The organism is Microbulbifer sp. YPW1, assembly GCF_013367775.1.
In the GTDB taxonomy this organism is placed as follows: Bacteria; Pseudomonadota; Gammaproteobacteria; order Pseudomonadales; family Cellvibrionaceae; genus Microbulbifer.
On record NZ_CP055157.1, the window covers coordinates 57,214 to 172,556 of the forward strand.

The following is a 115,343-nucleotide window of genomic DNA, read 5'->3' on the forward strand; positions in this document are numbered from 1 at the left end:
CCGCGGCCTCCCCAGCTTCGGATTTGTTTGTTGCAGGCAATGACAACGCCGTATCCACCGCCTCGCGAATCATACGGGTTCCCGCGAGCTTGCCGTCGTGGCTGTATCCGGCAATATGCGGACTGCCCAGATCGGTTTTCTCGAGCAGTTCCAGGTTGATGTCGGGCTCGTTTTCCCACACATCCAGCACGGTGGTAAACGGTTTCGGGTCATGGAGCAGTTCTGACAATGCGGCGTTATCGATCACCGCGCCGCGTCCGGCACTGATAAGTACAGCACCGGGCTTGATTGCCGCGAGCGTGTTTTTATCCAGCATATGCAGGCTCGGGTGCGGCCCACCCTTGACCAGCGGTGCGTGCAGGCAGATCACATCCTGCTGCAGGACACTGTGCAGTTCCGCCGCGTCCGGATTATCCGTCAGCCACGGGTCATAGATTTTGCAGGGAATGTCCAGGGCGCGCAGTTTCCGCTGAAGCGAGCCGCCCACGTTGCCACACCCCACGATACCGAAACTGCGATCCCGCCAGTCCACATTGAGCGCCGCCAGCGCACAGAACACGTACTCGACTACCGAATTCGCATTGCAGCCCGGCGCGGCGCTCCAGGAGATCCCCTGCTGCTCCAGCCAGTGGGTATCCAGGTGATCGGTACCGATGGTGCAGCTGCCCACAAAACGCACCGGTGTGTCTTCGAGCAGAGACCGGTTTACTTCGGTCACCGAGCGCACCAGCAAAATATCCGCCTGGGCCAGTTGTGCGCGATTCATGTTGCGACCGGGAACCCGGGTAATGGTACCCAGGTCAGCAAACCAGGTTTCGAGCCCGGGGATATTTTCGTCGGCAACGATATTCAAAGGGGGTGTTACACCGGAGTCGGTTGTCATGGGGTCGCGATACTCACTTCTGCGGAACTTTCCTGGGAATTTTTCTGGCCAATTCCCAGGGTGCGTCGAATTTTTCCGGCGAGTCCGCCGATACCGAATTCTTCCGCCAGGGCAATGGCCAGCTCGGGCTGTACCGGTTTGCGCACCAGCGCACTGGGAATGGCCGCGTCGCCGGTCTCAACTGCAAGCGGCACCGCATATTCAAGCTCAGCAAGACGGCGGGCCATGCGCATCTGTTCGGCATGGGTCGTAACCTTGGCAGCAATACCGGCGGCGCCACGGATTTTCAGGCCAGCTATCTCACCAGCTCCGGCAATCAGCGCTTCGATACTGTCAAATTCAGCCAGCAGACGCGCGGCCGTCTTGGCGCCGATTCCGGGGACGCCCGGTATATCGTCGATGGCATCCCCCACCAGCGCCAGATAGTCGGCAATCTGCGCAGGACGCACACCGAACTTGTGCTGTATTTCTGCGCGCCCGAGATACTGGTCCGCGGCAAAATCCCACAGTTTGGTAGCGCCGCGATCCAGCAACTGCCCCAGGTCTTTGTCGCGGGTGACGATCACCGGCGACAGACCACTGCGCACACAACGCGCGGTCAGTGTCGCAAGGATATCGTCGGCCTCGTAGCGATCACTGGCGTAACTCGCTATCCCCAGCGCCTCGGCCATCTCACGACAAGCAGCGAGCTGGTAGGCAAGGGCCTCATCGGGCAGTGCACGACTGCATTTGTAGTCCGGATAGATATCGTTGCGGAAACAGTTGCCGAGGGATTCGTCAAAAGCACAGGCAATATGCCCCGGCTGGCGGGCGAGCAGGTCCAGCAGGAAATTGCTAAAGCCGTACACCGCTTCGGTACTGTAGCCGGAGCGGCTCTCCCAGTTGGGAGGCAGGGCAAAGTAGTAGCGGAAAATATAGACAGAAGCATCGACCAGGTAGACATCGCTCATCCCAGGTCCTCCAGACGGTAGCGTTCCGCACGCAGCGGATCGGGGGAGCCGAAGGCGCGGGCCAGCGCGCGCGCAAAGGTAATAGCCCGGTCGTTGATCGCAGGTTTCCCCTCGCCCGGACACTTACAGTAACGCTGTACCTGCTGCCAGATATTGCGTTTGAAGGCGGGGCTGGGACCGAGACCGGCATCCAGGTTGTCCGCGCTCACCCGGAAACGCAGACCGCAGGCGACGGAGAAAATCCACTCCAGGGCCTGGGGCTTTACCTCTACCCGCTCAAACTCCGCCTGCTGGGCGGCGCTGCGACCATCGGGAGCGTACCAGTAGCCGTAATCCGGCTGACGGCGGCGCTCGGCTCCGGCCACACACCAGTGCGCGGCCTCGTGCAGGGCGCTGGCGGCATAGTCGCGGGTGAACTCTATCTGGTGGACGCTGCCCGGCGCACGGTCTGCCGGGCGGTAGTAAGGCTCTTCATACCCCCCAACGAGGCGCGTATTCAGTCCCTCGGCATCAGAAAAGCAGCGATCGAAGACCGTGACTATGCGTTCAGTCACCGAACTGCCTGAGTCGACGTGGACGCGAGCAAGATGGTACGGAACTTGCTCTTCTTGAACTGTGATCGGCGCTGTATCTGACACCACAGGCTCCTGCAACGGGGTTTGGCACTCGGAGGCGATACTTGCCACCAGTGCCCGGCTGGCGCGGACTATAACAGCGGGCGCGGGGGGATCAAGGCCAGCCCCGACGCCGGTTGCGACAGGCTGTGGCCACCGTTTGTGCCGATCTCACCCAACTCAACCAATAAGGAGGAACTTCCAGGTAAAGAACCCTATTCCGCTGGTTGTATTTCTGCGGATCAGAATATACCTTTGAACATAGGGATACCGGAAACCAGCTGCCGCTCAGCGCCATCGTCCCGAGAGCTGTGAGTGGTTGTTTTCGGTTGCGGTACCGGCTTCCCAGGGAGGCAAAAAGGCGCTCCCGGAGTCTGGATTCGGCGATTGGCCGCCCGGCCCTCGCTCGGCATCCCTACGCCGGTTGCACTTCATAAGTAGTACAAGACCTTCCCGCCCTACTACCGGCCCTGCAAGGAGGTGCTCCATGACCGACCACAGTACCAGCAACGTGGTTGACCTCTTCACCGGCAAGCCAATCGAAACTTCAGAGAATCTGCGGTTTATCCGTCTGTCTCCGGAGCTGGATGGCTTGGAAATGCTCTACTCCAACAATTCGAGTGGAACTGACCTCTACAGTCTGAAAATCCTATGCTGGGGCCTACGTGCCAACGGTGAGATTGTCGGACTGGTTCCCTGGTTGAACTCAATTGTGGCCTGCCCGGATATCCAGGATCCCCTGGATGGACGGTTCGAAGGCTACTACGACCCGGGTATCGAGGAAATTTTCCACGAGCCCCCCATCCATAAAATCGTCGAGCTGGAGACTGCGGCGGAATACTTCGAGTACGAAAGCAATCAGGCGGATGAGGTTGTCCAGGAGATCCCCGACACCATTGGTACCCACGCGGTATTTATGGATGCCGGCAAGGAGAACCTGACCCTTACCGAAGTGGTGAGCTGGCGCCTTTTTGCCAGCGGTGAGATCCACGGCATGCTGATTGATCACAATAGTGTCGAGACCACACCGGTTCTTCCCGGGGACGATTGCCTGTACCCGGCACAGGAGTCGGAATGTTTCCGTTACTTCTTCCAACACCACATCGCCAACAAGATCAAATCTGAGGACCCGGAGGCCCTCGCTGCGATCGCGGCGCTTGTCACTTCGCCCTGAATATTTCCTTCAATATCACACACAACAAGGGCGACCAGTGGTCGCCCTTGTTACATTCCAGCCCGTGAAAATCACACACTAATCAGGCATCCGCCTTGCGGATCCAGTACACAAACTCATCGTTCTCCTCCGCGTGCTTCACCAGTTCGTAACCGAGAAACTGACAGAATTTCGGTACATCCCGCTGGGTCGAGGGGTCTGTGGCAAACATCTGCAATACCTCTCCCGCAGCTACCTTTCGCACCGCAGCGTGGAGCATCATGACGGGTTCCGGGCACAGCAGGCCGCGGGCGTCGAGCGTGTGGTGTGACTTCATAGTACCTTTCATGAGATTCTTAGTGTCGACATTGTCGGAGATTTGTCACGATTCGTCATCTTTAAAGTGGACCATGCGGCCACCGCAATGGCACCGGTAAGCGCTCGGTCCACCGCAAACAACCACGGAAAGACTAAACTGCAGACACGGGTAGCACCCGCGATTGCGATCGAGTAGAAGCGAGAAAGCAGTAATGATTTACGTATTGATCGAAAGAGAAGTTGCTGAAGATCTGGAGACCACCTACGAGGAAGCCGCCCGCAGGCTCTTGACCAACGCCTACCAGACCACCGGATTTGTGGACGGCCACACCTATACCGAACTGGACAACCGTCGCCGCCGCTTCACCCTGTCCAAGTGGAAGTCCGTGCTGCACTGGCAGCAGTGGTACAACAGCGAAGAACGCCGCGATCAGATGGCGCAACTGGCCCCCATGCTCGCGCACGAAGAGCGCATCACGATTCTCGAGCGCGCATAAACGCCGCTATCTGGTCAGCGGCGGTGCGCCAGTGTTGCTGTTGGCTGTAGCCGCTGGCCTTGCGCGGCTTGAAGTCGTGGTCGCCATCCTCCAGCCAGTGAACCTGAATTGCCGACGACAACCCGTACCCCGCCACCTCATCTGCATCCCCCAGTTTATCGCGCGTGCCCTGCACAACGAGCGCGGGACAGGCGAGAGACAACAGATGCTCGGTTCGTAATTTCTCCGGCTTCCCCACTGGATGGAACGGGTACCCGAGACACACGACGCCGGCAACCTCTCCCTGCGCAAAGTTTTCCTCGGCGAGCATACTCGCCACTCGCCCGCCCATGGACTTGCCGCCGATAAACAGCGGGGCCTCGGGTAATTCCGCACGCACGCGGTCGATCTGTGCCTGAAACGACGCCAGCAATACGTCCATCTTGTTCGGCGGACGCCGCTTGCCGGACTCTCGCCGCTCCGCCATATACGGAAACTCGAAGCGCACCACACCTATGCCCTGCCCCGACAGCATAGTTGCCAGTGCCTGCATAAAGTCACTGTCCATCGGTGCACCGGCGCCGTGGGCGAACAGAAACCAGGCGACAGGCTTCTGCCCGGGGCTGTCAACAATCCAGTCCTGGCAGGCCTCCATCAGACGTCACCATCCGCGGGAATATCTTCCGCAAGAATCAGATTGACCGATTCCTCGCCGGGCTCAAACCAGATCACCACCGTCTTGTTTTCGAGCTGACGGCGCAGGCTCGCCACCTTGTCCTCCAGGCTTACCTCGCGTTCACCGTAATCAGTACCATCGCGGGTAGCGTATTCTTCCAGCAGGTTTTGCAGGGCTTCCGGATCTATTTGACGATGAGGGATGATCATGGGGACCTATAACAAGTAATTATCGGGTTAAGCGTTAGTATAAAGAGCACAAACTCTCGAATCGAAAGTCGAGCACTGGGCATAAATTTTCAACCCCCGAAAAAAAAATGCCCCGGGAATTCCGGGGCATTCTAACTTCGCTCGGGCGAAAATATCAGGACTTGGGTTTGCGGAACCGCAAGGTCATGCGGTCGCTTTCACCGATCGCCTTGTACTTTTCCCGATCTTCTTCACCGAGCGCCAGGGACGGCGGCAGGGTCCAGACACCCTTCGGGTGATCCGCAGTGTCTTTCGGGTTTGCGTTGATCTCACTGGCTTCCTCCAGCTCAAAGCCCGCATTCTTGGCGAGTTCAATGACGTAGGCCTGGGTCATGTAACCGCTCTTCATCATATCCTCGCGACTGGTTCCCGGCTTCGCCCGGTGCTCCACCACCCCCAGCACACCGCCCGGCTTCAATGCCTTGTAAAAAGTCTCGAACGCCGCCTGTTCTTTTTCACCGCGCATCCAGTTGTGCACATTGCGGAAAGTCAGTACCGCATCCGCAGAACCTTCCGGCGCAATCTCACTGTCACTGCCCGGTGCAAATTCGGTCAGCTTGATGCCGCCGTAGATATCCTTCTCTTCCTTCAGCCACTTTTCAAAGTTTTCCCGGGAGCGCTTGAAATAGCCCACCTCGGTCTCCTTGGGGAAATGCGCCGCATACAGGGTGCCCTCAGCCTTCAGCAGGGGAGAAAGGATTTCGGTATACCAGCCGCCACCCGGCCAGATTTCCACCACGGTCATGTCCGGCTGCACCTGGAAAAATGCCAGGGTTTCCGCAGGGTGGCGATACTGGTCACGCTCTGCGTAGGCTTCGGTGCGGTGCTCGTCCGCTACGGCATTTTTTAGAGGATCCGCCTGTACCGCGCCGGCAAAGGCCACAGTGCAGGCCATACCGGCCAGCCAATGGGTCAATTTCATGGGTTTCTCCTTATGAGAGACTGCTTAGAATTATGTTCTCCGACCATTGATTCAACACCGCGAGAATCGTCTTGTAAAGACAGCTCGACGGTATCTGGGTTCCACGTATCCCATAAACGAGAATTTTGCCCAGCGGGCACCACACTGGCTACAATTCAGCACACCCCGACCTATAACAGGTTCAGTAGCGTCAGTAAGGAAGCCCTCATGCAACAGCACCTCGTCATCTCCATTATCAGCGACGACAAGCCCGGTGTGGTGGAAATGCTCTCCGCCGCAGTAGCGGAAAATGGTGGCAACTGGGAAGACAGCCGCATGGCCCATTTTGCCGGCAAGTTCGCCGGTATCCTGCGTCTCAGCGTGGCGGCGGAAGACAGTGCTCGTCTCAAGGACGCCCTGCAAAGTCTTGCCGGTAGCGACTTCAAGCTTCAGGTCGAGGATGCCCTCGCGGTGGCCTCCGACGGCCGCCAGACCCTGCAACTCAAGCTGGTGGGCAACGACCGCCCTGGGATCGTCAAGGAAATCTCCCGCGCCCTGGCCGCCCGCCGGATCAACGTGGAAACCCTGGATACCCGCTACGGCAGCACTCCCTGGAGTGGGGAGCCCCTGTTTACTGCCGAGTGCACCATCAGTGTCTCCGAAGATGTCAGTATCGACGGCCTGCACGACGAGCTGGATGAGATCGCCGACGAACTGGGAGTCGAGATCGACTGCGAAGAAACCTCCTCCGCGCTATAATCCCCGCCAATTTGCCGAGCCGAGTGGTTGGGCGCGGATAGTTCAGAGGCGGTGCCGCTACCGGGTACTGCCTTGTGAGACACACCGTGCACCCATCCATGGGGGCTATTCTGCGAGGTCCCTCTCGCAGAAGGTCTCACAAGGCAGTACCCGGTATCGACACCTTCGCCCAAACATATGCAGGCAAACCAATGTGTTCGCCTTCTATGGCTCAGTCACCACAACTATGTTCAAAATCGTGCTCTACCAGCCGGAAATTGCCCCCAATACCGGCAATATCATCCGCCTATGTGCCAATACCGGTGCCGAATTGCATCTGATTGAGCCCCTCGGGTTCACCATGGATGACAAGCGCCTGCGCCGGGCGGGACTGGACTATGCGGAATACAGCCGCGTGGTGCGTCACCGCGACTGGGATGCATTTGTGGAAACGGAACAGCCCAGGCGGGTGCTGGCACTTTCCACCAAGGGCAGTCGCAGGCACTCGGAGATTGAATTCCGCGCCGACGACGCCATCGTCTTTGGCCCCGAGACCCGCGGGCTGCCCGCGGAATTTCTCGCCCGGACGGGCCAGGAACACACTTTGCGCATTCCCATGTGCGCCAATAGCCGCAGCATCAATCTTTCCAATGCCGCGGCCATCGTTATTTATGAGGCCTGGCGACAGCTTGGCTATGTCAACGCCCAAGGCTGAATCAACTCCCAATACGTTATGCGCGCACCTATCGGACTTTTCTACGGATCCAGCACCTGTTACACCGAAATGGCGGCGGAGAAAATCCGCGACCGCCTAGGGGAAGAATGGGTAGACCTGCACAATGTCGCCGACGACGATATCGCCCAGATGGAGGATTACGATTTTCTGATCCTCGGTATCCCCACCTGGGACTACGGCGAACTGCAGGAAGACTGGGAAAACTGCTGGGACCAGCTGGCGCAACTGAACCTGAGTGGAAAAACCGTCGCCCTGTATGGCCTGGGCGACCAGGAAGGTTATCCACAGTGGTATCAGGATGCCCTTGGCTACCTGCACGCACAGGTAGTCGCGGTTGGCGCCAAAGCGGTGGGCTACTGGCCCGCGGACGGCTACCAGTTCGAGGAATCCAAAGGCCTGACGCCAGATGGCAGCCAGTTTGTCGGCCTCGCCCTGGATGAAGAAAACGAATTTGACCGCAGTGACGAGCGCCTGGACCAATGGTGCGCACAGATCATGCGCGAGTTCGGGCTCCAGTGAGCCGCGCCCATGCCTGAACAGAACCGGTCATCGATTCATCACGCCGAGCTGGAGTGGCGCGAAAACGGCCAGCCAGTTTCCAGTGCGTTTGACGACATCTACTTTTCCACCGCCTCCGGCCTCGAGGAAACGCGCCACGTATTTCTCGGCGAAAACCGATTGCCAGAGCGCTGGGCCAGCCTGTCGCCCGGCGCCTGTTTTACCATCGGCGAAACCGGCTTTGGTACCGGGCTCAACTTTCTCGCGGCCTGGCAACTGTGGCGGCAGTGCGCCCCGGAAAACGCCCGCCTGCATTTCATCAGCGTAGAAAAATTCCCACTGCACCCTCGCGACCTGGCCCGCGCCCTGGCGATGTGGCCGGAACTGGCCGAGCTGAGCCGCGAGCTGATCGCTCAGTACCCTTCCTACCTGGCACCCGGGGTGCATCGGCTGCGTTTTCCCGCGGGCGTTTACCTGACACTGGTGATCGATGAAGCCAGCCGCGGCTTCGAACAGTTACAGCTCGACGATCCAGATCGGGACAGCCTGGTCGACGCGTGGTTTCTGGATGGATTCGCCCCGTCGAAAAATCCGGACATGTGGAGCGAAGACCTGTTTCAAGCGATGGCCAGGCTGAGCGCGGCAAATGCAACCTTTGCAACCTTTACCTGCGCGGGCATCGTCAAGCGCGGCCTGAAATCTGCGGGCTTTGCCCTGCAGAAAGTGCCCGGGTTTGGGCGCAAGCGGGAAATGCTGCGGGGCGAGTTCACCCCCTCGCCAGTAGCCGATCCACACATACACCTTGCCACGCCGTGGCACCTGCCTCCCATCAAGCAGAAAACACCAGACACCGTTGCGATTATCGGCGCGGGCATCGCCGGTGCCGCAGCCGCGCGTGCGCTGGCGGAGCGGAACATCCGCGTTACCGTATTTGAACAGGGGGAAGCCCCGGGCAGCGGCGCCTCCGGTAATGACCAGGGCATCCTCTATGCGAAGCTCTCCCCCAAGCCGGGGCCTAACGGAGACTTCAACCTGCTTGCGCTGCAGTTTGCCCAGCGTTTTTACCCGGCGGTATGTCCCGCGGCGGTACACTTTGACGGACTGCTGCAACTGGCACAGACGGAAAAAGAACAGCAGCTACAACAACAGATTGTCGAGCAACTCTCGCTGGATGGGGACACTGCACTTGCGCAACCGGTATCAGCCGCACAGGCCAGTGAACTGGCCGGCGTACCACTACAGACGCCCGGACTGTTTTTCCCCAATGCGGGCTGGCTGCAACCAAGGCAGGTGTGCTCTGCACTGCTACAACACCCGAATATTGAAACCCGCTTCAACACATCGGTACAAGACGCGCGCTATGTCGCCGATCAATGGCAACTGGCAGTCCCGGGAAGTAGTACAACGGTTTCATTTGATGCGCTGATCCTGTGCACTGCCAATTTCAATCGCCGTTTCCCGCAGACCGCGCCCCTGCCCCTCCAACCCATACGCGGCCAGGTGTCCTTTGCTCAAGCAACCGAGGAATCACGGAAGCTCAAACTGGCCCTGTGCGGCGAAGGCTATATCGCCCCCGCCGCGGCGCGCGATGGCAACCCGCGCCACAGCTTCGGGGCCACTTTCAAACTGAAGCAGACCGATACAGAGATTCGCGCAGAAGAACACCGGGAAAACCTGCACACGCTGGCCTCCCTGCTCCCGGAGATCGCGCAGTCGTTCGAAGATCAATCTCTCGAGGGGCGTGCCGCCTTGCGTGCGGCTACACCGGACTACCTGCCCATGGCCGGCCCGGTCGCGGATTGGGATCAGCTGGAAGGCACCTATCAGGCGCTGCGCAAGAATCGCAAGCAACGGATTGACCGGCGCACCCCCTATCAGCCACACCTGTACGTACTCGCAGGACTGGGCTCGCGGGGATTCACCTATGCGCCGCTGGCCGCGGAAGTACTTGCGGGATGGATTGCCGGAGAGGTGATGCCGGTTTCGGAAGAGTTGGTGAAGGCGCTGCACCCAATGCGCTTTGCGATCCGCGCACTGGGCAAGAACCGGGCCCTAACGGATTGACCCTGCCGAAGACCGGCTGAGGAACAATCCGGCCTTCAGCCTGGCCCGGCCAACAGCGGACCGCTGCCGGAACCACAGGCCACGATCGATTTCATCGCCGCTTCCACCGTCACATGGGGAAGGATCTCAACGCAATCCGGTGGCAGGTGGTAAACAAAGCCGGAGGTCGGTACCGGCGCGGTGGGTACATACACCGTGTAATCCCCGTTGGCATGCTGGGAGGTGACAATTGCGGTTACCGAGAGCGGGTTGTCCTTTCCATGGATGCGCGCACGGGCAACCGGTCCGGACAACACCCCCTCACTGCCAGCGCCGCCGATAAACTGCAGCACCAGATCCTTGATCGTGGTGTAGCCCGGCGCCAGCTTGCCCAGCCAGTAATCCAGATGCCGGTGCGCCCAGCGGCCAACACTGGTTTTCACCAGCAGACCGATCAGGAAACACAAGCCGAGGATCAGTGCTATCACCACAAGGCGCGCAAAGTTATCCTTGAATTGTGTATGTGCCTGCATCCACTGGGTCGCCGGCGCCACCATCTCGCTGATCTGGCCAAACAGCCACTGAAACAGCATGAAAAAAATGACGATGGGCAACACCACTGCCAGGCCACCGAGTAATGTCAGAGTGACAAAGGCTTTTATTCTGGTCATAAATTACTGCACTGATCTTATTCGCGTTGAACAGGGATACCGCTAACCCGCCATGAAAACTGCCATCACCACCTTCCTGTCCCTACTGCTGGCCTGCAGTGCTGCCTGTGCCACAGTCCCCGTGGAGTACGAACTGTTGGACAGCAAGGCCCGGCCCGCCGACCACTTTACCCAAGGGCTCTATTTTGACGGCGAACGCTGGCTGGAAAGCAGCGGACTCTACGGCCGCTCCTGGCTCGCGGAGTATACCGACCCCGGCGGCAATCCCGTAAGGCGCAAATGGCTGGCGGGCGACCGCTTTGCGGAAGGGCTCGCAGTTCTGGGGGACAAACTGTATCTGCTCACCTATCGCGCGGGCGAGGTCCAGATCTACCACCGCAAAGCTTTCTCCCTGGAAAAGGTGTTGAGCTACCGGGGAGAAGGCTGGGGACTCACCAGCGACGGGCAGCAGCTGATCATGAGCAATGGCAGCGACACGCTGACTTTTCGCGACCCGGACACCTTCGCCGTCACCCGACAGTTGACCGTCAAAGGTGGTGGCGAGCAGTGGTCACGCCTGAACGAACTGGAATATGTGCACGGACTCATCTGGGCCAATATCTGGCAGGATCCGAGGATCATCGCCATCGATCCGGAGAGTGGCACGGTGAAGGGGGTACTGGACCTGGAAAAGTTGCGCAGAGACAGCCTGCAGGGGCGCCGGCATGTGGATGCGGTGGCCAATGGCATCGCCTGGGATGAGGCGCGTAACGGACTCTGGGTTACCGGGAAATTCTGGCCGAAACTCTACCTGATCCGCCCCGAGGGGTTGGGGTTTTAGCGCCCCGCCCCACTGTGATTCACACTAGTTCCGATAGTAATCGATCACTGTTAGAAAACCGCCGCTGCGAATGGACTGCAGGGCGCGCCCACGAACCTGCAGCAGGTAGCCCCGGTGCTGGCGCTCGACCGTCACCCCGTCCATGCCCTCCACACCATCGAACAGCATCGCATTGTCACCGCCAGTACCACGCCACTGGATGCCCTCGATATTGCGCATACCCGGTAACTCGATGGTCACTGCCTGTAAATCGACGGGCAACTCCCGCATTTCCATACGCGCGATGCCGCTGGAAGTAGCGAGGGAATAATTGAGCTGGTTGGCAGGCGCCGGCTTCCACCCCAGGTGGGTGTCCGCTACGGCGGACTGGGCGAGGTTGCGGGGATTGATGGGTTCTGGCGCTTGGGAAGTGCAACCCGCAAGCAAGAGCAATACACCGGATAGCAGCGTATTGAAGATCAGCACAGACTTCATTGTCTTTACGCACATAGCTTTATCCCTGTCTATGTCTGCGGTGGTGGGATTATAGATCATCGTCACGACTTTATAAGGAATCATACGCCAAGAATTGGACAGCAGATTGCCCGTACCAGTTCGCCGCTGGCGAGCCACGGGGGGTATACTGCCGCCCATGACAGACACAACCGCATCCCCGGTCGCCAGTACCCCGAACGACCGCAGCCCCCACTACATTCTCGAACACACCTTCGGCTACACCGGATTTCGCGGTGACCAGCAGGCCATTATCGACACTCTGGTAAATGGCGGGGATGCGCTGGTTTTGATGCCCACCGGCGGCGGCAAATCCCTGTGTTACCAGATACCCGCCCTGGCGCGCCCGGGATGCGGTATCGTGATCTCCCCTCTCATTGCCCTGATGCAGGACCAGGTGGAAGCCCTGCGCGCCGCAGGGGTATCTGCGGCCTTCCTGAACTCATCACTGGACTTCCGGGAAGCCCAGGACATTGAAGACCAGCTGATGCGCGGCGATCTGGAGCTTCTTTACCTCGCCCCGGAACGGCTGCTGCAACCCCGCACACTGGATCTGCTGGAGCGCGCGTCGATCGCCCTGTTCGCCATCGACGAGGCCCACTGTGTCAGCCAGTGGGGGCACGACTTCCGCGCCGACTACCTGCAACTCTCCTGCCTGCACCAGCGCTTTCCGCAGGTGCCGCGAGTTGCCCTGACAGCGACCGCGGACCAGCGCACGCGCCGTGAAATCGCCCAGCGTCTGGACCTGGCCGAAGCCCGACACTTTGTAAGCAGCTTCGACCGCCCGAATATCCAGTACCGCATTGCCCCCAAGAACAACCCCAAGCGACAACTGCTGCAGTTCCTGACTTCGGAACAGCAGGGCAATGCCGGGGTGATTTACTGTCTTTCCCGCAACAAGGTGGAATCCACCGCGCAGTGGCTGCAACAGCAGGGTTTCAACGCCCTGCCCTATCACGCGGGGCTCTCCGCCAACATGCGCGCAGAGCACCAGCGCCGGTTCCTGCGTGAAGAGGGCGTCATTGTGGTTGCCACCATTGCCTTTGGCATGGGCATCGACAAGCCCGATGTACGCTTCGTGGCCCATCTGGACCTCCCGAAAAGTATCGAGGCCTATTACCAGGAGACCGGTCGCGCCGGGCGCGACGGAGAACCTGCAACCGCGCTATTGCTCTACGGCCTGGAAGATGTGGTCAAGCTCAGCCAGATGGCCGCCACCTCCGAGGGCAGCGAGGAGCACAAGCGCCAGGAGCGGCAGCGGCTGGATGCCATGCTCGGCCTGTGTGAGATCACCAGCTGTCGTCGCAAGGCACTGCTGCGCTACTTCAATGAAGAACTCTCCGCGGACTGTGGCAACTGCGATACCTGCCTCGAGCCTCCCGCCACCTGGGACGCCAGCGATGCCGCACGCAAACTGATGTCTTGCATCTACCGCACCGGCCAGCGCTTTGGCGCCGCCCATGTGATTGACGTGCTGCGCGGCGCAGACACGGAAAAGATTCGCCAGTTTCAACATTCTCAATTGTCGACCTACGGTATCGGCGCGGACCTCAGTGGCAATGAATGGCGCGCAGTCACCCGACAGCTGGTGGTACGCGGCTATCTACAGGTGAACCCCGAAGCCTTCAATGCGCTGCAGCTCACCGAACAGTGCCGGCCAGTACTGCGCGGCGAGGAAAACCTGCAACTGCGGACGCTGCCCAAGACGCCGGCAAAAACGGCCAAAGGCACGGGGGAGTCCCGTTCCCGCGCCCCGGTGGAAATCGCCGACGAGGATATCCCCCTGTGGGATGCGCTGCGCGCCCTGCGCAAATCCCTCGCCGAGGAGCGCGGTGTGCCGCCCTATGTCGTGTTCCACGATGCAACCCTGCGGGAAATGCTGTCCGCACGACCGCGCAATGAAGCCGAGATGCTGGCAATATCCGGCATTGGCGACAGCAAACTGGCGCGTTTTGGCGAGCCGTTTCTCGCGCTGCTGCAGGAATTCGAGGGTGATTCCGGCGCGCACACAAACGGTTAATATAATTAACAACAAGCCGAGCCCGACCCGAATACCCGGTCATATCGCACAAAATTCCGCCAATAAGACCAGTAAAACCCAAGTAACCGAAGCTTCACTCAACTATTGTAAAGTTTATTGATCACCCCTAAACTCACTTCATCTCATTTGATCCGCAACAACTAATCCACAATAAACACCGTTGAAGTCACGAGGTGAACCATGGCTGATCTAGACAGCCTCGCCGGCCTGAGCCCCGAAGAGCTCGAAGCCCACTGGATGCCATTTACCGGCAACCGCCATTTCAAATCCGACCCGCGCCTGTTTGTAGCCGCGGAGGGTATGCACTACACGACCGCCGACGGTCGTTCGGTGCTGGATGCCTTCTCCGGCCTCTGGTGTAGCAACCTGGGACACGGCCGCCGGGAAATTGCCGACGCCGTTGCCGGCCAGCTCACCAGCCTGGACTACTCCCCCGCGTTCCAGTTCGGCCACCCCACCGCCTTCAAACTGGCGAAGCGGCTGGCGGATATGGCCCCGGGTGACCTGAACCGGGTATTTTTCTGCAACTCCGGTTCTGAAGCTGCCGACACCGCGCTCAAGATCGCCCGCGCCTACTGGCGAGCCAAGGGGCGCCCGGAGAAAATCCGCCTGGTAGGCCGCGCGCAGGGGTACCACGGGGTCAACTTCGGCGGTATCTCCGTGGGCGGCATGGTCGGCAACCGCAAGACCTTTGGCCCGGCACTGGATGTAGACCACCTGCCGCATACCTTGCTGCCGGAAAACACCTTTTCCCGCGGCCTGCCGGAAAACGGTGGCGAGCTCATGGCCAATCGCCTGCTGGATATCATCAATCTGCAGGGAGCGGAAAATATTGCCGCGGTCATGGTGGAGCCTTTCGCCGGTTCCGCTGGTGTGATTCTCCCGCCCAAGGGCTATCTGAAAAAGCTGCGCGAACTCTGTTCCGCGCACGACATCCTGCTGATTTTTGACGAAGTCATTACCGGCTTCGGCCGCACCGGCTCCGCATTTGCCGCGCAGGAATTCGACGTACAGCCGGATATCATTACCACCGCGAAAGGCATCACCAACGGCGCCATTCCCATGGGCGCGGTATTCGCCAGCGACGCCATCTACGATACCTTTATGCAGGGCCCGGAACACATTCCGGAACTGGCACACGGCTATACCTATTCCGCACATCCGGTAGCCTGTGCCGCGGCCATGGCGACACTGGATATTTATGAAAGTGAAAAGCTGTTTGACCGCGTCAAAGAAATGGCACCCTACTTTGAAGAAGCGCTGCACAGCCTGAACAGCGCATCCCACGTTGTGGATATCCGCAACTACGGACTTGCCGGCGCTATTCAGTTGCAACCCCGCGAAGGTGAACCGGGCAAGCGCGCTATGGAAGTGGTTCTGGAAGCCTACCGCCGCGGTATCTTGCTGCGCTGGACCGGTGACACCATCGCCGTTGCACCGCCCTTTATTATCGAGCGCAATCAGATCACCGAGATCGCCGAGACCCTGCGGGATATTCTTCAGGAAATCCAGTAAGCGCAATAGCAGAGCAGCGGCAACGCCGCTGCCGAGAATTGAATTCGAATTGGGAGCAATCCCACGGGAGAGAAATCATGAATACCGTCGGCCATATGATCAACGGCGAAATGCACACCGGCGACGACCGCTACCAGGACATCGTTAATCCATCTACCAACGAAGTGGAAGGACGAGTTGCGCTGGCCAGCAAGGCCACCGTCGAAGAGGCGATCGCTGTCGCCCAGGCAGCGTACCCGGAGTGGCGCAACACGCCGCCGATCAAACGCGCGCGCATCATGTTCCGCTTCAAAGACCTGCTGGAGCAGAACGCGGACAAAATCTGCGAGCTGATTACCCGCGAACACGGCAAGGTACTGAATGATGCCCTGGGTGAACTCCAGCGCGGTATTGAGAACGTCGAGTACGCCTGCGGCGTACCGGAATTGCTGAAAGGTGAACACAGCAAGAACGTCGGCCCGGCCATCGATTCCTGGAGTGAGTTCCAGCCGCTGGGCGTCTGCGCCGGTATCACGCCGTTCAATTTCCCGGCGATGGTACCCCTGTGGATGTGGCCGATGGCGGTTGCCTGCGGCAACACCTTTATCCTCAAACCTTCCGAGCGCGACCCGAGCTCCGCCCTGCTGATTGCTCAGCTGGCACTGGAAGCGGGCCTGCCCGCTGGCGTTCTGAACGTGGTCAACGGCGATAAGGAAGCGGTCGACACCCTGTTGAGCGACAAGCGTGTGCACGCAGTCAGCTTTGTGGGCTCCACCCCCATCGCCAAATACGTTTACGAAACCGGCTGCAGCAACGGCAAGCGGGTACAGGCGTTTGGCGGTGCCAAGAACCACGCCATCGTGATGCCGGATGCAGATCTCGACAATGCCGTCAGCGCCCTGATGGGTGCAGCCTACGGCTCCTGCGGTGAGCGCTGCATGGCAATCTCCGTGGCGGTTGCAGTGGGCGATGCCACCGCCGACGCGCTGATCGAAAAGCTGAAGGCACAGATCGCGAACCTGAAGGTTGGCGACGGCATGGACAACAACAACGACATGGGTCCGGTAGTGACCCGTGTACAGCTGGAAAAGATCGAAGGCTATATCGCCAAGGGCGTCGAGGAAGGCGCGGAACTGGTGGTAGATGGCCGCGGCCTGAAAGTACCCGGCTTTGAAAACGGCAACTACCTGGGCGCCAGCCTGTTTGACCGGGTCAAGGAAGGCATGGTTATTCACCAGGACGAAATTTTCGGTCCGGTGCTGTGCGTCATGCGCGTAGATACCATGCAGGAAGCCATGGATATCATCAATGCCCACGAGTACGGCAACGGCACCTGCATTTTTACCCGCGACGGTGAAGCAGCACGCTACTTTGCCGACAATATTCTGGTGGGCATGGTAGGCGTCAACGTGCCGCTGCCGGTACCGGTGGCCTATCACAGCTTCGGCGGCTGGAAGCAGTCCCTGTTTGGCGACCTGCACGCATACGGCCCGGATGCGGTGCGTTTCTACAGCAAGCGCAAGACCATTACCCAGCGCTGGCCCGCCAGCGGTGTGCGCGAGGGTGCCCAGTTCACCTTCCCGAGCAACGGCTAAGCACGCCGATCTAGCCTGATCGAAAAGCCGGTGTCCGCGTTACCGCGGGCACCGGCTTTTTTATTGCCGGTCACCTTCCCGCTTTCGCTCGCTCCTCTCATCTCTCCTCCCATCTCTCCTCACCTTTGACCTCCGATAACCTGCCGGGAGTTCGGAACAGATTGTTAAAATCCGAGGCTACTGATCAATTGGGCCGCCAATTCATGAAAAAGACCATCCTGACCTTGCTTGCGGGCTTCGCCGGCCTGCTCCTTCTGCTGGCCCTGCTGGCACCGAGCCTGCTCGGTTTTTCCATCACCCAGCTGGGCAGCGCGGTCAGGGTGGCCACCGGTATGGGGGCAAAGCTCGCCTGCTCCGGGTACTTTGTTTCCGGCTTCAGCGAGGCGCGCAACCTCGATGATCTCGCCTCCTACTCCCCGGCAAATCAGTTGCTGGACCTGCACTATGACAACCAGGGCAAGCGCGTGACGGCCACACTGTTTGGACTGGGCGAGACTACCGCCACCTTCCGCCCCGGACTCGGCTGTACACTGGATGTCGGCGATACCCGCGCACTCGACCAGGTAGTAGCAGCGCCGCTTGCCAGCACAGCCGGGGACTGGCCGACCGGGGAAAACCCTGCCCATATCGACCCCGCACTACAGCGCACCCTCGACAGTATCCTCGCGGAAGACAATCGGGCAGGCCTCAACACCCGCGCACTGGTGGTTGTGCAAAACGGACAGCTGGTGGCCGAGTCCTACGGTGCGCAGGTAACCCCGCAAACGCCCCTGCTGGGCTGGTCCATGGGCAAGAGCCTTACGGCAATGATGCTGGGCCGACTACAGGCACTGCAGCCAGAACTGGAAATCACTACGCCGCTGTTTCCCCAGTGGCGCGACGAACGCCAGCAGGTGAGCCTGGAGAACCTGCTGCAGATGTCATCGGGGCTGGATTTTGACGAAACCTATGCACCGGGTAGCGACGCCACCCGTATGCTGTTCAATGCACACAGCGCCTCGGAAATTGCATTGCAGAGCCAGCTCGCGCATTCCCCCGGCACCCATTTTTCCTATTCCTCGGGCACCACCAACCTGCTGGCTCGCTGGATCTATGAACAGCTCGGAGGGAACCCGCAGTCCAATGTGGACTTTTTCCGCCAGCAAATCCTGGCCCCGCTGGGAATGCAACACACCACATTTGAGGTAGATGCCAGCGGTGTATTTGTGGGCAGCTCCTACATTTACGCCTCGGCGCGCGACTGGGCCCGGCTGGGTCTACTGATGCTGCAGGATGGAAAGTGGAACAGCGAGCAGCTGCTCCCGGAGGGATGGGTAACCGCTGCTAGCAGCCCTAACGGCAGCAGTAACGATTCTGGCTATGGCTACCAGTTCTGGCTGAATGATGCAGGGGAATCCCTGCGCTATCCCGAACTACCGCAAGACAGCTACTTTATGCTGGGCAACCGCAAGCAGGCGGTAATGATCTCGCCTTCGACCGATACGGTGATTGTCCGCCTTGGCTGGAGCTCGGGAGACTACCCCACCGGCAGAAATTTCGCACAGCTCCTGCCCTGAGAAACATTGGCATCTCTGTTACAGCTAGCAGGAAAGCAATTAGATGGTCTCGTGGCGGCGCCGCCACCGGACCATCTAGTCCTGCCCGCGCGATGCCAGAGTCATTCCCTCACGACTAACGCGGCAACTGCTGCTCTACGGCGTGCGCCGCCTGCTCGGAAATCCCCAGCTTTTCAGCCAGAGTTTCCAGATACTGTTTCTCCTGAGCATTGTCCGGGTTGATGGTCATCGCCGAGACCAGATAAAGGTTGAACGCCGTGGCCGGATCGTGCGCAGCAGATACCACATAATCCATACTCACCGGCTGGGTAAGAAACTGCCGAAAAGCGTCCAGGGCTGACGCCTCCAGCTGGCCATCCAGAGCCTGCAAGATATTGCGTTGCTCGGCCTCGTCGATCCGGCCATCCGCCTGGGCGGCAGCGATCATGGCCTTCAGCATGGCATCGGCCTGCGCTTCACCATCGCCTGCATCCGATCCGCCCTCGTCGGCGGTATTCACAAACCCGAACAGTCCACCCTTACCGCGGGGCGATGCACTCTGCCAGTTACCCGGCGCGCTCTGGGGGCCCTGAGGCCCCTGCTGGCCAAACTTGCCTCCGGCGCGACCAAAGATCTGCCCGAGTACGTCCCCGAGCCCACCGTCCATTCCAGCGCCAGAGCCACGCCCCATTCCACCACCAGGCGCTGCGCCACCAGACTGCTGCATTTGCGCGAAGATCCTGCGCGCGATCTCCATCAAAACCGCTGCGCCGCCGGCACCGGCGCCGGCGGGAACCGCGCCACCAAAGATATCCCCACCCGGCCCCTGCCCAGCTCCGGCGCCATTGCCGGGATTCCACCCGCCCGGCTGCCCGGCGCGAGCGAGAATATCGTCCAGGTTGGGGCCGCCAGCGCCGCCGGTCTGCTCTGGCGGCGGCACTTTGCTGAAATCAGGGCGATGGAAGTCCGGTGGCGGTGTGCCGGGCGCCGGGGCGGACTGCTGGCGAATCTTCTTGTTCAACATCGACATACCCGCGCCAATCAGCGCCCCCAGGAGCAGTTTCTTGTTCATAACGCCACGGCCTCTGCCAGTATCAAAATCAGCCCAAACTTTAGGGTCCGGTATCTGGCGCCACCAGCGCGCACAGTAAGAATCAAACCTGCAAGCCCGCGGTAATGTCGCTACAATCGGCCCCGATTCGCCCCGCCGGTGGCGAATTGAACATCTAGAAGACTGCTATCTGAGATTAAGGACCCCCATGATTCTTGCCCTGCTCGCAATACTTGCCGGATTTGTGCTGCTGATGTGGAGCGCTGACCGCTTCGTCGATGGCGCCGCCGCCACTGCCAAACATGCGGGGATGCCGTCTCTACTGATCGGTATCGTGATCGTGGGCTTTGGCACCTCGGCGCCGGAAATGGTGGTATCTGCCCTGGCGGCACTGGACGGCAGCCCCGGCCTGGCACTGGGTAATGCCTATGGTTCCAATATCGCCAACACCGGACTTATCCTCGGCGCGACCGCGCTGGTGATTCCGCTTACCGTCAACAGTAAGATCATCCGTAAAGAGCTGCCCCTGCTACTGGTAATCACCTGTATCACCGCAGCATTCTTCTGGAACGGAGGCCTCAGCCGCACCGAATCAGTGATCTTGCTGGCAGGCTTTTTCAGCCTGATCGGCTGGTCAGTCTTTTCTGCACTGAGAGGCAAAGGGGATGCCATCGAAGGCGAATATGACTCCGAACTGGCAGAGCACGATATGCCACTGGGCAAGGCGCTGTTCTGGGTCGTGGCGGGCCTGATACTGCTGATCGTGAGTTCGCGCATGCTGGTTTGGGGCGCAGTCACCATCGCCCAGCAGCTGGGTGTCAGTGACCTGATCATCGGCCTCACCATTGTCGCACTGGGTACTTCCCTGCCTGAACTTGCGGCCACCGTCGCCGCAGCGCGCAAGGGCGAGCACGATATCGCCATCGGCAACGTGGTTGGCTCCAACATGTTCAACCTGCTGGCAGTTGTAGGTATCGCGGGAGCCATCGCGCCCATGCCCATCGTGCCGCCTGAACTGATCACCCGCGATTGGCCGATGGTAATGGGCCTGACCATTGCGCTGTTTATTTTCGGCTACGGCTTCCGTGGCAGGCAGGGTCGGATCAATCGCTTTGAAGGGGCCGCGCTGCTGCTGGCTTACGTGGTTTACACCGGCTACCTGATTTATCAGATCACCAGCAAGGCGCTTTGATCGCGGGACCAGAATTAGCGTCGCTCCAAACGACGAATTCGCGCACGGAGCTGCTCGATCTCCTCAAGCAGCTCCAGTGCCAGCGCAGCACCGGCATGATTTACGCCGAGATCACGCTCCAGTCTGACCACCCGCCTCACCTTCCTGACGCAGACGCCACTGAACGTTAACGCACCCTCTATAGCCTGCGGCTCAATGACCCCCTCGTCCATTAGTGCCATCACCTGTTCTGCGGACAACGCACACGCGATACACAGTTCACGCAGCGTCAGTTGACTGCCCTCATCCAGGACTACCGCTACCGCCTCTGCCTGTTCATGCTCTGGTGTCATACCATCCCTCTCCTGAAACTTGTCCGGCACTTAAAACCGCTCACGCGCCCGCACGCGGATCAAACTTGAAAGCATCGCGAAATGCGCCATAGGCAGCTTTTTCTGACTCGGTATTTGCCGGCGGAGTGACCACATCCAGCACCACATACAGGTCACCGGGCTCTTTTGCCGGTAGCCCCCGCCCTTTCAAGCGCAACTTGCTACCGCTTTTGCTATTGGGCGGCAATGTGAGATTGACCGGGCCATCCGGGGTATCCACTTTCACCTTGCTACCCAAAGCGGCCTCCCACGGGGCCACCGGCAGCTCCAGATAGACCGTCTTGCCTTCGGCGCTGAATCGCGAATGCGGATTGAAGATAATTTCCAGATAGAGGTCGCCGGGTTTACCGCTGCCCATTCCCGGCTCCCCCTGTCCGGCCAGACGAATCTGCTGCCCTTCGGTCACGCCCTTGGGAATCGTGATATTGAGCTTGCGCTCTTTGATCACCGGACGCCCATCAGCGCCCAAGACCGAGTGCTTCAAAGTGATCTGGCGCTTGCTGCCCCGATAGCTGTCTTCTATATCGATCGCGATGCGCGCATAAGTATTCTCGCCCTGGGCGTGAAACTGCTGCCCTCCTCGACGAAATCCGCCGTGTGTGAAACCACCGCGGCCAAAAAGGCTCTCGAAGAAATCACTGAAGGCTTCCGGATCCGCCTCGGTATAGCCACCACCGTGAAACTCAAAGCCCTGGTCCCAATCAGGCGGCGGCCGGAAGTCCTGACCGCTGTCCCAGTTTTTCCCCAGCTGGTCGTAGGCGGCACGTTTTTCCGGGTCTTTCAGTACTTCGTAGGCTTCGCTGACTTCCTTGAAACGATCTTCCGCATCGCCTTCCTTGCTCACATCCGGATGGTATTTGCGCGCCAGTTTTCGATACGCCCTTTTGATCTCATCCTGTGCGGCCTCGCGCTCGACGCCGAGGATCTGGTAATAGTCACGATACTCCATACGCAACCCGCCCCGTCCTTTTCAGATTTTCCAAGTTATTAAGCTAGCCCAAAAAGTCAGCGCAATAAAAAAGGCACCCGAAGGTGCCTTTTTCCGTTCATCCCTGAACGTTACCCTTGCATCACCAGAAGGTGATCAGAAAGAGTAGCCCACACCCAGGTTGAATACCCATGGGCTGTAGTCAACTTTTTCTTTAATGGAACCTCTGGGGTTCCCTGGCAGGGCGGTATCGGTGAAGTAAATGGTCTGGTCGGTGTCCGCATCGATGTAAAGCACCGCTGCGTTGACCAGGAATGCACTTTCACGACCGAAGCGGAAATCCACACCCAACTGGCTGGTAAAGCCCCAGGAATGCCCCAGGCCCAGATCCACATCGCGGATATCCAACCCGAGAGCCGGGTCGTTAATCCGATCGCGGAGCTTGCGACTCAGGCCTTCATTGCTGAAATCGGTATAGTTCACACCGATACCAACATAGGGCTGTCCCAGGCAATCGCGGCTAAGCGGATACCAGTTCAGATAGGCATTGGAGTAAGCCGCGTCGAAGCGGCCCGCACGGTAGCGGTCAGTCGTGTAGGTAACGTTTCCGTCACGAATATCCTTGATGCCCAACTTGTGCTTGGTGCTGCCGATATGCATCAGCTCCATTCCCCAGTGCTCTACCGGCAACCAGGCGCCGGAGATATTCCAGGTAGTATCTGCATCAACATTAAAACCGGCACCGTAGTAATTATCGCTCAGGCGGAATTGACGCTTATCGTCATCTGGATCTATCCAGCTGGCACCGGCGCGAATAATAAAGTCACCATCACTCCACATATCAGCGGCAGCTTGTTGTGCACTAATCAGAGCGGCTACAGCGATTGCAAGCGGTGTCAGAACGCGTGTCTTTTTCATTGAGAACTCCATCGTATTCGGCAAATTAAACAGCAATCAACCCAATCACTTGTCAGTCTAGACACGCAAACAACGGCTTGTAGAAAAAACAACCAAAAAAAAACTTCAACTGTGGAACTTTTGCACAATCTTGTCGCCACACACTTCCGTTTGAAATACTCACGCGCCAGGCACGGAATCCCTCATCGAAAAAGACGATCCATTAAAAATGGATTTACGCGCCGATCTCGTGACTTTTACCGCCAAACATATCCACAGAAAATCATTTGGATGCCAGTCTTGTGGAAAACTCGGTATCACGGAAAACGGAATAGGAAAATTTCCGTCAACCTTTAAGGCGACATTCAGGTCAGAAAAAAAGCGGAACCGCAGAAAGCGTAAAGAAATGTTGAGATGGCGCTCTGGCGCACAGAGCAACCATCCCTGAGAAAAACTTACCAGTAAAGTGAAGACGGGAGACGTGGAGAAGACAGAAGTCTGGAGAACTTTTTCCAGCGATCATCACTCGTATCCGCGCCCTGCTCTACGTACTCCTGCACCAATGCCTTACCCCAGTTGTAATTGATGACATAGGCACCGTAGGTATCCACAAAGCTGACACGCTGTGCGGCTTTTTCCGGACTCATGGCAGTGTACTTCTGGAAGCGCTCAACCGCTTCATCGCGATCAATCTTGCCGTTGACATATTCCCGCGCGACGATGTTCTCTGCGAACTTAAGCTGGGCCTTCAATGCCAGGACACGGTGATACTTCTCCGCGGTTTCCGGGTTCAGGCCAGCAAGGGGATAAAGCGTTTCCTGTTCAAAGCGGGTTTTCTGTTCTCCCGGAAAGGCGAGCTCGATACCGTAATTCGCACTGCCTTCAGCAATCAGTGATTGCGGGCTGAAAAGCGGATAGACACTGTACTCCTGCCACCCCAGGTCCTTGACCAGTTTCTGCTCCAGCAGCGCATTGTAGGTGTGGTGCCCCGGATAACCCTCGTGGCAGCCAAGATCTACCGCGCGGTCGATATAGATCGGCAGCTCGCTATTGATCTGGATCAGACTGTGCGCGTTGCCCTGATACCAGTTGTAGCCACTCCAGGGCTTGCCCTGTACATACTCCAGTTTGAAACTTTCGTTATCGGGTAATTTGATATGCGCCGCGGTGCGCTTCTTGCACTCGGCAATGGCGGCCTCAAATACCACCTCCAGCTTGTCTTCCGGAATCTGATACTGCTGCTGAAACTGTTGTACGCGGATGTGCAGGGGGTCACTGCCCGGAAGCTCCTTTTCGAGCTGCGCCAGTACCGGCTCAAACTCGGCGTAGGTCTGTATCGGCGGTTCTGTATCGTAAAGCGCTCTGGCCTCTCGTTGGAAATCGCGAAAGCTGGCATCGGCAATATGGTGAGCGTGAGCGACAACCGCGGTGAGCTGGGTTTTCAGGTAGTGCTTGCGCAGGGTCTGCAGGTCATCGGCCGGCTTGATTTCCTGTGGCAGCCTGGCAAGCAGCATTTCCGCTCTGCTGGCGAGTTCCGCCGGGGAGGCCTGGTCGGCCTCGGCTTCTGCTTTGAGTGCCTCGGGGCCGTAGTAGGCATCCACGTAACTCTTGTCGTGATTGCCCAAGGTCAGCACCAGCCGCACATATTCTTCCGCCAACTGGTCCAGCTCCGGATCTTTGTCCAGGTGCTGGCCCTCGGCTTCATCCAGTGGAAGCGACTCCACAGCGGCTGAATCTTCTTCCGTCGCCGGTTTTGGCTTCTGTTCACATCCCCCGAGTGCAAATAGAAAAAGAGGAAGAACCACAATAGCGTTTATTTTTTTCACAACAGCCCCTTGGGTAACGTGGTTTGAATGTCGACTACAGAAGGTACACGCCTATTGACAGCGGGTACCAGCCAACGATATCGAATGACTACTATTTAATGTTTCAGGCTACCACACCGATATCCGGCGACAGCCTGGCAAGCGCTTCTTTTACCCACTGTAGAAATAAATGTACTTTGCGCGTGCGATGCATATCCCGGTGGGTTACCAGCCACAGCTTTGTCTGCCATTCCGGCGGCGGGTCAATTAACCGCTGAAGTCCCGGCCGCGCTTCAGCACACCAGCTTTGCAGAGCGGCAATTCCAACTCCACAACGAGCGGCGTCTTCGAAACCGGAAAATTCATTGCAACGGAATACGATCTGCTCTTCCGGCACATGGCGGGTAATCCAGTCCAGGCTGGGTATAAAGTCATAGGCCTCGATAGGTGCAATAAAACGGTGTCCGTCGAGTTGATCCAGCCCGGTAAACGGGCCGCATTCGTCCAGATAGGATTGGGATGCATAAAGCGTATTCTGCAGCGAGGCGCCGGGCTGCACGACATAATCAGGCTCCGTCGGTCTCGCCCCCGGGCGAATGCCGATGTGCGCCTCCCCATGCTCCAGACGCAGGTGCCTGCGATCTGCCACCAGCTGCAATCGAACCTGAGGATTCTGCGCCTGAAATCCCCGGATGATCGGCATCAGAAGCGGAATAAGGGTATTGACGGTAGTGATGACCAGAGTGCCGTGGAGTGCCTCGTCCACCCCCTGCATTTTTCCCACCATCAGATCCAGCTGATCCTGCATATTCTCCGCAGCATTCATCAGCATCTGCCCCGCTTCCGTTGGCACGTAACCGCGGGGATGGCGAATAAACAGGCGGGTATCAAGCGCTTTTTCAAGCGCGTCTATGCGTCGCAGTACCGTGGAATGTGACACATTCAGCTCCAGCGCGGCGCCGGACAGGGTCCCGGCCCGGGCTACCGCCAGTGCGTAGTGCAAGTTATTCCAATCCTTTACTGAATTCCGCGCCATTGCCCTCTTTCCTGTACCGGATCCCGACTCCCTGGGAGAAGCGACCGACTTCTGTGCATATATGCACAGAAGCATTGCAGAATCTCTATTTTTGTTCCAGCCACTATTCGACACAATGACTGCCAATCAGACCCTACCAATGCCCCGAATCAGGAGGCGGCGGTCCAAAACCCGAATCACCGATAGGATGTGTCCCATGAGCAACAACCAGAAACCACGCCTGCTGGCCCTCGCTGGCAGCCTGCGCCAGGATTCCTACAATCGGCAGCTCGCTGCAGCCGCGGCGCAGATGGCCCGTGAAGCCGGTGCGGAAGTGATCGAGGTAAACCTGCGCGACTATCCCCTGCCCCTGTTTGACGAGGATATCGAGACGGCAGGTGTACCCGAGCAAGCGAGTAAATTGAAGGACCTGTTCGCCAGTGCCGACGGCCTGCTGATCGCCAGCCCCGAGTACAACGGCTCGGTGACTGCCGCACTGAAAAACCTGATCGACTGGGTATCCCGCCCGGATGACCGCTACGGCCGCGCCGAGGTATTCCAGGGTCGCCGTGCGGCACTTTTCGCCACCTCACCCGGTGGGCTGGGTGGGATGCGTGGACTCAACCACCTGCGCGATATTCTGCAACCCCTCGGCACCTGGATTGCGCCGACCATGCTTGCGGTACCGGGCGCGATGAACCTGTTCAACGAGGACGGCAGGATGATCGATGAAGCGATGGCTGCACAGCTCGACGCCCTGGTAAAAGAGACCCTTGAGGCAATCGTCGTAACCGCGAGCACCGCTAATTCTGCCGCTTGATCGATGGGTAGCTGGATGCCCCGCTGCTTATTGGTCGGGGCCCCGCTTCCAGTGACGTTGCATTTTGAGAAACAGGAACGAAGCGGTCCAGGTAATCAACACCAGCCCGGTCAACGCCTCGAGCCCTGCAGTAAACCGCAGGGCTCCGTGAGGCTCTATATCGCCGACCCCGAGTGAGGTGTAGGTGGTAAACGAGAAATAGGCGCAATCCATCAGGGACCCGTTGAAGTTCCCCTCCAGAGTGCCAAAGAAAGGCGAGTGGTACATAAACAGGTAACCCACCGCAAACATCCAGATTTCAACCACATGGGCGACCAGCGCGCCGAAAACGCCGATCAATACGCCCACATTACGACGCACATTCACTTGCCGTCCCAGCCAGAACAGGAAGTTCAGCGCCTCGTGGTGAATGACCACGGCCACCGCCACCAGTAGTGAATTAATCAAGACAGCCAATAACATTGCTAGCGTCGCTTCTGAAAAAACTCCCGAACCAGGGCGCCGGCCTCCGCTGCCAATACGCCACCTTCTACTTCGATCTTGTGATTAAAAAATGTCTGCTCGGCCAACTGTAACTGACTGGCCACCACCCCGGCACGGGGCTCAGCTGCGCCGTAGACCAAGCGCGCAATTCTGGCGTGAATCAGGGTACCGAAGCACATGGTACAGGGCTCGATGGTGACGTACAGGGTGGCGCCGGGAAGGCGGTAGTTATTCCGCCGGGATGCAGCGTCCCGCAGCGCCTTTACCTCGGCATGCGCACTGGGATCAGACGTGGAAATAGGCTGATTGAATCCCTCACCGATGATCTCTCCATCGAGAACCACCAGCGCTCCCACAGGCACCTCCCCCAGTTCCGCACCCTTGGCAGCGAGCGCCAGCGCCTGCTGCATAAACATGTAATCCCGCGGCGTCGCCACTTTGTCGTCACCTTGTCCGTATCTGGTTCTGTTTGATTTTTCCTATTTGGAAAAACCCTCAATCGCTGCGGCTGAAACTGCGTAACAGAAAGTCCGCTTCCAGTTCTAGTGAATCCTGCTGCTCCAGTGCTTCGCGAGACTCCTTGCGCCCTTTCCAGGCAAATGGCGTCATGGAAAGGAAGTCCCTCAACTCGGCATTTTTCTCGATATTCAACGAAAATTCACAGCGTAATTCACTGAGCAGTGTGAGACCCGCCAGCGGCGCCGGTGCCTCGTGACGCTGCGGGTTTTCGTACAAGCGCTGCTTCAGGCTCCACAGGTGATCCGGACCAGGCGAGACATCCAAAAATACGCCACCCGGTTTCAAAACACGGAGCAGTTCTTCAGTCGGCCCGGGGGCAAACACACGTAAAATCGCATCTACGCTGTTATCCAATACCGGCAAGTGATAGCTGCTCGCCACCGCATGGTGGGCCTCGGGTAGCTTCTTTGCCGCGAGACGCACCCCGGGCTTGGCGATATCGATTCCGAAAATATTCGCGGCCCGCCAGCCGTTCCCCACCAACTGCCGTGTGTAATACCCTTCTCCGCAGCCGACATCCAGCAGCCGGCTACTCTCTCCGAGCGTGCGCGACAACTGCGCACAGATGGCCTCCACCAGCGGCATGTAATGGCCTGCTTCCAGAAAACGCCGCCGGGCATTGAGCATCTCCGCCGAATCACCCGGCTCTTTACTGCGTTTTTGCTGTACTGGCAACAGATTGACATACCCCTCCCTGGCGCGGTCAAAGCTGTGGCCACTGGCACAGCGCCAGCTCTGGTCCTGTAAATCGAGAGACTGTTTACAATGGGGGCACTGCCAGATCATGCGTTTTCGCTGAGTTCCTGCTGCTTGTGAAGTGCGGGCTTATCGAGAATTAATTCCGCGGCTTTTTCTGCAATAGCTATCACCGGGGCGTTGGTGTTACCGCTGATAAGGGTCGGCATTATGGAGGCATCCACTACCCGCAGTCCATCCACACCCCGCACCCGCAACTCACTGTCCACTACTGCCATTTCATCCTGCCCCATCTTGCAGGTGCCTACCGGGTGATAAATGCTTTCTGCATACTGGCGAATAAAATCGGCAATCGAATCCCGCTGTGAAAGCGCTTCACCCGGCAACCACCAGCGCTTGTGCAGTGTTTTCAACGAGGACTTGCCGATAATGTCCCGCGCCATTTCAAACCCCTCCAGCAATACCTGAAGATCTTCGGGATGCGACAGGTAATTGGGCTGAATCCGCGGGGAGGCTTTGGGATCGCGAGAGGCCAGGGAAATAGACCCGCGGCTTTTGGGACGCAGTGCGCAGGCATGCAGGGAATAGCCATCTCCCGGTCGCTTGATCAGTCCGTGATTAAATAGCGGAACCGCACTCAGGTGGAATTGAATATCCGGGTACTCTCCCGCCAGACTGGAACTGGCAAACCCTCCTGCCTCGGCGATATTGTTGGTGAGCATGCCGCGATTCAGTAACAGGTATTGCGGTAAGGTCAGCGCAGCCTTGAGCTTGGGCCATAGCGCATCGTTAAAGCCGACAGGTCGGTCGGTCTCCACCACCTGGGTAATATCCAGGTGATCCTGCAGGTTTTGCCCCACACCCGGCAGGTGACACTGGGGCACGATACCGAGTTTTTTCAGATCCCCCTCCGGGCCTATCCCCGAAAGCATCAGTAGCTGTGGTGACTGGATTGCCCCGGCGCAAAGAATCACTTCTTTGTTGGCCACTATTCGGGTGCCGTTTTGCAACCGCACCGCACTTACCCGATCTCCCTTGAACTCAAGCACCGCCGCCGGCGCGCTGGTGTAAATACTCAGATTGGGACGGTTTTTCACCGGATACAGATAAGCAGTGGCAGAAGAGCAGCGCCGGCCAAATTTCTGGGTCACCTGATAGAAACCCACGCCATTCTGGTGATGGCCGTTGAAATCGTGATTGAGGCGATGTCCCGCTTCGCGGGCAGCGCTTACAAATGCCTGCCCTGCGGCCGACTTCCATTTCAGGTCGGAAACAGCCAGCGGTCCATAACCACTGTGATAAGCATCGCTGCCACGCTGGTTGCCCTCCGACAGCAGAAAGTACGGCAACATACCCGACCACCCCCACCCGGGGTTACCGGCCTTTTCCCAGGCGTTGTAGTCTCCCGGATTGCCGCGTGCATAAATCATGGCATTGATCGCACTGCTGCCCCCCAGCACGCGCCCGCGCGGCCAGAACAGGCGACGATTGTCGAGATTGGTCTGCGGTTCAGTGTAGTGATGACGGTTAAAACGCTTCCCGGGTACCAGATAGCCGATACCCGCAGGCATCTGGATCATCAGGTTATGATCTGAGGGCCCCGCCTCCAGCAGACAAACCCGATTCTGCTCGTCTTGGCTGAGACGGTTGGCCAGCACACAGCCGGCGGACCCCGCCCCTACGATCACATAATCGTACACCTTGGATCTCGCCATAGTTCCCTCTATTCAACCTTATGCTTCTTATGATCTTTATCGCGGACGGGTAGCGACAGTAAACCGAGCAGCCCCCGACTTCAGTCATTACAGCATATTCGGGACTGGCTCCCGATTCCGATGGCAAAAACCACGTCACCGTTGACAGGAAAGGCCGGGCCAGAACCTGAGGCCGAGCCAGGGAGGATAACCGCGCCACCCACAACCGAAGACTCCGGCTGCTGACTCGGCAATTGTAGACCTGTCAGTTAATCAGAAGCGTGAGCAACCGCAGAGCACGGCTCGGAGATGAGTCGATGAGTGAGTCAGCAGGTGTTTGTGCGATGAACGCGGCATGCCGGGAGGAAGGCGGCGGTGGTCCCACATCTCTGTGGGACCACCGCTACAAGAAGGGAAAAATCAGCGAGCGGTCAACGTCTTGGCGCTTTCCAGCGAAACCGCACGACCGGCACGCTTGCCATCAGCACTGCGAGCGCGAACAGACTGCACCGACTGTGCCGCCACTTTGTCGCTCAGTGGTTGCCAGGTGTCACCGTCAAAATACTCCAGCGACAGCCCGGGATATGGCAGAGCAGTTTTTACGGTATCGCCATCAACCACCGCGCCGGGCACGGGTACTCGATAGCCAATTCCTGCACGGTCCAGCTTGCGCAACTCCTTGTTGCCCAGCGCAGCGGCAAAGTTATGCCAATCCCGAGCGAGTGCCTGCTTGTCCATAAACCTGGTCTCGGCAGAGAATACCTGCCCTTCCTGAATTGGCAGTTCCCAGGACGCCTGGTGCCAGGCGCGTTCCGCCAGCGCCAGCAGACGCGGGAACACCTGGTATTCCACCGCCTCATCGGTACGCACCACCTCACTCCACAGCTGCCCCTGCATACCGTTCACACTGTGTGCAAACTCTGCCGCAGGCGAAGTCGCGGTCCAGCCGTGTCCGTCACGATTGGGATAAAGCTCGGCCAATTGAGCGGTATTGAGCGGTGTATAGCTGAAGGTTTTACGGGCATCGGTGTAGCGAGACGCCCAGTAGTAACCGCGCTCCGCGGGATCCACTTCCTGAGGCATATCGAAGTAAAGGTAGTCCGAGTGGGACTGCACCAGGTCAAAACCAGTCTCGTAGAAGTGCACACTCTCGTCACCCCCACCCCAGAACAGGGGCGCCCACGAATTCACATAGCTGTGCTCGGTGGCGAGCTCGGCGTCAGCGTCGGTAATTTTCTTTACACCATCGTTCCAGGCCGCCATGGTGGGAATACCAGCGTCGGCCACCAGCTTGCTTACACGCTTGGCGTAGAGCTCACCCAGCTCGTCAATGGCCCTGACTTCACCACTGGCAATCAGCTTTTTGCACTGGGGCGAATTGGCCCAGGGTTTGTTGCGCTGTTCCGCAGTGACATCCCCCTTCGCAGGATCATTGCCCGGACCGACCTCGAACGACCCAGACGCGAGAATATTCACCGCCTCATCACCACCAAAGTGCCAGGTTTCGAGCGCTACCCCGGCGGTGTCATGCATGGCTTTCACTTCGCTGATCAGCTTACCCACAAACTGGTAAGTGGAATCCATACAGGGATTAATGTAGCTGTCATGGTAAAACTGGACCGATAGGTACTCGGTATCGTCCTGAGGATCGATCAGGCGATAGGCACTGGCAGCCGCCGGATCGGTGTCTTTCAGCTTGCGATAACGGGCCTCCATTGACACCACTGCAGCGCGCGCATGGGCGGGCATATCAAACTCCGGGACCACTTCGATCTGGCGATCCGCCGCGTAGCGCAGAATTTCTACATAGTCATCAACACTGTAAAAGCCGCTACCGAAGTTATCCGCATTGGGGCCGGACCCCAGCTGCGGCAGCAGGCAGTGATTTTCATCCAGGTCAAAACAGCGCTGGCTGCCCACCTCGGTCAGCTCCGGTAATCCAGGAACCTCCAGGCGCCAGCCTTCGTCATCGGACAGGTGGAAATGGAACCGGTTGAGCTTGTAGGCCGCCATCTGGTCCAGCAGTTTGAGCACTACTTCTTTACTGTGGAAATTGCGGCCCACGTCGAGAAACATGCCGCGGTGCGGAAAGCGCGGCGCATCCTCTACCTCCGCCAGCGGCATGGTTTTACTTTTCAGGTCCACCAGTGCCAGCAGCGACTGAACGCCGTAGAAAGCACCACTTTCGTCTGCGCCGGTCACGGTCGCACCGTCTTCACCTACGGTGAGGCGATATGCACCGGCCACTGCCCCATCGAAAGACGATGACGCGACGGCTACCTCGACCGGATAGGCGTCCTTACTGTCCGCAGCGAGGCCCAATTGTTTGATCCGTTGTGTCAGGGCCGCCACGCTGCCTTCAGCCAGTCCATTTGCCGTCAGAGTGAGCCCGTTATCCAGATTCACCGGCGCGCCGTCCGGCAACGTGGTAGTGACCGGTTGGGGAATAATCCGGCCGCGCCAGTTTTCCCCTGCATTGCCGATGATCTCGGCATCAGCAGTAAAGCGCTGGAAGCGACTGGCCGCCGTGGCCAGTGTGTTGGCATCGCTGGCGACCCGTTTCCAGTTGTCCGGGTCGTTTTTGGTGATGGGCAGGACGATGTCCTGCAGGTCGTCGGTATCCGTGGACTCGATCACCTGCGCTTGTCCGTCAGCGTCGACCACGAACAGGCGCGGCTGGAAGTCGGACTCGAACTGCATCCAGCTCTCGATCAGGAAGTCCAGTGCCAGGGGTTCACCGCTGGGAATACCATTAAATGCGTCTGTAGGCGTCAGTCGGTGCAGGTCGCCATTGACCCGCTCGAGGGTGAATTCGTCACTGTTCAGCAGCGCCAGAGCGCGGCGCACGCTGTGGAAGTAGAGTGTCCAATCCCGTTCTTCCGCGCCGATCGACGGTCCATTGTTGATCAGGCTGATGCGGTAGGTGGAACAGGTCGCCTCGCTACCACCGGCCTGCTTGCACTGCGCGCGCAAATCCGCGTCCACCCCCTGGAAATTGGTCAGGATCTCCTGGGTTACATCAAAGTTGGCGGCGATACGCGCGGTTGCGTCCTCCCTACTAACGGAATCCGAGTCGCTACAGGAGGCAATAAAGGCAGACAGCGCAAGGCTGGCAAAAAGGGGAAGTCGCTTCATCGATCTTCTCTTTATCGGTGGGTACATCCTGCTTGGATGCCCGGTTGGCTTCTTATGTAATCTGGCCGGTTTCCTATACCGGTCAACCGTCCACCTTAACGTAAAAGACAACGCTGTCAACCAGTTGTGCGCCCCTGCCATCGACAGTCCCGGCCGCCCCCTATGGCAGACGTCAGCTGGGCGATCCGGCGGACTCCGATCAATAGGAGAATGCAGACGCCAAACATAAAGTGACCAATGAACCACCCCTGCACCTAATGATCCAAGCTCCCAACCACTAGACAAAGTTTTTATAAACAAAATTTTGACCCAATGGTTTTGGTCTTAAAAAATACTGGCGGAAACCTCTGCACAGCCCGCACCAGCTGGGCAAAACTCTAGACATCCAGCAACCACGGGGCCCGGCATAAAATGACCAGGAACGCAGGAGTATTCACTGACGTCAGTGGAAAATTACGCGGATTTGTGAGATACAACGGTTTATTAAGGGTGAGCCATAATAAATTCAGTAGCTGTTCATCGGCGCTCTGAACCAAGTAAAACGCCCCGGGGTGGAAAAATGGAAACTCGCAGTAACAGGTTTCGTTCCAACAAGTGCCTTGCATCCTGCCGGTCGGCAGCGATCGCGCTCGTATTTATCCCCGCCTCCACCTCAGTACTCGCCGACAGCATTTTTATCCCGGACTCGAACACCGCGCTGAATCTCCAGGCAGACAACGCCTTTTTCATCGACAGTGCCTTCGGCATGGACAACCACGCCCTGTACGAGTCCGCGGAAAACCTGCGCAATAACTCCATGGGCATGGTACACCGCCGCCTGAACCACCAGTGGCTGGAGCTCTATACCCACCCAGATGAATCCAACAATGTGACCGGCGGCCGCGCCGTGAACGAGATTCTGAAAATGGGCTTCAAAACCTACATGGCACAGCACAAGCGCAACAGGCAACACCCGCTGCTGCGCTACACCCAGAGCAATGGCAGCCTGAACCAGAACCTGGATTACGATTTCCGGTTATCTGACGACAAGTTCCGCTTCTCTTTCGAATACCAGTTCTGAGCGGGGCCTTGTGCCCCCTCCGTTTCGTTTTCCCGCCGAGCAATCAGTTTTGCTAGAATCCCCGCCAGTTCTTACCGGCGGAGATTCCCGTGCCAGATCCAGTCAAAACGCCCACCCAGTTTAACCAGCTTCCCTACGCCGGCGTCCTGCCGCGACTCATGTCCCTACTCTACGATACCCTGATCGTGGCGGGCCTATGGATGGTGTACGGCTTCTTGGCAATGCTAGTGGTCTCTACATTCGGCGGCCTGCAGTGCCAACCGGAACATGTGGACTACACGCCCTGCGTGGGTGGACCGCTGTATCAGCTGGGCCTGGTACTGGTAACAGCGGGATACTTTTTCTGGTCCTGGCGTGTAGCCGGCCAGACCATCGGCATGCGCGCGTGGCGCTTGATGGTTGCCAATAACAACGGCGTGCAGCTGAGCTGGTACCAGTGTTTGATACGCGCCCTGGTGGGCCCCATCTCTTTGGGCTGCTTTGGGTTGGGCTTTCTGTGGGGATATTTCCGCAGCGATGGCGCCAGCTGGCACGACCTGGCATCGGATTCTGAGGTGAGGCGCCTGCCCAAAAAGAAGAAGGAAAAGAAGCTGAGCTGATCGCAGCCTAGTGAGCGGGGGACCGGTTCAGCCAAACCAGCCCCCGCTATCGACCAATCAAAAATCGCTAGCGAGCGCGCTTCAGCAGCAACCAGCCGAGCAGGAAGCTGGCAAGGATGGGCACAATCACCGCGATAAACGGCGAGAACCCGAATACCACCGACGAAGGACCGAGCATGTCCTGTACCGTCCGGAACACAATCCCCACGATCACCCCGGTAAATACCCGCAGCCCCGTGGTCACCTCCCGCAGGGGGCCGAAGATAAAAGAGATAGCCATCATGACCAGACCGGCGATGGTGAGCGGCTGCAACACTTTCTTCCAGAAGGCCAACCAGTAGCGGGCGGACTCTTCGCCTTTGCGATCGAGGAACTTGCCGTATGACCAGAGGTTGCGCGGCGACAGGTCCGATGGCATCGGTACGACCAACGAAAACAGATCCGGGGACATGTCCGAATCCCAGTAGGAGCGCTCTTCCTGACTGCTGCTCGCGCGTTCCGGTGTGAGACTGGTCTGACGGCTGTTCTGCAACTCCCAGCGGTCATTTTCATAGTGGCCGCGCTCGGAAAACACCACCTGCTGCAGCTGGCGATCCTCGTCGAAACGGTATCGGGTAATGCCAAACAGGGTTCCGCCAGGCAGTGCCGCATTGAAATGGACAAACTCGCCGCCGTCGTAAAGCCACAGTCCCTGCTCCAGACCGGAGTTCTCCAGCTCGCCCTGGGCAATGGCCTTGCGGCTCTCGGCGGCCTGGTTGGTCACCGGAATCACCAGCTCGGCGAGCATAAGTCCCAGCACGATAAGCACCAGAACCGGCTTCATCACCGCCCAGGCAATCCGCCCGATAGAAACCCCGGAAGCCCGCATCACCGTCAATTCACTGGTACTGGCGAGAGTACCCAGACCAACCATGCACCCCACAAGCGCGGAGAAGCCGAGCTGGCTGTAAATGCGCTCGGGCAATGTCCAGAGGACATATTCCAGAATATTGACAAACTGATAGTTATCGCCGAGATCCTCGAGTTCATCGACAATCGCGGAAATCAGGTCCAGCCCCAGGATCACCAGCAAAACGGCGAGAATGGCCATGGTCACGGTGCGGGCAATATAGCGATCAAGCCGGGACATCGGAACCTCCACTTGCACCGTGGACTCGGGCATCACCACCGGCATTCGGGCCACCACGGGGTTTGCGCGGCTTGCGATTGCGCCCGCCGAGCAGCAGCAATCCAAGAATCAGAAATGGCGGATGCACCAGCCATATAGCCCAGGCCTGTTCGATCTTGCCATCCTCGATGGCACCACGGACCCCCTGCAGGGCAACCAGGTAAACGATATACAGCAGCACTGCAGGAATCATCTTCGCGTAGCGTCCCTGGCGCGGGTTGGTACGGCTTAGTGGCACCGCGAGAATGGCCACTATCAATACCAGTACCGGCAAGCTGAAGCGCCAGTGCAGGTTGACCCGCTCACGCGGGTTATCACTCTTCCACAGCGCGGCGGTGGACATGGACTGCAGCTTCTCACTGGCCTTGCTGCGCAGGCGCGGAATATCCAGCAGCACCTCATAGCTGGAAAACGCCATCTGGCGGTAATCGCTCTGTCCGGGGATCCCCTCGTAGCGATAGCCGTCGCGCAGTACCAGGTACCGAAGCCCGGTTTCCGGGTCGATCAACTGCACCCCTTCCCGGGCCACGGTGACAATCTGGTGATCGGTTTCCATATTCCCGCGGGAATTCCCTAGCTCGGCCAGAAACACATCGTGCATGGTGGACTTGTCGTCACTGAGACCATCGGCGTAGTACACCGCCCGATCTCCGCCGGTGGCGACAAACTTCTTGGGCACCAGGTGATCGAATTCATTGCGGGTCTTGTCTGCAGTGAGCAGATGGGAGGTGCGTTCAATACCGGTCGGAGTCAGGTAGAGACTCATGGAAGCCACCAGCGCCGCGACCAGCAGCGCAGGCACCAGCGTATAGCGCAGTAACTGCCGCTCACTGAAACCACAGGCGTGCAGCACCGTCATCTCGCTTTCGATATACAGACGACCGTAAGCCAGCAGGATGCCCACAAAAAAGCCTAGCGGCACCACCAGCTCAAGGAAGCCAGGCAGGCGATATCCCATCAGAGAAAACAGGATGCCCGCGGACAGATCTCCCGCTGCCGCCTCGGCCAGATACTTCACAAAACGGCCACTCATAACCATCAGCAACAGCACGGCACTGACGGCAAGTGTCGCGCCGAGTAGTTCGCGACAGAGGTAGCGGAAAATAATCACTGAACGACCAGCTTCCCTGATTACAGTTCGAAGAAATGGCGAATGGAAGTCGAGATTCCGGTTTAGATACAAGCGGTGTCAGCATAGGACACCGGATCAAGCAATCCGATCCTTCTCGGGTTAAACTTGTGCGGCGCATTATCACTAAAAAGCCCGGCAATGTCTCGGTTCAGAACAACCAGACTGACAGATACCCTGCTCGTATCGATACGCACAAGCCGCGGACTTACCAGAACATCAAGGAACCAATTACATGCAGTGTAACGCCAAGGTCACCGACATCAGCAAACAGCGCAGCGCCTGCGCCATTATCGCCGTCGACAACAAGAACCGCTTCACCGATAGCGGTAGCGCCCTCGACAAGGCCAATGGCGGCAACCTGGCCAAACTGTTAAAGCGCGGCGATCTCGGCAGCGCCGCCGGCAGCACCCTTATGGTCCCCACCCTCGAAGGCGGCGCCGAGCGGGTCCTGCTGGTGCGCTCCGGTAAAACGCCCGTCTCCCAGGCAGAGTTCCGCAAGCTGGCAAGTGCCAGCGCCGCTGCAGTCAAATCCCTGAAGGATGCCACCAGCTACCTGGGCGAAGTCTCCGTTACTGATGCCGACGCTGGCTGGCAGGCGCAGCAGCTGGCGCTGGCCGCAGGTCTCGCTGGCTACAAATTCACCCGTTGTCACAGCGATGCCAAACCCTACCCGCTGGCCAAATTCACCGTTCACGCCGCGGACAAAAAACAGCTCAAGGCAGTACAACAGGGCGTCGATCTGGGCTGTGCCCAGGCATCGGGCAGCAACGTAGCACGCGAGCTGGGCAACCTGCCGGGCAATATTTGTACACCGAGCTATCTCGCCTCTGAAGCCAAAGCGCTGGCGAAGAAACACCCAAAACTGACCACCAGCGTGCTCGATAACAAGAAGATGGAAGCCCTGGGCATGGGCGCCTTCATGAGCGTCGCCAAGGGAAGTGACGAGCCCGCCGCGATGATCGCGATGAACTATAAAGGTGGCAAAACCGGACAGAAGCCGATTGTTCTGGTGGGTAAAGGTATCACCTTTGATACCGGTGGCATCAGTCTCAAGCCCGGCATGCAGATGGACGAAATGAAATTCGACATGTGCGGCGCCGCCAGTGTCTTCGGCGTGATGAATGCCCTGGTAGAAATGAATGCGCCGGTCAATGTGGTCGGTGTGGTTGCCGCCGCGGAAAACATGCCCAGTGGCCGCGCCAGCAAGCCAGGCGACATTGTTACTTCCATGAGCGGCAAAACCATCGAAATCCTCAACACCGATGCCGAAGGCCGTTTGGTTCTGTGCGATGCCCTCACCTGGGCGGGCAAATTCAAGCCCAGCGTAGTGATCGACGTGGCCACCCTGACCGGGGCCTGTGTCATCGCACTTGGCAACCACGCCACCGGCCTCTATGCCAACCAGGACAAGCTCGCCGAAGAGCTGCTTGCTGCCGGTGAAACGACCGGTGACCGCGCCTGGCGTATGCCCCTGTGGGACGAATACCAGCCGATGCTGAACTCCAATTTTGCCGACATGCAGAACATCGGTGGCCGTGAAGCCGGTTCCGTTACCGCCGCCTGCTTCCTGGCGCGCTTCGCTGAAGACTACAACTGGGCCCACCTGGATATCGCCGGCAGCGCCTGGAAGTCCGGCGCGGCCAAAGGCGCTACCGGACGCCCGGTACCGCTGCTGCTGCAATACATCCTGAACAAAAAGTAAACGACAGCAGCGTCAAATACGAAGCCAAATCTCCGAGGCGCAGGTCCCGCTGCCGGAAACGGTTCGCAGGACTGTCGAAAAGAGGGACCTTTTCGACAAGCCCCCATGGATGGGTTCACGGCGTGTCCTGCGAACCGTTTCCGGCAGCGGGACCGCCTCACAACCAGCTTCAGTGCTCTGAAATGATGAAGTGGCGGCACCGCTACCCGGTAAAGCCTTGCGAGACACGCCGTGAACCCATCCATGGGGGCTCTTCTGTGAGGTCCCTCTCGCAGAAGGTCTCACAAGGCTTTACCGGGTATCGGCACCTTCACATTAACCTCCCGCGCCCAACGGCCCGAATCGATGACTCGAATAGATTTCTACGTTTTACCCTCTGAAAATCAGGATGAGATCCCGATTTTCGCCTGTCGCCTCGCCGAAAAGGCCTTTCGCAATGGCCTGCACGTGCTGATTGCCGTCGATGGCGAGCAGCAGGCACAACAGCTGGACGAACTTCTGTGGACCTTCCGGGAAGACAGCTTCCTGCCCCATGCGCCCCAGAACCTGGACCAGCAGGCTGCAATCGAGATCAACAGCGGCGAAGACCCCGCCCAGCACCACGGCCTGCTCATCAACCTGCGCGGTGAAATCCCCACCTGGTTCAGCCAGTTCGATCGTCTCGCAGAAATCGTCTGCCAGCACCCGGACTCCCTCGCCCGCTCGAGAACGCGATACAGTCACTTCCGTGACAGGGGATATCCGTTACAATCACACAAGATACCCAACTGACCCCAGCGGAAACGAAAGCCAGCTCCATGTCCGGTCGCAAGAAAAACAGAAAGCATCGCCACGGCCAGCCCCCGAACGAGCTACTCAGTGAGCTCAACTCCCTGCGGGAGCTCCTCGGCAGCGATATGGAAGCGGATATCCCGCTGCTCGACCAGGTCGCCGGACCCAACCAATCTGAACAACCCCAAAGTGCCCCACCGGTCACAAAGCCACAACGTGCGCCACTAGCGGCCCAGCGCCCGCTGCAAGAGGCAGACCTGCCCATCCTGTTCAGCCCGGTGGATGAAGAGCCCGCGGAGGAATATGCCCCGCTGCTCAGCGATGCCGACCGGGAACTGTTGCGCCCACTGCAGAACCTGCCGCGCAGCACCAGCCCGCTGACCGAAAACAAACAGACGCCGGCAGAGAGCAACGCCACCCAGACCGAAAATACATCCGAAGAACAATCAGATATAAAGAAAACCAATGGCGCCTCTTCCCGTGAAGAATTCCAACCCGGCCTCTTCGATCCCCAGCAAAAGCCCGCCAAGCCACTGCCGGTGACGGATGAGAAGGCAGGAAATGCGGAGAAGATTGAGGTGGAGCCCGCCTCCGCGCCTGACACACCCGCCATTGAGCGAAAAGCCCAGAGCGAGCGGAAACCGCTGCCGGCGGCGATGTCAGAAAACCCCTTCCTGCCACCGCATATCCGCGCGCGCCTGACGGGGGGCAGAATTCCCCGCCCGGAACCCGATCAAGCATCAGAGGCAAAGCCCTCCATAGAGGAAGAGCCCGATACGCCATCGGAGCCGCAAAACGCGCAACCCGCGGATACAGGCAAAGAACAAGAAACCGGTCCCAGCGATCGCGAGCGCCTTATTGAGCAGTTGATGGCCGAACAGCTGCCCGAGCTGGAGCGCCAGCTGCGCGCGAATATCACCCGGATGGTGAATGAGATCTACCCGGAAGAACTCGAATCCGAATGACCCAGCCCGGCCGATCGAGCAACCTGTCGAATCGGTTCCAGGCGCCAATTCAGGAAATCCCCGGCAACCTTTTGCCCCGACCGGCCCCGGCGGTATAATTCCGCCCCTTTTTATATACTCACCCATTCATTTCATCGCCCCGGTGTGACCGCGTATCCGGCCCCGGGCGGCAAAGCGATTCAAAGCAAGGCATTCCCCCGCGCATGGACAAGACATACCAGCCCAACGCCATCGAACAGCAGTGGTACAAAACCTGGGAAGAAAACGGCTATTTCAAGCCGTCCGGTGATACCGAAGCCGATCCTTACAGCATCATGATCCCGCCGCCGAACGTCACCGGCAGCCTGCACATGGGCCACGGCTTCCAGGAATCCATCATGGATGCCCTGATCCGCTACCACCGCATGAAGGGCGACAACACCCTGTGGCAAGTGGGCACCGACCACGCCGGTATCGCCACGCAGATGGTGGTAGAGCGCTTGCTGGCCGCTGAAGGCAAGTCCCGCCACGAGCTGGGCCGCGACAAGTTCATAGAGAAAGTTTGGGAGTGGAAGGAAGAGTCCGGCGGCAACATCACCCGCCAGCTGCGTCGCCTCGGCGCCAGCCCGGACTGGTCCCGCGAACGCTTCACCATGGACGACGGCTTCTACAAGGCTGTACAGGAAGTGTTCATCCGCCTGTATGAAGACGACCTGATCTACCGCGGCAAGCGCCTGGTGAACTGGGACCCGAAACTGCACACCGCAATTTCCGATCTGGAAGTGCTGAACGAGGAAGAACAGGGCCACCTGTGGCACTTCCGCTACCCGCTGACCGACGGCAGTGGCCACCTGGTGGTTGCCACCACCCGCCCGGAAACCATGCTCGGCGACACCGCTGTGGCAGTGCATCCGGAAGACGAGCGCTACAAGCACCTGATCGGCAAAACCATCAAGCTGCCGCTCGCGGACCGCGAGATTCCGATCATTGCCGACGACTACGTGGATCTGGAGTTCGGTACCGGCTGTGTGAAAATCACCCCGGCCCACGACTTCAACGACTACGAAATGGGCCAGCGCCACAATCTCGAGATGATTAACATCCTCGATCAGGACGCCAACCTGAACGACAACGTGCCGGAGAAATACCGCGGCATGGAGCGCTTCGCCGCGCGCCAGCAGGTAGTCGATGACCTGGATGCTCTCGGTCTGCTGGAAAAAATCGAGCCGCACACATTGAAAGTCCCCCGCGGTGACCGCTCCGGCGTGGTGATCGAGCCGTGGCTCACCGACCAGTGGTATGTGAAAACCCAGCCGCTGGCAGAAGAAGCCATCAAGGTCGTGGAAGACGGCCGCGTGGAATTCGTGCCCAAGAACTACGAGAACATGTACTTCTCCTGGATGCGCGATATTCAGGACTGGTGTATCTCCCGCCAGCTGTGGTGGGGGCACCGCATTCCGGCGTGGTACGACAACGAAGGCAAGGTCTACGTCGGTCGCAGCGAAGAAGAAGTGCGCAAGAAGCACAACCTGGGCGATATCGAATTGCGTCAGGACGACGACGTGCTCGACACCTGGTTCTCCTCCGGCCTGTGGACCTTCGGTACCCTGGGCTGGCCGGAAGAAACCCCGGAGCTGGCGGCATTCCACCCGACGAGCGTGCTGGTCACCGGTTTTGACATCATTTTCTTCTGGGTCGCGCGCATGATGATGCTGACCCTCTACTTCAAGAAGGAAGTGCCCTTCCACACCGTGTACGTGCACGGCCTGGTGCGCGACAGCCACGGCCAGAAGATGTCCAAGTCCAAGGGCAACGTGCTCGACCCCATCGACCTGATCGACGGTATCGACCTGGAAAGCCTGGTAGCCAAGCGCACCACTGGCATGATGCAGCCACACCTGCGCGAAAAGATCGAGAAGCAGACCCGCAAGGAATTCCCCGAAGGCCTCGCCGCCTACGGCACCGACGCACTGCGTTACACCTATTACTCCCTTGCCTCTACCGGTCGCGACATCAAGTTCGACGTTGGCCGTATCGAGGGTTTCCGCAACTTCTGCAACAAGATCTGGAACGCATCCCGCTATGTGCTGCAGAACTGCGATGGCCACGATTGCGGCCAGGATGGCAGCGATGATTTCGAGCTGTCCATCGCCGATCGCTGGATCATCTCCCTGCTGCAGCGCACCGAAATCACTGTGAAAGAAGCGGTAGACAACTACCGGTTCGACCTCGCCTCCCAGGCACTGTACGACTTCATCTGGGGCGAGTACTGCAGCTGGTACCTGGAACTGTCCAAGCCGGTATTGTGGGACGACAACGCCAGCGATGCGGTGAAGAAAGGTACCCGTCGCACCCTGATCCGCGTGCTGGAAACCATCCTGCGCCTGCTACACCCGCTGATGCCGTATATCACCGAGGAAATCTGGCAGCGCGTGAAGGACCGGGCCGGCAAAGCCGGCGACACCATCATGTTGCAGCCCTACCCGGAAGCCAACGAACACCGCATCGACGAAAATGCCGAAGCGGCCATCGCCTGGCTGAAGGGCGTAATTGAGGGCGTGCGCAACATTCGCGGTGAGATGAATATCTCGCCGGCGAAGAAAATCCCGCTGATCCTGCGCAACGGCTCCGCACGGGACGAAGACCTACTGAAGCAGACCCGCAGCCTGCTGACCAAGCTGGCCAGCCTCGACTCCATCGAATGGCTGGAGCAAGGTGCAACTGCACCGGCCTCCTCCACGGCACTGGTAGGCGACCTGGAATTGCTGGTACCCATGGCTGGTCTGATTGACGTGGCGGCGGAAAGTGCGCGCCTGCAGAAAGAAATCGACAAGCTGGACAAAGAGATTGCGCGGGTTAACGGCAAACTGAACAACCCGAAATTTGTCGACAAGGCTCCCGAAGCCGTGGTCAACAAGGAAAAAGACAGATTGGTCGAATTCGAGAGTGCCCGCTCTCGCCTGCAGCAGCAGCTGGAGGAAATCAGCCAGCTGTCGTAAGTTGACCGATTTGCACAAGTGATACTGGCGGGGGCGAAAGCCCCCGCTTTCCCGCACCTCTTACCAGTTTCTTCCCCCTGTTTCTCCTTACCGGTTCTTCGCGCTCTCCCGTTCTCCTCTACCAATTCCCTTCTGCTGGCGATTTTGTCCATAAGTTAAACACTCGGGGCGCCCCACTCCTTATGCCGGCGCGTTCACCAACGATGTATGGACTATCCTGAGGACAACCTTTTCCTGCCGCCCTTACAGCAAAACGGGCTAAGTCTATGCATAACCCAAAGTCTTCGGAGAATTCATCCAAAGCCACCGCTGATGAGGCACGCCTCAAACCTCAGGTGTTTTACAGTTCCGTCATTGGCATCACGCTCTTTTCCCTGTGGGCCATGTTTTTCACCGAGCAGGCCGGCAAAGTCATCTACGGCGTACTCGCGTGGATTTCAGGCAGCTTCGGCTGGCTTTACTTTCTTGCAATCGTCGCTTACCTCGTTTTCGTCATTGTTGTCGCACTGTCCAAATACGGAGATATCAAACTGGGGCCGGACCATGCGGAGCCAGAGTTCAATGTGGTCACCTGGGCGGCCATGCTGTTCGCGGCGGGCATCGGTATCGACCTGATTTTCTACTGCATTGTCGAACCACTCACCCAGTTCATCGCTCCGCCAACGGGTGAGGGCGGCACCATTGAAGCCGCTCGTCAGGCCATGGCCATCACCTTCCTGCACTGGGGATTATCGGGCTGGGGCGTCTATACCCTGGTGGGCATGTCACTGGCGTTTTTCAGTTATCGCCACGGACTGCCCCTGACCATCCGCTCCGCACTCTACCCCCTGTTTGGCAAGCGTATTTACGGCCCGATCGGAACGTCCGTGGATATTGCCGCGGTGCTGGGTACGGTGTTTGGCGTCGCCACCAGCCTCGGCATTGGCATCATCCAGCTCAACTTCGGCCTGAAATATATGTTCGGCGTACCCGAGGGTACCGCGACCCAGGCAGTGCTCGCGGTGCTGATCGTGGTGTTTGCAGCAATCTCGGCCGCTACCGGTGTTGAACGCGGCATTCGACGACTGTCTGAATTCAATATGCTGCTCGCCATCGCGCTGATGCTGTTTGTGTTACTTAGTGGCAAAACCCGCTTTCTGCTGGATGCGTTCGTTACCAACCTCGGCGATTACATACAGCACTTTGTCGAGTTGTCTTTCAATACGTTTGCCTTCGATCCACCACAGGACTGGCTCAACGCCTGGACCATCTTCTTCTGGGCCTGGTGGATTGCCTGGGGACCGTTTGTGGGGCTGTTTCTCGCGCGCATCTCCCGCGGCCGTACTATCCGCTCGTTTGTCGCCGGCACGCTGATACTGCCCTTTATGTTTATGGCAGCGTGGATGGCAATCATGGGTAACGCCGCTATCGATATGGTGCTGGGGGGCGCGGCAGAGTTTGGCAAGGAGGCCACAGCAAATCCCGGCTCTGCCATTTACCTGTTCCTGGAGCAGATGCCCTGGACCACGCTGACCACCATTGCGGTCACCATTCTCTCCATTGTGTTCTTCGTCACTTCCGGCGACTCCGGCTCACTGGTGCTGTCCAACCTCACCTGTCGGCTGGAGGACCCCAATCACGATGCACCACCCTGGATGCGCGTGCTCTGGGCGGCCATTATCGGCATCGTTACTCTCTCGTTATTGATGACCGATGGACTGGCAGCACTGCAAAGTGCCGTGGTGATCATGGGGCTGCCTTTTGCCTTCGTCCTGATTCTGATGATGCTCGGGCTCTCCAAGGCACTGCGCCTGGAAGGTCTTAAATCCGCAAGTATGCAGGACGCCTTGTCCGGTCATTTATCTGGCCGAACCGTCTCCCGCGAAGGACACAGCAACTGGAGTCAGCGGCTTGCCCGTGCAATCAGCTTCCCGACCTTCAAACAGGTGGAACAGTTTATCGAGCGCACCGTGCGGCCCGCGTTCGAGGCGGTAAAAGAGGAGCTTTCCGAGAAAGGCTATCCGGTAAACATTACTGAGGGTGGCGGTGATGACCTGCACGTAGCACTGAATGTAACACTCGGTGAGGAGGTGGACTTTACCTATCAGGTATGGCCGCGACAGTGTTCCATGCCTGCATTCACCCTGCGCGCCGAGCAACCCCGGTCCAGCTATTTCCGGTTGGAACCGCACCTGCGCGAAGGCGGGCTTACCTACGACCTCATGGGCTATACCCGCGAACAGGTGATCGGCGATATCGTCGATCACTTCGAGGCGCACCTGCAGTACCTGCACATGCGCCGAGAGCTCGCCACGCGCACCCCCGGTGAGGAAGATGAACCCGGCCCCGCTTGAGAACTGCAATGACCGAATCCAATTTTGACCAGACTTTCGATTACATCGTGGTCGGCGCCGGTTCCGCCGGTGCCGTCGTCGCCAGCCGCCTCTCCGAGGATCGGGACACCGGTGTGCTGTTGCTGGAATTTGGCGGCAAAGACAATTCCATTTTCATCCGTATGCCGACGGCACTGTCGATCCCGCTCAATATGCCGAAGTACGACTGGGAGTTTTACACCGAGCCGGAACCGGGATTAAAGAACCGGCGTATTCATCAGGCTCGCGGCAAGGTCATCGGCGGTTCATCGTCGATCAATGGCATGGCCTTCGTGCGCGGCTGCAAGGGCGATTACGAAGAGTGGGCACAGCAGGGGGCAAACGGGTGGGCCTATGCCGATGTTCTGCCGTATTTCAGGCGTTCGGAAACCTGTGTTTACGGTGAGGATGATTATCGCGGCGGTGAGGGTCCCATCACTGCCTGCAATGGCAACAATATGCAAAACCCGCTTTACCGCGCCTTTATCGAAGCGGGCAAGCAAGCGGGCTACGGCTATACCGAGGATTACAACGGTTATCGCCAGGAAGGGTTCGGGCGTATGGATATGTCCGTACGCGACGGCGTCCGCTGCTCTACCGCCCTGGCCTATCTCAAGCCGGCCCTGTCGCGCCGTAATCTCGAGCTGAAGATGCACGCCCTCACTACGCGGGTCATCATGGAAGGCAAGAAAGCCATCGGGGTCGAGTACGAGCAACATGGCAAAACATTTCGTGCGCGCGCGAAACGCGAAGTCATTCTCTCCGCCAGTGCCTTCAACTCTCCCAAGCTGTTGATGCTTTCCGGTATCGGCCCCGCGGCACACCTGAAAGAGCACGGCATTGACGTGGTCCACGACCTGCCAGGCGTGGGGCAAAACCTGCACGATCACCTGGAAGTCTGGGTACAGCAGGAATGTACCCAGAATATCACCCTGAACGGCGCGCTAGGGCCACTCTCCAAAGCGTGGATCGGTCTCCAGTGGCTGCTGTTCAAGCGCGGTCTCGGTGCCTCCAACCATTTCGAATCCAACGGCTATATCCGCAGTCGCGAGGGGCTGGAATGGCCGGACATTCAGTATCATTTCCTCGCCGGCGCCATCGCCTACGACGGCTCCAGTGCGGTCAAGGGTCACGGCTTCCAGGCACACCTTGGCTGCAACAAACCGCTCAGCCGTGGCTGGGTGAAACTGAAATCCAGCGACCCACGGCAACAGCCGGAGATGTTCTTTAACTATCTGGATCGGGAAGAAGACAAGCAGGCATTCCGCGCCGGGTTACAGTTTACGCGGGAGATCTTTGCCCAATCGGCCATGGATCCCTACCGTGGCCGGGAGATTGAGCCCGGCATGGATGTTCAGAGTGACGATGAGATTGATAACTGGGTAGCAGAGTCCGCTGAAACCGCTTATCACCCGGCCGGTAGCTGCCGTATGGGGACAGATGACCTGGCCGTGGTGGATCCGGAATGCCGGGTACGCGGAGTGGAAAATCTGCGGGTGGTCGACTCTTCCATCATGCCCACGGTCACCAACGGCAACCTGAATGCCCCCACCATCATGATCGGGGAAAAAGGCGCGGACCATATTCGCGGAAAAGGCATGCTGCCCGCTTCCGATGCCGACAGCTACACCGCCAAGGATTGGCAAACCAGCCAGCGGGAGAAAGCCCCGCAGCGCTGAGCCTGCTGAATCAGTACGGCGCTTCTACATCGCCTTCGGCCACATAAACCGTCTTGAGTTTGGTGTAGTGCTCGAAGGCGCGGCGGCTGTTTTCCTTGCCGAGACCCGATTGCTTGAAACCGCCAAACGGCATTTCCACCGGGGTCAGGTTGTAGGCATTGATCCACACGATGCCCGCATCCAGACGATCGGCGATACGATGGGCACGCTGAATATCTTTGGTGAAGACACCGCCAGCGAGTCCGAATTCGGTCTGGTTGGCCCGTTCGATCACTTCGTCTTCGGAACTAAAACCCAGTAGCGACAGCACCGGGCCAAAAATCTCTTCCCGCACGATTGTCATCTTGTCGTCGAGACCATCAAAGATGGTGGGCTCGACAAAGTTACCCCCTTCGCAGCCCTCGACTTTAGCCTGTCCGCCACCGGTGAGTAACTTGCCCCCCTCCTGCTTGCCTTTTTCGATATAGCTCAGCACGCCGGCCATATGATCCGCGCTGATCATGGGCCCCACATCGGTGTCCGGGTCCAGAGGATCCCCCAGCTTGAGTTTTTTGGTGCGGGCAACCAGCTTGTCCACGAATTTCTCGCGAATCGATTCGTGCACAAACACCCGGGTACTATTAGTACAGATCTGTCCCTGGGTATAAAAATTACCGAGCAAGGCAGCACCAACCGCGTTGTCCAGGTCCGCGTCCTCAAACACGATCAGCGGCGACTTGCCCCCCAGTTCAAGGGTCACGCTTTTCAGGGAGTCCGCAGCAGCACGCATCACCGCCTTGCCGGTGCCTACTTCCCCCGTCAGTGAAACCTTGGCGATCCCCGGGTGTGCGGTGAGCATTTTTCCCGTATCCGCCATCCCCTGAACCACATTGAATACCCCGTCAGGCAGGCCTGCCTGCTTGTAGATTTCAGCCAGTTTCAGGGCAGATAACGGTGTCAGCTCCGCTGGTTTGAATACCATGGCATTGCCGGCGGCCAATGCGGGAGCAGACTTCCAGGCGGCAATCTGGATGGGATAATTCCACGCGCCGATACCGGCACAGATACCAATCGGCTCGGGCCGGGTGTAGAAGAAGCCTCCGGGAACAACCTGGTACTCTCCCTGCAATGACGCCGCCTGCCCGCCGAAAAACTCAAGGCAATCGGCTGCAGAACCGATGTCGGCTTCCGGCGTTTCCGCGAGTGGCTTGCCGCCATCCAGAGACTCGAGGCGTGCCAGCTCGTCACAGTTGTCCCGCAACAGCTGGGCCGCCTTTACCAGTACACGACCGCGCTCGGCCCCACTCAATGCAGACCATTCCGCCTGCCCGCGCTTTGCAGACGCGACAGCCTTATCCACTTCAGCCTGCCCGGCTTGCGCAACCCGGCAGATGACCTTGCCGGTCGCGGGGTTGATGGTGTCAAAGAACTGGCTTTTTTCCGGCGCCACATACTCACCGTGAATCCAGAGTAACTGATCGTCCATATCCGGCATCCTTTCCCCTCACCTCTGGTGAGATTCCTAATAACTGTGATTACCTGAAGACACTGCGCACTCAAAAAACCAGGAGCACTCAGCAGCAGGAAAATGGCTAGAAACTGCGAGTAACGCCGATAACAACGTCACCGTCGGTCAGCTTCGGGTTGGCGAGAAAGGGATCCACACCATCGGTATCGTACCAGCGCAGCCCGAAGCTCCAGTCATCGACCACATAATCCACGCCAATATCCCAGTAGGTGAAATCCAGGTTGTCGTTACCGGAGCCAAACGTCTGCTCGCCGACGCGCAGTGACGGCGTCAACCCCGGACAAACTTCGTAACCGAGGGTTATTTCATAGGCGAGCGCAGAAACGCCATCGAGAAAATCATCGCCGAAATAGTTATCTGTCCACCAGACGCTGGGACTGGCAGAAAATTTATCCTTGGAGTAATTGAGATAGGTATAAACCTCGGCGTAATCCAGACTGAATTCAGAGCCGGGATAGTTATAGCTCCAGTATCCAATATCAAAGTTGAAACCACTGTCGCCGATGTCTTTGGTAAAACCGATATATGGATCAATCTCCATACTGTTTCCGTTGCCGCCAAAATCCGTGTTTGACGCCCAGACGCCCAAATACAACCCGCCGTCGTGGGACCAATTGAAATCCCCCTGCACCTGAGGGCGGCCATTAGAGTTGGAGATACTGCGAAACATGTAATCACTTGCCATCAGCAAGCTGCCGGCAAAGGTACCCAAGGTGTCTTTCTCACTTTGGGATTCCTGCGCGAGGGATTTGGCAGCAAAACCGCTGAATAGAATGATCGCTATCACCCCATGCAGGAAGCCAGCTCTTTGACGTAATTTTGCTTCCATGCCTTCTATCCTCGGATGTAATCTAAAAACACCCCTTACTGTAGGATAAGATTCAGGCGGTTCAAGGCAGGGCGCGGGATATAAATTCCGGCAAATTGACGGCATGTAAATCAGGACGGGGAAAGTCGATGCGCTGGTTTTGTCGGAATGGCATCCATTCCGTCAGCAATACACGACTTACACAGACAAAAAAATGGCGAGCAAAATGCTCGCCATTTTTAAATTCAAACCAAAGGTTTATCGACTGGTATGCACTAAACCAGTGGAGGCGCGGAGAAATAATCCATGGAGTAAGCCACCCGCTCCTCCACATTCTTTTCCAGCTGTTCCAGATCCATTTTTTCAATGTGCTCCAGCCGCGTACGCAGGCCAACGCCATTGGCAATCTGGATTGCGAGGCCGGGGCGCGCATTCGCCTCCAGCAGCAGAGGGCCGCGTTTGCGATCGAGCACGATATCGCAGCCCAGATAGCCGAGACCGGTCATTTCATAGCAGCTGGCCGCCAGCCGCACCAGTTCCTGCCAGCCCGGCACTACCAGATCGGAAAATGGCATTTCCGTATCTGGATGTTTGTCGATTCGAATGCCCCGCTGCACCGCATGACAGGATTTACCTGTGGCGAGATCCACCCCGACACCGACAGCGCCCTGGTGCAGATTGGCTTTGCCATCGGAATCGTGGGTGGAACAGCGCAGCATGGCCATCACCGGAAAACCTCGGAACACGATCACACGGATATCCGGCACCCCCTCGAAGGAGTACTTGTCGAATACCGGATCGAAATCCACCAGCGCCTCGATCATCACCCGGTCCGGCTTGCCGCCCAGGCTGTAGAGACCGCTGTGGATATTGCTGACGTGCCGCTGGATATCCAGCGCGGTGACTTTGCTGCCGGAGGGTTTCAGGTATTCATCACCGTCGCGCCCGACAATCACCAGGATCCCCTTACCACCGGACCCCCTGGCGGGCTTGATCACGAACTTTTCCAGCGGTTCGATGACCCCCATCACGCGCGTGCGGCTGGGCTGGGTCTCGAAGGCGGCAATCAGCTCGGGCACCGGTATACGGTAACGCTTGGCCTGGCGCTTGGTATTGAGCTTGTCATCGACGATGGGATATTTATCGCGATCGTTGTAGCGCGCAATGTAATGCACATTGCGCGCGTTCATACCCAACACGCCAAGCCTGCGCAGTTGGAAGGGCGAAACCAGCCCGCCACGTAAGAAAGACGGAAGCTGCATCAGCGCACCAGCTGGCGGAACCGCGCCAGTTCACCGAGCCGGAATCCGGTGTAGTTGCCGACGATCATGATGAAGCCCAGCAATACCAGCAGCAGTTCCGGGAAGTTGAAGGTCCAGTGCTCGATATAGCGGTTGGTCATCACCCACCAGGCGAGTACTGCAACCAGCAGGCTGCCTCCGGCCTGTATCACCACCTCATAGGGACCATCCTCTTCCCACACGATGGACATACGCTCGATGGTCCAGGCGAGAATGATCATGGGGAAGAAGGTGACCGTCAGCGCCTGCTCGATACCGAGTTTGTAGCTCACCACACTGATCGCCCCCATCAGGATCACCACCGTCACCACGACGGCGGCGATCCTCGCCACAAGGAGCAGGTTGAGCCTGCTGAGATAGAAACGGATCCACAGGCCGAGGATCAGGATCAGTACAAAAATGGCGAGACCGGTAAACAGCTGGGTTTCGATAAAGGCGATGGCGAGCAGTACCGGCATAAAGGTACCGGAAGTCCGCAGTCCCACAAACACCCGCAACAGCACTACCACCAGCGCCCCGACCGGCACCAGCAGGATCAATTTGAAAATGCTCTGCTGCTCGATGGGCAGGCTGTAAATAGAGAAATCCACCAAGGCTTCTTTTTCCTGGCTGGTGCTCAGCATGGCCACGTCCCGCGCCGGTACATCGTTGGAGATTACCGAGAAAGTCACCCCGGAATCGCGTCCGCCCTCGACGTCCAGCAGGCTCTTGCCACCGCGCTGCCAGATAAAGAAGTTCTTGGGTACACCGGGGGATCCGCTAAGGGGCTCAAACACCACCCAGCGCTTGCCATCATAGATTTCCAGCAGGTCTTCCGGATCCAGACGGCGGCGATCATCTTCCAGGTACAGGCCGCGAATCCGGTGCGCGGGGATATCTGCCGCCGCCAGGACCAGCAGCGCCACATCCACAAATGAGCGGTCTTTGTAATAGCCGAAGATCAGGTTCCGGTCCTGGTTGCGGTTATCCCCCAGGGCCGTGAGCAGTTCTGAAGTAAAGGTGCGGGTGTCGGAGGAGCGCTCCCGCGCGGTGCCGACCAGCGAGAAGATTGCCTGACGCACGGCTTCCTGCTCGCGCGCGCCCAACAGTGGCGCCACCACTTTGGTACTCAGGTCCAGTGGCTGTTCCAGGGCCGCGCCCGGGGTCTGGTGCACATCCAGCTGATAGAACAGCGACTGCACACCAGAGGCTTGGCGCTTGGCCCACACGGCCCGGTATTCGTCATCCTCACGGATGACGTTGAAACCGTAGCCGGATGAACTGAAGGTTTCCCCCAGCACTTCCATATTGCGCTGGGCGCGGGGCAGTGTGAGCGCTGCCTTGGCCGGACCGCCGTCGGCATTGAAGCGCACCTTGGCTTCGATGGTCCACACGGTGCGGTACTCTCCCGGCAACAGCGGGAAGCCCAGCTCGACGTTTTTGTAGATGGTGAGGCCGGCGCCCATCAGAGCGAGTAGCGCGGCGAGAATATAGACCTGAGCCCGTGGCGACATTCGCCATTTCCCCAATTAATGATTGTAAGTAGCTTTTGGCCACCTATTTTTGCCGGTTACTGGAGGATCTGCCAGTGACCGGCCCACATTTTCACGTTTCGGAGGAATTATTTACTGAAGGAAGGGAGTTTTGGCTTGCCCTGGACCTGCTTGCGGCTGACATCCACCACTGCCGCATCTTTGAGGAAGTTGCGCCCCACCAGCAGCGGGAACTCAAATTCACCGCGCTCCACCAGGTTCACTTCCACCATATGGGTAACTTCACCCACGGTAAGACTCATATTCACAATCGGGCGACGCTGACGGTCGAACCCGGGACGGGCAACCCGCACGTGACGCTTGATCGGCAATTCGATTTTCTTCGGCTCGGCATCACTGCCATCGCCGAGCTTGAAGCGCACCCATTCGTTACCATCCCGCTCGAAGCGGGTCAGTTCCAGCACGCTGAGTGAACAGGTGGCTGCACCGGTATCCACCAGCGCGCGCAGGCGAATATCACCCGGCTCCACAGTAAAGAACTCTTCCGAGCCCAGGACCAGCTTGTCTTTGGCTACGGGAACTTCGACAACCTTTTCAAAGTTGCGCTCGATCACCCGCTCCACCACTTTGACTTCCGGCTCCGCGCACACCACGGTTTCCGCGGGCGGGCACTGGCCAGGCTCCAGGGGTGTTTCGGCGGGCAGCTGGGGCTCGGCAATCGGGCTCTGGGGACCGGCAGAGGAAAAGCTCTCACAACCGGCGAGCAGCTGAACGGCCAATAACAGGCAAATTGAAGGCAAAAACCGCATCTGTTTTATTACTACCTTAGGGGCGGGAAACCAGCCCCGCGCGCTGTTTTTTTAAGTAATCCTGGCGGTATCTCGGTCGGGCAGTCCATGTTCGCCCGAATTTTGAAAGCACGGATATTACCCTATACGCCGGACGACTGCACCGACTGCGGGATAAAATGACGTGCTACAGCGGATTAACAGCGGCGCCCTCAGCCCCGCTCCAGCCGCTCATCGATATCCAGCAGCTTGCGGGTAAGGCCCGCGATAGGCAGATCGGTGCCTCGAAAATACTCTTCTGCCATGGGGGCAATACCACATTTACCCGGCAGCGGCTGCTCCAGCTCCACCAACTGGCTCATACGCGGCAGAAATACAAATTGCAGCCACTGGGGCAACGTCAGGGTATCGACACAGAACGGCTGGGTACTGGCCAGCGCCTCCGCAGACGGCGGTTCCGCGTCCCACAATTCCACAGCGCGCATCTCCGCTTCCAGTTCCAGCAACAGGGTGGCGATATCGGGATAGATCGACTTCATAGGCTCCAACAAGTTCAATTGATCATGCGCCGGAAAGGCGGCAGTGAATCCAGCATGGCACGTCCGTAGCGCTTGGTGACGATCCGCCGGTCAAGCAGGGTAATCACACCGCTATCCCGTTCCGTACGCAACAGGCGCCCGCAGGCCTGCACCAGTTTGAGCGCGGCATCGGGCACGGTAATCTGCATAAACGCATTGCCGCCCTTGGCCTCGATCCACTCGGCCAGTGCCGCCTCGATGGGATCATCCGGAACAGCAAAAGGTAATTTGGCAATCACCACTTGGCGACAGTAGTCCCCCGGCAGATCCAATCCCTCAGCGAAACTGGCAAGGCCAAACAGGACACTGTGCCCACCGCTGTCGACGCTCTTCTTATGGCTGTCCAGCAGCTGCTGGCGGGACTGCTGCCCCTGCATCAAAATGCGATTGCGCCAGGTGCCCGGCAGGGATTCATACACGGTTTCCATCTGTCGGCGGGAGGCAAACAGCACCAGAGCACCACCACCGCCGTCCTCGCCGTTGTCGCTCAGCAGACCTGGCAGTGCGGCTATCACCGCATCCGTGTGCAGGTCTGCATTGTTGGCTTCCACCGCATCCTTCGGCACCCGCAGCTCCGCGCGGGAGAAATCAAACGGGCTGGGTACTATCTCGTAGCTGGCGTTGTCCGGGGTACCGGCGCGCATTTTCAGGCGGTCAAAGCGCCCCAGTGCGGTGAGGGTGGCCGAGGTCAGCACGGCACCGTAGCAGCGTCGCCACAGGCTGTACTCGAGGGTCTTGCCTGCCAGGATCGGCGAGCTGCACACCTCAAAATCAAACGAACCGCCCCAGTCCACCAGTGTGACCCAGCGCGCCTGAGGCACCGAGCCCTGATCCTCGCGCGAATAGTTGGCCCAGAGTTCCAGGTTGGCTTCGGCGCGGCCATGCCAGCTGCCGAGCACCGGATACCAGCGCTCCAGGTCGACAATAGGTACCGGACTGTGAGCGTCTTCCATCATACGCTGGGCCACCTGCACCATCTTGCCCAGCAGCGCTTCCATCTCGTCGAAATCTTCTCGCAGCTGGTCGGCCAGCTGCATCAGGGATTCCGGCACCACACCGCCCTCAAAACGGTGACGGGCACTGCGCCCGGGACCAGAACCACCGCCGCGGCGGTCTTCATCGAACTCACACAGGTCTTCCAGCAAAGGCCAGGCCATCTCGAGCTTCTGCTTTGCCGCAGTAAACAGCGCCGGCAGCTCCTCCCCTGCACGGTCCAGCTCTGCGCCGTCGCCGATCTCGCCCAGCAGCTGGCTGAGGTTCTTGTTCGCCTGATCCAGCCAGCCGGTAGTGGCGCCGACGCGGCTGTGGTGGGCAAAGTGATTCAGGGCTTTGTCCGGCAGGTGGTGGGCCTCGTCGAGCACATAGATGGAGTCTTCCGGTGCCGGCAGGATCGCGCCGCCGCCCAGGGCGAGGTCCGCCAGCAACAGATCGTGATTGGCGACAATAACCCGACTTTTGCCCAGACTCTCGCGGGCACGGAAGAAGCTGCAGGTACTCACGTGGGGGCAGCGGCGACCGCTGCACTGGCGATGGTCGGTGGTGACCCGGCTCCAGTCTTCGCCCTCGATGGTGTCTTTCCAGTTGTCCCTGTCCCCGTCCCAGCTACCGGTGGCAAGCTGGTCGGCCATTTCCCGGTACAGTTTGATACCGACATCGTCCACCTGGGGCTTTTCGTCCTCGTAGAGGGCCATGGAGGCTCCGACACCACTGGAGGTAAGCTCGGTGAGCAGCTGGTCCAGCTTGGACAGACACAGATAGCGCCCGCGCCCCTTGGCGAGGGAGACTTCAAACTTGAGCCCCGAATGCCGGATCAGTTCCGGCAGGTCTTTGTTGATGATCTGTTCCTGCAGGGCGACCGTGGCGGTGGAGACGACGAGGGTTTTATCGTGGGCGATGGCCATGGGGATAGCGGCCAGCAGATAGGAGACGGTTTTACCGGTACCGGTACCCGCTTCAACCACACAGATATGCTGGCCGTCGGTCTTGCCGTGGTCTCGCTCGCCGGCGCCGTTGCGCTCGATTCCGCCGAGGGCGCGGGCGATGGCGGCGATCATCAGTTTCTGGCCGTAGCGCGCCTTGAGCTCGCGGCCGTTGAGGAACTGACGGTAGGCGTTCTGGATGGATTCTTTGTCTTTATCGCTGAGCACTGGGGACCGGCTGGATTCGTATTGAGGGTTAAATCAGCCGGCCATTATCCACGCTTGTTCAGGGTTTAGCCAACTCGGATTCTATGCGCCTCGGATATTCCCGCCTCGGTGGCGGCGAACAGAGCGCCCGCTCTCGACACAAGATCAGCAATCGTTACTGCTCGTAAGCCAACCGGGAAACCACCGGATTGGCATACCCCTGAATGGCCTTGTCTCGCCAGCGCTCGTCGATGGCCGCCATACGCTGCTCGAATTTTTCGCGAATTTCCTGATGCTCGTCCGGATGCCAGGGCTTGGCCGGATAGCCTACCGGCAACTGCGGAGCCTCACCGTAGATCATCTGGTAGGCAATCAGGTTGGTGGGATGCAACACGTAATTGCCGATAATCTGGCGATCGATCTCATCCGCCAGCGCAGTGACATCACTGAAGTCTTTCTCGATCGGGGTACCGAACGCCGCGTGGACATGCCCTTTCTGGCCGACAACGCCCTTGGCGATGCTGCCAAGGTCCTCATGGGCCTCTTTCTGGTACTCGTCCTGGTGCTCAGTGATATACAGCTCGCGGGCCTTGTAGCGATCACAGGGATCCCACTCGTAGGAGATAGAGAGCGGCACAATGTGCAGCTCGCGCCAGAAGTCCGCAAATGACTGCTCTTTGGGCTTGGCCATACCAAACATGGCCGCCAGCGCCGGATTAGTGCGATCGCGCCCATCTTTGGCACGACCGGCGCGCTGGGCAATCCACACGTGTTCGTTCTCATTCACGATCGAGTGGTGGATATACCGGGATAGCGTGGTCGCCGCCATCAGCTTCTCGCGGCGGCTGCCGGAGCTGCGCTTCACCACGAAACACTTGTTCAGCTTCATGATGTCGGTGGCAAATTGCTTGGACAGCAGGTTGTCACCAATGGCGATACGGGAGGTCTCGTGGCCTTCCTTGTACATGGCGAGAATTGCCAGCGCCGGGTCCATGGCGATGTCCCGGTGGTTACTGACGAACAGGCAGGCGCGATCTTTGGGCAGGGTATCCAGACCGGAGATGGAAAGGCCGCAGCTGGTGCGATTGACCGCCTTCTCCAGATACTTGGCAATTACGTCCTGTACCCCGCGCACATTGTTGGCATTGCGAAACTCAAAGCGCACCAGTTGGCGCACCAGCCAGGCGAGCGGGCGCTCGAGCTTACCGGCCATACCGGGCAACAGAAAGTGTGCCACCACGCGGGACATTTCGGGGTCTTCCACCAGGCGGCGCAGCGCCGGGCGGACCTCATCGTCCCGATAGGGGCGGATGTCTTCGAATTGACTAGTGTCCAGATTTCTCGCATTCATGGAATTCAACTACCTGCCAACCCCAGCGCGCGATCTCTGCGGTCACTGCGCTCTGGCTTTTTCTTATAGTGGCCCAAATGCCGTCATAACGAAGCGGCTGTGGGCGAAACCGGCGCAGAACATACCGGATGCAAGGAAGAACTGCCAGCACCAAGACGGACCCGGCAGTTATCCGGCGGCGCCAGTGCCCTCCTCCCGGCGCCTATAGACATCTACGGGCCCCGCCCCGAGAATAGGGCGCTTTGCGTAACACATAACAAGAATCTGACCCGGCAGCCCGGCCAAAAGCAGGGACGCCACACTTAGGTCAAACTTTGGCCGGACAATAGGAGAGCACCTTGAGCCAGACCAGTTCCAGCAATGCCAGCGAGTCGCACCCGCAAGACCCGCAGCAGTCGCACCGCACCCCCAGCCTGCTGGATGCACTGATCCCCCTACTGATACTCATCGCCCTACTCTCACTCTCCGTATTTTTCTATGGTGCCGACTCCTCGTACGGCCCCAACCAGATCGCCCTGCTGTTGTGTGCAGGTGTCGCCGCCCTGGTGGGCATGAAAAACGGATTCACCTGGAAGGAAATGGAAGGCGGCATGCTGCACGGCATCGGCCTGGTGTTCGGCGCCATCCTTATTCTTCTCGCCGTCGGCGCGCTGATCGGCAGCTGGATTCTCGCGGGCACTGTCCCTTCAATGATCTACTACGGGGTTCAGATCCTGTCTCCCCAGTGGTTCTACGCGGCCAGCTGTATCATCTGCGCCATCGTCGGCCTGAGCATCGGTTCCAGCTGGACCACTGCCGGCACCCTGGGCGTGGCCCTGATGGGAATTGCCGGTGCACTGGGACTTAACCCGGCGATTACCGCAGGTGCGGTCATTTCCGGCGCCTACTTTGGCGACAAAATGTCCCCCCTGTCCGACACCACCAACGTGGCTGCCGCGGTAACCTCCAACGACCTGTTCCTGCATATCCGTCATATGCTCTGGACCACCATCCCGGCGTTTACCATCGCGCTGGTGATCTTCGCAGCAATTGGCCTCAGCACTGATACCGGCCAGGCCTCCGCGGAAGATATCCAGCAGCTGCTGGGCGCCCTGCAGGCCGAGTTCAATATTTCCATCATCAGCATGGTGCCCCTGGCATTACTGCTGTTTATGGCGTGGAAGAAAATTCCCGCCTACCCGACACTGATTATCGGCTCCCTGGTAGGCTGCCTGATCGCGATCATCTTCGAACCCAATGCCACCCGCCAGCTCGCCGGCGGCGAGGGCCCGCTGAGCCTGCTGAAGGGTGCCTGGCACAGTTTGTTCGATGGCTACAAATCCACGTCCAGTAATGAGGCGGTTGCCTCCCTGCTCTCCAAGGGCGGCATGAGCAGTATGCTCAACACCATCTGGCTGATCATTTCCGCCATGGCCTTTGGCGGCGTGATGGAGCGCGCGGGCTTCCTCGAGCGCATCGTCAACTGGGCGCTGTCCGGCGTGAAGACCGTGGGCGGCCTGATCACCTCTACGGTATTTACCTGCTTCGGCATGAACGCCGCTGCCGGCGACCAGTACATGGCGATCATCATTCCCGGACGCATGTTCCGCGAGGCTTTCGAGAACAAGGGACTGCACGGCCTGAACCTGTCTCGCACCCTTGAAGACTCCGGCACCATCACTTCCGTGCTGATCCCCTGGAATACCTGTGGTGCATATATGAGCGCGACTCTGGGTATTGCCACATTCACTTATGCCCCCTTCGCCCTGTTCAACATCATCTGCCCCCTGCTCGCCATCGCCTATGGCTGGCTGCACTTCAAGCAGATGCCTCTGGGCAAGCAGGTGCAACTTCCGGTGGCTGAGGCGCGCGGATAGCCCCCCTCCCCACTGCACTATTTCCCGCAGTACCGGGCGAAGCGTCCCACGCGCTTCGCCCACACCGTGTAATATTTCTCTTTTATCAAGAACATCTGCCCCGTGAACCAGAAGCCCCCCGTTTCCGAATCCCAGCCCGGCTCACAGCCGGCATCCACACTCTCCGACTTGATAGCGTCCGCCGACTTTAACCTGCGCTGGTTTGACGTCGGTCGCCGAATCCAGCCAGTGAGCAAGAAAGCCGCTCAAGCGTTTGAAGAAGGCGCGGCCCCATGGCCACACCCGTATCTTCGCCAGGCCTGGTGCGGCCTGCTGCTGTGGCCAGCGGATGAGGCTGCGGGCGGCGACCCGGTAGTGTGGTTCCTGCGCTTGCCGCTGGATGAGCAGGGCAAACTGCTGCTGCCCATCCGCGACCGTTTCCTGAAACAACTGCAACAGGCGCTGTATCCAGAGGGCAACGGGGAGAAGGATCCGGCCAAATACCTGCAACAGGCGTTGGAAGACAGCGGGCTGGTATTCACCCCGCCTGAGGAGAAGCGCGCGGTATTCCACGCCAAGGCCGCTAAACAGCTAAAGCGGCCTGCCAGTGACCACTACCCAGCAGCCCAGGCCTACGCCAAAGATCCGGCGTCATTTCCCTGGGACCAGCTCGCCCTGCAGGGCATTGCCGACCTCGCAGTGCGCTGGGAAGAACAGCGAGACCGGCTCGCGGGGAGCATCCCGTGTTTCGCCGCACCGGCGCTGATCCCCCTGTGCCAGTGCCTGGAGAGTGAAGCCATTGACCACCACCTGGCGGAACCGCTGATCCTGCGCGCGGAACAGGTACTCGCTGGCGGCGCCCCCGAGCAGAATGGCCTGAACCTGGTTATCGCAGTGATTCGCGGCCTGTCCCACAGTATCGCCACTGGTATGCGCCAACAGTTCCTGTTGCGGGTACTGCAAAGTGATGCCGCCACCAACGGTGAAGTACTCGCAGCCATCGGCAGTCGCTGTAGTGAAGACCTTCTCGTTCCAGAGCTGGCACAGCTCTGGCTGGAAAATCTCAGCGCCAGCCAGCCCCAGCAGACCTTTAACCTGCTGCTCACCGACCTGCTGTTCCTCCCCCAGTTGCGCAACGTGCTGCTGGGCGTATTGCGCAATCCGGAGCGAAAAGAGTCCGTCGCGCACGCATTTGGCGAATTTCTGCAGCCCAGCGGAAATTAAGCGGAGCAACATTCACGCGCCAAAGTATCCCCCCTTCTACCCTGTATTCGCAGCGCGCATAAAAATATGCGCGCAATTCATCGAGTTTGTAAAAGGCTGCGGCGTCGTTTTATCGCAGCTTTGGCGCACGATGCAGCGTATTTTTTCGGCCGGGAAGGAAAAAGAATTTTTTTTCACACCCCGAAAAAAAATTCTTGTCTGCGCTGCGGTGAACCTGGGCGCAATTTGGCGGATAACCCTTTAAATTCAGGCTTACACGCGCGACAAACTGGCGGCCGTTTTATCCTGAATTCACCTCTGGCGGCTATTTTAACCGCGCGCCTATTACACTCCATTGGGCGGTATGTTTGTAGAAAAGATTTTTACAAAGCACACCAAACAGGTGACGTTTTATTGTCTATGCTATTGACTAACATCAACGGAAAGGAGTTAGGGGATGAATTTCACTCCAGCCAAGTACTTAACCGGAATTATATGTGCACTGGTCCTCGCAGGTTGTTGTGCACCGGCTCCGATGCCGGCCGCCTGCCCTCCGGGCTCAGAACAAATTCCGACTTCCATGGCCTGTCCTGCGGACGCGGATTGCTGGATGGCATCCGATAATGTGCGCTGTATGAAAGTGGTTAAATAATCACTCTCGTACCAGGTTCATGCAAATGCCGCTTTTCGAAGCGGCATTTTGCATTTCTGCCCCCCCATAATTACGCCTTGCCTGTCGCTTCTCCCAATTCGCCTCCCAACCACATTCTGACCTCCTGATTTTCAGGCACCGCTCAGATATACCCAGAATTTCCCTGCCTTAAAAATGTGCGCAATTGCACGATGATGCCGCCTTACCGTGCTCTGCTGCCACGCCCCGCAACATTCACACCCCGAGTTGGCCCAGCGGGGTAAATGCCGTTAATATTTGCGCCTATCCCGTTCTTTCTAAAAGCGAATAATTATTGATCATGGATGCTCTTCCCCTGTCTGCCGCCATCTCCAAACTGCAACAACACAAAGACCAGCAGCGCTGGTCACTGCGAGACCTGTTTGCAGCCACCCCCAACCGGGCACAGGTTTTCAGTGCCGAAGCCGCGGGGATTTACCTCGACTACAGCAAAAACCTGCTCAGTGCAGAGACCCTGCAGTTACTGCTCGGATACACAGATACAGCCAAGCTGAAAAGTGGCATTGAGGCACTGTTTGCAGGAGCCCCCATCAATAACACCGAGCATCGCCCCGCTCTACACACGGCGTTGCGTTTTCAGGGCGAGCCCAAGACGGAACACGAACACGCAGTAGCAGACTGCCGCGAGCAGATGGAAAAGTTCGCGGCACAGATCCACAACGGCGGCTGGACCGGTTTTACCGGCAAGCCTATTCGCCATGTGGTAAACATCGGCATCGGCGGCTCCGACCTGGGTCCGCGCATGGTATGTGAAGCTCTGCGCCCCTGGCACAAGGATGACCTCAAGGTGCACTTTGTCGCCAATATCGATGGTGCCGACCTGAGCGATACCATTGCCTCCCTGCCCGCTGACGAGACTTTATTCATCGTCGCCTCCAAGTCCTTCTCAACCCTGGAAACCCGTCAGAACGCCCTCTCAGCGCGTCAGTGGGTGCTCGACGCGGGTTGTGCAAAATCCGACCTGGAAAAGCATTTTGTGGCAGTGAGCAGCAACATTGTGGCGGCGCAGGATTTCGGTATTGCTGCACAGAATATTTTTCCCATGTGGGACTGGGTTGGCGGCCGCTATTCGCTGTGGTCCGCTATTGGCCTGCCCATCGCCCTGGCCTGCGGCTTTGACGTTTACAGCGATCTGCTGAAAGGCGCCAACGCCATGGATACCCACTTCGCAGAAGCGGAGTTTGCACAAAACCTGCCGGTGCTGATGGCGCTGATCCACTTCTGGTACCGCCAGTGCTGGGGCGCCGGCAGCCTCGCCGTCCTTCCCTACGCACAGCGCCTGGCAAAATTCCCGGCGTGGCTGCAGCAGCTGGATATGGAGAGCCTGGGCAAAAGCGTGACCCGCGATGCCCAGCCGCTGCCCTATCCGAGTGGCAGTGTGATCTGGGGTGCCGAGGGTAGTAATGGCCAGCATTCCTTCCACCAGCTGCTGCACCAGGGCACGGATATGATTCCTGCGGATTTTGTGGCGATCAAGCAGCCAACATCGGAGCTCGAGGAGCAACACCAGTGGCTGCTTTCCTGCTGCCTGAGCCAGAGCCAGGCGCTGTTGCGCGGCAAATCACTGGCCGAGGCCCGCAAGGAGCTGGAGGCCTCAGGCCACACGCACAAGGAAGTACACCAGCTGGCGCCACACAAGGTGATCCCGGGCAACCGTCCGAGCAATACCCTGGTTGTGGAGAAGCTGGATCCTTTCCATCTGGGCAGCCTGCTGGCGCTGTATGAGCACAAGGTGTTCACCTTCGGCTGCCTGCTGGATATCAATCCTTTTGATCAGTGGGGCGTGGAACTGGGCAAGGTACTCGGCAACGCGGTACACGATGCGATCGAGGGTGAGATTCCCGCGGATTGGGACGGATCTACTGCACACCTGATGAAACTGCTTCTTAAATAAACACGCGTTTGGTGGCAATCATTGAGGTCACTCGGTGGCGGCAAAGCCATTACCTTTGCCGCCACCGAATCATCTAACCGGAACAACCATACTCAATCAATCTTCCGAGCCTGCTGCTCCAGTAACGGCTTGATCAAGTCCATCGGCAACGGGAACACAATCGTGGAATTTTGCTCCCCAGCAATATCGATCAACGTCTGCATATAACGCAACGTAATCGCATTTGAGTTTTTGGACAGCTGATCCGCGGCCTCGGTAAGCTTTGCCGCCGCCTGAGCTTCCCCCTCTGCATGAATCACCTTCGCCCGCCGCGAACGCTCTGCCTCGGCCTGCTGGGCAATGGCGCGGATCATGCTCTCGTCCAGGTCGATATGCTTGATCTCGACATTGGTGACCTTCACGCCCCAGGCATCGGTCTGCTCATCAAGGATTTTCTGGATATCCACATTGAGCTTGTCCCGCTCGGACAGCATCTCATCCAGCTCGTGCTTGCCCAGCACCGAACGCAGGGTCGTCTGCGAAAGCTGGCTCACCGCCTCGTGATAGTTTTCCACATTGATGATCGCTGACTGTGGATCAATTACCCGGTAATACACCACTGCGTTTACCTTTACCGAAACATTGTCCCGACTGATCACATCCTGGGTCGGCACATCCATCACCACCGTGCGCAAATCCACTCGCTCCATAGTCTGGATAACCGGGATAATGATGATCAACCCCGGCCCCTTTACCGCCTGGAAGCGGCCCAGAAAAAATACCACCGCGCGCTCATACTCTCGCAGCACCCGGATGGCATACATCACCAGCAGTACAACCGCCAGCGCTAATAGACTCGCAAAATAGCTCACCATAAACCTGCTCCCGTTCGTCCCTATTCCGGTTGTACCTGCAACACCAACCCCTGCTCCGCCACTACCTGCACCAGCTGCCCTTCCGTCAACAGGTTGTCGCAGCGGGCGCTCCAGATTTCCCCATCGATCTTCACCAGCAATCTGGGCTCAACCTCTGTCACCACCGCGGTTCGCCCCACCATCGCCTGATTAGCAGCGATTTTTGGCTTGCGCAGGCTGCTGCCCACCGCGTATAAAATCCCGAGCAGTGCCAGACCGCTGACACCGGCAATACCGCCAATCAAGCCCTTGGACACCTGCATGCCCGGTACATCGCTGTCGATCAACAGTACAGAGCCGATGACCAGAGCCACTACGCCACCAATACCCAGCGCGCCGAAGCTTGGTACAAACAGTTCCGCGGCAATCAGCAATGCGCCGACCACAATCAATGCCAGCCCCGCATAGTTGACCGGCAACACCTGTAGCGCGTAAAACGCCAGCAGCAGGCAAATGACGCCAACCACGCCCGGCACAATGGCCCCCGGGCTGTAGCCCTCGAAAATCAGGCCGTAGATACCCACAAGCAACAGAATGTAGGCCACCTGAGGATTCGTGATCAGGGATAATAGTTCGTTGCGCCAGTCCGGCTCGTAGGCCACTACCGGAAGCCTTGTGGTTTCTGCGGCGATTTGCTGCTTGCCCGAGGCCATCACCACTTCGCGACCCGCCAACTGCGCAAGCAATTGCTGTTGGTTGTCCGCCACCACATCGATCACATTTTCCGCCAGCGCCTCTTTCGCCGTCAGGGTTGCCGCATCGCGCACCGCTTTTTCTGCCCAGTCGGCATTGCGATTGTGGCGGTTGGCCAGTCCACGGATATAGGCCACCGAATCGTTGATGACTTTACGCTCCATCGCAGTGCCGCCCTGCTTTTCGGATTCGCTCTCCCCGTCCGTATCCGCAGAGTCCGCCGGCTCGGCCTCTTGTGACGTCTTCTCCGGTTTCTGCCCCGGCGGCTTTTGCGGTTCCTGCTGTCCGGGCATACCACCAATCTGTACCGGTGTGGCGGCGCCCAGTGTGGTTGAGGACGTCATGGCGGCCACATGGCTGGCGTAAAGAATATAGGTGCCGGCGCTGGCAGCGCGGGCACCGGCGGGCGTGACGTAGGTTACATAGGGAATATCGGAAGCGAGAATATGCTGGATAATATCGCGGGTCGCGGCATCCAGGCCGCCCGGCGTATCCATGTTCACAACAAACAGACGTGCGCCATTTTCGCGGGCAGTTTCACTGGTGCGAACCAGATAATCCGTGGTGGCCGGGCCAATGGGACCATTGATGGAAAGTTCCGCAATATGCGGACTGTTTTCTGGCGTCTCGGATTCCTGAGTAAAACCACACAACGGCGTAACCTGCGCCACCAAAAGCAGCAGGCAAACGAGTACTCCTTTCGACAACCGCTTGTTCATAACCATTATCCCGGGTGCGAAAGAGGGAAAGGAGATACAAGCGTAACAGAACAAAACGAGGTTAAAGGGATTGAGCCGCCGGATACACGCGCGTCGTCAAATTGCCGCCATTAACCTTGCGCCAGATAACGTCGCGCAAACCTGGGATCCATTTTCTCCAGGTCTACCACCACCAGGCCATCCACTGAATCGCAGAAATCCGGGTCGATATTGAATGCGTGGAAGCTGGTACCGCCGGGGGTGGTTACAGCGGTGTACTTCTTGAAAAGCGGGGGCAGGACTACGCCCTCTTCTTTCAGGATCCGCTTCAACTGCAGCATATCGTTAGTGGCACTGCCGGTAAGCTCCGGTAGATCATCGCGGGCTTCAATAAACGGCAGGCGCGCGTTGCCCATGGGTTGCCGGGTAGCAAAGTGGTGCAGGAAGTAACGCACGATGGCAGACTTTGCCCGGCGGGAAAAGTTGCCGGGCATGGATACCGGACCAAACAGATAGCGGCGGTTGTTGCGCAGAATCCACTGGCCGATCCCACCCCACAGTAAATCCAACCCGCGGCTGCGCCAGTATTCCGGCAGTAGAAAGCTGCGCCCCAGTTCCGCTGAGGCCGGCAGACACTCCTCCGGTGCGCGGGAATAATTGAACAGGGTGGTGCTGTAGATTTTGTCCGCGGTCAGACCATCGGTACTCACCAGGCGATAAGCACCGGCCAGTTGCTGGCGCTCCCTGTCCCACAACAGCAGATGGTCGTACCAGGCATCAAACGCATCCCAGTCGCGACTATTGCCGGTACCTTCCCCTACAGCGCGAAAGGCGATTTCCCGCAGTCGCGAAAGCTCGCGCATTACCGGGCAATCAGATTTCTGACGGTAGAGTTTCACCTCAAATTCACCCTGCGCCACCAGGGTCTCGCAGCTCGCCAGTACGGCGGCGACCTCGGAGGGGACCTCTGCACCGGCAATGGGTTCCGGCGCCAGCCCCTGCGGGTTTTTATGCAGTCGGTAAACCTGCTTTTTCCACAGCTTGGCCTGGGCACGCGGCGCCATGGGCCAATCCCGGTAGTGCTCCGGTGTTACCGGCGTACCGATGCGGATGTCGATGCCTTTGCGCACCTGTTTGAACATCTCCCGGATCAACCACAGGGTCGACAGCGGCTTGTTCACCATGGACAGGCCGTACCACCACAGGGAGTTTCTGCCGCGCACCTGCACCGGCAAAATGGGTGCATTGGTCTTGTCGGCAAAGCGAATAAACCCCGGGTTCCAGCGGCCGTCGCGCACCCCCTGAGGAGTCAGACGAGAGACTTCACCGGCGGGAAAGACGATGATGGCACCGCCGGTGCGCAGGTGACGGTAAATACCGTCCACATCCTCGCGGCGGGTGCGGCCATTGAAGTTATCCACGGGCAACAAGTAACCTCGCAGTGGTTCGATATTCCACAGCAGCTGGCTGGCCACAGCTTTTACATCCTTGCGAACCCGCGCCACCATGTCGATCAGAGCAAGCCCATCGAGACTACCCAGGGGATGGTTGGAAACGATCACCAACGGCCCTTCCGTGGGAATCCTCTCCAATTCCGCCAGATTGACGTCGTAGTGAAAATCAAACGAGCGGAACACCTGGCGGATAAAGTCGAGCCCGCCCAGATGGGGGAATTCGCGACCGAACTGCTGCAGTTGCTGCTCGCAACAGATCTTCTTGACCGTGGCCGAAATCAGCCGCCGCGCCGGGCTTCCCGGGGCCGCACGGTACCAGGGGTTTTTCTGTAACAGGCTTTCCAGTTGGATCATGCGGCTACCGCCTCTGTCATGATGCGAGCAATTTTGGGCGTGCGGTGCCAATGCAGGATATTCAGTGCTCCGCTTTTTTCTTCCACAACCGCAGTCATCGAATCCACCCAGTCCCCGCAGTTGGCATAAGTGACCGCACTGTCCTGCACCCTGCTGTTTCGGATACCGGCGCGGTGGATATGTCCACAGATGACGCCGTCAAAACCCCGTCTGCTGGTCTCGCGAATCGCCACCTCTTCGAACTTGTTCATCATCCGGCGCGCCGCATTTACGCGGTTCTTTACATGGTTGGCGAGGGACCACCAGGGCTTGTCGAAGCGGCTGCGCCAGTAATTGATCCAGCGATTGAAGCGCAACATCAGGTAATAGCTCTGATCACCAATGTGGTAGCTGACGGGATTGATCTGGATGTGGTGTTCGAACTGGTCACCGTGGGTTACCCAGTAGCGTTTGCCGTCCGCGGCGGTGTGAGTCCACTCCCGCTCCACGCGAATATTGCCCAGGCGCTTGCCCGCCCAGCTGCGCATGGGTGCATCGTGATTACCGGGGACGTAAATGACTTCGGGAGTATTGCAGCTGATTTCAGAAAGCATGCTGAGCAGCAGGCTCGAGGCTTGGCACCAGCTGCCCTTGCCCTGGGAGAGCGCTTTCATATCAAAGATATCGCCCACCAGATACACCGTATCCGCCGAATTCTGGGCGAGGAAGTCCGCCAGCCGTTGCGGCTCGCTGTCCCGGCTGCCCAGGTGAACATCGGATATCCACAGTGCGCGATAGCGGTTACTCATTGGCAAGTCCCATCATAGGTTGCGGCCATGTTGATGGGGGAAACTTTGCTTGAGCTTTCTTACAAAGCGACGGCTGTTTCTTGAAGCTTCTGTGTCAGGCGGGCGCTGGAGAGGAAGCCGGTGACATTCCCCAGGAAAATGGGGAACCAGATCCTAATCCCGCACCCGCTGTATCCGCTCCAAACGGGAAACACTGCCCAGATAGTCCTGCCAGCTCGCCTCCAGTTCCGCGGTCTGGTAGCGCTGGTACTTTTCCCGGTCCAGCCAGAAGACACGGGTTTGGGCCCGGCGCAGATCGATCAGAGGCAACTGATCAATGGCCGCCGAGCCCCGTTTGAAGACGGAGCCAGCCCGGGAATTCTGGATCATGTCGCTGACGATGGTGAGGTGAACATTTTCCGCTGCGGGATCAAAGTGATTCAGCGCGGCCACATCAGAAAGCGCCTCGTAGATCGGCGAGACCGGCTGCTCGCCGGCGGAAACCGCACGTGCAATGGCCAGGTCAAGCGGCTGCTCGAACCGCTCTCGATAGAGCGCCTGCACAAATTGCTGGTTCGCGGTCAGCGCACTCACATCCTCACCCGCATGTGGCTTGCACAGGTCCACCACGGGTTCGGACAGGCCGTTGTAGTGATCATCCAGTACAAAAATGGAGAAGCGATCATTCACTGCCGCTGATGCAAGCAAGCCGGAGAGGTGCGTCTCCAGGAAATGGGTCTGGTGCGGTGAGAGCGTATCGGAGGCGTCAATCACCACAATATGCTGGGCGAACCGCGGCAAGTGCGGATTGCACAGGGTTACCTTGTCGTAATCCCGCTCCGGGGCCCGCACAACCTGCAGGGTGAAGATACCAAGCGCCACCAGGGCTGCGGCGCACAGGGAAAAAACGGCAATGCCCTTTTTATCCTCACCGGAAAGCCCGCGACGCCGTCCCGATGCGCGGCGCTTGTGCGCGCGTCTCCAAAGTGTCATTACGCCCTCCGCAGGCCGTAATCCAGCTCGAGTTTATCCACCAGGGAAGCCAGTGACTCCTGCGCCGATTCACAGCGGGCATTCACTGTATCAATCGCTTCGGTGTACACCTCGTCCAGTTCATCCATCAACGCTTCAAAGGCGGCAAGGTCTCGCTGGTGCTGCTCCAACCCGGTAGTGTTCAGACGCGGCAGCTTGTCCAGTTCAAATCGCAAAAGCTCGCCAAAATACGCTGCGCGCCGGTTCAGCATACGAGCGGAATAGGACTGGTAATAGCGGATCAACTCGTCCAGTAACCCCTGCGCCTTAACGATATCTTCATGATAATGGCGGTGGATTTCCTCACTGCGCTCGATACTGGCCTTGAACTGGATAAACTGCGCACGGATGGTTTTTTCCTTCTCCGCCAGCACTTCGTGAATGTCCTCGGCGAGTTCGTTGGCGCCTTCGATGGCATCCTCGAAAGCTTCTCCCCAGGCTTTTTGCAGCGTGCGTACCCGGCGCGTGATCGCCGTGTATCCAGGATAGCGATCATCCACCACAAAGAACTTCGCCGTGAGCAACACCAGGGCGATACCGCTCACCACCACCATTATCCAAGAATTGAAGTCCTGGATACCGAGGGGCTGACTCCAGAGGCTGGTCATTGCCAGCTGCGATGCAGTGAACGGATTTTGCTCGAGCGCCTCGCGGTAGTGCCCAACGCCCAGCACAAAGGTCACGGCGGTGGCCAGCACAGCAGTACACAACAGCATCGCTCCCGCTTTCCTCACCAGGTTCTGGTGGAAACAGTTACGCAGGGAAAACGCCATAAACGCGGCGAAGCCGAGATTGATCAGCGAGATGATAAAGGCCTGGAAGAACCCGCCTACCAGCCCCAGGTCGCTGCCCTTTGACAGGAAAAACGCATTGAGCACCGTTTCCAGAATAACGATAAAGAAAATTACCGAGTGATGCAGGATCCGGGATTCCCGATATACCGCCTCGCGGGTGAGGCCATTGCGGTGACGGAAGATCTCCAGGTCCATGCGCACCGCCGAGTAGTCCTGCGCGCTGCGCTTGAGCCCACTCACCAGGTTCGCCATGCGGCTGCTGATCTTTTTGTCCACCAGTGCATCGGTGTTTTTCAGGTCCTGAAACAGCTGTCGGATTTCCACTTCGCTCCGGTCTGCCAGCTCTTTATCCAACTCACTTTGACGGTTTTCATGGACCCGGCCGATGATTTCACGCACCACGTATGAGCGCAGGCCCTCTTCGCTCTCCGTATGGTTGCGACGGTCATGTTCCGGAATGCCCGCTTTCACATCGCGCTCTACGCGCTGCTCAATTTTGAGGGCCGAGATGGCGGCTTTGGTGGCCGGTATTGAAGTCATGCTGTCACCTAAAAACTTCCACTACATTTTAGGTTTGGCGTTTCCCCTACTCCCTGGCACGAAAGGCACCAGACAGAGTTCAGTCCAGTGTTGGAGAAACCCTTACTTGAGAATAGCTCTCCACTTGCCCGTTTGTTGTCGATGCGACGAAGCGTTATCCATTCGCTCAAAGAGGCGCCACAATTTCACCCATTCCTGCCATAACCTCCTTTCCACCGGACCCACTCACCCAACCTCGTGGCAATTCGCGCCAACTCAGAAAAAGATATTGCGCCCAAAGTAAAATTAACTCTAAGATTTAAATGCCTTGGCATGCAATAACAATCAAGGCCTGCACTCGCGCCGCAACTGGCGCCTCCTGCGAATAAACGATAACAACAGGAAAACCACCATGCTCCACTCTCGACTGATCACCCTGACTTCACTGTGCGCACTGACGGTCTCGGCCGCCGTACATGTCTCCGCTGCCGATATCGATCAGGTACTGCCGATCCAGCACAGCTGTAGCAGCACCCTCAAAATTCGCGCCCAGGATATGACCGGCAGTCAGCTAAACGCCACCTGTGCGGACCTGTCTGCGGAAGAAGCGCTCTTTCACCAGCGCCTGCAAACCAACCAGATCCCGGTGCCCGATGACTACAACACTGACCTGCGGGTAGTGGTGTTTGACGATTACAACCAGTACGACACCCACGGCTATGACCTGTTTGGCATCAACACCAACAATGGCGGTATGTATATCGAAGGCACGCCCTCCAACCCGGGTAACCAGGCCAGCTTCTACGCCCACGAAGCCTCCTGGCTGCGCCCCGAGTTTTCAATCTGGAACCTGGAGCACGAATATGTGCACTATCTGGACGGGCGCTTCGTTGCCTATGGCGGCTTCAATCACTACCCGGGCAATATGGTCTGGTGGTCCGAAGGGCTCGCTGAGTATCTATCCCTGGGCAATAACAATCCGGAGGCGGTACAGGTCGCCCGGGACCACAAACCGCGCCACCGCAAACCCAGCCTGGCGTCTGTGTTCGCGACCACCTACCGCGACAAAACCGATCAGGTATATCGCTGGAGCTACCTTGCCATCCGCTTCCTGTTCGAGCGTCACTACGATGAAGTGATCGCGATGACCAACACACTCAAGAACAACGATTTCGGCAGCTATACCGCTTACCTCAACAGCTGGGAAAGCAACTATGAAGCGGAGTACCAGAACTGGTTGAACGGACTGATCAACAGCGGGGCGAGCGGAAGGCAGAAGGACAGTAAAAAAGAGCAGATGCTGCAGAAGCATTCCATGGCCGAGGAGAAGAGACGCAGCGGCGGTAAAGAGAAGTAACCGGATACTCAGGCACAAACAGAAAAGGGCCCCGCGGGGCCCTTTTCTTATGGATGATTTAGCAAGCAGTCACTCGCTATCGCCCGGGTGGCGCATGGGTGCCGGGAAGGGGAACTGGGCGATCTTGTCACCTTTCACCTCGACAATCTTGCCGGTGCCCTCTTTCTCCACCTCGTCGATCCGCACAATACTGTGCATGGGGATATAGGAGCGCTTCACCGAGGCAAACTCGGTCTTCAGCTTCTCTTCACTGGGGTCCACAACCAGCTGCGACTTCTCACCGAACACGAACTCCTCCACCTCGATGAAACCGTACATTTCACTCTGGTAGATGGCACGGGCATAGAGCTCGTACACCTGGTTCTGGTTGTGGAAAATCACTTTGTAGATCGGGTTAGACATAGATCTCTCTGGAATGGGAAAGAATCGGCCGGGGCGGAACAGGAATGCCCCGTGAATTCTAGTGTCGAATCAGTAAATTCGCGGGCCCTGCCGCGAAAAGCGCGGAAGAGTAGCATTCAAGTAGGTCGGCGTCTATGCAGCTCTTGGAGCGGCCGGTATAATGCCCCACCTTTGCAGATTGACCAAATTTTAACCAGGCGCATTATGTCTTCTGAACTGTCCGAAAAACCGGTGAAAAAGCTCTTTATCAAGACCCACGGGTGCCAGATGAACGAGTACGATTCCGCCCGTATGCGGGATCTGCTGGGCGAATCCCATCAGATGGTCCCCACTGACGACCCGGAAGAAGCGGATGTACTGCTGGTGAACACCTGTTCTATCCGTGAGAAGGCGCAGGAAAAATTATTCCACCAGCTGGGTCGCTGGAAGCACCTGAAGGAAAAGAATCCCGAGCTGGTCATCGGCGTTGGCGGCTGCGTGGCGAGCCAGGAAGGCGAAGCGATCGCCAAGCGCGCGCCCTACGTTGACCTGGTATTCGGCCCGCAGACCCTGCACCGCCTGCCGGAAATGATGGAAACCAGGAAACAGCAGAGCGGCGCCATCGTGGTAGACGTGTCCTTCCCGGAGATCGAGAAGTTCGACCGCCTGCCGCAACCGGAAGCGGACGGCGTGAGCGCGTTCGTATCCATCATGGAAGGCTGCTCCAAATACTGCACCTTCTGCGTGGTGCCCTACACCCGCGGCGAGGAGGTCAGCCGCCCGGTAGCGGACGTGCTGGAAGAAGTGGCACACCTGGCTGGCCAGGGCGTGCGCGAGGTGAACCTGCTGGGCCAGAACGTGAACGCCTACCGCGCTCCGGGCGAAGACGGCCAGATCGTGGACTTCGCCGAGCTGATCACCTATGTAGCGGCCATCGACGGTATCGACCGAATCCGCTACACCACGTCGCACCCGGTAGAGTTTTCCGATGCACTGATCGATGTTTACGCCGAAGTGCCGGAACTCGTGAACCATCTTCACCTGCCGGTGCAGAGCGGCTCCGACCGCATCCTGATGGCGATGAAACGCGGCCATACCGCGCTGGAATACAAGTCCAAGATCCGCCGCCTGAAGGCGATCCGCCCGGATATCTGCCTGTCTTCTGACTTTATCATCGGCTTCCCGGGGGAAACCGAGCAGGATTTCGAGGCGACCATGAAGCTGATTCAGGATGTGGGCTTTGATATCTCTTTCAGCTTCATCTATTCCGCGCGCCCGGGTACCCCGGCGGCTGACCTGCCGGACGATACCCCGGAAGAGGTGAAGAAGAAGCGTCTGCAGCTGCTTCAGCACCGCATCAACCAGCAGGCGGCGGAGATCGCGCGCCGCATGGTGGGTAACGTGGAGCGGGTTCTGGTCAGTGGTGTATCCAAAAAAGATCCGGGCCAGCTGCAGGGACGGACCGAAAACAACCGGGTGGTCAATTTCCGTTGCGACCAAATGGAGCTGATCGGTAAATTTGCCGATGTATTGATTGAGGAAGCACTTCCTAACTCGCTGCGGGGCACGCTGGTAGCTTCTGAACTGGATGGGCCGCTGAGCTGATTCAGTGGTTCCAACTCGGCAGGGGCCGTGGCGGCCCTGCTACCGATTCCCCTTTGCGAGACACGGGCTAGGCGCCCCCCCGATAATCCATCCCTGGGGGCTCTTCCGCGAGGTCTCTCTCGCGGAAGGTCTCGCAAAGGGGAATCGATATCAGCGCCTTAGCATCGCAACACTTCAGATACTTACCAACCGCTTGGGTCGTATATGCACTGAATCAGATGCTAAGGCCATGCTGCCGGTATTCGTTTCCGGGACCGTACGCGGCCATGGATGGCCGTGTCCGAGCGCACAGGGATGTGCTTGTAGCGTGTCCCGGAAACGAATACCGGCAGCTTGGCCGCCACACAACCACCTACGAAGCACTAAATCCCAAAGCAACCACAAAGCTTCATACTCCTCTGTTATAAGCCCTGAGACCGTTTAGAACCCATTCGTCACAAACCGACCTTTCCCCTATCAGGTAAATGGGTATAACCTACAGACTGAACCCCCAGACTAAAGGTGCATGGAAACCAATTTGGAAACACAAGCCCTCGCTCACAGCATCACCCTTGAGCCAAATGACGCCCGCCGCCTGGCCAACCTCTGTGGCCAATTTGATCAACACCTGCGCCAGATAGAACAGCGACTGGAAATTGAGATCCGCAATCGCGGCAATCAGTTCGCCTTCTACGGCGATGCCAATTCGGCCCGCGCCGCCGGTGAGATCCTGAGTAACCTGTACAAGGAAACCGGATCCAACAACAACCTGACCCCGGACGAAATCCACCTCGCCCTGCAACAGTCGGACGTCGAACTGGTAAAAGGCGGGCAAAAGATCGAGGAAGGTGAAGGCGACCAGGTAGTGCTGATCCGCACCAAGAAGTGTTCCGTAAGGCCCCGGGGAATCAACCAGCGCAAATATGTTCGCGCGGTACAGAGCAACGATATCAACTTCGGCATCGGCCCAGCCGGTACCGGTAAAACCTACCTCGCCGTGGCCTGCGCCGTGGAAGCCCTGCTCAAGGACTCCGTGGAGCGTATCCTGCTGGTACGCCCGGCGGTAGAAGCAGGTGAGAAACTGGGCTTCCTGCCCGGCGACCTCAGCCAGAAGGTAGACCCCTACCTGCGCCCCCTGTACGACGCCCTCTTTGAAATGCTCGGTTTTGAAACCGTGGGCAAGCTCATCGAGCGCAACGTGATTGAGGTAGCGCCGCTGGCCTATATGCGCGGCCGTACCCTGAACAACGCCTTCGTGATTCTGGACGAGAGCCAGAACACCACCCGCGAACAGATGAAGATGTTCCTGACCCGTATCGGGTTCGGCTCCACCGCGGTGATCACCGGCGACCCCAGCCAGATCGACCTGCCCCGCGGACAGGCCTCGGGCCTGCGCCACGCCATCGAGGTACTGGATAACGTCAACGGCATCAGCTTTACCCACTTTGGCGCCAAGGACGTGGTCCGCCACCCGCTGGTTCAGCGCATTGTGGAGGCCTACGACATTCACGAAGCGGAAGTGGAATCTGAGCGCGAAGCGCGCAAGGCCGCAGCGCTGGAAGCCGCCGCCGGCAAAGCCGCTGGAGAAAATGCGGCCTGATGCCGCGCCCATGAACACCAGCCAATCCGAGAGCGGGGCCCAATCCGGGCCGCTCGAACCCGCTGACATCGCCCTCGATGTTCAGCGGGCTACCTCCTTTCCCGAACTCCCCAGCGACGACGAACTCGCCCGTTGGGCGGCAGCCGCCGTGGGCGGGCATCGGGCAGAAGCCGAGATATCCCTGCGCATCGTCGATGAAGGCGAAAGCGAGGCACTCAACAGCCAGTACCGCGGCAAGCAAAAGCCCACCAATGTGCTCTCATTCCCCGCCGATATCCCCGAAGAACTGGGTTTGCCCCTGCTTGGTGACCTGGTGATCTGCGCTCAGGTAGTGGCCAGGGAAGCGGAACAGCAGCACAAAGCCCTTTCCTCACACTGGGCACACATGGTGGTCCATGGCACACTGCATCTTTTGGGTTACGACCATATCGAGGACGATGAGGCCGAGATTATGGAAAATCTCGAAACCCGAATACTGGCAGGTCTGGGAATCGACGATCCCTACCGCCCCATAGATGAGCCGGCGCAAGGTGCGCCGGCCGAAAAAATTTCAGACGGAACCGACGAGTAACGCGGAGTATGGCCACATCCATGACCACCGACGAACCCCCAAGTAGCTCCTCCTCCAACCGCCCGCGATCGGGTGAAAAGAACTGGTTGGAGAAAATACTGGGTGCCTTCTCACAAGAACCCAAGTCCCGCGATGAGCTGCTGGACATCATCAAAGATGCCGCAGAAAACAAGGTGGTAGACGCCGAAGCGCTATCCATCATCGAGGGAGCGCTGGATGTATCCAGCCAGCAGGTGCGGGAAATCATGATTCCGCGCTCGCAGATGGTGGTGGTCAGCATTGAAGACCACCCCAAAGAATTCCTGCCCAAGATCATCGAATCCGGCCACTCCCGTTTCCCGGTGGTGGGCGAGAGCATCGACGATATCCGCGGCATACTCCTCGCCAAGGATCTGCTGCCGCTGGTGCTGAAAGGCGTGGACGAATTCCGCCTCGAGGACCATATCCGGCCCGCCAATATCATTCCCGAGAGCAAACGCCTGAATATCCTGCTGCGGGAATTCCGCGAGAACCGCTATCACATGGCTGTCGTGATCGACGAGTATGGTGGTGTCTCGGGCGTGGTGACTATTGAAGATATCCTTGAGGAGATCGTCGGCGAGATCGAAGACGAGACCGACGAGGAAGAAGCGGATAGCTTTATCCGCAAGGTGAGCGACAACGATTTTGTGGTGAAAGCGCTCACCCCCATCGAGGACTTCAACGAGTACTTTGAGTGTGAATTCAGCGATGAAGAGTTCGACACCATCGGCGGTCTGATCATGCAGTCCTTTGGCCACTTGCCGGGGCGCGACGAGATGACCAAGCTCGGAGATTTCAAGTTCCGCGTCCTCTACGCCGACAACCGGCAGATTCACCTGCTGCGTGTAAGTCGATTTGACAGGCCCGCTGAAGAAGATGGCTGATGCGTAAATTCGTGCCTTTTTTGGCCGCCCTGTTCTCGGGCGGCCTGCTGACTCTTTCTTTTGCCCCCTATAACCTCTGGCCGCTCGGACTGCTGTCCCTCGCGCTGCTTGCCTGGCTGCTGGCGCCCGGTCGCCATCAACTGGAGAAGGCCAGCAGCGGGAAGGGAATCTTTCAGGTCGCCCTCTGCTACGGTATCGGCCTGTTTGCCACCGGTGGCTCCTGGGTATACGTCTCGATCACCGACTTCGGCAATTCCTCCCCTGTGCTGGGGGTCATCCTTACCGGCGCCTTTGTAGGCGTGCTGGCACTGGCATTTGCCCTGCCCTTCCCGTTACTGGCACGCCTGCGTGCAAACCCCGTGTCGTTTGCCCTGGGATTCGCCGCGCTCTGGTTTGTCAGCGAGTGGGTTCGCACCTGGCTGTTTACCGGCTTCCCCTGGTTGTTTGCAGGCTATGGCCATATACACACCTGGCTTTCCGGCTGGGCGCCCATCGCCAGTGTCTACGGTATCGGCCTGTTACTCGCGTTTTCCGCTGCCGTGCTGGCACTGTTTATGCGCCGCGCCTTCGCCTCCTGGAAGTCCGCCAGTGCGCTGTCGCTACTGGCCGCCGCCCTGCTGACCTGGCCGGCCGGGCTGCTGCTGTCGAAAGTGGATTGGACGGAAAGTACGGGTGAGGAACTGACCGTTGGCCTGGTACAGGCCAATATTCCCCAGGACAAAAAGTGGCAGCCGGAATTCCGCGGCGAGACTATCAGACGCTACCAGAGTGCCACCGAGGCACTCCACCGCGAAAAAGTGGATCTGGTGATCTGGCCAGAGGCAGCACTGCCGCTGCTTTACCACCACGCGCCCAACCTGATGGATGCGCTGCAAAACAACGCGCAGGAAACCGGCACAGACCTGATCACCGGCATCCTCTACGACACCGAGGAAGATTACCGACGCGTGGTGCACAATTCCGCAGTGGTCTTCGGCACTGAATCCCAGCTGTACCACAAGCGCCACCTGGTACCTTTCGGCGAGTATGTGCCGCTGGAGGACTGGATTCGCGGCACCATCGAATTCTTCAACCTGCCCACCTCCTTCATCCGCCCGGGACCGGAGGGCCAGCAGCCGCTCCAGGCCGGGGGCGTAAGCTGGGCTCCGCTGATCTGTTACGAAATCGTCTATCCGCAACTGGTGTCCCAGAGCAGCGGTGATGCGCAGGTTCTGCTGACCCTGAGCAATGACGCCTGGTTTGGGCGCTCCATTGGCCCGTTACAGCATATGCAGATGGCACAGATGCGCGCCCTGGAAACCCGTCGCTACCTGGTGCGCGCCACCAATACCGGGGTAACCGCCATTGTTGCGCCAGACGGCAGTATCACCGAGCAATTACCACAATTCGAACAGGCAACCCTGACCGGCGAAGTACAGGGTCGCAACGGCTACACACCGTTCATGCTGATCGGTGTGTGGGGGCTGGTAGCACTGGCCACGCTGATGCTGGTATTCGCAGCCCTGTTACAACGTCGCCCTGCCCCCGAAAATACCGCGGTATTCGGTGGCGAAGCTGCTGACTGATTGAACAGGCAGACCGGGGCGGTGATTACCCCGGTTTGCCGCCTGCTTTCACACGCCTTTCACAATCCCCGGGATTTCTTGCCCGGCACTTCCTGCAAGCCGCCCGCTGGCTGCTATTATCGTGAGATATTCACCCGGCGATAAAGACCCCAGCGCAGTATTGATCCGGTCAATTCGCCCGGCAGGCAGTCGAGCCTGCTCCCGGTTCAGCGCGCTCAAGATGCGCCCAATAGACCGGGCAATCGTTTTTCATGCACAGACCAGACAATGTGCGGCACGGATGCCAGATTTATGCATTGCTTAATTACTGGCGGCACTGGATTGATAGGCCGTCTATTTTGTGCGCAATGGTTGGCGCGAGGCCACAGCCTCACGGTACTCAGCCGCTCTCCCGAGAAGGTGCACAAACTCTGTGGCGAAGCCGCCCAGGGCGTACGCGAACTGCAACAGGTCGAAGGCCCGGTAGATGTGGTCGTCAACCTGGCGGGAGAGACCATTTCCAAGCGCTGGACCAGCGCGCGCAAACAGGAAATCCGCCGCTCGCGGCTGGAGACCACCAGCCAGCTGGTGCAGTGGATCCTGTCCAGGGAACAGCGCCCCGAATACATCCTTTCCGGCTCCGCGGTGGGCTATTACGGTGACCGCGGCGGTGATCTGCTCCGGGAAACCAGCGGGCCCGGCGGCGGATTCGCTGCGGAACTGTGTCGGGATTGGGAAGCTGCAACCCAACCCCTGCAGCAGGCAGGACTGTGCGTGGGTACCATGCGCACCGCTATCGTACTATCCACTCGCGGCGGTGCCCTGCCGCAGATGCTGCCCGCCTTCCGACTTGGCGTCGGTGGTCCCATGAGTAGCGGTGAACACTGGATGAGTTGGATTCACGAAGAAGATATCGTCGGCCTGATGTTACATACCATCGACCGGCGCATCTGCACCCCCTTCAACGCAAGCGCCCCGGAACCAGTCACCAACAACAGTTTCTCCCGTCTGCTGGCAAGACAGCTGCATCGTCCCTGTCTGCTGCGAACACCGGCATGGGCACTGCGGCTGATGTTCGGCGAGATGGCGGATGAGCTGCTCCTCGCCAGCCAGAGAATGGAACCGCGTGTGGCACTGGACAGTGGCTACAGCTTTCAGTATCCGACGCTGGAGAAAGCCCTCGCCGACCTGCTGGGCAGCACACCCCAAAACGGCGAGGCCCACGCTTCATCCAGGTCTCGCTGAGCGACGACCAACTGGATACGGCTTTCGCCTGGTCACCGCAGACATGCCCTACCCCAAAAACTCAAACAGGAAATACAAACGAGCCCGCACTGGGCGGGCTCGAGATGTGTGTATTGCCGGAGTTGGCTAGACTGGCTGGAGGTCAGGCCGCAGCGGTATTGCGGGTCAGTATTGTCTCCAGATAGCTGCGCGCGCCGTCGGAGGTCACGGGCTCAGCCTTGCACTCCACCGGAGCCGACCCGACCCAGTGTGCGTGCCAGCGATACCAGTTGTGGGCTTCGGCACCGCTCTCCCGGCTATCGCTGGATTCCTGGCGCAGTTCCACAAAATCGGTCTGCTCCGGGTCCAGTTTGAACTCGCGGACGATCTGCCCGACGAAGGTTTCGAAGTTTTTGCTCAGCCTGGCGGCACTTTCCTCACCTGCAGACAACATCACCAGCTGGCGCTTGCCGCGGCGGGCCATTTTCAGACCGATCCACACCGGACGGTTCAGGCGATTGTGCAACTGAATGGGGGAGAAGGATGCTGGGATACCCGTCATCTGGAGGTTACCTCGATTTTTATGTTGTTATTGTGCGCGACATGGCCGAAGCCGCCGCGTAGATGCTCCATCATCCGAAACTTACTCCATTACCTATTATTTTGGACTTCCGCGTCGATCCACGTAGCCAGGTTGATCGTTGTTTGACGATGCAAGCAGGCGCCCGATGGTTTCAGGAGTAACCGTCTTGTAAGGCGCCCATACTAGTTATTCACACCGGGGGCATCAAGCGCATATCTGGAATCAAACCGGCCCGACGGTCAACTTTCCGCGTCCGCAAGACGCTCAGCAAGTCCGCCGGGAGGGCAGTGGACGCCAGCGATACCACTGATCTGCCACCAGCTCACGCCAGTACACCTGACTGCGCAACAGGGCCGCCGCACTGGGCAGCCAGCGCAGCAGACCGCTCTCGGCCCGCGGCACCAGCTCTCCAGCACTCCCGACCGGGAGAGGCCGTACCTGAATTCCGGCGCGGGCAAAACTTTCCGCGGCCCTGGGCATGTGCCACCAGTGCGTCACCAGAAGCACACCTTCGACTCCCGAATCGTGCAGAAGTGCCGCAGAGTTGGTCGCGTTCTCCGCCGTCGTACGGCTGCAATTCTCACGCCAAGTCACCGGGCGCCGGAACAGATTTTCCAGCGCATCGGCCATCAGGTCTGCCTCTGGCGCCTTCTCCTCACTGAAAACCCGCCCTCCCGAGACCAGGATCGGCAGCTTGTCCGGCGCCTCTCCCGCCGCCCAGGCAACGCGCTCGAGGCTGGCGGCGGAAAGCCGCTCAGCGCCGGTCTCCGCATCCCGGTAGCGGCCGCCGCCGAGCACCACAACCGCCGTCGGCTCCATATCCGGCGCCTCCGGAAGCGAATGGACCAAGCGCTGTCCCAGCCAGCCGGAGAATGCCGGTGTCGCGCAAATCCACAAGGTGATAAAGCACAGGATAGCCAGCGGCAGTGACAGTTTGGCTACTGGGGTAGACGCGGGGAAAAACCAGAATACGAAGGCCATCAGCAGTCCGACCAGCGGGGCGAAAGGCGGCATGATGAGGGTTGCCAGAGCGGCTTGCAGTTCCATCTTGTGGCAGCGGTCCTGTTTTCAGAATGAGATATTATTGTTGAGGAAACACGTGCTCGCACCAACATGGTGCGAGGCAATCAAGAGCCCCAGCCTGAGCTGCGGCAACTCAATTCTCTTCGAGGCCGCCGCTAATCTGCCGGAAACACCCAAATCCACAGCGGTGACACGGCGTAATTTGAGCGCCTGTATCGGGCAATGCACGGTAGCCACAGCCCAGACACTGCAACTCCTCTCCCTCTCCCACATCTTCCCCGGCAAGCGCCCAGGGCTCGCCGTGACGGATACAGTACATCAATGCCGGCCAGGCTGACTTGGTCGGGTCCGCGGCATCCAGCAGCCAGTCGCCGGTGCGCTCCTCGAGGGTTTTCAGTTCACCGCCCAGATCCTCCAGATACTCCTCTGCCCGGTGCACATCGTCTTTGAGCCAGGCGCGCAGGAAGGCCGCCTTGCTGGCGGTGAGCTTTTCCACCGCCAATTCATCCTCGACCAATCTTTCCAGATCCTGGCGCACCCCGGCGGTTACTTTCTCGTCTTCGAGCAGCAGATCCGGGTTATCAACCGGTTGTGCAGCTTTTGGATCGGCTTTCGACCCCGCTTTAGGTTTCTTACTCACCCCATCCCTCCTATAATTCGCCGTTTTCCGACCGAACCGCAAGCGCGTCTTCTGGTCAGAATTTCCCAATAGATCGAGTCACAGAGTATAGGTTCCCCACAGATGGAAGAGCAGTACAACCCCTCAGCAGTCGAAGCCGCCGCCCAGGGCCATTGGGCCGAGCAGAAAAGCTTCGAGGTAAAGGAAGACCCCGCCAAGGACAAGTTCTACTGCCTATCCATGTTCCCCTACCCCAGCGGCAAGCTGCACATGGGGCACGTGCGCAACTACACCATCACCGATGTGATCTCCCGCTACCAGCGCATGCAGGGCAAAAACGTCCTGCACCCTATGGGCTGGGACGCCTTCGGCCTGCCGGCGGAAAACGCCGCGATCCAGAACAAGACCGCACCGGCCAAGTGGACCTACTCCAACATCGACTACATGAAAGGCCAGTTGAAAGCCCTCGGCTTCGGTTTTGACTGGTCCCGCGAGCTGGCCACCTGCCAGCCGTCCTACTACCGCTGGGAACAGTGGTTCTTCACCCGCCTGTACAAGAAAGGCCTGGTGTACAAGAAGAACTCCGCCGTGAACTGGTGTCCCCACGATGCCACCGTACTGGCCAACGAGCAGGTGGAAGACGGTGCCTGCTGGCGCTGCGGCACCACCGTGGAGCGCCGCGAACTGGCGCAGTGGTTTATCAAGATCACCGACTACGCCGAAGAACTGCTGAAAGACCTGGATCAGCTTCCCGACTGGCCGGAGCAGGTGCGCACCATGCAACGCAACTGGATCGGCAAATCCAAGGGCGTCGAGCTGGCCTTCGCCCTGCCCATGACCATTGCCGGCGTCGATCACTTCGACGTCTACACCACCCGTCCGGATACCCTGATGGGCGTCACCTACGTGTCTCTCGCCTCGGAACACCCGATCGCCCTGGAACTGGCCGAATCCAATCCAGAGCTGAAGGCCTTCATTGCCGAGTGCAAGAAGCAATCCATGTCCGAGGCCGATATGGCCACCATGGACAAAAAAGGCATGGACACCGGCCTCAAGGCCATCCACCCACTCACTGGTGAAGAAATCCCGGTGTGGGTCGCCAACTACGTGCTGATGGATTACGGCAGTGGTGCCGTGATGGCGGTCCCCGCCCACGACCAGCGCGACTGGGAATTTGCCAAAAAGTACGACCTGCCGATCAAGCAGGTGGTCACACCTGCGGGCGCCGAATCCGTCGACCTGGAAAAAGAAGCTTTCACCGAAAAAGGCGTACTGGTCAATTCCGGTGGCTTCGACGGCCTCGACTTCGATGCCGCGTTCAATGCCATCGCCGACGGTTTAGAGGCTGCAGGCAAGGGTCGCGTCACCACCAACTACCGCCTGCGCGACTGGGGCGTGTCCCGTCAACGTTACTGGGGCGCACCGATTCCCATGTTCAACCTGGCCGACGGCAGCGAAATCCCGGTACCCGCAGAAAAACTGCCGATCCTGCTGCCGGAAGACGTGGAGCTGGACGGCGTCACCTCCCCGATCAAAGCCGATCCGGAGTGGTGCAAAGACGAATACAACGGCGAAGCGGTCGAGCGCGAAACCGACACCTTCGACACCTTCATGGAATCCAGCTGGTATTACGCCCGCTACACCTGCCCCGATTTCGAAGAAGGCATGCTCGACCCGGACCGCGCCAACTACTGGCTGCCGGTCGACCAGTATGTAGGCGGTATCGAACACGCCATCCTGCACCTGCTGTACGCGCGCTTCTTCCACAAACTGATGCGCGACGAAGGCCTGGTGAAGAGCGACGAGCCCTTCAAGCGCCTTCTGTGCCAGGGCATGGTGCTCGCCGAATCCTTCTACAAGGAAGAAAACGGCCACAAAACCTGGATCGCCCCCACCGCGGTCGACGTAGAGCGCGACGACAAGGGCAAGCCGATCAAAGCCATCGAGCGCGCCACCGGTGAAGAAGTGGTTGCCGGCGGCGTGGTCAAAATGTCCAAGTCCAAAAACAACGGCATCGACCCCCACGCAGCGGTGCAGGAATACGGTGCCGACACCGTGCGCCTGTTCACCATGTTCGCCGCGCCCCCCGAGCAGACCCTCGAGTGGCACGACTCCGGCGTGGAAGGCGCCAGCCGCTTCCTGCGCAAACTGTGGAAAACCGTCCACGGCCATATCGAAGCCGGCGACGGCAGCGCTGCGATCGACACCTCAGCCCTGACTGAAAAACAGGAGCAGCTGCGCCGCAAAACCCACGAAACCATCCAGAAAGTCAGCGACGACTACGGCCGCCGCCAGACCTTCAACACCGCCGTCGCCGCGGTGATGGAACTGCTGAACGAAGTAGGCAAGATCGCAGAACGAGATTCCGCCAACGGCCTTGCCGTAGAACGCGAAGCCCTGCAGGCCGCCGTCATGCTGCTGGCCCCGGTGACCCCGCATATCAGCCACGAACTGTGGAATGCGCTGGGCAACAGCGGCGAACTGGTCGATGCCCAGTGGCCGCAGGTCGACGAAAAAGCCCTGGTGCGTTCCAGTATCACCCTGGTCGTTCAGGTGAACGGCAAGCTGCGTGCAAAGCTGGAAGTACCGGCAGATGCGGACAAGGAGACCCTGGAAAAAATGGCGCTGACCGACGAGAACGTACTCAAATTTACCGATGGTAAAACCGTACGCAAGGTCATCGTGGTACCGGGTAAGCTGGTCAATATCGTCGCCAATTAATAAGCCCTACTCACCTTACGAAGCTCATCACTTGATGCTAAGGGCGGGTGCCGGGTAAGGGTTTTTGAAAGCGTCAGCGACAGGGACGTCGCTGACGCAGCGTACATGGATGTATTCACAGCGGTTTCAAAAACCCTTACCCGGTATCCGGCCGCCGCTCCAGCTTAAAAAGGTCCACTTCGGACTCACAAAATAATTCGGAAGTTCATGAATACAATAATGCTCCGCACCCTGACAGTAATCCTGGCCGTCACCATCGCAGCCTGCGGCTGGCACCTCCGCGGCGCACCGAAGAACTTCCCGCCCGGCAGCAAGCTCTACATCACCACCGAAGATCCGAGAAGCGAACTGGCCGAAAGCATCACCCGTCTGCTGCAGACCAGTGGCCTGCCCCTGGCCGAAGCCCCCACTGAGGCCGACTTCACCCTCACGATTCACAAAGAGACCGAAACCAAACGCACCGTCTCCGTCGACTCCAAGGGCCGCGCCTCCGAATACGAACTGATCACCAGCGCCGAATACAGCGTGCGCGACAAAACTGGCCGCGACCTGCTCACCATGGCCAAAGCAGACGTGTACCGTACCCTCGAATGGGACGACAACGAAGTCGTGAGTAAAGGGGAAGAAGAGCGCCTGCAGCGGGAAGAAATGCGCCGCGAACTCATCAGCCGTATCATCGACCGCCTGCGTCGCATAGAAATCAGCAGCCCGGTCACCGACGACCCCGCCTCCCCGTAAGGAACCGCGGCAATCATGGCAAGAATCAACCCGCGGCAACTGCCCCAGAACCTGCGTCAGGGCCTCGCCCCCATCTACGTCGTCACCGGTGACGAACCGCTGCTGGTGCAGGAGTGTTGCGACAGCATCCGCGAAACCGCGCGCAAGCACGGTTTTAACGAGCGCGACCTGCTACACGGCGAGCACAACTTCGACTGGGGGCAACTGCTATCCGCCGCTGGCAGCATGTCGCTGTTCGCCGACAAAAAAGTCATCGAACTGCGTCTCCCTGGCGGTAAACCCGGCGATAAAGGCAGCAAAGCCCTGCAAGAGTTCGCCAGCATGGCCAACGACGACACCCTGCTGCTACTGGTGCTGCCGCGGCTCGACCGCTCCCAGCTCAACAGCAAATGGGTCAAGGCGCTGGAAGCCAAAGGCGTGTTGGTTCAGATCTGGCCTGTAGATGCCGCAGAAATGCCCCGCTGGATACACCAGCGTTTGCGCAGTGCCGGACTCGAAGCGGAACCCGAAGCGATACAGATACTTGCAGAACGCGTGGAAGGAAACCTGCTCGCCGCCAGCCAGGAAATCGAAAAGCTGAAACTGCTCGCCAGCGACAGCGTGATCACTGCCGACACCATGAACAACGCCGTCGCCAGCTCCGCGCGCTACGATGTCTTCGGCCTGATCGACAAAGCCCTCGCCGCCGATGCCGCCGGCGCCGTCAGAACCCTGCAGGGGTTACGCGCAGAAGGCGTGGAAGCCCCGGTAGTGCTCTGGGCCATCGCCCGCGAAATCCGCAGCCTGATCGACATCCAGAAAAAACTCGACGAAGGCCAGCCCATCAACCGGCTGGTGCGCATCCAGAAACGCCAGCCCGCGGTACAGGCCGCCTGCCGACGCCTGCACCCCAGGCACCTGGAAAATTTCCTGCTGCGCGCCCGCGCCGTAGACAATGCCATCAAGGGCGGCAAAGAAATGGATCCCTGGGCGGGGCTGCTGGAGCTGACGCTCAACCTGTCTGGCAAACGCAGTATCTGATCGCCGAATTTAATCTGCGGTTTTTTCTGCATAAATTGCCTTGACCATAGCGCCCTCGTCGCTGTCCCCGGGCAACTCCCAGAACATGATGCCGCCGAGGCCCAGCTCTTTTGCATAGCGGGTTTTCAGCGTCAGGGAACGCGGTGTATCAAAGGTGGCATACCGCTGCTTTTCCGCGTCGTAGGCATAAGCTGCCACGGCGTCTTCATCCCAGAACAGCCGATAGCCGTTTTCGGGGCGATATTCCGCAGCCAATTGTGAATAACGCAACCCGGGTACATGACGCCCGGACTGATAGCGTCCGTTATCCTCCTCCGCTACGCCTTCCCAAACCCGCGAATAGAACGCGGCGCCGATCACGATCTTCTTTGCAGGGAATCCAGCGTTCAGCAAAAAGCGCACCGCATTGTCTGTGGACTGCTTCTGGTCCGCAGTGGAATACAAGGGCGTGTGGTGGCCGGTCACCGTGCTGAAGCCGTTGACCAGGTCATAACTCATCAGATTGACGCTATTGATGAGAGGCGCAATCTCCTGCCATTCCATCGACTTCTGCAAGAACTCATCGAACCCGCCGGCGGCCACGGTAATCAGAGATTCATCCCCCAGGGTGGAGCGCAGCGCCCGCACCAGTGCGGTGAAATTCTGCCGGTCCTGCGGCTTGTATGGGTGTCCGGGGTGTCCCTCGATGGCCGGGTATTCCCAGTCCAGATCCAGGCCATCCCCACCAATATCAGTCAGCACCGACTTTACAGAGCGCGCAAACACCTGCCGGTTTTCTGCGGAGGAGAAAACACCCGAGCAGGGTTCACAACCTCCCCAGCCACCAAGTGCCAGCATCACCTTCAGGTGTGGATACGTTTTCTTCAGCGCCAGTAAACGACGGTAGTCATCAATCGCAGCGGCATCGCGGAAACTGACTTTATTTCCATCCAGGTACACAAAGCTGTAGATCAGGTGCGTCAACTTGTTGAAATCGTAGCGATCCAGGTCGCGCCCATCACCGGTGTAATAGCCCATTACCGCCAGCTGCCCCGGGCTGACAGGTGCAGCCACACCGTCAGATTCTTTCGCGACGACTGACCCGATCGACAGCGCCAATACCAACCATGCACCGAGACACGCGCTCACACACAACCGCAGAAACCCCACAGAACAACGCGCCATAACTTCCCCCTTTCCCTTATTGATCGAATCGGATTTCGCATACTATCGCTGAACGCCCAATAATGACAACGCTGTCACAACTTCTCTCAAAAGCCCGGGATAGGATTTGTGCACCGCACGAGACGCGCAGGACGTTGGCGCAAGTCGACAAGACCACCGACCGCAAAAGGCAACTGAATTTGACGATAAGCCGGTAGGATAAACGGCAAAAGAATGCGCGGCTGACTACCCTAAAGCCTGAGCCCCCATGGCATCCGTCTGCAGGTCTATAGAGAGATAATCCATGAGCAAAGACCAAGGCCCATCCGTTCTGGCCAACACACACACGGTGTTAAACCAGCCCGCCCCGCTACAGGGTCACAACCTGTACGCCAATGACACTGCACTGTGCGAAGCGGTACAGCGCAACGGAGGCCACTGGGGAGAAGACGATCTGCAGCGCTACGGCGAGATTTGCGGCCGCCCGGAATGGATTGAGCGCGGCTTCCAGGCCAATCACTACAAACCCGAGTTTGAACCCCACGACCGCATTGGCAACCGGGTGGATCAGGTCAATTACCACCCGGCCTATCACCAGCTAATGCAACTTGCCATGTCGGAGGGATTGCACTCTGCCCCCTGGACCGACCCGAAACCCGGGGCGCACGTGGTGCGAGCCGCCAAGTATTACCTGCACTGCCAGGTAGAAGCCGGACACGGCTGTCCGGTTACCATGACCTTTGCCTCGGTGCCGTCAATTCGTCTCAGTCCGGCGCTGGCAAAGGAGTGGCTGCCGAAAATTTGCGACCGCGGTTACGATCCCAGCAACCGCCCGCATACGGAAAAATCCGCCCTGACCATTGGTATGGGAATGACCGAAAAACAGGGAGGTTCCGATGTGCGCGCCAATACCACGACAGCGGCACCGCTGGGCGACGGCAGCTACGAACTGGTCGGCCACAAGTGGTTTACCTCGGCACCCATGTGCGATGCCTTCCTGATGCTGGCCCAGACCGAGGCGGGGCTGAGCTGCTTTCTGGTGCCGCGCTGGCGCCCGGACGGCAGCAAAAACCCGATACAGGTACAGCGGCTCAAGGACAAGGCCGGCAATGTCTCCAACGCCTCGTCAGAAATCGAACTGCGCGGCGCTATCGGCTGGCTGGTCGGAGAGGAAGGCCGCGGTGTACCGGCGATCATAGAAATGGTTTCTGCCACCCGGTTTGACTGCATGATCGGATCCTCCGGCGGTCAGCGCCAGGCCACCCTGCAGGCGATCTACCACGCGAGTCAGCGCAGCGCCTTCGGCAAGACATTGATCGATCAGCCACTGATGCAGAATGTGCTGGCGGACCTGCAGCTGGAGGTGGAAGGTTCCATCGCCATGACCATGCGTATGGCGCAGGCAATGGATCATCTGGACGATGAACAACAGAAACTGTTGATGCGTCTCGGTACCGCGGTGGGTAAATACTGGATCTGCAAGCGCACCCCGCACCACGCTTATGAAGCGATGGAATGCCTGGGTGGCAACGGTGTGATTGAAAACTTTATTACCGCCCGTCTTTACCGGGATGCGCCGATCAACGCCATCTGGGAAGGATCCGGCAATATTCAGGCACTGGACGTGCTGCGGGCCCTGACGAAGACACCAGAGGTGCTCACCAACTGGTATGACGAGCTGGAAAAAAGTAAAGGCAACGATCTGCGTTTCGACCGCGCCCTGGCACACCTGAAAGGCCAGCTCTCGGATATGGACAATATTGAATACCGCGCACGACACATCGTCGACCAGTTGGCACTTACGATGCAAAGCCACCTGCTGATGCAAGCGGGCAATAGTGCCGTCGCCGAGGGATTTATCGCCTCGCGTTTAGAAACGCGCGGCGCAGGAAATACTGGGACTTTACCAACGGGAGTGGATATAAAGACGATTATCGAGCGCGGCAACCCACTGGCTATGTGACCTACGTGCAAATTTCCAAGCCAACGCCAGCGCAGGCGACACCAAAAGTATTCACCAGGGCGCGCTAATCAAACCCAAGCTGGGTTGCCGGACCACCGTGATGTAAATTGTGTATCGCCTCTGCTATCAAAGGCGCACAGTCCACGACCTGAAGTGACGGCGCTACCACCTGTGGCAGCGAGTTGGTCACGGCGATGGCTTCCAGTGGCAACTGGCCCAGCCCCGCCAGAGCATTTCCACAGAATTGCCCGTGACTGGCCAGCGCCCAGATGCGGGCGGCACCACCGCCCTGAATCGCGGCAACCGCGCGGGTGATGGTACCGCCACCGGCAATCAGGTCGTCAACGATCAGCACACAGGCATCGTCGACGTCGCCAATCAACGTACCACCGGAAAGCTGATCTGCACTGCGGTATTTCTCAACAAATGCGCGGCCAATTTCCCGCCCCAACCGCTCACGAAGCGCCTGACGCATGGCTTCAGCGCGTTTCACTCCACCGACATCCGGCGAAGCCACCACCAGAGGATGGCGATCCCCCTGCAGCTGCTGTACTGCGAAATCCACAAACAACCGCTGCGCCGGCAGATGCAGGGTTCGGCAGCGGAAAGCATTCTCAAATGCGGACTGATTGTGGGCATCGAGAGTCACGACCGCGTCCGTACCCAAAGATTCAAACAAGCTCGCCAGGTAGCGGCTGGAAAGAGGATCGTGAAGTTTGGTGCGTCGATCCTTACGACCGTAACAGAGGTAGGGAATAACGGCGGTAACCCTGGCAGCACCAGCATCTTTCAGCGCGCCGATAAAGAAAAGAAGGCGTATCAGCTTGTCGTTGAGGCCAGTACTCGCGTCGCTATACAGGGATTGCACCAGGTAGATATCGTCGCCCTCCACATCTTCGAGGGGACGGATCTTGTGTTCGCCATCGACGAAATCGCGCTCCTCGTGGGCAGACAACGGTACACCGAGCGCGGCGGATACGCGCTCGGCGAACTCGGTACCGGCCTCGAGGCTAAACAGTTTCAGACCGGTCATCAATCAGGTACCGCTGGAACCAGCCAATGGCAAGGCGCACCACCTCCTCCAGAGTGCCGGCTTCCTCAAACAAATGGGTAGCACCGGGGACTATTTCCAGTTTGGGCCCCTCCGCGTTGCAAGACAGCCAGTCCATTTTTGCTGCCGCACGCCGATTTAACTCAATCACCTGATAATCCTCACCGCCAACCACCAGCAGCGTGGGCGCCTGCACCAGGGGCAAGGCAGCATCCGCCAGATCCGGGCGGCCGCCGCGTGACACTACCGCTTTTACCGCGTGTGGCCGCGCCGCGGCGGCGATGAGAGCGGCGGCGGCTCCTGTACTTGATCCGAACAACCCGATGTTCAATGGTGCAGCCGCCTCATAAACTACCGCCCAATCTAGTGCGGCAATCAGCCGCTGAGCCAGCAGCTCGATATCGAAGCGGTATTCCCGGGTAATCTCGTCGACCCGGTGCTCATCTGCGGTCAGCAGATCGAACAACAGAGTACCGATTCCAGCTCGATTCAGCTCCGCCGCGACCGCATTGTTTCGCGGGCTGAAGCGGCTACTGCCACTGCCGTGTGCGAAGAGCACCAGCGAGCAGGTCGTAGCCGGCAGGGTCAAAAAGCCCTCCAGCTGCTCTCCGGCGGCATCAATCAACACCTCCTGCCTATTCACCTTCCCCCCTCGCCAGCGAGTCAGCCTCGCGCATCAGCGCGATTACTTCCTCGTCCGTCAGTTGAGAGAAATCCCGATACCAGGCGCCAATGGCCCAGAAAGCTTCCGGGGTGGCAAGGCACACAATTTTGTCCACCAGCGGGCTAAAGCGCGCGAGGGCATCTGGCGGCGCAACCGGCACGGCGAGAACAATGGAAGCCGGTTGTTGCAGGCGAACTGCGCGCGCAGCGGCCTCCATAGTGGCACCGGTAGCAATACCGTCGTCCACCAGAATCACACAGCGACCTTTCAGGTCGGGCCAAGGTCGGTCTCCGCGGTACCGTCTGGCGCGTCGCTCGAGCTCTAAGTGCTCCTCGCTCGCCACGGCGTCCAGCGCTTCATCACTGATACCACAGTTCGCGATTACGTTTTCATTCACTACCCGCGCGCCGCTGGTAATCGCGCCCATCGCCAGCTCTCTGTGCCCCGGCACTCCCAGCTTGCGCACCAGCATCAAGTCGAGCGGAATACGCAGCGCACGCGCCACCTCCAGACCGAGAGGCACACCGCCACGAGGCAGCGCGAGCACAATGGCGTCCAGATGCTTTTTAACATCGGGCAAGGAAGAGCGCAGTGCCTCCGCAAGCAGACGCCCCGCTTCCACGCGGTCATAGAAGAGCGTCATTACGACTCACACCTCGATGGTTGAAAAATACAGGTCTCAGACCTGAATGCACTCAATACAAGCCCAATAAAACTAGACTAGCAAACAGGCACAACGACAAAGCGCGCCATGACCGACTCCAACGTCACAAACCCTGGACTGGAAGAGAAGACCCGCTTCCTGCTGTCCCCCAGCAGCTACCCCGAGAGCACGGAAGCAGTGCGGCTCATAGAGACCCATATGGCCCGGGTCTTTCTCACAGACCACTACGTCTACAAAATGAAAAAACCGGTGCGTTCCAGTTATCTCGATTTCAGCAGTCTGGAAAAACGATATGTCATCTGCCGCGAAGAGCTGCGCCTGAACCGGCGTATGACAGATGGAACCTATCTGGATGTGGTACCGCTGCGTGTTGATGAACTCGGGCAGTTGAACCTGGGTGAACGGGGTTTACCAGTGGAGTGGCTGGTCAAAATGCGCCGTCTACGGGAAGACGCCTCGCTTCCATACCGGATAAACAGCACTACACCCCAACAACTGGCACCACTGCTACAGCGACTGTGCGACTTTTATCGGGCCGCAGAACCTGTTTCCATACAGCCCGAGCAGTACCTGGCAAGACTGCGCCATCGCTGCAGGGAATTGCGCAACCAGCTGAAAGCCACCGAAATGTCTCTGGATGCCAGGGAAATCGACCAGCTGGCAAACGCCTTGCTGGACTTTATCCTGCGCGAAGCAGAGCTCCTCGGCGAACGTGCGGCGAAGGGAAAAATCGTCGAGGGGCACGGTGACCTGCGACCGGAGCACTGCTTCCTGACCCAGCCGCCGCAAATCATTGACTGCCTGGAATTTGACCCCAACCTGCGTTGCGTCGACCCGGTGGACGAGTTGAGTTATCTCGCGCTCGAGTGCGAATTACTGGGACATGCGAGCCTGGGAGAGGCGTGTGTTGAATTTTACTATCGATCGAGCGGCGACAGGCCAGCGCCGATCCTGTCAAATTTCTATCGCGCCGAACGCGCCCTGCTTCGCGCCCAACTCGCGGCCGCTCACTTGCTGGATAGCGACGTTACAGAACCAGAAAAGTGGCGAAAGAAAACACGTGAGTATCTCAATGCGGCGCATCGTTACTGCCTCACATTGGAATAGTCAGTCCGCTGAAACTTACACGCCGCTCCAATGAGGTATTTTTACCTTACTTGCGCTCCTGAGCCTGTAAAGTAAACCCCTTATAAAACTGCTGCGCGGTACGGCCGCTGTGGCTTGCACGCAGCATGGCAAACTGTTTGGCCGCAGTATGCAGTTCTGCGCGATCACCAACGTAGTCGGTAAAGAGCTGGTCGACCATCCGCAGGTAGGTATCCCAGTCGGCAGGGTAAAAGCTCAACCACAGGCCGAAGCGATCGGCGAGGGAAAGGGTTTCTTCAACCTGGTCTCCGTGATGCAGCTCACCCTCGACAATTCGGGTATCCCGATTTGCCGCCATATCTTCCGGTAACAGATGACGGCGGTTGGACGTTGCGTACAGCAATACGTTTTCCGGTGGTAATTCAAGGGAGCCCTCAAGGATACTTTTGAGGGCCTTGTATCGTGCATCTCCGCGCTCGAAAGCGAGATCATCACAGAACAGGATAAACCGGTATTCACGCGTATCCTCGCCATCCAGCTGATCGATAATTTCGGGGATATCATCGAGGTCGTGGAAGTTCACCTCTACGCAACGTAATCCATCATCGGCAAAGGTATTCAGCAGCGCTTTGATCAGGCTGGACTTTCCGGTACCGCGACTGCCCCAAAGTAATGCGTGATTCGCAGGCTTCCCCTGTAGAAAGCGGCGCGTATTATCAAACAGCGCCTGCTTTTGGGTATCGATTCCCACTAACAAGTCAGCGGATACCGGGTCCATGCGACGCACCGGCTTCAGTGTCGCTGTCTTCGGTCGCCAGATTGCTGCGCGATACTTTTCCCAATCCACCTGCACGTCTCTCCATCCCGTCATTCAATTACCAGGGTATTTGTGACCCGTCCCAGAACAGCAGCTTGCCGGTATCAGCATCGCTTAGCTTTTCGAGAACGGACACGATTCTATCGGCGCTCAGTGCCGGAGTGTAGAGTTTATCCGCGGAAATATTTTGCTGGAAAGGTTTGGAAAGTGCGGTATCAGTGGTACCCGGGTGAACCGCAACCACTCGACAACTGTCGAGCTTTCTGCCCCACTCTATGGACAGGTTGCGCACCAGCATATTCAATGCGGCCTTGCTCATGCGATAGCTGTACCAGCCACCCAGGTGATTGTCTTCGATACTGCCCACCTTGGCAGACAGCGAGGCCCAGGTCAGGGGGGAACGTTTCTGTAACAGCGGCGCCAGCACCTGTGCCAAATGCATATGACTCAGTACATTGACGGAAATACTGTGCAACAGGGCCTCATCCGTGCACTGCTGCAAGTTTTTTTCCGGAAGGTGATCCGGCCAGTGGAGAATACCACTGCAGTGAATCACCCAGTTCGGCAGTGGCTCGGAACGCAGCCAGTCGGCAACGTCGACCGTGGTTTCGGGATCACTGAGGTCCGCCGAATAGTGGCTGTGTTGTCCGTCAGAAGATGCGCTGTGTGCGCGACTGATGGTAAGCAGCTTGGCTTGTGGAAACCGCCGCGATAACTCTTCGACCAGGGCCGTACCGAGACCACCGCCGGCCCCGGCGACAAGAATAACTTCCGGCGGTGTGTTTACTGCCTGCTGCATTGGCTTCCCTGCCTACTCGCCTGCACATTTGTTTGCCGTTACTGCTTTGACTTACCGCCCTTGGCCGCTGTCGAAGGTTTTTCGACTTTCTTCATCACCCGCAACATGGGCTCATCTGAACGGAAAATCAGCCCGTGAATTTCTGTGGATGATTGCCCTTGCAACAGTTGCTGAAGGAACTGGACGATCTGCGCGGAAATTTCCTGCCCCGGCACCAGTACAGGAATACCCGGCGGATAAGGCACAATTTCGTCGGCACAGGTGCGGCCCACCAGCTTTTTCTCCGCCGCGATGCCATTGTCCATCAGTGGCAGCTCTTCAGTATCCGCAAAATAGGCATCTGCGGGCAGGCAATTGAGATGGGTAAACTCCGGCAACTGACGGGCAGTACCCACGTGGCTGCGTTTGCGCGGGTGACGTGCCAACTGTTTAAGGGCATGCACAAGACGTAGCAATTTACTCTCGGTGCTGCCCAAGGTGACCAGCACGGTAATCGTGTTGTAGGTGGTTTTTTCCACCTGGATACCGAACTGGTCGAATAGCTTGACCTGGATTTCCTTGCCGGAATAACCACTGGCGGTAACATCAATGGTGACCTTGGTGGGGTCGAGGCGAATATTGTCATTGGCCAGTGGCGCGGGAACCAGATCTTCCAGTGTCAACGCGCGGAATACACCAGTGGCATCCACCTCTCTTCTCAGGGTTGCCACCATCTGCCCGCAGTGCCGCAGGCGACCATAACCCTCCATCACCATCTGTTTGCGGGCCACATCCAGGCTCGCAATCATGGAGTATTGCGGGCTGGTGGAGGCGTACATGTTCAGATTTTCGCGGAAGCGGAATTCGTCGAAGTCCGGGTCCTGCACATGGATCATGCTGGCCTGGGAAAAGGCCGACAGCATCTTGTGGGTACTCTGGGTCACATAATCGGCGCCGCATTCCAGTGCCGTGGGCCGCAGCTCGGTGTGAAAATAGCCATGGGCGTACCAGGCTTCATCAATCAGCACTTTCACCCCGCGTTCGTGGGCGTAGTCGATGATCGGCTTGAGGTCGTAGCGCAGGCCATCGTAGGTACAGGATGTAATCACCAGCAGGCCCGCATCCGGGTGCTCGTCGAGGGCCACTTCAATATCGCTGCGACACACCGGGCCGTAGATCCCGAACTGGGGATGCAGGGTGGATTTGAGATACACCGGCTCCACACGGTTCATCACTATGGCGTGATGTACCGATTTGTGACAGGCCTGGTCCACGATAATTTTTCCGCCACCCCCAAGGATCTGCTGGATCACGACCTTGTTCGCAGTGGATGTCCCGTTGGTGAGGAAGAAGGTCTGCTGGGCGCCAAAAGCCTGCGCCGCCAGGTCCTGGGCCTCCTGGATCACCGAATGGGGCTCCAGCAGGCTGTCCAGTACCTGTACCGATACCGAGAGATCGGTATTGAAAACGTGCTCTCCCATAAACCGGTAAAAATCCCCCACCCACGGACTGTTGCGCAGGCTGTCGCCACCGGAGTGACCGGGGGTATGCCACGCGTCACGTGCGGAGAACACGTATTCCTTGAGGGTATCGGCAAAGGGAGTGGAGGCGCGGCGGGCGATAAATGCCTGCACCAGGCGGAACATATGATTGAAATTGCATTCGCGCCGGTCGAACAGCTCGTCGAAGCGCTTGCGCACGGACGCAGGAGCGCCGCCCTGGTCATTCAGGAATGAATCCTGCGCCACCAAAAATACATTCAGCTGGGCACGCAGGTTGTGCATACGATCCGCGAGTAGTTCGGCGTCTTTCAGCTCATCGGGGCTACAGCCACCGTCGATGATCAGCGCCTGCAGCCGGTCCTCTTCCCGCAGGCACTTCTCCAGCGCACTGGTGGCAACGGACTCGAAGCGCAACCCGAAAGGGTTCTCGTGCTGTGCGGCGGTCGCATTCAGGGCACCGACCCAGCTGCTGCTGAGATCGCGGTCATTACTGACCAGTGCCACACGGCACTCCAGTGGCTGATGCTGTTCGCACAGATTGCCCAGGTCAGGCATCGTCAGTTCTACACCCATAACGTTTCTTCTTATCTTTCAGCATAGAAGGCGGATACTAAAGGAGGCAGGAGACGATGTGGGATGAACAGGAGAAATTGGCGATAACTTCGGAAAAACTAAGGGGATACGAAATCAATGTACGGGAAATACCGGCACTTCAGAACTTTGCGCTCTGAACTTCTCCATTGAACTGCAAACACTGCTGCACCCGCACGCGCTGCACCGGGGTAAGCTCATTGACGGGAAAATAATCGTATTCCGAATGCTCCGAAGACAGGGTTATATCGCCATTCCCCTTGAAGTGGGCGCGAAAGATAAACACATGGGAATTATAGACCCGGTGGTAATACACGCCACTCAGATAGTCGATCACAACATCCCGGCCCAGCTCTTCCTGGCACTCCCGCAGCAACGCCTCGTGGATGGTTTCCCCCAGATCCAGTGCTCCGCCCGGCAGCCCCCAGGTCTTGTCCGCGTAGGTGGCGCGCAGTTGCAGGATCTCGCCATCGTCGTTGGAAATGACCGCGTGTGCACTCAGTTTGTAAGTATCGTCAAAACCCATCCGTGGACCTTGTGTTTGAATCAGCTACCAGTGCCCCGAGCCAGCTCGAAACCGATCCCGAGTGTCTGCACCGTTTCATCGTAGTCGATCAGGCTCTCGCCGTAACCGTTGAAATATTTAACAAAGCCGCGCACCCGTCGCCCCATAGGGAAACTCCAGCGTAACTCCACCGCCCCTTTGTTATCCGAGCGCAGATTGTTGCGCAGCATCATGGAGATATTGTGCCGGCCACGCTCTATCCCGCCGGTGAGCTCAAAGTGCCCCAGATAGAACTCCAAGTCTGGATTGTCATCGTCTTCGCGGTCTTCGGGAATCCGGTACCAGGGCTTGAATGTCAGGAAATATTCGTCTTTCTCGAACACAAAGTTGGCGTATACCCGGTTCCAACTGCGCGATAGTGGTTCGCTGCGGCCGTTGGACTGATGGTTGAACGCAATCTGGTTGGCGACGTTCTGGAAACCGAACAGGGTCCAGTCGTTCAACCAGGTCATGATCAGCTCCGGTTCGTGATTGGTCTCGCGAAATGGAGCGGAGTCGTCGGAGTTGTACCCCTGCCAGAAGGAGCGGTTGGTATAGGCAAAGCTCATAAACGAGGCACTGCCGAGAAACCCGCGCCATACGGGCACCTGAACCGAGAGCTGGAACTGGATCTCTATCGAGTCCAGGTCGATGGGGACACCATTCACTTCCACCCCCTCGAGCCCCGCCTTATTGGGAGACGGGTTATAAATTACGGGGAGCAGGTAATTGGTCTTGTGGGAAGCGAGGGTAAATGGGTTTTCTGCGGCCTCCCGAATTGCCTGCGCGCGCTTGCTGGCACGCGGTTCGCCTTCCCCGTGGGACTCCACCTCGGGCACCGTAGCGAAAAGTGGCGACTCCTCAAGCTGCCGGCCATCGCGAATGACCGACAGGCGACAGCGGATCCGCATTTCCTCAAGGGTGATATTGGCGGGTGCGGTTACCAGCTGCTCCCGCAGGCAGTTTTCCTGGCGTTGGTCCTCGCTTTGCAGGGAATCGTCCATCTGCAACAGCTCCACCTCGTCGTAAGCCGTAGGCGGCGCCTCGCTGGTTGTCTCTACGGTGTCATCAGATGCCTTAACTGGCCCAATGGACAGCACGCAGGCGAGAGCCGCGACAACCACAGCGGGGGACGATAATTGAACAAAAAAGCGACGGGATAAAAGCAAGACTGGCGCTCCTGAATACCTACAGGGCGCCAGTTTACATGGTTTACGGAATCATAGCGTGGGGTCGGTCAGAGTATTGGCCCCGGCTCAACACAGGGATTTCAGCTCCGGGGCCCACTCCAGATCGCGCAGACGCACCTGCCACAGGCGCCCGGTACTACTGGGCCAGTCGTAGCCCACCAGCAAGCCCCGAGGATCCACAAAACAGTGCGCATCGCGCTCCGCCTCGTCTCCCTGATAGGAAAATGCGGTGATATCCGGGCCCAGGTCGTGGACGCCCTGGATATTGGCATCTCCCGGCATGATGGCCGCGCGGCGATGGCTGACCCGGGGCGCCAGCAGCTTGCCCCGCTGGGAGGGATCGACAATATCCGGCGCCACGACTTCACAGCCAAACTCCATGTCACACAGTCGCAACAAGAGCGGCCCCATAAAAATCCGCATCAGCGGAAACAGCAGCCGGTTGTGCCCCTCGATCACACTCTGCTGTAACCCGTTGGGACCGGTCCACTCCGCTTCGATCGCATCTCCCATATGCGGCGCCTGCCCTGTGGCGGGTGTGAGTCGGTAGTGGGCGCTAACCTCATCCACCTCGTCTTTCCAGGTTACCCGGCATTCGGTCACCAGTCCCGCGGCCATCAGTGCCCGCACTTCAATGCCGTGACCCTGCTCGCCCACCATTCGGCGGCTGACCAGCAGTTGTCGGCCCTGTTCATCACGCCCTAGCTGCCAGTCATCCTGCACCGGCATGGTTCTGCCATCGCAACTGTACTGGTAGCGCCCCTGGGCCAGGTTAGCAGTCAATCGCATAAGATCTTCGTCCATGATTTCTCTTAATGCTGAGAAGGAAATTGTTGGTGCGCGCGCACAAAATTGATGCACAACTTAAGCGCGTTCGCCTGCAAAAAGTATTGCACAAGCGTACAAATTTGCTGCGGATTTGTGACGCTTGCGGGAAATTTTTATGAGGGCTTACCGCGCCCCGCCAGCGCTTTGGCAAGCCCCGCGGCAAGTAGCTCGGGCGCGGCGGCGAGCGAAAAATTCTGTAGTGCCCGTTCACTCACGCTTTAGGGCATAATCGACGGGTTTGTTACAACGGAATTTTACGGGGAGAAAGCCAGCATGCTCGAATGGCTCAATACACACATCGCCTACTGGCACTGGCTGGTACTGGGGTTACTTCTGGTCACCGCGGAGATTTTTGTCTCCGGCTTTATCCTGTTCTGGTTCGGTGTCTCCGCGCTGTTTATGGGCGCCCTGCTTTTGGCCGTGGGTATGCCCATTACCGCTCAGCTGTTGCTGTGGGCAGCACTCTCCATCGCACTGGTATTTCTGTGGCTCAAATTTATCAAGCCCAACTGGAAAGACCGCACCACCTCCGGCATGGCGATGGAAGCCCTCGCCGGTCAGGTGGGCTCGGTGATCGAGTCCAATATTGGCAAGCCCCGCGGCCGGATGCGCTTCCCCGCCCCCATTCTCGGCGAGGACGAGTGGCAATATATGAGCACCAGCGAAATTGCCATTGGCGAGCGGGTAAAGGTCATCAATATTTCCGGTAATACACTCGTGGTCAGCCCACTCTGATTACAGAAAAACAATTCCAACCTTCACACTCGATTTAAAAGGGGAAATAACCAACATGGAAGGATTATCCGTAGTACTGGCACTGGTAGTGCTGGTGATCATCACCATTGGCATGGGTGTGCGTATCGTACCCCAGGGCTCCAAGCACATAGTGCAGCGTCTGGGTAAATACCACAGCACCCTGAACCCGGGCATGAACGTCATCATCCCCTACGTGGACCAGGTCCCGTACAAGGTCACCACCAAAGATATCGTGCTCGATATTCCGTCTCAGGAAGTCATCACCCAGGACAACGCCACCATCATTGCCAACGCCGTGGCGTACATCAACATCGTCTCGCCGGAGAAAGCGGTGTACGGGGTGGAGGACTACGAAATTGCGATCCAGAACCTGGTGCAGACCGCGCTGCGCTCCATTGTCGGCGAAATGTCGCTGGACTCGGCCCTGTCCTCGAGGGATCTGATCAAGGCGAAACTCAAGGAAGGGATTTCTGACGATATTGCGGACTGGGGCATCAATCTGAAAACCGTGGAAATCCAGGACATCAACCCCTCCGCCACCATGCAGAAAGCGATGGAAGAGCAGGCGGCCGCAGAGCGCCAGCGCCGCGCCACGGTCACCCGCGCTGAGGGGGAAAAGCAGGCGGCGATTCTCGAGGCCGACGGCCGCCTGGAAGCCTCCAAGCGCGATGCCAAGGCCCAGGTGGTACTGGCCGATGCGAGTCGCGAGGCGATCGAACGGGTAACCCAGGCCATCGGCGACAAGGAAATGCCTGTCATGTACTTGCTGGGTGAACGCTACATCCACGCGCTGGAAGAACTTGCTACCTCCAGCAACGCCAAAAACATCCTGCTGCCCGCGGATCTCCCCAATGCGGTGAAAGGACTGCTGAACCGCTAACTCGAATAACTGGCAGCGCTATCCGTCTTTATAAATAGCGCTGCCAGAATTCTGCCTGCCCGAATGCCTCATCCAGGGCATAGGGCTTGAAGCCACACTTGCGATAAGCCGCCTGTGCCGGCAAATTTTTCTCCAGCACCTCCAGCGTGATCTTGCCGCAGCCGCGCTCGCGGGCAACTTCAGCCACTCTCTCCATCATCGCGGTACAGACACCCAGACCACGCGCCGCTTCAAGCACGACCACATCGTGGATATTCACCAGCGGCTTGCACTGGAAAGTGGAAAACCCCATGAAGCAATTGGTCAGCCCCAGCACCTCTTCGCCGCGATACGCCAGCACCGAGAAGGCTCCGGGAAATTCCGCCAGTCGTCCCAGCAGTTCGCGATGACACACGTCCGCCAGTGGCTCACCCGCACCAAACGGATCGCGGGAGTAGTGATCCATCATTGCGAGCAGGTCCGCGCCGTGCTTGCGATCCCGGTAATCGGCTATAACAGTAGTCAGTGGTGCGCCTTCAGGCTTATCTATCATTGGTAACCTCTTTTCACTTAATCCCGGGAGCTTTCCGGCTGTTCGCCGCTGCGTGCAATTTCGGCCTTCGCGGTCAATTCATTCTGGGTGAGAAAGAAGCGCCGGTAGTTGCGCACACGGGCCCGCTGAGCCAATAACCACCTGACTTTTTTACGCCGGCGCGCTGCGGTCGCGGAAGCCTTGTTGAATCGGCGTGGACGCCGGATCACCGAATTGCGAAGCCCCATAACGCCACTCCCTGTGTGGTCAAATTATTTGCGGACGAATCGACGCAGGTTAGCAGAAGCCCGTGGTATTTTCAGTCGGCAACCACCGCCCCACGAGCAGTATCAATGCCGGCTCAGATTGGCGCCCGTGGGCAAACAGGCTATCCTGCATCACCAACGCTCACCAATGGATTGAATGCCTTGTCAAAGCTCGAAGACCTGATCCAGAAAAACCGCGCCTGGTCCGAATCCACCCGTCGGGAAAAGCCGGACTTCTTCCTCAAGCTCTCTGAACAGCAATCCCCGGAGTATCTGTGGATCGGCTGCGCCGACAGCCGTGTCCCCGCCAACCAGATTGTGGATCTGCTGCCCGGCGAACTGTTTGTCCACCGTAACGTGGCCAATGTGGTGGTTCCCTCTGACCTCAACTGCCTGTCCGTCATCCAGTTCGCCGTGGAGGTACTCAAGGTCAAGCACATCATGGTGGTCGGCCACTACGGCTGCGGTGGGGTGAAGGCGGCGCTGGAGGATTCACGCCTGGGGCTGATCGAGAGCTGGCTGCGCCACATCAAGGATGTACGCGACAAGCACCACACTCTGATCGAACTCTTTCCGCAAGAACAGCGTGTGGACCTGCTGTGCGAGCTCAATGTGCTGGAACAGGTCATTCACGTGTGCCAGACCACGCCGGTGCGGGACGCCTGGGAAAAGGGTCAGGAGCTGTCGGTACACGGCTGGGTCTACGGCCTGTCCAACGGGCTGGTCAACGACCTGCAGATCACTGTGGATAACACCGACCAGATCAGCGAGATCTACCACCGCGCCCTCACCAGCATTGCCCAGCACACCGAAGGCTGAACCCTCCACCTCCTGGCGGCAATAAAATAGAACGGCGCAGCAACTGCGCCGTTAACTTTTCCCCCGTTTTTCCCTACACTCCACAGCCTCAATAACAAAGGGCCGGGCCGGCCGCACACCAGAAATTTGCAGTATTCAGGGGTCTTCATGTCCGATTTTCGTGTTTGGGAATGCCAGATTTGTGGCTGGATTTACGACGAGGCCAAGGGCTCTCCGGATGACGGCATCCCCCCCGGCACCCGCTGGGAGGACATCCCCGACGACTGGGCCTGCCCCGAGTGTGGCGCCACCAAGGATGAGTTTGTGATGCTGGCCGCGGTCGCCAGCAAAGAGCCTGCGCAGGCCGATACCAGCGCCACAACCTCTGCGACCACGCCAGCAGCCACCGCTGACAGCGCTCCGCACGCTGCCGCCAGCCGAATCTGGGAATGCATGGTATGTGGCTGGGTTTACGACGAGGCCAGGGGCGCGCCCGAGGAAGGTATCCCCGCCGGTACCCGCTGGGAAGATATTCCGGACGACTGGACCTGCCCGGAGTGCGGTGTCGGTAAAGAAGATTTCGATATGGTGCTGGTCCAGGAGGCATCGGCAGAAGCTGAGCACGCCACAGCTGCGCCGCAGCCCGCTCCACTCGACGACACCGACCCGCTGGTGATCATCGGTACCGGCCTCGCCGGTTACCATCTGGCCAAAGAATTCCGCAAGCTGGATCAGCGCACCCCGCTAGTACTGATCAGCGCAGACGATGGCACCTTCTATTCCAAGCCGCTGCTGTCCGCGTCGCTTGCCCACGGCAAAACCCCGCAGCAACTGGCCACCGCCAGCGCTGAATCCATGGCCCGGGAACTCAATGCGGAGGTTCTGGTGCACACCCATGTCACCGATGTGGACCGCTCGGCGCGCGTGCTGAACACGGTATCCGACAGCGGCGGGATTCAGGCGGAACTGCGCTACGGCCGCCTGGTATTTGCCACCGGCGCCCATTGCGCGCCACTGCCGGCTATTGAGGGCGACGGCCTGTCGCGCCTGTTCCGGGTCAACAGCCTCGGCGACTACCACCGTTTCCGCACCGCCCTGGCCAACCGCAAACGGGTACTGCTGATTGGCGCCGGGCTGATTGGCTGCGAATTCGCCAACGACTTGATCCAGGCTGGCTACCAGGTAGACATCACCGACCTGCAACCCTGGCCCCTTGCCAACTTGCTCCCCGAGGCTGCCGGTCGCGATATCCAGCAATCCCTGGAGCAGGCGGGGGCCCGCTTCCATCTGGGCGCAGGCGTAACGCACCTGGAAAGGACGCCCGCAGGCATTCGCGCAACCCTTGCCAACGGCGACACCGTGGAAGCGGATATCGCCCTCGCCGCTCTCGGCCTGAAGCCCAACACCGGGCTTGCCGACACCGCTGGCGTTGCGGTGAACCGCGGCATCGTCACCGATCGGCAGCTGCAGACCAGCGATGCGAACATCTATGCACTGGGAGACTGTGCCGAAGTCGATGGCCACAGCCTGTATTACGTGGCGCCGCTCACCCAGAGTGCCCGCGCCCTGGCCCAGACCCTCACCGGAACCCCGACGCCGGTACAGTATGGCTGCCTGCCGGTGGCAGTGAAAACCACCCTGAGGCCCACCGTCGTTTGCCCGCCGCGCCCCGGATGCGACGGTGAATGGAAAGTCTCCACCAGTGCAGATGGCGTAAAAGGCGAATTCCTGGACTCGGCGGGTAACCTGCTCGGCTTCGCACTCACCGGCAGCGCCATTGCCGAGCGCGACGCCCTGAGCCGCCAGTGCGCGCCGTTAATGAGCGACTGAAACGGCCCAATTACCCCGGCTATCGCCCCGATAGCCGGGGTTTCCCAAAGAAAAGCACGCAAATCGGCTATTTTTCCCGTAGAATGGCCGCCAGCACAAAAATTGAACAGATTTTGATCGAAGTATGACGGCATCCAGTAAACCCGCAGCCCCAGTCGAGTCCGCAGCACAGTCAGCCGAGGCCTCCGCCCAGTCTAAAGAGGAGCGCAGCCGCGCCCTGCGCGATACTCTGGGCGAATTCGCCACCGGTGTCACCGTGGTCACCACGCTGGACGCCAATGGCCAACCGGTGGGAATGACCGTCAACAGTTTCAATTCCGTCTCCCTCGATCCCGCGCTGATCCTGTGGAGCATTGACCGCAGCTCCCTCAGCTATGCTGCCTTCACCCAGTGTGAACGCTATGTAGTACATGTGCTGAAAGGCGACCAGCAGCACGTCTCCAACCTGTTTGCCGGCCGCGGCGCCGACAAGTTCGGCCAGGTGAAATGGCATGCCGGTGCGGAAGGTATTCCCCAGCTCGATGACTGCGCCGCCCTGTTCCACTGTCGCCGCACACAAAATATTGAGGGTGGCGACCACACCATCCTGCTGGGCGAAGTGCTGGAATTCAGCGCCGGCGGTGGCGAGCCCCTCGTCTTCCATCGCGGCCGCTACCGCGCCCTGGCCGGCGAGTAATGCGCTCGGGGGCAGCCACTATCTAGGTGGCTCTGCCCCGGCAACAAACCTGCCGCTATAAAAATCCCCACTTACAGCCTCAAACAATATAAAAATTTCGACGGATTTCCCGTTGATTAATTGTGTCGCTGTCACCTCCCAGTCATACTTTTCAGACATCCTTTAGAGGCCTCCGCAACTGTGGACGTCGAGATGCACACTACCGACACCCTCTTCTGCTTTGCCCACCGCGGCTATCCCAAGCGGGCCACGGAGAACACCTTGCAGGCCATCACCCACGCCCTCGAATTTGATATCGACGGCGTGGAAATAGACGTGTGGAATGTGGGTGGCGAGCTGATCGTCAAGCATGACCGTCGTCTCGGCCGGCTACTCGCGGGGCAGGAACTTCTCACCGAGATGGCCCCCGCCGCCCTGCGCCAGATGCTGCTACCCGGCGGCGAGCAAGTGCCCACCCTCAGGGAAGTACTGGAGCTGGTGGGCAACAACGTACAACTCAATATCGAGCTCAAGGGCCCCAATTGCGCAGCACTGGCGGCTAAAGAGCTGGAATCCTACATCCGCGACAACGGCGCCACCTACGAACAGTACCTCCTCTCCTCGTTTGATCACCGCCAGATCCACGAATGCATGAAACTGATCCCGCAGGTACGCCGCGGCGTCCTCATCGACGGCGTACCGCTGGATCTCGCCGCTTGCGGTGAGCCACTACAGGCCTTTTCCATCCACCTGAGCCTGGATTTCGTGTGCCCGGAAATCATCGCCGACGGCCACAGGCGGGGATTCAAAAGCTACGTGTTCACCGTAAACCATCCCCATGATTTGAGCCTGGTTGCAGCAATGAATGCAGACGGGGTCTTTACGGATGAGCCGCAGCTGATTATGGATTACAACTCGGCGAAGACGGCGGAGGTGATGGCTTTGCAGATAGAGCCGGTGGGGAAGCTTAATCAGGCGGGTTAAGGACAACCCGCCCCATCATCAGGATTCGCTAGCGCGCATCCAGCATTCGAAGCAGCTGGCCCACACTGGGACGTGTTTTGTAGTCCTTGGCTACATGCGCCCACTGCACAATACCCGCAGAATCCACCAGGAAAACGCCCGGCGCAGCAATTTTGTGATGATCCTTACCGGACCAATCCTCCAGCACGATGCCGTAGGTTTTGTACTTCTCCGCGGTGGTATCATCGATTTCCACCACCACATCGAACGCTTCATGCGCCTTGAGCTCAGGATCTGACAGTACCGGGAAGGGAATCTCATAGGTTGCCTTGGCCATGGCACTGGCATCCGGCTTGTCCACGCTGATCAGCACCGGTGTTACACCGCGCTTCTCAAACTCCGGCCAGGCTTCAGATAGCTGGCGGATCTGTACATTGCAGTAGGGGCACCAGCCGCCGCGGTAGAACACTACCAGAATGGGAGCGTGGTCACTCAGCAGGCTCTGCAGGCTCGCCTCTTCGCCCTTATGGGTCATTACCGAAAAGTCCACCGGCTTGTCGCCCGCCTTCAGGCTGGTTTCGACTTTACCGAGCTCGGCGCTGCTGGTCTCGGTGAGTTCAGGGAGGTTTTTGGGGAGGGAGATATCCTGAGCCATGGCGGTCAGGCTGAATACACTGAGTAATACAACAACTAGCAAAGAAGTATTCATTATTTATGGTCCTTATCGCGTTATGGTCGGCTCAGGGGCTTTACATTCATCGACCTTGATCGTTGATCACCTTTCGTAACGACCAGCCCGGTAATCCAGAATAGTCGATCCGTCCTTAGCCACATCGGCTGGCCATTTGAAGGGTTGGCACTCACTGGACACAATGTACTCACCACCCGAGTTTGCCTTGGGCTCGTCTACCTCGGACTGCAACTCTGGTTATGGAATCAGACGTATGCTAGAAGTAACATTTTCAATTAAATCGAGCATAGGTTTAGGGCTGATTCGAGAGTCCTTTTTTTCCTGCCTGCCCACACAGTTCTGCCTATAGTTAAAGCAAATAGATAGTAGTTTATTTTTGGCAACAGGGAAGGAAGCATAGCGATCTCTACTTTCGGACGTATACCGTTCCTCGATATCGAACTGTACTGCAGGAACTGGAAGAGTAGTGACCGGAACCCAATTGACAGGCCCTTTATAGTAAGACGCTAACATTCCCTTATCATAAACAGCATGACCGAGATAGCTGGTCATAAACCCATGAATATCGGTTTCCAGAGCAGTCGGGTAAAGGAAATTTATAGCCGAATTAGGGTCAGATAATCCCAAAGCCCGAACGGAAAAGAACACACCACCTTGATAACCAGTACGCCAGGGGCCATAAAATGCCCACTCCCTTGAACAAATACTTAACTTTTTCCAGCTATCGCTAGGAACAAGATCAGCTCCCAGTGAAGACAGATCGTTTAAATCATATAGCTTCCCAGGAACCAACTGGTACTGCTCGATTGCCAATCGCCTGCAAGGAGAGTGACGTGGCGCACGAAATTCGAGTGTGCACTGCGGCAATTGAACCAGCGAAGTTTCACACATTTAAGTGAGGGGGCCACGCGGTATGCATTGTCCGTCATACTTTCGGAGCTCAAGCGAAGAGCACTTAATAATATCCAGCATCAGAGCTTGTTCGCGATTTGATCGTATTTTCTCGGAACCCAGGCTTTTAATGCCTGCTGTCCCAACTTTCCGACTCCGGCCACTGTCGCCACCGCGCCTCCTAAGGCCGTTAAAAAGGCTCCCGCAGCTGGCCCACTGGCCGCGACTCCAGCCAGCCCCGAGGCGCCAACCACACCCCTAACGCATTGCGCAACGTCGAACCGGCGCAAACGGTATCAGTAGCCTTGTTTAAAAACGCAAGGAGCATTGCTCATGTCGGCGGCGCTCTTTAACCACCCTTAAGTTATCCCGGTTGCCGATATAATCCAGCATATTGGATTCCTTGAAATCTCGTTCAATTTCCAGCCCTGATACAGCATGCATTGCCTTCAGCGCCTCGAGGGGAGAGGTAGTCGGCCTAAACAGAAAGGCCGTGTGGTTATTCAGTTTAAACTTCCTGTCCGCCAGGATTTGCAAGGCCTGCGTGAGAATCGCAGAACCGCCAAACTCGGAGATCCAGCGTACATCATGGATCTCCCGCGCCATATACATGCTGCGCGCCAGAAGCAACGCCGACTCGTGCAAGCTATCATCTTTCAGCGGAGCCACCGCTTTCCTGTAATTTAATAGGCCTCCAATGCATTTTTCTCCCGGCGTAAAATGCAAATCAAAGCCGCCCCCCTGTGTGGACATAATCGTGCGACGACCGCCCGAAGCGATTGACACCGGGCCAAAACAAGAGAGACATCTTGCGGCAGCGCCAGCAGCAACCTCGTGACCACGATAGCCAATATCACTAATAGCAACTACGCGCCGTGCCTGTTTCGCGATTTTACCGTCTGTGTGGCGCTTTGCGCGCCATAGGCCCTCGATTTTCGTAATGTCATAAAGAGCGGGCGCCCTTTGCGCCTCAATCAACTCCCTATAATTCGAGTCCGCCTGGAAATGGAGCAGCTTGTAGCAATCGTTGGGTAGCTTTTCCGCAGCAACCAAGCACCCAAGTAGAGTCACCACATACTCCTCAGTCCCACCGCGATGTACAGAACCTAGTTTGATAAAGATATTACTCTGACTCAAACGGCCCGCCGCCAATTGCTTGATGCTATTAACAGTGATCTGAGCTCAGTAATTGCCCCGATTGGCGAGCTTTACGAGCTCATTCCAGATGGGTTCAACTTGGGGATTGATGGTGACGCGCTTACCACCTTGCAGCCCGGCGATAAGCTTTTCCGCTCGCGCGGCAGCGTAGATAAACATTTGACTGAATCCCTTTAACCCCATGTTATTCATGATCCGCCTGTCACTGGCGTAGAGACGAGATTCTAACCTGAGCGCAAAGGTACGCCTGTAAAACAGGCGTACCGATTAGCGCTCACTATCAACTTCGGTAACGAGAAGCGACCGGACCAAGATAGCCAAGAGACTAACCCACCTCCTAAACTTACGCATATCTTACACCGGGCGTTAATTTCGGTGATTCTTGGCCTTGATGTACAACTGATCTTTCAAGCACGCACGCTGGGTTTTAAGTTCTTTGAAGTGGTGGTCATCCGTCACGACGCCCCGCTCTTCCAAGCCTCGAATTTCCTTATCTAACTTGTGTTAATTGTCGCGGTCGGACTTGAATTGGATACTATCCTGGATCAGGTGGCGGATGCTGTCAGCCAGATCGGGAAATTCGGTTTCCAGGGTGCTGGAGGGAATAGACATTGCCAGCAACTCCTCAGAATTTGTGCCTCACCCGCACACTGTAGCGTCCGCTCTCAATACAACCACCGCCCTACCAAAATTTCATATGGCCAGATAAAGGTAAACCACCATACCGCGGACTTTTACTACCACAGCTATAGGCTAGTACGCAGAAACAGAAAGCTCGGTAGATTGCGAACAATCCTCATGATCCACGCCCAAAAAAATGGCAAGTAAACCACCGCTTTACCCCGATCGATGGCAGCAACCATTCCCTCTGCCACTGATTCGGGCTGAGCCCAAAGCGGACCTTTATCGAAAGCTTTAGTCATTGGAGTATCCACAAATCCCGGCCGGACATCTAATACATTAACCCCTTTCCCAAAGAGGCGATGGCGTAATCCCGCCAGAAAAACAGAAACCATTGCTTTCGCTGAACCATAAACGTAATTGGACTTTCGTCCTCTATCCCCAGCAACACTCGTAATAGCAGCCAGCGTGCCACTACCCTGCTTCTCCAAGCTGTTTGCTAAATGGGTAAGCACCGAGACCGAACTCAAGGCATTTACCTCAATTTCTCTGAGCGTAACTTCCACCGAAGACTGGCATGCCTCTTGATCAGGCAATGTACCGTGCGCCAAGATCACGACATCCACCTGTTTCATCAGGCTGAACACCCGATCCAAGACGGACTCATGAGAGGAAAACTCTTGTGCATCAAACCGAGCGGAGTAGACCTCCGAAGCGCCACGAACGCGCAAATCATCTGTAATTTTCAAGAGCCGACTTTCATCTCTTGCCAATAGGTAAAGTGAATCTCCACGCTTTGCGTAAATTCGTGCGACGGCTGTAGCAATGGCTGAGGTTGCACCAATGATTAATACGTTATTCATAATTACAGCCCTAGTCGGATAGATTGTATGGAATTGAATATATTATCGGCACCCCATTGCCTCCTAAGCTGCGAGAAGGACTCCCAGCCAGGGTAACTTGCCTGAAAAATGGATTTTGACATACGAGCGTCCTTAGCAAGATAAATCCTGCCACCCAAACCGACTACAACATCGTCGAGTTCATCCAGCAAGGCAAAAACCTCGGGCGAACGTTTCAGGTCAAGTGCCAGGGTATACCCCTCCATTGGGAATGAAAGGTAGTTGCTATTCTCCTCACCAAACAACTTCAGAACCGCGAGAAATGACCCTCTCTTAGACGCAGCAAGGCGATTTAAAATAACTGTCAGACCTTCAATACCCGCTTTACGGGGAATCACAAACTGGTACTGCAAGAAGCCGTCAGACCCATACAGACGATTCCAGTTGCGTACACCATCTAAAGGATAGAAATAGGGCTCATAAGAGACTAGCGATCGGGACTTGGCTTTTGTCACTCGATGGTAATAGACGCTATTGAACGCCTGCATTGTGACTCCATTTAGAAATAAGCCAGGCACATCGAAGGGAACTGACAGCCTAGCCTTGCATCCGGTTTGCAACCCTCCATCATCTGCGTGCTCACCTAGCATAATGAGTGAGCGCCCCAAACCCTTACCGGTTGACAGGCAATCAATCCACGCAACCGAGTAGGTTGCTGAACGATGAATATCGAGCGCCTCTACAGTTTCTGCAATATTTTTCGTTTTAATGGTCGTGGCTTGGATAAAGCTACTGGAGATTCGCTTCAGCCGAATTTCCACCTCCAAGATAAAACCGGTCAACCCCATTCCACCGCAAGTAGCACAAAACAGCTCGGCATTCGAAGTTTTTGAGCACTCGACAATACCATTGGCAGTTGCAATAGTGATTGACTGAACAAATTCAGAAAAACAACCGTCAATATGATGGTTTTTCCCGTGAACATCGCTTGCTACCGCCCCACCAACCGTCACATACTTGGTGCCAGGTGTCACAGGAAGAAACCAGCCTTCTGGAACAATTAACTCTAGAACGGATGCCAAGCTTACACCGGCTGCGCAACGCAAAATGCCAGTCTGTTTATCAAAGTACCGAAAGTAATCGAGATAAGCAGAGTGGACCGCTGTTGGGGCGAGAGCACTATCGCCGTAACTTCTACCCAGCCCCCTCCCTATAAGAGGCCCACTACCATGCGCCTCAATAAGCTTCATTACACATTCATCGCCAACCGGGAATTCAGGGAGAGAATCTATAACTGGGTAACGCCCCCAGCCACTGAGCTTCACGAGCCACCTCTAATGACAAAAACGAACCGCTTGTCGAGTTGGTACTTCATAAAATACCCAATGCCCAACCCTATAACTCCGCCCAGATAACGCATAGGCTTTGACTGGAAGACGAGGTCAAAAGCAAACTCCGCCCCCCAGAAAATGACAGTCGTAAACACACCCATTACGGCATATAGCGTAAACAGGCGAGCATCCTGGTGAACGCTAACCCCCTCAATGCGAAAAATATAGCGTTTGTCGAGATAATACTTGACCAGCAATCCCACAATGGTCCCTACGAGTATAGAAAAGGGAATGGAATAAGCCCCCGCGTAGACTCGCAGGCTGAATTCTTGGCTACAAATATTGATTAAGGTAGCGAGGGCCGCGAAAATCGTGTAGCTTAAGGCGATTCGCATATTAGAACTATAAGTTATTGATTTAGGGGGCAATTTTGCTGAATTCTACGGCATTAACAGGGGGAAAGAAATGGCTTTCGCCCGGCCTCATTACACTCATGCGACCCAAGCAGTGGATCAAGAACACCTTTGTTTTACCCCCACTGATATTCTCCGGTCAATTTTTAAACGAAAGCGCAATACTCCAGGCGCTGCTGGCAGTGGCCCTGTTCTGTATCGCCTCCTCCGCTACTTACATTATCAATGACTATCAGGACATAGAGCGCGACCGGAAACATCCGATCAAGTCACTAAAGCGGCCACTGGCATCCGGACAAGTATCCAAACGCCAGGCGCTGATCTTGCTCACTCTCCTGTGCAGCGTTCTCACTTGGGGCTTTGTCCTTATCCCAAGTGTCGTTAGCATTATTGCCGGCTACCTGGTGTTAAACCTTGCCTACACCTTCTACCTCAAACACCAACCGGTGCTGGATATCTTCACAATCGCTATTGGTTTTGTGCTGCGGGTCTACGCGGGAGCTATGGCAATAGACGTGCCAGTCTCCCCCTGGATGTTTACCACTACTTTATGCTTGGCCCTGTATCTTGCCGCAATCAAGCGGCGGCAAGAGCTCGCACAGAGCGGCAGTGAAGGAAGAAATGTACTCCAGTACTACACCATTCCACTGATTGATCGCTATGCAGAGATGGCCGCTGTCGGCGCCCTCCTGTTTTACAGCCTGTTCGTCATGAACGAGCGCCCCGAATTAGTTATCACTGTCCCACTCGTGATCTTTGGACTATTTCGATACTGGTTTGTAGTTGAAAGCCGAAACGAGGGTGAATCCCCTACTGACGTTCTGTACTCGGACAAACAACTGATCGTTACGGTATTACTCTGGGGAGTCGCTAGCACTGCTGCGCTCTGGCCCGCGGGAGCATAGATATCACAATGAACCTGGCTTACCTGGTCACTCCTTTCATAGCTTGGCTTATTGCCGGCTCATTGAAGTTTACAATCAACAGCATTAGAGCAAAGCAACTTGCCTTTGGCTTGATTGGCTACGGCGGTTTACCCAGTAATCACAGCGCGATTGTCAGTAGTATGGCGACCTTGATTGCGCTGCAAGAAGGTATTGATCACCCGGCCTTTGGTGTAGCTATCACGCTAGCATTTATCGTCGTTCTTGATGCAGGCAGTCTGCGCCGGCAAGTAGGTATACATGCAGCGTCAATTAACCAAATACAGGCGGATCGAGGAGTGCTCAATAGAGCATTGAGAGAACGAATGGGACATTCCCGAACAGAAATCTTAGCGGGAGTTCTTACAGGTATAGCTAGCGCAACCACGATCAATTACACCCAGACAGCATTTACTGTTTAACCTAATCGCAATCAAGCTCCCATATACCCAACCTCGCGCCTGCTGAAATCTATACGCAAATTACGTCAGCCCCACCAACAACCTAAGGTATTGAGATGACCAAGAGCTTCCTCAGCTGCATAACCTTCGAGCACAAGTGTAATCATGAGCAGCATGTCATGAGCCTGCTGCCTCACTACAAAATGAAACTAAACCGGCAACGATTTAACCTTCAACCCTCTAATAAACTATAGGAACCCCTATAATAGGCTCTCCGGTTAACTTCCACGTGACGGCATGGCCATGCGGCACACCGAGACAGGTGGTCATATCATTTTTAATAAAAGGCACACCTGACAACTCCACATTATCCCGATCGAAGCTTTCAGATAGATGCTTGTATCCGCCTGTGTTAAGCCTCCAAATTGCCCCCAATCTCTCGGGAGTAAATAATGGAGAGGCAACTGCCAAACGAACATCCTCATATAGAGCTTTTACCTCAGAATCCACTATCAAATTTTCCTGCTTTACGATGGTGTCAACATACCCTTTAGGGAACGCACGCTCGTAATGGCCAACCCTTGTATTTGAGCGAGCAGGAAGTCGGGCAAGCAGCGGATCAGCTAGCGCCAGCGGATCCAACCAATAAACACTCGGCCCGGCGGAAAAACCAACCATTCCGATCGCGCAGCGAACAAAAACCCCTTCTTGCCCACGCAATAGCCTACCTTCAATCAACCAAGGATGCGCAGGACCTCGATTGATAAGTGCAGGTTTTAAACCAGTCCCCCTGTAATAAAAAGCACGCTCATCAGCTATACCGCTAGAGTTAATATGCTGAGACATAAACGTAACAGGAGAAAATAAGGTTTTAGTCAAGACACTCGATACAGCAAGAAGGAGAGGCAAGCAGAACAGCAAAAATGATGGAGCAGCTACGACAATTAGAATACAAGTGGCCAACACTACCGAGGAGCTAAAAAAGCGCCCCGCCATATAATCCCCTCCAACATAAAAGTAATAAGGGAACCAAAGGGCTAAACCTAGAGAAAAAGGGCGAAGTTTCTCATGAAATAAACCCAGTGCCGCACCCGTCAAGAGAAGAAATAAGGAGAAAGGATCATTTAAAAAAAGCCACTTGAGCCCACCCCAGGCAGAGCTGACACCCTCAGACCAAGGGACACTCCCTCCGACTTTAGCCAATGCAGTATTGGGCACCGGAGCCCCATAATAAAACAAAGAAAATACAACCCACAAGATAGCGGGAGCCCCGCCAATCAAGGCATACTTTAACGACCTATCTTCAAAAACAGTCAGCAAGAGCAGGGGAAAAACTAAAATTAACGTATCAGGCCTGCACAAAAAAAGCATCGACGCAATAAAAAATACGGCATAGCTTTTTTGCCCCCCCCATCCCCTCAAACTAATTGCGAAAATCGAAACGATTAGAAAGTGCGTCAAAGGGTTCTCCAACCCAGAGCTAGAGTAATCGACAAACGACCTAGAGAACAAAAGAAAAGATATTACTATTACGTGTAGCAGGGAAAAGTTAACTGAAAGCCTCAACATCAAAACTAATGTTAGACAAAGCAAGACGAAAGACAACAAAAGGCTAACGTAATAAGGATTATCAAAAACTGCTGCCGAGCCGAACAACATTGCAAACCACAAAGGGTGCGTGTATACCTGAACCCGCTCACCGGGATTCCAGGTCAGCCCGTAACCATTCAATGCATTGTCAACAACCCTAAAAGTAATATACGCATCCTCTGCCACCCACGCAGTATTAAAAAAAGCTAGCGAAAAAAGTAACAATAAACAAATAGCAACAGCTAATCTCGAGCTTCCAGTTAACGGCTTATCCAACACTCCACCACCGAAAAAAGCAGAACTTATACCCACCCTAAGACTTGCTAACAAAATATTCCCCAACTTTACCCATCATTTCGCGGCCTGAGTTATAGATAGACATTTAAAGCCGCTAGGCTCTTCTTCAAAGAGCCAACTCCATTCACCGTTTACGACCCTAGCAAAAATATCAGAGAGGCAAACAATCAAGCCCAAGATTTCG

Annotated in this window: 104 protein-coding genes and 1 pseudogene (1 of these 105 running past the window's edge); 44 read left to right on the forward strand and 61 right to left on the reverse strand. The window is 57.8% G+C overall.

All coding sequences use genetic code 11. The features are described from left to right. The 3 genes in view from HUW35_RS00295 to HUW35_RS00305 are tightly spaced (each overlapping or abutting the next) and all read right to left on the reverse strand, a layout consistent with a single transcriptional unit that may run on beyond the window. Nucleotides 1-883 carry the 5' portion of a 4-phosphoerythronate dehydrogenase gene (locus HUW35_RS00295; protein ID WP_181253750.1) on the reverse strand. The gene continues 269 nt to the left of window position 1, outside the view, so 883 of the gene's 1,152 nt are visible here — the first part of the coding sequence; it begins with the start codon at nt 881-883; its stop codon lies beyond the left edge, outside the window. After that, complete coding sequence (locus HUW35_RS00300; RefSeq protein WP_181253751.1) at nt 880-1,833, reverse strand: 5'-3' exonuclease H3TH domain-containing protein; 954 nt, start codon at nt 1,831-1,833, stop codon at nt 880-882. Before HUW35_RS00300 ends, HUW35_RS00295 begins: the two co-directional genes overlap by 4 nt. Then, nucleotides 1,830-2,387: an elongation factor P hydroxylase gene (locus HUW35_RS00305; protein WP_181253752.1), complete on the reverse strand. Its 558-nt coding sequence runs from the start codon at nt 2,385-2,387 to the stop codon at nt 1,830-1,832. The genes HUW35_RS00300 and HUW35_RS00305 overlap by 4 nt, the downstream gene beginning before the upstream one ends. A gap of 547 nt (nt 2,388-2,934) precedes the next feature. On the opposite strand from HUW35_RS00305, the gene HUW35_RS00310 reads away from it, so the two are divergent. Beyond that, nucleotides 2,935-3,621: a hypothetical protein gene (locus tag HUW35_RS00310; RefSeq protein WP_181253753.1), complete on the forward strand. Its 687-nt coding sequence runs from the start codon at nt 2,935-2,937 to the stop codon at nt 3,619-3,621. A gap of 82 nt (nt 3,622-3,703) precedes the next feature. On the opposite strand, the gene tusA is transcribed toward HUW35_RS00310, so the two are convergent. Then, entirely contained in the window at nt 3,704-3,937 is a 234-nt protein-coding gene (gene tusA / locus HUW35_RS00315; protein ID WP_181253754.1) for a sulfurtransferase TusA, read from the reverse strand. A gap of 193 nt (nt 3,938-4,130) precedes the next feature. Here tusA and HUW35_RS00320 point away from each other — a divergent pair, with 193 nt between their 5' ends. Then, nucleotides 4,131-4,415 (forward strand): antibiotic biosynthesis monooxygenase, encoded by a 285-nt coding sequence (locus HUW35_RS00320; RefSeq protein ID WP_181253755.1) that lies wholly within the window; start codon nt 4,131-4,133, stop codon nt 4,413-4,415. On the opposite strand, the gene HUW35_RS00325 is transcribed toward HUW35_RS00320, so the two are convergent. From HUW35_RS00325 to HUW35_RS00335, 3 genes are all read right to left on the reverse strand, one after another. Continuing rightward, nucleotides 4,393-5,049 carry an alpha/beta family hydrolase gene (locus HUW35_RS00325; protein ID WP_181253756.1) on the reverse strand — a complete coding sequence of 219 codons (657 nt, stop codon included), beginning with the start codon at nt 5,047-5,049 and terminating at the stop codon, nt 4,393-4,395. The genes HUW35_RS00320 and HUW35_RS00325 overlap by 23 nt on opposite strands. After that, a complete protein-coding gene (locus tag HUW35_RS00330; RefSeq protein WP_181253757.1) occupies nt 5,049-5,279 on the reverse strand; it encodes a YheU family protein in 231 nt (76 codons plus the stop codon). The genes HUW35_RS00325 and HUW35_RS00330 overlap by 1 nt, the downstream gene beginning before the upstream one ends. Nucleotides 5,280-5,433: 154 nt before the next feature. Then, complete coding sequence (locus HUW35_RS00335) at nt 5,434-6,240, reverse strand: class I SAM-dependent methyltransferase (protein ID WP_181253758.1); 807 nt, start codon at nt 6,238-6,240, stop codon at nt 5,434-5,436. A 207-nt stretch (nt 6,241-6,447) separates the two neighbouring features. Between HUW35_RS00335 and HUW35_RS00340 the strand changes: the two genes are divergently transcribed. The 4 genes from HUW35_RS00340 to mnmC all read left to right on the forward strand — a co-directional run bounded on the left by HUW35_RS00340 (nt 6,448) and on the right by mnmC (nt 10,255). Further along, nucleotides 6,448-6,978 (forward strand): glycine cleavage system protein R, encoded by a 531-nt coding sequence (locus HUW35_RS00340; protein ID WP_181253759.1) that lies wholly within the window; start codon nt 6,448-6,450, stop codon nt 6,976-6,978. Nucleotides 6,979-7,204: 226 nt separating this feature from the next. Then, entirely contained in the window at nt 7,205-7,672 is a 468-nt protein-coding gene (gene trmL / locus HUW35_RS00345) for a tRNA (uridine(34)/cytosine(34)/5-carboxymethylaminomethyluridine(34)-2'-O)-methyltransferase TrmL (protein WP_181253760.1), read from the forward strand. 18 nt (nt 7,673-7,690) lie between these two features. After that, on the forward strand, nt 7,691-8,212 hold the full coding sequence (gene fldB / locus HUW35_RS00350) for a flavodoxin FldB (protein WP_181253761.1): 522 nt from the start codon (nt 7,691-7,693) through the stop codon (nt 8,210-8,212). Between the two features lie 9 nt (nt 8,213-8,221). Continuing rightward, nucleotides 8,222-10,255 (forward strand): bifunctional tRNA (5-methylaminomethyl-2-thiouridine)(34)-methyltransferase MnmD/FAD-dependent 5-carboxymethylaminomethyl-2-thiouridine(34) oxidoreductase MnmC, encoded by a 2,034-nt coding sequence (gene mnmC, locus HUW35_RS00355; RefSeq protein ID WP_181253762.1) that lies wholly within the window; start codon nt 8,222-8,224, stop codon nt 10,253-10,255. 35 nt (nt 10,256-10,290) lie between these two features. Here mnmC and HUW35_RS00360 read toward each other — a convergent pair whose 3' ends face one another. Further along, nucleotides 10,291-10,905 (reverse strand): DUF502 domain-containing protein, encoded by a 615-nt coding sequence (locus HUW35_RS00360; RefSeq protein ID WP_181253763.1) that lies wholly within the window; start codon nt 10,903-10,905, stop codon nt 10,291-10,293. A 52-nt stretch (nt 10,906-10,957) separates the two neighbouring features. Here HUW35_RS00360 and HUW35_RS00365 point away from each other — a divergent pair, with 52 nt between their 5' ends. Beyond that, entirely contained in the window at nt 10,958-11,725 is a 768-nt protein-coding gene (locus tag HUW35_RS00365; protein ID WP_181253764.1) for a glutaminyl-peptide cyclotransferase, read from the forward strand. Nucleotides 11,726-11,749: 24 nt separating this feature from the next. On the opposite strand, the gene HUW35_RS00370 is transcribed toward HUW35_RS00365, so the two are convergent. Next, entirely contained in the window at nt 11,750-12,214 is a 465-nt protein-coding gene (locus HUW35_RS00370) for a hypothetical protein (RefSeq protein ID WP_181253765.1), read from the reverse strand. A 142-nt stretch (nt 12,215-12,356) separates the two neighbouring features. On the opposite strand from HUW35_RS00370, the gene recQ reads away from it, so the two are divergent. From recQ to HUW35_RS00390, 4 genes are all read left to right on the forward strand, one after another. Beyond that, a complete protein-coding gene (recQ, locus tag HUW35_RS00375; protein ID WP_181253766.1) occupies nt 12,357-14,237 on the forward strand; it encodes a DNA helicase RecQ in 1,881 nt (626 codons plus the stop codon). 201 nt (nt 14,238-14,438) lie between these two features. Continuing rightward, a complete protein-coding gene (locus HUW35_RS00380) occupies nt 14,439-15,773 on the forward strand; it encodes an aspartate aminotransferase family protein (RefSeq protein ID WP_181253767.1) in 1,335 nt (444 codons plus the stop codon). A 77-nt stretch (nt 15,774-15,850) separates the two neighbouring features. After that, entirely contained in the window at nt 15,851-17,347 is a 1,497-nt protein-coding gene (locus HUW35_RS00385; protein WP_181253768.1) for a CoA-acylating methylmalonate-semialdehyde dehydrogenase, read from the forward strand. Nucleotides 17,348-17,550: 203 nt separating this feature from the next. Continuing rightward, nucleotides 17,551-18,903: a serine hydrolase gene (locus HUW35_RS00390; protein ID WP_181253769.1), complete on the forward strand. Its 1,353-nt coding sequence runs from the start codon at nt 17,551-17,553 to the stop codon at nt 18,901-18,903. A gap of 115 nt (nt 18,904-19,018) precedes the next feature. On the opposite strand, the gene HUW35_RS00395 is transcribed toward HUW35_RS00390, so the two are convergent. Next, nucleotides 19,019-19,954 carry a tellurite resistance TerB family protein gene (locus tag HUW35_RS00395; protein ID WP_181253770.1) on the reverse strand — a complete coding sequence of 312 codons (936 nt, stop codon included), beginning with the start codon at nt 19,952-19,954 and terminating at the stop codon, nt 19,019-19,021. Between the two features lie 187 nt (nt 19,955-20,141). Here HUW35_RS00395 and HUW35_RS00400 point away from each other — a divergent pair, with 187 nt between their 5' ends. Next, nucleotides 20,142-21,125, forward strand: a complete 984-nt coding sequence (locus HUW35_RS00400; RefSeq protein WP_181253771.1) for a calcium/sodium antiporter — start codon at nt 20,142-20,144, stop codon at nt 21,123-21,125. Between the two features lie 14 nt (nt 21,126-21,139). Here the strand turns inward: HUW35_RS00400 and HUW35_RS00405 are convergent, their stop codons facing one another. The 5 genes from HUW35_RS00405 to HUW35_RS00425 form a co-directional block, all read right to left on the reverse strand. Beyond that, nucleotides 21,140-21,457, reverse strand: a complete 318-nt coding sequence (locus tag HUW35_RS00405; protein WP_181253772.1) for a chaperone modulator CbpM — start codon at nt 21,455-21,457, stop codon at nt 21,140-21,142. Nucleotides 21,458-21,497: 40 nt separating this feature from the next. Then, entirely contained in the window at nt 21,498-22,445 is a 948-nt protein-coding gene (locus HUW35_RS00410) for a DnaJ C-terminal domain-containing protein (protein WP_181253773.1), read from the reverse strand. A gap of 135 nt (nt 22,446-22,580) precedes the next feature. Next, nucleotides 22,581-23,342 carry an OmpW family protein gene (locus HUW35_RS00415; RefSeq protein ID WP_181253774.1) on the reverse strand — a complete coding sequence of 254 codons (762 nt, stop codon included), beginning with the start codon at nt 23,340-23,342 and terminating at the stop codon, nt 22,581-22,583. Nucleotides 23,343-23,776: 434 nt separating this feature from the next. Continuing rightward, nucleotides 23,777-25,045 carry a hypothetical protein gene (locus HUW35_RS00420; RefSeq protein WP_255463390.1) on the reverse strand — a complete coding sequence of 423 codons (1,269 nt, stop codon included), beginning with the start codon at nt 25,043-25,045 and terminating at the stop codon, nt 23,777-23,779. Nucleotides 25,046-25,250: 205 nt separating this feature from the next. Continuing rightward, complete coding sequence (locus HUW35_RS00425; protein ID WP_181253775.1) at nt 25,251-26,162, reverse strand: LysR family transcriptional regulator; 912 nt, start codon at nt 26,160-26,162, stop codon at nt 25,251-25,253. A 196-nt stretch (nt 26,163-26,358) separates the two neighbouring features. On the opposite strand from HUW35_RS00425, the gene HUW35_RS00430 reads away from it, so the two are divergent. Next, a complete protein-coding gene (locus HUW35_RS00430) occupies nt 26,359-26,961 on the forward strand; it encodes an NADPH-dependent FMN reductase (protein ID WP_181253776.1) in 603 nt (200 codons plus the stop codon). A 27-nt stretch (nt 26,962-26,988) separates the two neighbouring features. Here HUW35_RS00430 and HUW35_RS00435 read toward each other — a convergent pair whose 3' ends face one another. From HUW35_RS00435 to HUW35_RS00455, 5 genes are all read right to left on the reverse strand, one after another. Beyond that, complete coding sequence (locus tag HUW35_RS00435; RefSeq protein WP_181253777.1) at nt 26,989-27,423, reverse strand: potassium channel family protein; 435 nt, start codon at nt 27,421-27,423, stop codon at nt 26,989-26,991. A gap of 2 nt (nt 27,424-27,425) precedes the next feature. After that, nucleotides 27,426-27,860, reverse strand: coding sequence for a tRNA adenosine(34) deaminase TadA (gene tadA, locus HUW35_RS00440; RefSeq protein ID WP_181255362.1), 435 nt, complete (start codon nt 27,858-27,860; stop codon nt 27,426-27,428). 79 nt (nt 27,861-27,939) lie between these two features. Then, nucleotides 27,940-28,749, reverse strand: coding sequence for a 23S rRNA (guanine(745)-N(1))-methyltransferase (gene rlmA, locus HUW35_RS00445; protein ID WP_181253778.1), 810 nt, complete (start codon nt 28,747-28,749; stop codon nt 27,940-27,942). Continuing rightward, nucleotides 28,746-30,374, reverse strand: coding sequence for a GMC family oxidoreductase (locus tag HUW35_RS00450; protein ID WP_181253779.1), 1,629 nt, complete (start codon nt 30,372-30,374; stop codon nt 28,746-28,748). Before HUW35_RS00450 ends, rlmA begins: the two co-directional genes overlap by 4 nt. A 399-nt stretch (nt 30,375-30,773) precedes the next feature. Continuing rightward, complete coding sequence (locus HUW35_RS00455; protein ID WP_181253780.1) at nt 30,774-33,488, reverse strand: family 20 glycosylhydrolase; 2,715 nt, start codon at nt 33,486-33,488, stop codon at nt 30,774-30,776. Nucleotides 33,489-34,047: 559 nt separating this feature from the next. Between HUW35_RS00455 and HUW35_RS00460 the strand changes: the two genes are divergently transcribed. Both HUW35_RS00460 and HUW35_RS00465 read left to right on the forward strand, forming a co-directional pair. After that, complete coding sequence (locus HUW35_RS00460) at nt 34,048-34,548, forward strand: hypothetical protein (protein WP_255463391.1); 501 nt, start codon at nt 34,048-34,050, stop codon at nt 34,546-34,548. Nucleotides 34,549-34,637: 89 nt separating this feature from the next. Next, on the forward strand, nt 34,638-35,147 hold the full coding sequence (locus tag HUW35_RS00465; RefSeq protein ID WP_181253781.1) for an RDD family protein: 510 nt from the start codon (nt 34,638-34,640) through the stop codon (nt 35,145-35,147). A 67-nt stretch (nt 35,148-35,214) separates the two neighbouring features. Here HUW35_RS00465 and lptG read toward each other — a convergent pair whose 3' ends face one another. Next, nucleotides 35,215-36,276, reverse strand: a complete 1,062-nt coding sequence (gene lptG, locus HUW35_RS00470; protein ID WP_181253782.1) for an LPS export ABC transporter permease LptG — start codon at nt 36,274-36,276, stop codon at nt 35,215-35,217. Beyond that, a complete protein-coding gene (gene lptF, locus HUW35_RS00475; protein WP_255463392.1) occupies nt 36,263-37,426 on the reverse strand; it encodes an LPS export ABC transporter permease LptF in 1,164 nt (387 codons plus the stop codon). Before lptF ends, lptG begins: the two co-directional genes overlap by 14 nt. Nucleotides 37,427-37,679: 253 nt before the next feature. On the opposite strand from lptF, the gene HUW35_RS00480 reads away from it, so the two are divergent. From HUW35_RS00480 to betA, 6 genes are all read left to right on the forward strand, one after another. Next, nucleotides 37,680-39,149, forward strand: a complete 1,470-nt coding sequence (locus tag HUW35_RS00480) for a leucyl aminopeptidase (protein WP_181253783.1) — start codon at nt 37,680-37,682, stop codon at nt 39,147-39,149. Between the two features lie 345 nt (nt 39,150-39,494). Further along, nucleotides 39,495-39,920, forward strand: a complete 426-nt coding sequence (locus HUW35_RS00485) for a DNA polymerase III subunit chi (protein ID WP_181253784.1) — start codon at nt 39,495-39,497, stop codon at nt 39,918-39,920. Between the two features lie 26 nt (nt 39,921-39,946). Continuing rightward, a complete protein-coding gene (locus HUW35_RS00490; protein WP_181253785.1) occupies nt 39,947-40,885 on the forward strand; it encodes a hypothetical protein in 939 nt (312 codons plus the stop codon). Between the two features lie 203 nt (nt 40,886-41,088). Beyond that, on the forward strand, nt 41,089-43,863 hold the full coding sequence (locus tag HUW35_RS00495) for a valine--tRNA ligase (protein ID WP_181253786.1): 2,775 nt from the start codon (nt 41,089-41,091) through the stop codon (nt 43,861-43,863). A gap of 266 nt (nt 43,864-44,129) precedes the next feature. Beyond that, nucleotides 44,130-46,196 carry a choline BCCT transporter BetT gene (gene betT, locus HUW35_RS00500; RefSeq protein ID WP_181253787.1) on the forward strand — a complete coding sequence of 689 codons (2,067 nt, stop codon included), beginning with the start codon at nt 44,130-44,132 and terminating at the stop codon, nt 46,194-46,196. Between the two features lie 8 nt (nt 46,197-46,204). Next, nucleotides 46,205-47,893 carry a choline dehydrogenase gene (gene betA, locus HUW35_RS00505; protein ID WP_181253788.1) on the forward strand — a complete coding sequence of 563 codons (1,689 nt, stop codon included), beginning with the start codon at nt 46,205-46,207 and terminating at the stop codon, nt 47,891-47,893. A 10-nt stretch (nt 47,894-47,903) separates the two neighbouring features. On the opposite strand, the gene betB is transcribed toward betA, so the two are convergent. From betB to HUW35_RS00545, 8 genes are all read right to left on the reverse strand, one after another. Further along, nucleotides 47,904-49,358 carry a betaine-aldehyde dehydrogenase gene (gene betB / locus HUW35_RS00510; RefSeq protein ID WP_181253789.1) on the reverse strand — a complete coding sequence of 485 codons (1,455 nt, stop codon included), beginning with the start codon at nt 49,356-49,358 and terminating at the stop codon, nt 47,904-47,906. Between the two features lie 106 nt (nt 49,359-49,464). After that, nucleotides 49,465-50,229, reverse strand: a complete 765-nt coding sequence (locus HUW35_RS00515; RefSeq protein ID WP_181253790.1) for a TorF family putative porin — start codon at nt 50,227-50,229, stop codon at nt 49,465-49,467. Nucleotides 50,230-50,483: 254 nt separating this feature from the next. Further along, nucleotides 50,484-51,470, reverse strand: a complete 987-nt coding sequence (locus HUW35_RS00520) for an alpha-L-glutamate ligase-like protein (protein WP_181253791.1) — start codon at nt 51,468-51,470, stop codon at nt 50,484-50,486. Continuing rightward, nucleotides 51,470-53,002, reverse strand: a complete 1,533-nt coding sequence (locus tag HUW35_RS00525; RefSeq protein ID WP_181253792.1) for an inactive transglutaminase family protein — start codon at nt 53,000-53,002, stop codon at nt 51,470-51,472. The genes HUW35_RS00520 and HUW35_RS00525 overlap by 1 nt, the downstream gene beginning before the upstream one ends. Nucleotides 53,003-53,109: 107 nt before the next feature. Further along, a complete protein-coding gene (locus HUW35_RS00530) occupies nt 53,110-53,781 on the reverse strand; it encodes a RimK/LysX family protein (RefSeq protein WP_181253793.1) in 672 nt (223 codons plus the stop codon). Nucleotides 53,782-53,981: 200 nt separating this feature from the next. Then, the gene (locus HUW35_RS00535) at nt 53,982-54,308 is read right to left on the reverse strand and encodes a YqcC family protein (protein WP_181253794.1); all 327 of its coding nucleotides are present in this window, start codon (nt 54,306-54,308) and stop codon (nt 53,982-53,984) included. Nucleotides 54,309-54,322: 14 nt separating this feature from the next. Further along, nucleotides 54,323-56,494: an ATP-dependent DNA helicase DinG gene (dinG, locus tag HUW35_RS00540; RefSeq protein WP_181253795.1), complete on the reverse strand. Its 2,172-nt coding sequence runs from the start codon at nt 56,492-56,494 to the stop codon at nt 54,323-54,325. A 154-nt stretch (nt 56,495-56,648) separates the two neighbouring features. Further along, on the reverse strand, nt 56,649-57,824 hold the full coding sequence (locus HUW35_RS00545) for a 1-acyl-sn-glycerol-3-phosphate acyltransferase (RefSeq protein WP_181253796.1): 1,176 nt from the start codon (nt 57,822-57,824) through the stop codon (nt 56,649-56,651). Nucleotides 57,825-58,162: 338 nt separating this feature from the next. Here HUW35_RS00545 and nhaC point away from each other — a divergent pair, with 338 nt between their 5' ends. The 3 genes from nhaC to pgi all read left to right on the forward strand — a co-directional run bounded on the left by nhaC (nt 58,163) and on the right by pgi (nt 63,447). Then, nucleotides 58,163-59,680 (forward strand): Na+/H+ antiporter NhaC, encoded by a 1,518-nt coding sequence (nhaC, locus tag HUW35_RS00550; protein ID WP_370464606.1) that lies wholly within the window; start codon nt 58,163-58,165, stop codon nt 59,678-59,680. Nucleotides 59,681-59,782: 102 nt separating this feature from the next. Next, entirely contained in the window at nt 59,783-60,883 is a 1,101-nt protein-coding gene (locus HUW35_RS00555) for a DUF3549 family protein (RefSeq protein ID WP_181253797.1), read from the forward strand. A 950-nt stretch (nt 60,884-61,833) separates the two neighbouring features. After that, a complete protein-coding gene (gene pgi / locus HUW35_RS00560; RefSeq protein ID WP_181253798.1) occupies nt 61,834-63,447 on the forward strand; it encodes a glucose-6-phosphate isomerase in 1,614 nt (537 codons plus the stop codon). A gap of 92 nt (nt 63,448-63,539) precedes the next feature. Here the strand turns inward: pgi and HUW35_RS00565 are convergent, their stop codons facing one another. The 6 genes from HUW35_RS00565 to HUW35_RS00590 form a co-directional block, all read right to left on the reverse strand. Next, nucleotides 63,540-64,301 carry a slipin family protein gene (locus tag HUW35_RS00565; RefSeq protein WP_181253799.1) on the reverse strand — a complete coding sequence of 254 codons (762 nt, stop codon included), beginning with the start codon at nt 64,299-64,301 and terminating at the stop codon, nt 63,540-63,542. A 20-nt stretch (nt 64,302-64,321) separates the two neighbouring features. Then, a complete protein-coding gene (locus HUW35_RS00570; protein WP_255463393.1) occupies nt 64,322-65,752 on the reverse strand; it encodes a nodulation protein NfeD in 1,431 nt (476 codons plus the stop codon). A gap of 110 nt (nt 65,753-65,862) precedes the next feature. Next, nucleotides 65,863-67,539 (reverse strand): lysophospholipid acyltransferase family protein, encoded by a 1,677-nt coding sequence (locus tag HUW35_RS00575; RefSeq protein ID WP_181253801.1) that lies wholly within the window; start codon nt 67,537-67,539, stop codon nt 65,863-65,865. Continuing rightward, a complete protein-coding gene (locus tag HUW35_RS00580; protein ID WP_181253802.1) occupies nt 67,536-68,327 on the reverse strand; it encodes a UDP-2,3-diacylglucosamine diphosphatase in 792 nt (263 codons plus the stop codon). The genes HUW35_RS00575 and HUW35_RS00580 overlap by 4 nt, the downstream gene beginning before the upstream one ends. Nucleotides 68,328-68,480: 153 nt before the next feature. Further along, a complete protein-coding gene (locus HUW35_RS00585; RefSeq protein WP_181253803.1) occupies nt 68,481-69,299 on the reverse strand; it encodes a hypothetical protein in 819 nt (272 codons plus the stop codon). Next, nucleotides 69,299-70,672, reverse strand: coding sequence for a hypothetical protein (locus HUW35_RS00590; protein ID WP_181253804.1), 1,374 nt, complete (start codon nt 70,670-70,672; stop codon nt 69,299-69,301). Before HUW35_RS00590 ends, HUW35_RS00585 begins: the two co-directional genes overlap by 1 nt. 391 nt (nt 70,673-71,063) lie before the next feature. On the opposite strand from HUW35_RS00590, the gene HUW35_RS00595 reads away from it, so the two are divergent. Next, the gene (locus HUW35_RS00595) at nt 71,064-72,008 is read left to right on the forward strand and encodes a collagenase (RefSeq protein WP_181253805.1); all 945 of its coding nucleotides are present in this window, start codon (nt 71,064-71,066) and stop codon (nt 72,006-72,008) included. A 69-nt stretch (nt 72,009-72,077) separates the two neighbouring features. Here HUW35_RS00595 and HUW35_RS00600 read toward each other — a convergent pair whose 3' ends face one another. Beyond that, nucleotides 72,078-72,410, reverse strand: a complete 333-nt coding sequence (locus tag HUW35_RS00600; RefSeq protein WP_181253806.1) for a DUF1820 family protein — start codon at nt 72,408-72,410, stop codon at nt 72,078-72,080. 204 nt (nt 72,411-72,614) lie between these two features. On the opposite strand from HUW35_RS00600, the gene miaB reads away from it, so the two are divergent. The 6 genes from miaB (at nt 72,615) to HUW35_RS00630 (ending at nt 79,838) form a co-directional block, all read left to right on the forward strand. Next, nucleotides 72,615-73,994 (forward strand): tRNA (N6-isopentenyl adenosine(37)-C2)-methylthiotransferase MiaB, encoded by a 1,380-nt coding sequence (gene miaB, locus HUW35_RS00605; RefSeq protein WP_181253807.1) that lies wholly within the window; start codon nt 72,615-72,617, stop codon nt 73,992-73,994. A 505-nt stretch (nt 73,995-74,499) separates the two neighbouring features. Continuing rightward, nucleotides 74,500-75,573, forward strand: a complete 1,074-nt coding sequence (locus tag HUW35_RS00610) for a PhoH family protein (protein WP_181253808.1) — start codon at nt 74,500-74,502, stop codon at nt 75,571-75,573. A 10-nt stretch (nt 75,574-75,583) separates the two neighbouring features. Next, nucleotides 75,584-76,144: an rRNA maturation RNase YbeY gene (ybeY, locus tag HUW35_RS00615; RefSeq protein ID WP_181253809.1), complete on the forward strand. Its 561-nt coding sequence runs from the start codon at nt 75,584-75,586 to the stop codon at nt 76,142-76,144. A gap of 8 nt (nt 76,145-76,152) precedes the next feature. Next, a complete protein-coding gene (locus tag HUW35_RS00620) occupies nt 76,153-77,049 on the forward strand; it encodes an HlyC/CorC family transporter (RefSeq protein ID WP_219932625.1) in 897 nt (298 codons plus the stop codon). Further along, nucleotides 77,049-78,614, forward strand: a complete 1,566-nt coding sequence (gene lnt / locus HUW35_RS00625) for an apolipoprotein N-acyltransferase (protein WP_181253810.1) — start codon at nt 77,049-77,051, stop codon at nt 78,612-78,614. The genes HUW35_RS00620 and lnt overlap by 1 nt, the downstream gene beginning before the upstream one ends. A gap of 291 nt (nt 78,615-78,905) precedes the next feature. Next, complete coding sequence (locus HUW35_RS00630; protein ID WP_181253811.1) at nt 78,906-79,838, forward strand: TIGR01777 family oxidoreductase; 933 nt, start codon at nt 78,906-78,908, stop codon at nt 79,836-79,838. Between the two features lie 142 nt (nt 79,839-79,980). On the opposite strand, the gene HUW35_RS00635 is transcribed toward HUW35_RS00630, so the two are convergent. The 3 genes from HUW35_RS00635 to HUW35_RS00645 form a co-directional block, all read right to left on the reverse strand. Continuing rightward, nucleotides 79,981-80,379: a hypothetical protein gene (locus HUW35_RS00635; RefSeq protein WP_181253812.1), complete on the reverse strand. Its 399-nt coding sequence runs from the start codon at nt 80,377-80,379 to the stop codon at nt 79,981-79,983. Nucleotides 80,380-80,664: 285 nt separating this feature from the next. Then, on the reverse strand, nt 80,665-81,447 hold the full coding sequence (locus HUW35_RS00640) for a YdcF family protein (protein WP_181253813.1): 783 nt from the start codon (nt 81,445-81,447) through the stop codon (nt 80,665-80,667). 109 nt (nt 81,448-81,556) lie between these two features. Then, the gene (locus HUW35_RS00645) at nt 81,557-82,063 is read right to left on the reverse strand and encodes a zinc ribbon-containing protein (protein ID WP_255463395.1); all 507 of its coding nucleotides are present in this window, start codon (nt 82,061-82,063) and stop codon (nt 81,557-81,559) included. Between the two features lie 102 nt (nt 82,064-82,165). Between HUW35_RS00645 and leuS the strand changes: the two genes are divergently transcribed. The 3 genes from leuS (at nt 82,166) to holA (ending at nt 86,521) form a co-directional block, all read left to right on the forward strand. After that, the gene (gene leuS / locus HUW35_RS00650; RefSeq protein WP_181253814.1) at nt 82,166-84,763 is read left to right on the forward strand and encodes a leucine--tRNA ligase; all 2,598 of its coding nucleotides are present in this window, start codon (nt 82,166-82,168) and stop codon (nt 84,761-84,763) included. 219 nt (nt 84,764-84,982) lie between these two features. After that, nucleotides 84,983-85,501, forward strand: a complete 519-nt coding sequence (lptE, locus tag HUW35_RS00655; RefSeq protein WP_255463396.1) for an LPS assembly lipoprotein LptE — start codon at nt 84,983-84,985, stop codon at nt 85,499-85,501. A gap of 15 nt (nt 85,502-85,516) precedes the next feature. Next, complete coding sequence (gene holA, locus HUW35_RS00660) at nt 85,517-86,521, forward strand: DNA polymerase III subunit delta (protein ID WP_181253816.1); 1,005 nt, start codon at nt 85,517-85,519, stop codon at nt 86,519-86,521. A 9-nt stretch (nt 86,522-86,530) separates the two neighbouring features. On the opposite strand, the gene HUW35_RS00665 is transcribed toward holA, so the two are convergent. Next, a complete protein-coding gene (locus HUW35_RS00665) occupies nt 86,531-87,574 on the reverse strand; it encodes a glycoside hydrolase family 18 protein (RefSeq protein ID WP_219932626.1) in 1,044 nt (347 codons plus the stop codon). A gap of 394 nt (nt 87,575-87,968) precedes the next feature. On the opposite strand from HUW35_RS00665, the gene HUW35_RS00670 reads away from it, so the two are divergent. Continuing rightward, complete coding sequence (locus tag HUW35_RS00670; RefSeq protein ID WP_181253817.1) at nt 87,969-89,627, forward strand: isovaleryl-CoA dehydrogenase; 1,659 nt, start codon at nt 87,969-87,971, stop codon at nt 89,625-89,627. A gap of 64 nt (nt 89,628-89,691) precedes the next feature. On the opposite strand, the gene HUW35_RS00675 is transcribed toward HUW35_RS00670, so the two are convergent. The 3 genes from HUW35_RS00675 to HUW35_RS00685 are packed head-to-tail and all read right to left on the reverse strand — an operon-like array spanning nt 89,692 to nt 91,985. After that, nucleotides 89,692-90,660, reverse strand: coding sequence for a ribose-phosphate pyrophosphokinase (locus HUW35_RS00675; protein WP_181253818.1), 969 nt, complete (start codon nt 90,658-90,660; stop codon nt 89,692-89,694). Then, entirely contained in the window at nt 90,638-91,321 is a 684-nt protein-coding gene (locus HUW35_RS00680; protein WP_181253819.1) for a dienelactone hydrolase family protein, read from the reverse strand. The genes HUW35_RS00675 and HUW35_RS00680 overlap by 23 nt, the downstream gene beginning before the upstream one ends. Next, nucleotides 91,314-91,985, reverse strand: a complete 672-nt coding sequence (locus tag HUW35_RS00685; RefSeq protein WP_181253820.1) for a phosphoribosyltransferase — start codon at nt 91,983-91,985, stop codon at nt 91,314-91,316. The genes HUW35_RS00680 and HUW35_RS00685 overlap by 8 nt, the downstream gene beginning before the upstream one ends. A 108-nt stretch (nt 91,986-92,093) precedes the next feature. Here HUW35_RS00685 and HUW35_RS00690 point away from each other — a divergent pair, with 108 nt between their 5' ends. Further along, nucleotides 92,094-93,113 carry a hypothetical protein gene (locus HUW35_RS00690; RefSeq protein WP_181253821.1) on the forward strand — a complete coding sequence of 340 codons (1,020 nt, stop codon included), beginning with the start codon at nt 92,094-92,096 and terminating at the stop codon, nt 93,111-93,113. A gap of 46 nt (nt 93,114-93,159) precedes the next feature. Here HUW35_RS00690 and HUW35_RS00695 read toward each other — a convergent pair whose 3' ends face one another. The 6 genes from HUW35_RS00695 to HUW35_RS00720 all read right to left on the reverse strand — a co-directional run bounded on the left by HUW35_RS00695 (nt 93,160) and on the right by HUW35_RS00720 (nt 99,318). After that, on the reverse strand, nt 93,160-93,963 hold the full coding sequence (locus tag HUW35_RS00695) for an ATP-binding protein (RefSeq protein WP_181253822.1): 804 nt from the start codon (nt 93,961-93,963) through the stop codon (nt 93,160-93,162). A gap of 4 nt (nt 93,964-93,967) precedes the next feature. Then, nucleotides 93,968-94,708 carry an SDR family NAD(P)-dependent oxidoreductase gene (locus HUW35_RS00700; RefSeq protein ID WP_181253823.1) on the reverse strand — a complete coding sequence of 247 codons (741 nt, stop codon included), beginning with the start codon at nt 94,706-94,708 and terminating at the stop codon, nt 93,968-93,970. 38 nt (nt 94,709-94,746) lie between these two features. Further along, complete coding sequence (locus HUW35_RS00705; protein ID WP_181253824.1) at nt 94,747-96,762, reverse strand: aminotransferase class I/II-fold pyridoxal phosphate-dependent enzyme; 2,016 nt, start codon at nt 96,760-96,762, stop codon at nt 94,747-94,749. 139 nt (nt 96,763-96,901) lie between these two features. After that, nucleotides 96,902-97,306: an NUDIX hydrolase gene (locus HUW35_RS00710; RefSeq protein WP_181253825.1), complete on the reverse strand. Its 405-nt coding sequence runs from the start codon at nt 97,304-97,306 to the stop codon at nt 96,902-96,904. Between the two features lie 20 nt (nt 97,307-97,326). Further along, complete coding sequence (locus tag HUW35_RS00715) at nt 97,327-98,493, reverse strand: phospholipase A (protein ID WP_255463397.1); 1,167 nt, start codon at nt 98,491-98,493, stop codon at nt 97,327-97,329. Between the two features lie 87 nt (nt 98,494-98,580). Then, nucleotides 98,581-99,318 (reverse strand): hypothetical protein, encoded by a 738-nt coding sequence (locus tag HUW35_RS00720; RefSeq protein ID WP_255463398.1) that lies wholly within the window; start codon nt 99,316-99,318, stop codon nt 98,581-98,583. A 297-nt stretch (nt 99,319-99,615) separates the two neighbouring features. Here HUW35_RS00720 and HUW35_RS00725 point away from each other — a divergent pair, with 297 nt between their 5' ends. Together HUW35_RS00725 and HUW35_RS00730 are read left to right on the forward strand one after the other, a co-directional pair. Continuing rightward, nucleotides 99,616-100,077, forward strand: a complete 462-nt coding sequence (locus HUW35_RS00725) for an NfeD family protein (RefSeq protein WP_181253826.1) — start codon at nt 99,616-99,618, stop codon at nt 100,075-100,077. 55 nt (nt 100,078-100,132) lie between these two features. Next, nucleotides 100,133-100,978, forward strand: a complete 846-nt coding sequence (locus HUW35_RS00730; protein WP_181253827.1) for an SPFH domain-containing protein — start codon at nt 100,133-100,135, stop codon at nt 100,976-100,978. 28 nt (nt 100,979-101,006) lie between these two features. Here HUW35_RS00730 and HUW35_RS00735 read toward each other — a convergent pair whose 3' ends face one another. Both HUW35_RS00735 and HUW35_RS00740 read right to left on the reverse strand, forming a co-directional pair. Continuing rightward, the gene (locus HUW35_RS00735; protein ID WP_181253828.1) at nt 101,007-101,510 is read right to left on the reverse strand and encodes an N-acetyltransferase; all 504 of its coding nucleotides are present in this window, start codon (nt 101,508-101,510) and stop codon (nt 101,007-101,009) included. A gap of 17 nt (nt 101,511-101,527) precedes the next feature. Next, nucleotides 101,528-101,737: a hypothetical protein gene (locus HUW35_RS00740; RefSeq protein ID WP_181253829.1), complete on the reverse strand. Its 210-nt coding sequence runs from the start codon at nt 101,735-101,737 to the stop codon at nt 101,528-101,530. Between the two features lie 180 nt (nt 101,738-101,917). Here HUW35_RS00740 and can point away from each other — a divergent pair, with 180 nt between their 5' ends. The 4 genes from can (at nt 101,918) to HUW35_RS00760 (ending at nt 106,022) form a co-directional block, all read left to right on the forward strand. After that, nucleotides 101,918-102,574, forward strand: a complete 657-nt coding sequence (can, locus tag HUW35_RS00745; protein WP_181253830.1) for a carbonate dehydratase — start codon at nt 101,918-101,920, stop codon at nt 102,572-102,574. A gap of 147 nt (nt 102,575-102,721) precedes the next feature. Next, entirely contained in the window at nt 102,722-104,383 is a 1,662-nt protein-coding gene (locus HUW35_RS00750) for an FAD-dependent oxidoreductase (protein WP_181253831.1), read from the forward strand. Nucleotides 104,384-104,507: 124 nt separating this feature from the next. Next, nucleotides 104,508-105,059, forward strand: coding sequence for a flavin reductase family protein (locus tag HUW35_RS00755; RefSeq protein ID WP_181253832.1), 552 nt, complete (start codon nt 104,508-104,510; stop codon nt 105,057-105,059). Between the two features lie 192 nt (nt 105,060-105,251). Beyond that, a complete protein-coding gene (locus HUW35_RS00760; RefSeq protein ID WP_255463399.1) occupies nt 105,252-106,022 on the forward strand; it encodes a glycerophosphodiester phosphodiesterase in 771 nt (256 codons plus the stop codon). A gap of 28 nt (nt 106,023-106,050) precedes the next feature. Here HUW35_RS00760 and HUW35_RS00765 read toward each other — a convergent pair whose 3' ends face one another. From HUW35_RS00765 to HUW35_RS00795, 8 genes and pseudogenes are all read right to left on the reverse strand, one after another. After that, nucleotides 106,051-106,710, reverse strand: coding sequence for a peroxiredoxin-like family protein (locus tag HUW35_RS00765; RefSeq protein ID WP_181253834.1), 660 nt, complete (start codon nt 106,708-106,710; stop codon nt 106,051-106,053). Nucleotides 106,711-106,929: 219 nt separating this feature from the next. Further along, nucleotides 106,930-107,505, reverse strand: coding sequence for a hypothetical protein (locus HUW35_RS00770; RefSeq protein WP_181253835.1), 576 nt, complete (start codon nt 107,503-107,505; stop codon nt 106,930-106,932). Nucleotides 107,506-107,892: 387 nt separating this feature from the next. After that, nucleotides 107,893-108,654 carry a hypothetical protein gene (locus tag HUW35_RS00775; RefSeq protein ID WP_181253836.1) on the reverse strand — a complete coding sequence of 254 codons (762 nt, stop codon included), beginning with the start codon at nt 108,652-108,654 and terminating at the stop codon, nt 107,893-107,895. Between the two features lie 111 nt (nt 108,655-108,765). Next, on the reverse strand, nt 108,766-108,900 hold the full coding sequence (locus HUW35_RS18810; protein ID WP_255463400.1) for a hypothetical protein: 135 nt from the start codon (nt 108,898-108,900) through the stop codon (nt 108,766-108,768). 207 nt (nt 108,901-109,107) lie between these two features. Further along, a pseudogene (locus HUW35_RS18955) lies at nt 109,108-109,233 on the reverse strand (DUF465 domain-containing protein); the annotation flags it as partial. A 254-nt stretch (nt 109,234-109,487) separates the two neighbouring features. Next, a complete protein-coding gene (locus HUW35_RS00785; protein ID WP_181253837.1) occupies nt 109,488-110,225 on the reverse strand; it encodes an SDR family oxidoreductase in 738 nt (245 codons plus the stop codon). Nucleotides 110,226-110,227: 2 nt separating this feature from the next. Then, on the reverse strand, nt 110,228-111,529 hold the full coding sequence (locus tag HUW35_RS00790; protein ID WP_181253838.1) for an FAD-binding oxidoreductase: 1,302 nt from the start codon (nt 111,527-111,529) through the stop codon (nt 110,228-110,230). Beyond that, on the reverse strand, nt 111,526-111,930 hold the full coding sequence (locus HUW35_RS00795) for a GtrA family protein (protein ID WP_181253839.1): 405 nt from the start codon (nt 111,928-111,930) through the stop codon (nt 111,526-111,528). The genes HUW35_RS00790 and HUW35_RS00795 overlap by 4 nt, the downstream gene beginning before the upstream one ends. Before the next feature lie 35 nt (nt 111,931-111,965). Here HUW35_RS00795 and HUW35_RS00800 point away from each other — a divergent pair, with 35 nt between their 5' ends. Both HUW35_RS00800 and HUW35_RS00805 read left to right on the forward strand, forming a co-directional pair. Further along, nucleotides 111,966-112,853, forward strand: a complete 888-nt coding sequence (locus tag HUW35_RS00800) for a decaprenyl-phosphate phosphoribosyltransferase (protein ID WP_255463401.1) — start codon at nt 111,966-111,968, stop codon at nt 112,851-112,853. An 8-nt stretch (nt 112,854-112,861) separates the two neighbouring features. Next, complete coding sequence (locus HUW35_RS00805) at nt 112,862-113,293, forward strand: divergent PAP2 family protein (RefSeq protein WP_181253840.1); 432 nt, start codon at nt 112,862-112,864, stop codon at nt 113,291-113,293. A 219-nt stretch (nt 113,294-113,512) separates the two neighbouring features. Here the strand turns inward: HUW35_RS00805 and HUW35_RS00810 are convergent, their stop codons facing one another. After that, nucleotides 113,513-115,174 carry a hypothetical protein gene (locus HUW35_RS00810; RefSeq protein WP_181253841.1) on the reverse strand — a complete coding sequence of 554 codons (1,662 nt, stop codon included), beginning with the start codon at nt 115,172-115,174 and terminating at the stop codon, nt 113,513-113,515. Between the last annotated feature and the right edge of the window lie 169 nt (nt 115,175-115,343).

Coding starts and splice junctions, on each gene's coding strand:
- HUW35_RS00495 (WP_181253786.1), top strand. CDS start 41,089: ATGGACAAGACATACCAGCCCAACGCCATCGAACAGCAGTGGTACAAA.
- HUW35_RS00585 (WP_181253803.1), bottom strand. CDS start 69,299: ATGACACTTTGGAGACGCGCGCACAAGCGCCGCGCATCGGGACGGCGT.
- HUW35_RS00725 (WP_181253826.1), top strand. CDS start 99,616: ATGCTCGAATGGCTCAATACACACATCGCCTACTGGCACTGGCTGGTA.
- HUW35_RS00570 (WP_255463393.1), bottom strand. CDS start 65,752: ATGAACAAGCGGTTGTCGAAAGGAGTACTCGTTTGCCTGCTGCTTTTG.
- HUW35_RS00460 (WP_255463391.1), top strand. CDS start 34,048: ATGGAAACTCGCAGTAACAGGTTTCGTTCCAACAAGTGCCTTGCATCC.
- HUW35_RS00685 (WP_181253820.1), bottom strand. CDS start 91,985: ATGACGCTCTTCTATGACCGCGTGGAAGCGGGGCGTCTGCTTGCGGAG.
- HUW35_RS00675 (WP_181253818.1), bottom strand. CDS start 90,660: ATGACCGGTCTGAAACTGTTTAGCCTCGAGGCCGGTACCGAGTTCGCC.
- HUW35_RS00760 (WP_255463399.1), top strand. CDS start 105,252: ATGCACACTACCGACACCCTCTTCTGCTTTGCCCACCGCGGCTATCCC.
- HUW35_RS00425 (WP_181253775.1), bottom strand. CDS start 26,162: ATGGCGCGGAATTCAGTAAAGGATTGGAATAACTTGCACTACGCACTG.
- holA (WP_181253816.1), top strand. CDS start 85,517: ATGGCAAGAATCAACCCGCGGCAACTGCCCCAGAACCTGCGTCAGGGC.
- HUW35_RS00565 (WP_181253799.1), bottom strand. CDS start 64,301: ATGGTGAGCTATTTTGCGAGTCTATTAGCGCTGGCGGTTGTACTGCTG.
- tusA (WP_181253754.1), bottom strand. CDS start 3,937: ATGAAGTCACACCACACGCTCGACGCCCGCGGCCTGCTGTGCCCGGAA.
- HUW35_RS00710 (WP_181253825.1), bottom strand. CDS start 97,306: ATGGGTTTTGACGATACTTACAAACTGAGTGCACACGCGGTCATTTCC.
- HUW35_RS00485 (WP_181253784.1), top strand. CDS start 39,495: ATGACTCGAATAGATTTCTACGTTTTACCCTCTGAAAATCAGGATGAG.
- HUW35_RS00480 (WP_181253783.1), top strand. CDS start 37,680: ATGCAGTGTAACGCCAAGGTCACCGACATCAGCAAACAGCGCAGCGCC.
- HUW35_RS00415 (WP_181253774.1), bottom strand. CDS start 23,342: ATGAAAAAGACACGCGTTCTGACACCGCTTGCAATCGCTGTAGCCGCT.
- HUW35_RS00735 (WP_181253828.1), bottom strand. CDS start 101,510: ATGATAGATAAGCCTGAAGGCGCACCACTGACTACTGTTATAGCCGAT.
- HUW35_RS00310 (WP_181253753.1), top strand. CDS start 2,935: ATGACCGACCACAGTACCAGCAACGTGGTTGACCTCTTCACCGGCAAG.
- fldB (WP_181253761.1), top strand. CDS start 7,691: ATGCGCGCACCTATCGGACTTTTCTACGGATCCAGCACCTGTTACACC.
- HUW35_RS00325 (WP_181253756.1), bottom strand. CDS start 5,049: ATGGAGGCCTGCCAGGACTGGATTGTTGACAGCCCCGGGCAGAAGCCT.
- HUW35_RS00300 (WP_181253751.1), bottom strand. CDS start 1,833: ATGAGCGATGTCTACCTGGTCGATGCTTCTGTCTATATTTTCCGCTAC.
- betT (WP_181253787.1), top strand. CDS start 44,130: ATGCATAACCCAAAGTCTTCGGAGAATTCATCCAAAGCCACCGCTGAT.
- HUW35_RS00640 (WP_181253813.1), bottom strand. CDS start 81,447: ATGGAACTGCAAGCCGCTCTGGCAACCCTCATCATGCCGCCTTTCGCC.
- HUW35_RS00610 (WP_181253808.1), top strand. CDS start 74,500: ATGGAAACCAATTTGGAAACACAAGCCCTCGCTCACAGCATCACCCTT.
- HUW35_RS00380 (WP_181253767.1), top strand. CDS start 14,439: ATGGCTGATCTAGACAGCCTCGCCGGCCTGAGCCCCGAAGAGCTCGAA.
- HUW35_RS00575 (WP_181253801.1), bottom strand. CDS start 67,539: ATGATCCAACTGGAAAGCCTGTTACAGAAAAACCCCTGGTACCGTGCG.
- tadA (WP_181255362.1), bottom strand. CDS start 27,860: ATGTTTATGCAGCAGGCGCTGGCGCTCGCTGCCAAGGGTGCGGAACTG.
- HUW35_RS00390 (WP_181253769.1), top strand. CDS start 17,551: ATGAAAAAGACCATCCTGACCTTGCTTGCGGGCTTCGCCGGCCTGCTC.
- HUW35_RS00750 (WP_181253831.1), top strand. CDS start 102,722: ATGTCCGATTTTCGTGTTTGGGAATGCCAGATTTGTGGCTGGATTTAC.
- HUW35_RS00320 (WP_181253755.1), top strand. CDS start 4,131: ATGATTTACGTATTGATCGAAAGAGAAGTTGCTGAAGATCTGGAGACC.
- HUW35_RS00400 (WP_181253771.1), top strand. CDS start 20,142: ATGATTCTTGCCCTGCTCGCAATACTTGCCGGATTTGTGCTGCTGATG.
- HUW35_RS00410 (WP_181253773.1), bottom strand. CDS start 22,445: ATGGAGTATCGTGACTATTACCAGATCCTCGGCGTCGAGCGCGAGGCC.
- HUW35_RS00455 (WP_181253780.1), bottom strand. CDS start 33,488: ATGAAGCGACTTCCCCTTTTTGCCAGCCTTGCGCTGTCTGCCTTTATT.
- betA (WP_181253788.1), top strand. CDS start 46,205: ATGACCGAATCCAATTTTGACCAGACTTTCGATTACATCGTGGTCGGC.
- mnmC (WP_181253762.1), top strand. CDS start 8,222: ATGCCTGAACAGAACCGGTCATCGATTCATCACGCCGAGCTGGAGTGG.
- HUW35_RS00765 (WP_181253834.1), bottom strand. CDS start 106,710: ATGAATACTTCTTTGCTAGTTGTTGTATTACTCAGTGTATTCAGCCTG.
- HUW35_RS00545 (WP_181253796.1), bottom strand. CDS start 57,824: ATGAATGCGAGAAATCTGGACACTAGTCAATTCGAAGACATCCGCCCC.
- HUW35_RS00395 (WP_181253770.1), bottom strand. CDS start 19,954: ATGAACAAGAAACTGCTCCTGGGGGCGCTGATTGGCGCGGGTATGTCG.
- HUW35_RS00690 (WP_181253821.1), top strand. CDS start 92,094: ATGACCGACTCCAACGTCACAAACCCTGGACTGGAAGAGAAGACCCGC.
- pgi (WP_181253798.1), top strand. CDS start 61,834: ATGGATGCTCTTCCCCTGTCTGCCGCCATCTCCAAACTGCAACAACAC.
- HUW35_RS00590 (WP_181253804.1), bottom strand. CDS start 70,672: ATGACTTCAATACCGGCCACCAAAGCCGCCATCTCGGCCCTCAAAATT.
- HUW35_RS00525 (WP_181253792.1), bottom strand. CDS start 53,002: ATGTCGCCACGGGCTCAGGTCTATATTCTCGCCGCGCTACTCGCTCTG.
- lnt (WP_181253810.1), top strand. CDS start 77,049: ATGCGTAAATTCGTGCCTTTTTTGGCCGCCCTGTTCTCGGGCGGCCTG.
- recQ (WP_181253766.1), top strand. CDS start 12,357: ATGACAGACACAACCGCATCCCCGGTCGCCAGTACCCCGAACGACCGC.
- HUW35_RS00720 (WP_255463398.1), bottom strand. CDS start 99,318: ATGGACGAAGATCTTATGCGATTGACTGCTAACCTGGCCCAGGGGCGC.
- HUW35_RS00670 (WP_181253817.1), top strand. CDS start 87,969: ATGAGCAAAGACCAAGGCCCATCCGTTCTGGCCAACACACACACGGTG.
- HUW35_RS00360 (WP_181253763.1), bottom strand. CDS start 10,905: ATGACCAGAATAAAAGCCTTTGTCACTCTGACATTACTCGGTGGCCTG.
- HUW35_RS00385 (WP_181253768.1), top strand. CDS start 15,851: ATGAATACCGTCGGCCATATGATCAACGGCGAAATGCACACCGGCGAC.
- HUW35_RS00515 (WP_181253790.1), bottom strand. CDS start 50,229: ATGGAAGCAAAATTACGTCAAAGAGCTGGCTTCCTGCATGGGGTGATA.
- HUW35_RS00595 (WP_181253805.1), top strand. CDS start 71,064: ATGCTCCACTCTCGACTGATCACCCTGACTTCACTGTGCGCACTGACG.
- HUW35_RS00805 (WP_181253840.1), top strand. CDS start 112,862: ATGAACCTGGCTTACCTGGTCACTCCTTTCATAGCTTGGCTTATTGCC.
- ybeY (WP_181253809.1), top strand. CDS start 75,584: ATGAACACCAGCCAATCCGAGAGCGGGGCCCAATCCGGGCCGCTCGAA.
- HUW35_RS00450 (WP_181253779.1), bottom strand. CDS start 30,374: ATGGCGAGATCCAAGGTGTACGATTATGTGATCGTAGGGGCGGGGTCC.
- HUW35_RS00535 (WP_181253794.1), bottom strand. CDS start 54,308: ATGAAGTCGATCTATCCCGATATCGCCACCCTGTTGCTGGAACTGGAA.
- HUW35_RS00705 (WP_181253824.1), bottom strand. CDS start 96,762: ATGGGTGTAGAACTGACGATGCCTGACCTGGGCAATCTGTGCGAACAG.
- HUW35_RS18810 (WP_255463400.1), bottom strand. CDS start 108,900: ATGTTTATCTACGCTGCCGCGCGAGCGGAAAAGCTTATCGCCGGGCTG.
- HUW35_RS00405 (WP_181253772.1), bottom strand. CDS start 21,457: ATGACACCAGAGCATGAACAGGCAGAGGCGGTAGCGGTAGTCCTGGAT.
- HUW35_RS00430 (WP_181253776.1), top strand. CDS start 26,359: ATGAGCAACAACCAGAAACCACGCCTGCTGGCCCTCGCTGGCAGCCTG.
- HUW35_RS00580 (WP_181253802.1), bottom strand. CDS start 68,327: ATGAGTAACCGCTATCGCGCACTGTGGATATCCGATGTTCACCTGGGC.
- leuS (WP_181253814.1), top strand. CDS start 82,166: ATGGAAGAGCAGTACAACCCCTCAGCAGTCGAAGCCGCCGCCCAGGGC.
- HUW35_RS00695 (WP_181253822.1), bottom strand. CDS start 93,963: ATGACGGGATGGAGAGACGTGCAGGTGGATTGGGAAAAGTATCGCGCA.
- HUW35_RS00740 (WP_181253829.1), bottom strand. CDS start 101,737: ATGGGGCTTCGCAATTCGGTGATCCGGCGTCCACGCCGATTCAACAAG.
- trmL (WP_181253760.1), top strand. CDS start 7,205: ATGTTCAAAATCGTGCTCTACCAGCCGGAAATTGCCCCCAATACCGGC.
- lptE (WP_255463396.1), top strand. CDS start 84,983: ATGCTCCGCACCCTGACAGTAATCCTGGCCGTCACCATCGCAGCCTGC.
- HUW35_RS00340 (WP_181253759.1), top strand. CDS start 6,448: ATGCAACAGCACCTCGTCATCTCCATTATCAGCGACGACAAGCCCGGT.
- HUW35_RS00600 (WP_181253806.1), bottom strand. CDS start 72,410: ATGTCTAACCCGATCTACAAAGTGATTTTCCACAACCAGAACCAGGTG.
- miaB (WP_181253807.1), top strand. CDS start 72,615: ATGTCTTCTGAACTGTCCGAAAAACCGGTGAAAAAGCTCTTTATCAAG.
- HUW35_RS00435 (WP_181253777.1), bottom strand. CDS start 27,423: ATGTTATTGGCTGTCTTGATTAATTCACTACTGGTGGCGGTGGCCGTG.
- HUW35_RS00365 (WP_181253764.1), top strand. CDS start 10,958: ATGAAAACTGCCATCACCACCTTCCTGTCCCTACTGCTGGCCTGCAGT.
- HUW35_RS00630 (WP_181253811.1), top strand. CDS start 78,906: ATGCATTGCTTAATTACTGGCGGCACTGGATTGATAGGCCGTCTATTT.
- HUW35_RS00370 (WP_181253765.1), bottom strand. CDS start 12,214: ATGTGCGTAAAGACAATGAAGTCTGTGCTGATCTTCAATACGCTGCTA.
- HUW35_RS00785 (WP_181253837.1), bottom strand. CDS start 110,225: ATGAATAACGTATTAATCATTGGTGCAACCTCAGCCATTGCTACAGCC.
- HUW35_RS00730 (WP_181253827.1), top strand. CDS start 100,133: ATGGAAGGATTATCCGTAGTACTGGCACTGGTAGTGCTGGTGATCATC.
- HUW35_RS00635 (WP_181253812.1), bottom strand. CDS start 80,379: ATGACGGGTATCCCAGCATCCTTCTCCCCCATTCAGTTGCACAATCGC.
- HUW35_RS00330 (WP_181253757.1), bottom strand. CDS start 5,279: ATGATCATCCCTCATCGTCAAATAGATCCGGAAGCCCTGCAAAACCTG.
- HUW35_RS00700 (WP_181253823.1), bottom strand. CDS start 94,708: ATGCAGCAGGCAGTAAACACACCGCCGGAAGTTATTCTTGTCGCCGGG.
- HUW35_RS00335 (WP_181253758.1), bottom strand. CDS start 6,240: ATGAAATTGACCCATTGGCTGGCCGGTATGGCCTGCACTGTGGCCTTT.
- betB (WP_181253789.1), bottom strand. CDS start 49,358: ATGGACGATCAGTTACTCTGGATTCACGGTGAGTATGTGGCGCCGGAA.
- HUW35_RS00490 (WP_181253785.1), top strand. CDS start 39,947: ATGTCCGGTCGCAAGAAAAACAGAAAGCATCGCCACGGCCAGCCCCCG.
- HUW35_RS00520 (WP_181253791.1), bottom strand. CDS start 51,470: ATGCAGCTTCCGTCTTTCTTACGTGGCGGGCTGGTTTCGCCCTTCCAA.
- lptG (WP_181253782.1), bottom strand. CDS start 36,276: ATGTCCCGGCTTGATCGCTATATTGCCCGCACCGTGACCATGGCCATT.
- HUW35_RS00795 (WP_181253839.1), bottom strand. CDS start 111,930: ATGCGAATCGCCTTAAGCTACACGATTTTCGCGGCCCTCGCTACCTTA.
- HUW35_RS00620 (WP_219932625.1), top strand. CDS start 76,153: ATGGCCACATCCATGACCACCGACGAACCCCCAAGTAGCTCCTCCTCC.
- rlmA (WP_181253778.1), bottom strand. CDS start 28,749: ATGATCTGGCAGTGCCCCCATTGTAAACAGTCTCTCGATTTACAGGAC.
- HUW35_RS00755 (WP_181253832.1), top strand. CDS start 104,508: ATGACGGCATCCAGTAAACCCGCAGCCCCAGTCGAGTCCGCAGCACAG.